The following is an 89,568-nucleotide window of genomic DNA, read 5'->3' as shown; positions in this document are numbered from 1 at the left end:
CGAGTCTCTGCGAGATGTTGCGGCGGAATTCGCCCCCGGCCAGCAGCTCGGTGCGCAGGCCGCGGCGGCGCAGCCCGGCGGCCAGCAGGGCCGGGCGGGGGGCGGCTCATCCGCGCTCGCCGCGTCCGTCCGTGTACAGGGGCGTGATCACCGCGAGCGCCGCCTCGGACAGGCCCGGCGCGGCGGCCACGATGCCGTGGGGCTGCACCGGGTCCGGCTTGTTGTACCGGAGCGGCGCGCCCAGGCAGTCGGTGACGGTGCCCCCCGCCTCGCGCACCACGACCTCGGGGGCGCAGGTGTCCCACTCGCGCAGGTACGGCACGGGGTGCACGTACAGGTCGCTGTGCCCCTCGACGACGCGCGCGCACTTGAGCCCCACCGAGCCGGCCGGCTGCACTTCGCCCGCGCCCAGCCCCGCCTGGATGGCGGCCAGGAGCGGGTCGGGGTGTGAGCGCGAGCCCACCAGCCGCGGCGGCGTCCTCCCGGTCCGGGCCTGGAGGCGCAGGGGACCGTTCCCGCGCTCGGCCCAGGCCCCGGCGCCCTCGGCGGCGTAGTACAGGGTTTCCAGGGCCGGCAGGAACACGGCGCCCAGGACGGCGCGTCCGTCCATCGCCAGCCCCACCATCACGGCGAACTCGCCGTTCCGGGCCAGGAACTCGCGCGTGCCGTCCAGCGGGTCCACGATCCACACGCGCGCCGCCCGCAGCCGCTCGGGGGTGTCGGCCGACTCCTCGGACAGCACGGCGTCGGCGGGGAACGCCGCGCGGAGCGCCTGCACGACGGCGCGGTTGGAGGCGTGGTCGGCGTCGGTGACGGGCGAGCCGCCCTCCTTGGCGGTGGCTACGGCGCGCCCGTAGAACGGCATGGCCGCCTCGCCGCCCAGCCGCGCGGCGAGAACCGCGGCGCGCAGCTCGGCGGCCCACGGGCCGTGCCCGTTCCGGTGAAGGTTCACGACGGCTCCGCTACAGCCCCAGGCGCACGCCCAGCGACGCCGACAGGTTGAATGCGTCGCCGCCCAGGTGGCGGTTGAGCTCCCAGGTGCCCCGCACGCGCGCCAGCGTGTCGAACCGGCGCCGGAACAGGAGAAGTTCCGCCCCGGCGCAATTCAGGACGTCCACCTCCGCCGCCTGGGGGCCCGGCCGGCCGCCACGCACCCGCTCGCGGCCCAGGTCCACCTTCCAGCGCCCGCGCGGGGTGTACCCCTCCAGCGCCAGCGTGGCCCCGCCGCCGCCGTACGCCGCGGGCGACCCCAGGAACTGCCCCCGGTGCGTGTGCCCCTGCAGCTGCGCGAAGTGCACGTACGCCGGGCCCTGGGTCCGTACGGAGCGCAGGTGGCCGGGCTGGGTGTTCAGCCATTCCGCCCGGAGCGACAACAGGCTCTCGCCCCGGCGCCACGCCTTGCGCCCGCCCAGCGCGTACCCGGCGCTGTGGTCCGGCTCCAGGACGAAGTCCAGCAGGTCCCAGCTGTGGTCCTCGCGCAGGTACTCGCCCCACACCTCGACGCCGCCGCCGGGGAGCACCCACCGCGCGAACACCGACGCCAGCTGGTTTCCCGCGTCGGAGCGCGCGTCCGGGCCCTCGCCGGTGCTGCCGAGCCCCGCCTTGAAGATGGCTTCGAACGGCTTCGCCAGGTCGCGGGGGGAAAGCCCGCCGAGAGGCCAGGGCTCGTGGAAGAAGCGCGACGCCCCGACCTCCAGGCCGTCGAGCCCGTAGGGAAGGAAGGTGGCCACCATCCCCGTCATCAGGCGCCGGCTGCCGTGGCCTTCGTGCGGCGACCAGGCCGACTGCGCCAGGCTGCCCCACACCACGCGGCCGTGCACCCGGCCGATGCCCACCTTCCAGGGCGTCGACGTGCCCGCGAAGCCGTGGGCGAAGCCGCCTGCGTTGCCCCCCAGCACCAGCGGGTACGCCGACGAGGGCCCCCACTGCTGGCTCGCGGTGGACACCCCGGCCGCCAGGCCCACGACGTCCACCCGCAGCGTGCTCTCGCCCGGGTCGATGCGCGCGTACGGCTGGTCGCCGAAGCGCTGGGGGCGGTCGAGCGTGGTGGGCGCGTCGGGATCGGCAAAGGCCAGGCGGCCGGTGCGGCCGGTGGGCATGAGCTCGAACCCGGCGTTCTGGGCCCAGAATCCGTGCGGCTCCACCCGCAGCGACACGGGGCCCGCCCGCAGGGCGAAGCCCGCGCGCACCGCGGCGGTGATCCCTCGCCCCGCCCACGTCACGCCGTCGTTGGCCCCGTGGGGAAAGGCGGAGTTGTACGTCAGGTCCACGGCCGGCCGAAGCAGCCGGACCCACGGGGCGCGGGCAGGCCCTTCGGCCGCGCGCGGTGCCCAGGGGTGGGCCGAGTCGGGAAGCAGAAGCGCGGCCTCGCGGGGCGAAAAGCCGCGGATGGACCAGGGGTACAGCGGCGCGGCGCCGGCCACCTGGAGCACCCGCAGGTACTCCTCGGCCTCGCTGCCGACGCTGGCCTCGGCGCTCAGCTCCGGCTGCTGCCCGACCAGCGGAGCGCCTCCGGCCAGGAGGGCGGCGCTCCACAGGGCGGCGCTCCACAGGGCGGCGGCCGGGCGGGAGGGCCTCACGCGGCCCCGCGGCGGCACGGCTTCGGCGCCCGGCTCACCGGGCGAACGCCCCGATGGCGCCGCCACCTCGTCCCGCTCCGCCCCCGTGAGCCCGGGGAAACGGACAAGGAGAGCACCCTGGCCGCGGCGCGGTCGCTGTCGGGGAACTCGCCCCTCTGGTATGCCACGTAGGCCAAGCACGGCTGCTGGTGAAGGGGGAGCGGGGAGTACACCGACGTTCCGACCTGCCGCGGCGACGGGAAGTCCCGCGGAAGATAGGCCTTCGCGACAGAGTCTGCAATCCGTTCGCCTGCTTGGACATGGCGCCCCGGAGGGTTATAGTTCACGCGATCGCCACCCGACCCCGCGGAGACCTCACTTGGCCCGACGTGCCTTTCTTCCGTTCCTGTGTCTGCTGGCCGGCGTTCCCCTGGGGGCGCAGGAAGCAACGGACTCGCTGCCCCCGCCCGCCCACGGCGCCGTGCAGGCGCTGCATACCGTGGGCGGCGCCGTGGAGGAGGCGCTGCGCGACGCACAGCTGCGCGGCGAGGCATCGGCGGACGGGTTTCTGCTCCGCTCGCCCTCGTCGCTGGTCCGGGACCGGGGGAACGGCGTGTGGATCGTGGCGCCCGAGCTTACGCTCGCGTGGAACTCGCGAATCCCCTTCTCCCTCAACGACGGCGCCCTCTGGGCCGCCAAGGGGCTGAGCACGCTGGTGATGGCCGGCGTGCAGGGGGAGGCGGGGCCGGTGCGGCTGGTGCTGGCGCCGGAGCTGTCGTACTCGGAAAACCGCGACTTCGGCGACCTGCTTCCCTACGATTGGGGACCGGAGCAGCGGGCGAGCCACCGCGCGCCCTGGCAGAGCGGCACCCACTCCATCGACCTGCCGGTGCGGCCGGGGAGCGGGGAGCGGCGGCGGATCCATCCCGGGCAGTCGTCGCTGACGGTGCGCGCCGGCCCGGTGGCGCTCGGCGCGGCGACCGAGAACCAGTGGTGGGGCCCCGGCGTGCGGAACGCCGTGCTCCTGGGCGGGCAGGCCGCGGGCATCCCCCACCTTTTCCTGCGCACGGCCCGGCCGGTGAGCACGCTGCTGGGCCGGGTGGAGGCGCGGTGGATCGCGGGAGGGCTGCGCGAATCGGCGTGGTTCAATGCCACCCCCGGCGACGACTGGCGCTCCCTGAGCGCGGCCGCGGTGGTGCTGACGCCGGTGGACGGGGTGTCGCTGGGCCTCGCGCGTTCCGTGTACTCCGGCGCGGACGGTGGGGCGGGGGTGCTGAAGAACGGCGCGGACGTGCTGCTTCGCTGGCGCGGCGCGGGCGACACCGCGGCCGCGAGGCCCTTCGAGCAGATGACCAGCCTGTTCGGCCGCATCGTGCTTCCCGCCGACGGGGCCGAGGCGTACGCGGAGTGGGTGCGCTACCGCCTTCCCGGCTCCGTGCGCGAGCTGCTGGAGGTTCCCGAGCACACGCAGGGCTACACGGTGGGCATGCAGTGGCTTCGCCCCGTTCCGGGCGGCCGGGCGCGGCTGCAGGCCGAGCACACCTACCTGGAAAAGAGCCCCTCCTACCGCACCCTCCCGACGGGAAGCTACTACGCCGGCCCCGCCGTTCCGCAGGGCTACACCCACGAGGGGCAGGTGATCGGCGCGTCGATGGGTCCCGGCGCGTCGGGGCAGTGGCTGGGGCTCGACTGGCTGGGCCGCGCGGCACGGGCGGGGGTCTTCGCGGGGCGGATCCGCTGGGCGAACGACGCGCTGTACGACAAGCCCGCGCCCAACTCGGGGTTGCGTGGCCACGACGTCACCCTGCTGGCCGGGCTTCGCGGCGCGGCCGACGTGGGCGGCGCGCGCGTGAGTGCGGAGTGGACGGCCGGCAAGCGCTGGAACTACCTGTTCCAGGGCTACGCCTTCGACTGGGACCAGCGCGAGAACACCGTGAACGTGGTGAATCACACCCTGCGGGTGCAGGTCTCGGCGGCGCCGGCGCGAAGCACGGGGGCCGTACGATGAAGCGGCGCTGGCTTGCCCCGGCGCTCGCCGCCCTGCTGGCCTCGGGGTGCGACCTGCTGGAGCCCGGCGAAGCGGACCGCGTCCCCGGGCGCTACCGGCTTGCCACCTACGGCGGACAGGCGCTTCCCGCGGTGATCGCCGGCGACGCCGCGGGCAACCGGGTGGAGCTCCGCTCGGCCGAGTTGGAATTGCGGAGAAACTTCCGGTGGGTGCTCGTTCAACGGGTGGAGTCGGTGGCGGGCGGAGCACGGACCCCGGCGGTCCTGGCCGACTCGGGGATCTTCCGGTTCAACACCGTCCCCGGTGAGATCTTCGTGACCACGCCCGACGGACGGCCCCACCCCGCCAACCTGCGGGGCGCCGACACGGTCGACGTGTTCTGGAGCTACCAGCGGCACGACGTCTTCGTCCGCTAGCCGCCGGGTCCCCGCCCCAGGAGCCGCCGCCAGAAGCCCGCGCGCTCGGGCAGCGGAGGCACCTCCAGCGGGGGTTCGCCGGCCAGCATGCGGGCCGGGTTCACCTCCGAAAGCATCCGCAGCTGCTCCTGCCCTCCCCGGGCGATGAGCATCTCCCGCGCCGCGCCCACGCCCAGGCGTCCGCGGGCGTGGTGGTCGCTGGACAGGTAGTCGGCCCAGCCGCGGTTCAGCAGGGCCCACGCGGCCCGCTGCGGGCCCGGGCCGTACCGCCCCGCCAGCGATCCCCAGTTCACCTGCAGGGCCGCCCCCACCTTTCGCCACTCCTCCGGCCCGGCCAGCTCCTCCCCCACCTGCGGATACCGCTCCGGGTGCGCCACGATGGGGAGCCACCCGGCCACCTTCAGGTCGAAGAGAGCGCGCGCGGCGCCGGGGGGAACTCCCTGGAAGGGGAACTCCACCAGCACGAACCGCGTGCCCGCCAGCCGCAGCCGCGGGTCGTCGAGCACCGGGCGGGGCGAGTCGAGCATCAGCTCCACCCCCCGCTCCACCCGCAGCGCCGGAAACTCGGCCGCGGCCAGCTCCGACAATTCCCGCCACCCCCGGTCCAGCGCCTCCATCCCGGCCGCCAGGCGGGCGGGATGCTCCGTCATCGACGCCTGGAAGTGGGGCGTGGTGACCAGGGTGGTCACCCCCGCGTCGCGCATGTGCGCCAGCGCCTGGCGCGATTCGTCGAGCGTGGCGGCCCCGTCGTCCACGGCGGGAACCAGGTGCGAATGGAAGTCGATCATCCTTTCAGGCGGTTCGGCGGGCGGCGGCGTCCTCGATGACGCCGCGGAGCGTGGCCCGGACTGCGTCGTAGCTGGCGTGCCGCTCGCACCAGCGGCGGGCGCGCAGGCCCATCTGGCGCGCGTCTTCGGGCGCGTCTAACAAGGCGTCCAGCGCCGCCGCCAGGGCGGCGGGGTCGGCCGGCGGCACCACCAGGCCCCGTCCCCCGGCCAGCATGGCGGGGATGTCGGACACGGCGGTCGCCACGGTGGGCCGGGCCATGGCCATGGCGTCCAGCAGCTTGCTGGGCACCTGCATGGCCGACTGCGGGTGCATCCGCTGCGGCACCACCACCACGTCCGCGGCCTCCAGCAGCAGGGGCACCTCTTCCAGCGGGGACGGCGGGTGGAACGAGACCTCGGGCAGCGCCGCCTTCAGCGACCGAAAGAACGGGTCCGCCGGATCGCCGCCGGCCACCACGAGATCGGCGCCGTGCCGCATTCGCCGCACCGCCTCGGCCGCGTCCTCCACCCCGCTGTACACCCGCGGGGTGCCCATGAACATCACCACCGGCCGCGCGCCGACACCCAGCCGTGCCCGGGCCCGCTCCCTCCACTCGGGGCGGGGCTGGAGCCGGGCGGTGTCCTTGGCGTGCGGCACCAGCGTTCCCCCGTAGCGCGCCTGCAGCGCCTGCCCCGCCACCGTAAGCCGCTCCGCCCACCCCGTCCTGGCCAGCATGGCGCGCGTCCAGGACCGGCCGTCGGGGTGGCCCACGTTCACCGCCCACCGCCGCGGCTGCCGCAGCGAGCCCGCGGGGCGGAACGAAAGCTCGTCGTCGTCGATGTCGAGCACCACGGGCGCGCCCGAGCGGCGGCGATGGAGCAGCGCCACGCCGAAGCTGGCGAACAGGGGCTTCACCGCGTACACCACGTCGCCGCGGATGCGGCCCAGCAGGGTGGAGACGGTGGACGCGTACCCCGGCCAGCGGCCGCCGGGCACGCTTTCGACCGGCACCGGCCCGCCGCGCGCCGGCTCCCACACCCCGCCGCCGAACGCCGTGCCCAGCACCTGCACCTCGAAGTCGCGCGACAGGACCTCGGCGAGCAGCTGGGCGCGGGCCACGGAGTTCAGCGACACGTTCGACGAAAGCAGCGTCACCCGCATGGATTCACCCGTCACGGCCGGGAAAGAGGCCTGGCATGGGTCCGAAGAAGCGTTCCCGGCCCAGCCACGCCACCGCGAACGCGGAGGCGATCGCGGCCAGGAGCAGCCCGCGTGCCCCGGGACCGGGCAGAAGCCGCAGCGCGGCGATGGCCCCGGCGCCGCCCAGACCTACCGCGGCGGCGCGGAGCGCGGCCCGCCCCGTTTCCGGGATGCGTCCGCGGACCACCCAGAAGAGCGCCACGCAATCCACGCTCACCCGCGCCAGCCAGGCCACGGCGGCTCCCTCGATCCCCCACCGCCACACGAAGGCACCCAGCAGGGCCACGAACAGCGGCAGCTCGGCCAGGTGCAGCCAGGCGGTAAGGTCCGGCCGTCCGACGGCCTGCAGCAGGGTGGAAGGCACCTTGGCCAGCCCGTTGACCAGCAGCCCCGCCGCCAGCCAGGCCAGCACCGCCTCGCCCTCCGCGGCGTATTCCGGGCCTACCCACAGCCGCAGCAGGTCGCCCGCGAAGGCGGCCAGCAGCAGCGACAGCGGAAGCACGAGCAGCGCCACCGCCGCCACCCCGCGCTCCAGCAGTTGGCCGAGCCGTGCGCCGTCCCGGCGGGGAACCGCCGCGAAGGCGGGGAACAGCACCGTCACCACGGCCCCCGAGGCGATCCCCAGCCGCAGGGCCACCTCCTGGCCGGTGCCGTAGTACGCGGCCGCGGCGGCGGAGGCCATGGCGGCCACCACGAAGCGGTCCAGGTACACCAGCAGCGGCGATACGATGGCGCTCACGGTGGCCCAGCCCCCGTACGCCAGCAGGGGCTTCACCAGCCTGCGGTGCATGCGCGGGCCGCGCAGGCGGGGGATCTCGCGCACGCAGAGCGCCGCCAGGGCGCACCAGCTGGCCAGCCGCGCCGCGCACAGGACACCCACCACGGGCACCAGCCCCGGGGCCAGGGCCAGCGCGGCCACCGGGCCCAGGTAGGTCAGCGCCGCCGTGGGCATGGCCACGGCGTTCACCAGGCCGAAGCGGCGGCGTGCCTCCAGCACGCCCCCCAGCACCGGCGCGGTGACCGTAAAGGGCAGCGCCAGCGCCAGCAGCCGGAAGGCGGAGGCCGCTTCGGCAACCATGCCGGGAGGCACGTGGATGCCCCGGGCGATCGCGGCGGCGAAGAAGAAGAGGGCCCCGGCCGCGGCGGTCCCGAGGGCGCCGCTGATGGCCAGGGCCGTCCACACCACGGGGGCCAGCACCCGCGAGTCCCGGCGCCGGTCGGCCGAGGCGTGCCTCGCCACGGCGCGCCCCAGCCCCAGCTGCAGGAATGCGGCGTAGCCGATGACGGTCCAGGCCAGGATCAGGACGCCGAACCGCTCCGGGCCCAGCCCCGAGGCGATCCGCGGGATGGCGGCGATGGCGATGGCGGCGGGGATGCCGGCGCCCGCGAGGGTCCAGGCGATGCCCCGCCGGTTGGAGCCCGGCGGAAGCCAGCGCGGCAGACGCCCGGCGGGAGCGGCCCGCGGCGGCGGCGGCGCCGGGCGCATCTCGCGGCCGCTCAACGGGCCGCGTCGCGGTACTCGAGGTAGCGGTACCCCCCCAGGGCGGCCCAGCATCCCAGCCCGTAGCCCATGGACGAGAGGGCCCGCAGCACGCCGGCCCTGCCCAGCAGCGGCGAGGCGGGTAGCAGCGCCGCCGAGACGCCCAGCCGGACGGTGGCCCAGGCCAGCCGCCGGCCCACCGCCCTCCGGCGGGCCGGGAGCGCGTACTCGCAGCGGAGGGCGGTGTTTCCCACCCGGAACGAGCGCCGGAGCACCCAGCCGGCGCGGGCGCGCGCGGGGGGGACGTGCTCGTGGGTGACCGCCGCGGGCGCGGCCACGATCCGCGCGCCTTCGCGCACCGCGCGCATGAAGAAGAACGAGTCCTCGCCCCCGGAAACCCCGAAGGCGGGGTCGAACGGCTCGTCCCCGGCCAGGAGGCGGGCGGCGACCAGGACGTTGTTCGTGGAGGCCACGGGAACCAGGGTGCCGCGGGGGGGCGGCGACACCGCGAACGCCGGCGCGTCCGCCAGCCACGCGGGAGTGCCGGGCGCAAACGAGGGGACCACCCTGCCCTGCACCGCGTCGGCCCCGAAGCAGCCCTGGGCGTCCAGCAGCTCGTGGAGCCAGCCGGCGCAGACCGTTTCGTCGTCGTCGACGAACGCCACGAAGTCCGCACCGGCCTCCAGGGCGCGGGCGACGGCGCGATTCCGCGCGCGGGAGATGTTGCGCTCGGGCTCCACGACGTAGTGGAGATCCCACGGAAGATGGGCCGCGGCGGCGGCGGTGCGCGCGGACTCCCCCGCGTCGTTGTCGCAAACGACCACGAAGACGCGGGGCGGCTGGCGGGCGAAGGTGAGACGGCCCAGGCTGGCCAGCAGCGCGGCGAGCCGTTCGGGGCGGCGAAAGGTGGCGATGCACACGGCGACCCGGGGAGCGGCGGAACCGCGCTCCGGGCCCGCGCCTGCGGCCGCGCGCTCTCCGGGGATGGCACCGGCCCGCCGCTCCGCGGCCCTCACCGGATCAGCCCTTGGGCCGCGCGCGGAACCACGCCACGCGCTTCGGAATGCCTTTGTCGCCCGCAGCCGTGGCCCCCGATGAAGCCCGCCCCGCCGGTACCGGTCAGCGTCATGACGGATGCCTGTCGGCCGGCCTCAGCCCCGGCCGTAGCGGTCCTCGAGCCGGATGACGTCGTCCAGCTCGGGGGTGCTCACCTCGAGGAGCACCGAGTCTTCCAGCGCCTCCATCCGGTGCACGTCGCCGGGGCGCACGGTGATGCACTGGCCGGGCGACATCTCGTAGTCCACCCCGTTGAAGTGAAAGCGCAGGCGGCCGCTCTGCAGCAGCATGGTTTCCTGCTTGCGCTCGTGCTTCTGCAGGGAGAGGGCGTGCCCGGCCGTCACTTCCAGCACCTTGCCGGCGTAGCGGTCCTCGTGGGCGTACCAGACCTCGCGGCCCCAGGGCTTGGGGACGATCTTGGGCTCGGCGAAGGGCGAATCGGCGTGTGGTTGCATGGCCATGCGAACGGGCAATCGGGAAATCGGAGCGCCGCCGCCGGCCGGCGTGGGCGCGGCGGAAAAGCTATCCGCGTCCGCCGCCGCGCGACAGCCCCGGCGCGGCCAGCAGCCCCTGGGCGCGCGGGCGGGCCGGGGGGCGGGGGCCCCGCTCCCGCCGCGCGTCGGCAAGGCTTCCGGCGGTGCGCAGGAACAGCTCGCGGTTCAGCCGGAGGGCCGTCTCGTCGGCGCTCCGGCGCCTGCCCAGCGCCGCGGCGCCCGCCGACCAGCGGGCGTGCTCGTCGGGGCCCATGTCGGACACCCGCTGCAGGGCGGCCACGAACGCCGCGGGGCGGTCCAGCGGCAGGTCCCACCCGGCGTGCGCCGCCTCCAGCCCCCGCCACGGGGTCTGGTCGCTGATCAGCGCGGGGCACCCCTGCACCAGCGCCTCCACCACCACGTGGCCGAAGTTCTCGCCCAGCGTGGGGAGCAGGAACACGTCGTAGGAGCGCATCAGCGCCGCCACCCGGTCTGACTGCACCGGGCCGTGGTAGCGAACTTCCACGTGCGGCGGCAGGGCCTCGAACAGGGCGCGGCAGCGCGCCCAGTAGTCGGGGTCGCCCACCGGCCCGTAGATGCCGAGCTCCACCCGCCCGCGGACGCCGCCGAGGAGCGCGATGGCGTACGCAAGGTTCTTCTTGGGGTCGATGCGCGACAGGAACATGGCGCGCACCACGCCCGCCCGCTTGGGCGCACGGAGCACGGCGCACGGCGCGGGCGCCGCCACCAGGTCGGGAGCCACCACCACCGCCGCCCGCCGTCCCATGCGCCGCCGGATTTCGGCGGCCTCGTGCTCGCTCGACGCCTGCCAGGTGACCCCCCGGTACAGCCCCGCCGCCCCGGACAGGGCGATGTACAGGCGCTTCTTCAGGTACTTGGGCGGGGGAAGCCGCTCCGCCAGGCGGCGGGGCAGCCACCCCCCCCATCCGCCGACCGACAGCGCCCCCGGGTGAAGCTCCCCTCTCGGCGCCAGCACCACCGGCGTCACCGGCACGGCCCGCAGCCGGCGCAGCAGCAGCGGCGCGATGGACATGGGCGCCGAAAAGAGGCTGTTCAGGTACAGCACGTCGTAGGCGGTGCCGCGCATGGCCCGCCGCAGCCCCCGCAGTCCCACCTGCCGGGGAGGCAGGTACATCGCCTCACCCCGCCCCACGGGCTGCCAGGCGCCGGGGACGATGCCGGGGTAGGGCCGGGCGTCGCCCAGGTCGCGGTCGCGGGTCAGGATCCGGAAGCGGAACGGCGGCCCCATCTGCTCGACCATGTTCTGCACGGTGCGCAGCGGCCCGCCCGCCTTGTACCCGGGGAGGTAGCGCTCCAGCAGCGCCAGCACGGCCACCTCGCCGCGCCCCGCCGGACCGGTGGTCACGCCACCTGCCGGCGCGCCGGCGCCGCCCCACCCGCCGTGGCGCGGATCACCCGGGCCACGCGCTCCAGCTCCGACGAAGCCAGGTTGCTCCCCGAGGGCAGGCACAGCCCGTGTTCGAACAGGCCGCGCGCCACCTCGCCGCCCCAGGTGGGAAGCCCGGCGAACACCGGCTGCAGGTGCATGGGCTTCCACACCGGCCGGGCCTCGATGCCGTGGGCCTCCAGCGCCAGCCGCAGCGCCTCGCGGTCGGCGCCGAACTCCGCGGGGTCCACCGTCAGGCAGGTGAGCCAGCGGCTGTGCCGGCCCCACGGGGCCTCGGGCATCCACCGCAGCCCGGGGACGTCGGCCAGCGCCTGGCGGTAGAACTCGAAGACGGCGCGGCGGGCCAGCACCCGCTCCTCCAGCACCTCCAGCTGCGCGCGCCCGATGGCCGCCAGCACGTTGCTCAGGCGGTAGTTGTAGCCGATCTCGGAGTGCTCGTAGTGCGGGGCCGGGTCGCGGGCCTGCGTGGCCAGCTTGCGGGCGTGGGCCACCAGGACGTCGTCGTCGGACACCAGCATGCCGCCGCCCGAGGTGGTGATCACCTTGTTGCCGTTGAACGAAAAGATCCCCGACTGCCCGAAGGTGCCCGGGGCCCGCCCGTGGTAGGTGGCGCCCAGCGCCTCGGCCGCGTCTTCCACCAGCGGCACCCCGTGGCGCGCGCAGGCGTCGACGATGGGGTGCAGGTCGGCGCTCTGCCCGTACAGGTGCACCACCACCACCGCCGCGGGGAGCCGCCCGGCGCGGGCGCGGTCTTCCAGCGCCTGCTCCAGCAGGGCCGGATCCATGTTCCACGACCGGGCCTCGCTGTCGATGAACGCCGGGCGCGCGCCCAGATAGGCGATGGGGTTCACGCTGGCCGAAAAGGTCAGCGAGCTCACCAGCACCTCGTCGCCCGGCCGCACCCCGGCCAGCTGCAGCGCCAGGTGGAGCGCCGCCGTCCCCGAGCTCAGCGCGGCCGCGTGGCGGGAGCCCACGGTGCGGGCGAACTCGGCCTCGAAGGCGTCCACGTGGGGGCCCAAGGGGGCGATCCAGTTGCTGGCGAAGGCGTCGGCCACGTACGCCTGCTCACGCCCGCTCATGTGGGGGGTGGACAGGTGGATGCGGGGCGGCACGTCGGACATGCTCACGTCGGTTGCTCGTTGCTCGTTCGGACCAGCGGCCGGGCCGGCACGCCGGCCACCGTGGCCCCTACCGGCACGTCGCGGACCGCCACGGCGCCGGCCCCCACCCGCGCGTCGTCGCCGATGCGCACTCCTGGCACCACCGTGGCCCCCGCCCCGATCCAGCCGCGGTCGCCCACGCGCACGTTTCCGCACAGCGACGACATGGGCGACAGGTGCGCCCCGTGGCCCACCACGCAGTCGTGCTCCACCACGGAGGCGGTGTTCAGGATCACCGCTTCGCCGACGCGCGCGGCGGCGTTCACCACCACGCGGGGAAAGACCACCGTTCCCCGCCCGATTGTCGCCGAGGGGCTCACCGTGGCCGTGGGATGCACCAGCGGGGGCGCGGGCGTGTCGCCCAGCGCGGCCAGGCAGCGCGCGCGCTGCGCGTTGTCGCCCACGGCCAGGGCCACGGCGCCGGCGCCGGCGGGAAGCGGGGCCGCGCGGCGGATGGCGTCCAGCAGCTCGTCCTCGCCGGCCACGACCGTCGCGCCGCCGGGCTCCACCACCTGGCCGCGCTTGGCGGGGTCGCGGTCCACGAACCCCGCCAGCCGGTGGCCGGCCGCGCGCACCAGGTCGGCCACGACCTTGCCGTGGCCCCCGCCCCCCCACACCAGGAAGTCGGTCACCAGACCTGGCGCACCAGCACGAACGCCTCGGCCGCGCGCACGCCCACGGTGCACCCGCGCATGGTCGCCAGCGCCCGCAGCGCCTCGGCCGAGCGCTCGTGCGGAAAGGGCTGGATCTGCGACTCGAAGCACTCCATGGCGCGCACCTTGGTGTCCAGCTGGTCCGACACGTCCACGTACACGTTCGGCGCGAAGGCCGGCGACAGGTACGGCGCGTTCCAGTTGGTTTCGGAGAGCGTCTCGTACGCCAGCACCATCCGCGGCGGCGCGGCGGTGGAGGGGCGCGACGCCACCAGGGCCGAAAGGAACACCAGCTGGTGGTCGGCGTGGATGTCGCCCACGAAGGGGATGAGCACCGTGTGCGGCCGCACCCGCGCGAACACCTCGCCCATCCGGGCGTTCAGGTCGCGGTGCGCCACCGTGTCGAGCGCCGCGGCGGGAAAGTCCAGGAAGAACGTTTCCCGCACGCCCAGCACCCGGTGCGCATCCGCCGCCTCGGCGCGCCCCCGGGCGATGAACGCCTCGTCCCAGTGCGGGGGAAAGCCCTTGGTCACGATGACGACGTACACGTCCTCGCCCGCGGCCGACAGCCGGGCGATGGTGCCGCCGGCGCCCAGCACCTCGTCGTCCGGGTGCGGCGCCACCACCAGCAGCGGGCCCTTCACGCCCGCCTCTCCCCCGGCAGCGCCGCGAACAGCGCCGCCCCGTCCATCCCCAGCTTTTCGTGCATCCGCAGCACCTTTCGCGCGTCCACCCGTTCGCCATCCCCCCGCTGCACCACCCGGAGCCGTATGTGGCCGCGGTCGCCGCACTGCACCAGCACGCCCCCTTCATCCATCGCCTGCACCTGGCCGGGAAGGCCCCACCAGCGGTCGTCCCGCACCCGGTCCGCCGCCCACACCACCAGCCTTTCGCCCCCCTGCACCGTGAAGGCGCCGGGGTACGGGTCGCCCGAGGCGCGCACCAGCGCCCATACCTGGTCGGCGGGCTTCGTCCAGTCGATCCACCCGTCCGCGGCGGTGCGCCGGGCGCAGAACGTGGCGCGCGAGTGGTCCTGCGGCAGCCGCGGCGCCGTTCCGGCCGCCAGCCGCGGCATCAGCCCGGCCAGCATGCGCCGCAGCGCGTCCATGTGCTTGCCGTACAGCGTGGCCGCCGTTTCGTCCTCGTCCACGCCGAAGCGCTCCTGCGCCGCGATGTCGCCCGAGTCCATCCCCTGGTCCAGCCAGAACAGGGTGCCGCCCGTCTCACGCACGCCCTGCAGGATGGTCCACGGGATCACCCCGCGCCCGCGGTTCTCCGGCAGCGGCGCGGGGTGGTAGCCGATGGCCCCTCCCGCGGGCACCGCCAGGAAGTCGTCGCGGCAGATCTGCGACCACCCGATCACCAGCACGTGGTGGGGCGCCACCTCGCTCATCGCCGCCAGCGCCTCCGGCGTGTTCACGTCCGGCGCGTCGATCACCGCTACGCCCAGCGACTGGGCCAGGGGCCGCAGGTGCACGTAGTCCGAGTGGCGGCGCGAGCGGTCGGGGGGCAGGGTCAGCAGCGCCGCGGGCGCGTGCCCCGACTCCGCCATGGCCTGCAGCGCCACCCGCGTGCTTTCAACCGCCCCGACCAGAACCGTGCGCATGCAGCCGTGCCTGTTCCAAGGGGCCGCTCCGGACCCGTTCGCCCCCCACGACCACCGCCAGCGTCCGCGCCAGGATGCGCAGGTCCAGCCAGAGCGAGCGGTGGTCCACGTACCACACGTCCAGCAAAATGCGCTCGGGCCAGTCGAGCTCGGTGTTGCCGTTCACCTGCGCCCACCCCGTGAGCCCCGGCGTCACCTCCAGCCGCCGCCGCTGGAAGGCGTCGTACCCCGCCACCTGCTCCGGCAGCGTGGGGCGCGGGCCCACCAGCGACATGTCGCCGCGCAGGACGTTCACCAGCTGCGGCAGCTCGTCGACCTTCAGCCGGCGCAGCACCGAGCCCACGCGCGTCACCAGGGGGTCGCCGGCGCGCACCTGCGCCATCTGGTGCGCGGGGACCTGGTGCACCCGCATCGTCCGGAACTTGAGCGCGTGGAACACCCGCCCTCCCCTCCCCGCGCGCGGCTGCACGAACAGCAGCGGCCGCCCGTCTTCCAGCAGGATGCCGGCCGCCGCCAGCGCCAGCACGGGCGAAGCGGCCAGCAGCGCCGCGCCCGACACCAGGACGTCCAGCACCCGCTTCACCGGACGCCTCCGGGCCGGTCAGCCCGCATCGCGTGCCAGTGCCCCGGCGCGGATGGACCAGCGCGACACCTCCCACAGCTCGTCCAGCGGGATGGGGGGCGCGCCGCCGGTGCGCACGGCCTCCATCCACAGGCGCAGCTCGGCCGCGTGTCCCTTGTCCATGGCGCGCGACCGCTCCCACCAGGGCCCCGCCACGCCGAAGCGCCGCAGCCGCCGCCAGTTGTCGATGGCCGCCGTCTTTCCGTCCCAGAAGCACTCGATGCGCTCCTTGGGATACGACCGCGCCCCCGACGCCAGGTAGTGCACCGCCGCCGTGGAGCCGTCGGCGAAGGAAAGCGACAGGTGGGCGATGTCGTCGATGGCACGCCCCGCCCCGTCGCGCGCCGGCGTCACCTGGAGCCCGCGGATGGGCGCGCCCACCAGGAACCGGCACAGGTCGATGAAGTGGCACCCCTCGCCGGTGATGCGCCCGCCGCCCACAGCCGGGTCCTGCGTCCAGTGGTCGCGCGGGATGGCGCCCGCGTTGACCGTGGCCACCACCGACACCGGCCCCGCGCGCCCGCGCAGCAGGGCCTGCATCTCGCCCGCCAGCGGGGCGAAGCGGCGGTTGAAGCCCACCGTCACCAGCCGCCCCGACGACTGCGCCGCGGCCTCGACGGCGTCGAGCTCCTCGTCGGTGAGGGCCAGCGGCTTTTCCACGAAGACGTGCTTCCCCGCGGCCAGCGCACGCTCCGTCAGCCGAGCATGCGTGTCGTGGCGGGTGAGGACGAAGACGGTGTCGATCTCCGGGTTCTCGATCACCGCGTCCACGTCGGTGGTCACCCGCTCGAAGCCGAACTTGCCGCCCACGACGGCGCCGCTGGTGCCGCCGCTGGAGGCGATGGTGTGAAGCCGCGCCCCCGTTTCGCCCAGCGCGGGCAGCAGCGTGCGCAGGGCGAAGTTGCCGGCGCCGATCATCCCCACCACCCCCTGCCCGGCTTTCGCGGACGCGGGGCGGTTGGTCAGCACGCGCGCCTCCACCGTGGGAAGCACCCCGCCCCGGTCGGGGTAGGTGAGCACCACGCCCAGGCTGGGCTCTTTCCCCGAGATCACCTCGTACGCCGCGGGGGCGTCGCCGAACTCGAAGCGGTGGGTGACCAGGGCCAGCGGGTCCAGCCGGCCGCCGCCCATCAGCTCCAGCACGGCCTCGAAGTTCCGCTGCTCGGTCCACCGCACGAAGGGGAGCGGGTAGTCGTGCCCGGCCTCTTCGTAGTCGGGGTCGTAGCGCCCCGGGCCGTAGCTGCACGACACCGCGAAGGTGAGCTCCTTCCGGTAGAAGTCGTCGCGGCGCAGGTTCAGCCCCGTGACCCCCACCAGCACCAGGCGGCCGCGCTTGCGGCTCATCTCCGCCGCCTGGTGCACGGGGTCGTCCGAGTCCGAGGCCAGCGTCAGCAGCACGGCGTCGGCGCCCACCCCGTTCGTGGCCGCCAGCACCCGCTCGGCCACGCCCCCCGCGGTGCCGTCCAGCGGGGTGGCGCCGAAGCGCTCGGCCAGGGCCAGCCGCGAGGGGTCGCGATCGATGCCGATCACCCGGCAGCCGTTGGCGCGCAGCAGCTGCACCGTCAGCAGGCCGATGAGCCCCAGCCCGTAGACGACCACCGTTTCGCCCAGCGTGGGGGCCGCCATGCGAATGCCCTGCAGCCCGATGGCGGCCAGGGGGGTGAAGGCGGCGGCCTCCTCGCTCACCCCGTCGGGGATGCGCGCGGCCAGCGTGTGGGGAACGCGCACGTACTCGGCGTGGGGGCCGTTGGTCACCACCCGGTCGCCGGGACGGAACCGCACCGCCTTCGCCCCCGCCTCCACCACCACCCCCGCGTGGCAGTAGCCCAGGGGGATGGGCTGGTCCAGCTTGGAGCGCACCGCATCGAGGGTGGGGCCCACCCCGTCGGTGCGCATCTTGTCGAGCACCTGCTTGACCTTGTCGGGCTGGCTGCGCGCCTTGTCGATCAGGTTGGCGCGGCCGAACTCCACCAGCATGCGCTCCGTCCCCGCCGAAACCAGCGTGGCGCGGGTTTCCACCACCAGCGACGCGGACCCCGCGCGGGGCACCGGCACGTCGGCCAGGCGGGTTTCGCCCGTGTTGAGCTGCTGCAGCAACTGCTTCATTCAGGAATCGTCCGGGACGATGAAGGTCGTGATCACGGCGCCGCCCGCCGCGGGGCGGCGCACCTGCACCCGGCGCGAGGCGATCCGCTCGCCGTACGCCGGGGAATACCAGCCGGCCGTGTCGCCTTCCACGGCTTCGACCACCTCGGCGGGCCCGTCCACGCGGACGGCGCCCGCCGGGGCGCCGGGGTGCAGCAGCCAGCCGACGACCGCCTCGCGGGCCGCGCCGGGCGGGATGCGGTCCTCGACCGCCACCTCGCCCGCCGTCACGCGGACGGTGCGGCGGATGCGGCCGGGCACCTCGGCCACGAGCGTCGCCCCGTCCGGGCCGTGCTCGGCGGCGACCAGGTCTGCTTCGGGCCAAATGTACCACAGGAAGCGCGGCCCGCGCACCCCCGGCTCGCGCCCGTCGAGCACGGGGCCGTTGTGCACCCGCGCCCCCGTCAGGCCGTTCTTCCACGGCGGGGGCGCGTTGTAGGCGAAGGTCCCCGCGTCCACCACCACCTCGCGGCCGCCGAAGCCCACGTCCAGGTGAAGCGGGTCCATGTGGCTGGGACGGCTGGTGTAGCGCCCCGCGCGCAGGAACACGCGGGCCCCTCCCACCCGCGCCACCGCCCACCCTGACGACCCGCTGCACACGCCGTCACCCCGCGCCGGGGCGGCCGGAGGCGCGTCCACTCCCAGCCACGCCAGCGCCTCGGGGTCCGCGGGGACGTCATCGGGCAGCGGAATGCCCCACGTGGCGCACGCGGCGGTGACCGCGGGACGAAAGTCGCGGAACCCGGCCGTCGTCACGGGGTGGACGAAGGCGCCGTCGTTGGCCCCGTGGTTGGGCACCGTTCCCGTTTCGCCCTCCATCACGGCCAGCAGCAGCGCTACGGCCGCCTTCAGCCGGGCGACCGCGTCGTCCGGCAGCGCCAGGCCGGCGGAGCGCAGCGCGCGCTCGGCCACCACGCACTGGTCCAGCGCCAGGCGCAGGTAGGTGAACGAGTGCTGCACGTACCACCCGTCCGGCGCGAACTGTTCCGTGACCAGCCGGGCCAGCCAGCGGCGCCCGCTCCGCAGCCAGCGCTCCGCCTCGGGATGCGCGCCGCGGAAGCGGATGCCCAGGCACACCAGCCCCGCCGCCTCGGAAAGCGAGTGGTTGTTGTGCTGCGACACCGCGTAGCCGATGGCGTCGGCGATGCGCTCGCCCGACGCCGCCAGCGTCTCGGCGACCCCCTCCACCGGCGGCAGGCTGGCCTCGGCGTACAGGAGCGCCGCGGCGCGGATGGCCGTTTCCTGCCCGCACCCCCAGTGCGGGCCGCGAAAGGGCGGGCTGCTGGCGCGCCAGGTGTCGAACCGGCGGCGGAAGGCGTCCACGTAGCGCGCGTCGCCCGTCACCAGCCAGCCGCGCACCAGGTCGTACACCCAGCCGAAGCGTCCCGGCTCCCAGACGTCCTTGATGTCGCCGGCGGAGCCCAGGTGCGGCACCGTCCACCAGGGCGCATCACCGAACGAGTGCCCCGTCCCCGGGTGCGCCAGCCACTCCGCCGGGGTGGACGGGAGCGGCTTCCACGTCCACCGGTAGGCGTGATGGAAGCCGTCCGCCACCCGGTCCGCGCGCTCGATCGCGACCCCGAGGTCCGTCGCGCTCCGCAGGCGCCGTCCGTCCACGTGGAAGGGGTGATTCCCGGGCGACGGCGCGCCCGGCACGGGGAAGCGCGGGGACGGGCGGAAGCGGCCCGTCGCCTTCCGCGCCTCGTGCCGGGCGCGCCGCGTGGCCCCGCGCGCGCCGTAGGTGCGCGCGACGGTGCGCAACGCCTGGGGCCAGCGCTCAACCGGCAGCACGGTCGGCCACCAGGGAGCGCAGCATTCCGTCCAGCCGGTCGGCCAGGACGGGGCGGTCGTGCTCGCCCGCCACCCAGGCGCGGCCCCGCTCGCCCATGCGCGCGCGCTCGTCCGCGGGCGCCGCGGCCAGCCGCACGACGGCCTCGGCCAGGGCGGCGCCGGACGCGTCCGCGGCCTGCTCCCCTGCCCCCGCGGCACGGACCATCTCCGCCACCTCGCCGGGGACGTTGCAGACCACCGGCAGCCCCGCGCCCAGGTAGTCGAACAGCTTGTTGGGGCTCACGCCGAAGGAAAAGAGCGGCACGTCGCGGAGCACCATCAGCCCCGCGCCGGCCTCGGCGAGCAGCGCCGGCATGGCCTGCTTGGGGACGGAGGCGCGGAACTCCACGTTCGCCAAGCCCCGCCGCTCCGCGTCGGCCACGAGCCCGGCCTTGGCCGGCCCGTCGCCCACCAGCAGAAAGCGGAGGTCCGCGCGGTCCCGCAGCCGCTCGGCCGCGTCGAGCACGGCGTCCAGCCCGTTCAGCGGGCCGTGCGCGCCCGTGTAGACCAGGGTCAGCGTTTCGCGGGGGGGGCGCCGGATGGCGGCGAAGGCGGAAACGTCGACGCCGTTGGGAACGTGCACCAGCTTTGCGCGCGGCACCCCCCGCTCGGCCAGGTAGTCGGCCGAGCCGCGCGCCAGGACCACGATGCGCGAGGCACGCCGGTACAGCCACCAGGCGATCCGCTCCAGCGCGAGGTACCCCGGGCTGCGCCGCCCGCCCGCGGCGGCAAGCGTCTCGGGCCACAGGTCGCGCACCTCGAAGACGAAGGGCACCCCCCAGCGCGCCGCCAGCCGCTCCGCCGCCAGCGCGGCGAACAGGTGGGGCGACGAGCCGATCACCACGTCCGGCCGCTCGCTCCGGGGGAGCCGCCACACCCGGGCGCTGAACGAAAGCCAGTTCAGGGCGCGGCGCCAGTCGTTGCGCTCGTACGGGGCCGCCCACAGCCAGCGGAAGCGCACCCCCTCGATGGCTTCGTCGATCGCCCGGCGGTCGCCCGGGCCGGAGCGGCGCGCGTACCGGCGGGTGTGCAGGTTCAGGTCCGACGCGGCGACGGTCACCCCCCAACCGCGGCGGGCCAGCTCGCGCCCCAGCTCGAAGTGCCGCGTGCCGCCGCCCTCCCCCGGGCCGACGGCGAAGTGGTTCACCCACAACAGCGAAGGCATCAGGCGGCGGCGCGTGCGGGAAGGGGGGCGTCGACGAACATGCGGCACCACAGCTCGATGCACATCATGGCGAAGATGGTGTAGGCCGCGTCGACCTCGCCGCGCCGGTCCTGCTCCACGAGGCGGGCGACGGCGGCGGGATCGAACCACCCGCGGCGGGAAAGGGCGGCGGCGCCCAGCGTGTCCTCGCGCAGGTCCCGCAATTCGCCGTGCAGCCAGTCGCGCAGCGGCGCGCCGAAGCCGGTCTTGGGACGGTAGATGACGTCGTGGGGTAGGAACGGCTCCATCGACTTCTTGAAGATGGCCTTGCCCACCCGCCCCTGCTGCTTGAGCCGGGGGGGAATGCGGGTGGCGAAGTCCACCAGTTCCCGGTCCAGCAGCGGCACCCGCGTTTCCACCCCGGCGGCCATCCCCGTCTTGTCGGTGTAGTTCAGGTTGTGGTCCGCCAGGAAGTGCTTGGCTTCCAGGTACAGCATGCGGTTCAGCGGGTCGCGCTCGCCCGGGATGCGGCGCAGGCTGGCGACCAGCGGCGCGGCCGTGTCCACGTCGCGCGTGGCGGCGGCGAACGCCGGCGTGTACAGGGCGCGGCGCACGGCTTCGCCGCTCCACCACCAGTAGCTGGCCATCCGCCGGTCGGGGTCCAGGTCGGCGTGGGCAAAGGCCTTGGCCGCGCGGCGGATGGAGGGACGGTCCATCATCCCCAGCCCGCCCTCGCCCGCCCAGCGCGCGGCGCCGGCCAGCCCGCCCCGCGCCGTGGAGGGGAGCCACGACCAGGCGCGCTCCATCCGCAGGGCGTAGTGCCGCCGGTAGCCGGAAAAAATGTCGTCGCCCCCCGCGCCGGAAAGCAGCACCTTCGTCCCGTCCGCCCGCGCCTGCTCGCTGATCAGCAGGGCGTTGATGGGCGCCGGGTCCGCCTGGGGCTCGTCCAGGTGGTAGAGCATGCGCTCCAGGTGGCGGATGGCGTCGGGCTCGATCTCCAGGACGCACAGGTCCACGCCCAGGTGCGCCGCCACCCGCCGGGCGTACGGCAGGTCCGCCGGGTTCCCCTCGACGTCCTGGTCGCCGCGAAAACCGATGGAGTAGCAGCGGGGCGTGTAGTCCGGCCGCACGCGCCGCATCATGGCCACCACGGCGCTGCTGTCGAGCCCGCCGGAAAGGAAGGCCCCCACGGGAACGTCGGCCACCATCTGCCGGTCCACCGCCGCCTCGACCTGCCGGGCCAGCTCGGCCGCGATCTCGGCCTCGGAGCCGGGGAGGGGGTCGCGCCCGTACGGCAGGTCGTAGTGGCACCACTCGCGCTCCACCCCGCCCTCGCGCAGCACCATGGCGAAGCCGGGGCGCAGCTTGCGCACGTGCTTGAGCACCGTGGAGGGCGAGGGCGCCCACAGGTAGGCCAGGTGGTAGTGGATGGCCTCGGGGTCCATCTCGCGGGGAACGCGCCCCGTCTGCAGCAGCGACTTGATCTCCGAGCCGAACAGCACCCCTTCGGGAAGCGACGCGTAGTACAGCGGCTTCACCCCCAGGCCGTCGCGCGCCACCAGCACGTCGCCGGGACGCATGCCGCCGCGCTGGCCGGAGGGGCGGCCGTCGTAGATGGCCAGGGCGAAGATGCCGTTCAGCCGCTCCAGCATGGCCGGGCCCTCGTCGGCGTACAGGTGCAGCAGCACCTCGCTGTCGGTGCGGCTGCCGAACGCGTGGCCGCGCGACTCCAGCTCGCGGCGCAGCTCCTGGAAGTTGTAGATCTCGCCGTTGTACGTCATCCACAGCCCGGCGTCGGGGGCGTTCTCGGCGACGCCGCAGCGGCCGCAGCGCACGCCCATGGGCTGGGCCCCGCTGGGGGACAGGTCGATGATGGACAGGCGCCGGTGCGCCAGCCCCACCCTGCGCCGGGGAGCCCCGCCCTCGATGACGCGGCGCCCCTCGCCGTCCGGGCCCCGGTGCGCCACGCAGGTGATCATCCGTTCCAGCACGGCGGGCTCGAACGCCCCCGCGAACCCCGCGATGCCGCACATCAGCCCCGCCCCCCGCCACGTGCGACCACCCGCATCTGCTCTCCTCGGCCCCTGATGTCCATCACCCCTCCGTGCCCCGGATCGCGCCGGGGCATTCCGCGGGGGAATCGACCAAAATACACGTTTTTCGAACGCCGAACAAGCAAGCGCCCGCGCCTCCCGGGCGAACGAAGCGGCCTCCGGCGCCATCCCCGGAAGCCGCTCGTTCAGCGTCCCGCCCACCCTCCGCACGGGCACGGCCGCCCGAGGGCGCCGGTCCCCCCGCCATCAGAAGGGGGCGTAGAAGTTCCAGGCCGGCTCCCATTCCTCGACCTTCTGGAAGTACCGGTCGGCGTCCTGCCGCCCCGTCAGCCGCCGCTGCAGGGTGGCCACCGGGTTGCGCCCGCGGTAGGAGGGGCGCAGCCCCACGTTCAGCTCGCGGTACCGGCGATGGGTGCGCACGAAGCGCATCACCCGGTGCACGGCGCGGAGCCCCGCGTCGTTGAACGCCACCACGCCGCCCTTGGGCACCATGCGGTCCAGGTACCAGAAGTCCAGCAGCGTGTAGTCGAACGTGTGCCACCCGTCGATGTAGCCGAAGTCCACCCGGGTTCCCGCTTCCAGCAGCCGCGGCAGGCCCAGGTAGTCGGGCGTCTCCATGAGCTCGTGCAGCTCCGCGAGCCCCGCCCGCTCCACGTTGGCCCTGCCGATTCCCCGCCAGGCGGTGCTCTGGAAGGGGTCGATGGAGATGAGCCGCCCCGTGCCGCCCGCGTCGCGCAGCGCGCTGAGGATGGCGAGCGACGACAGCCCGAACGCCATTCCCACCTCCACCACGACCTGGGGCCGCTGGGCCAGTACGGTGGCGTACAGGGCATCGGCGTGAAGCTCGGAGAGCTGCGAGTGCACCTCGACCGGCTCCCCCGACAGATCGTGCACCGTGGCGGTGTCGAAGATTTTCGCGACCAACGGGTTCACGTCCCGCAGCTTCGCCGCGGCGGCCTGGCGTGTGGTCATCTGGGTTTCGGCGGCAAGGAAGCGGAGTGGAAGAACCGTTGGGCCCGATTACGCGGGGCGCTCAGGGCGCGGCGGGGCCGCCCGCGGCCCCCATGGCGGCCACGTACAGCGCCTCGGCCCGGGCCATGGAAGCGGCATGGTCGGCCCGGTCGCGGATGAGCCCCTGGTTGCGCTCGCCGGCCCGGCGGCGCAAACCCTCGTCGTCGAGGGCGCGAAGCGTCGCGTCGGCCAGCGCCCCCGGGTCGCCGGGCGGAAAGAGCAGGCCGTTGACACCGTCCTGCACCCACTCGCGCACCGACGCGATGTCGCCCGACAGCGGAAAGGCACCGCACGCCATCGACTCCAGCAGGGTGTTGGGCGTGCCGTCGAACTCCGACGGCGACACCGCGGCGGCGGACAGGCGGAAGAGCGGGGCCATCTCCTCCGGCTCCACCCGCGGGAGCAGGCGCACCGCGTGGCCGATCCCCAGGTCGCGCAGCCACCGCTCGGCGCGCGGGTCGCCCCGCATTCCCACCGCGGCGAACACCACCTCGGGACGGCGCTCCAGCACGCGCGGAATGGCGCGGAAGAACGTATCGTTGCGCACGTACGCCCGAAAGCCGCGGGCGTTCAGCACCAGCGGGCCGCCCAGCGGCAGCCCGTGCCGGCGCGCCACCTCCGCGTCGGGCGGCCCGGGATGGAAGACGTCGCGGCGGATTCCCCCGTTGCCGGGAAGCACGGCCGAGGGCCGCTCCGGGTTCCACCCCCAGCGCTCGGCCAGGTGCAGGTCGCGCGCGCAGTCGGGGTGCAGCGCCGTGGCGCGCGCCAGCGCACGCCGGGTGAACCGCCCGACGAGGGGGTAGCGCTCCGCCCACAGCTCCAGGTCGTTTCCCCACACCGACACGACCAGCGGGTACGCCGTGCCGGCGAGCGCCTCGGCCGCCACGATCCCCTCGTACGGAATGCGCAGCGCGTGTACCACCTCCGGCCGGACCTGTCGGACCAGCTCGCGAAGGCGCCGCGCGTGGCTGCCCAGGGTGGCGGGCGCCAGCCAGCCGAACACGGTGGGAAACGCCGCCGCCACGGCCCGTGCCCGCAGCCTGCGCGTCAGGGCGGCCGCTGGGCGCGCTGCGGCCGCCGCCCCCGCGCCGCGACCGACGTTGCCCCCGGCGAACCGCGCGAAGGCGACGGGAAGCACGTGAAGCCCGGCCAGCCGGAGCGACCCCGCCTCGCAGGGAAAGGTCGACACCAGGTGCACCTCGTCGCCCCTGGCCACGAAGTGCTCGATCCAGCCGCGCGCGATGGGGCTGCGTCCGTCGGCCACGAAAAGGATGCGGGTGCCCCGCGGGAGTCCCCGGGTCCCGGCCACGGGCAGCGGGCGTACGCCGGCGCCGCTCATCACAGCCCCGCCAGCGGCCGGCCGGCCCGGGCCGCGTCCAGCAGGGCCACCATCCGCCGGGCGGCGGGCGCCGGCTGCTCGTCGCGCAGCGACTCCCGCCCGGCGGCGCCCATCCGCGCCGCAAGCCCCGGCGTGGCGCACAGCTGGGCCATGCGGGCCCCCAGCAGCCGGTCGTCCCCCGCCGGAAACAGCCATCCCGAGCGCCCCTCGGCGACCAGGTCGGCGGCGGCGTTCACCCGCTCGGAGGCCAGCACGGGGAGCCCCGCCGCCATGGCCTCGGGCACCACCACCCCCCACCCCTCGGCGTGCGAGGGAAGGACGAAGGCGTCGGCGGCGGCGAACAGCCCCGGAAGCCGCGCGGGCTGCACGAACCCGGGAAACCTCACCCGCTCCGCGATCCCCAGTTCGCGCGCGAGCGCCGCCAGGGCGTCGCGGTCGGGGCCGTCGCCCGCCACCACCGCCACCGCGCCGGGGGCGTGCAGCCGCGCGAAGGCGCGGAGCAGGGTGTCGACCCCCTTCCGCGCGATCAGCTGCCCCGCGTACACGAACGCCACGGTGCCGGGAGCCATCCCCAGCTCCGCCCGCACCCGCGAACGCGCCTCCGCGCGGGCCCCGGGCGAAAGCTGAAAGGCGCCGGTGTCGGCGTAGTAGCGGAAGTCGGCGATGCGCTCCGGCCGCACCCCCGCGCGCTCGTACGAGGCGCGCGCGCGGGTGCCGATGGCCAGCACTCCCCGCGCCCGCCTCAGCATGGCCCGCAGCGCCCCGCGCAGCGCCCGGCGGGCGGGCGGCGCGGGGCCGTGCAGCAGCTCTTCGCCCCAGTACACCCAGGGAACGCCGCTCACCCCCAGCGCCGCGGCGGCCAGCTGGACGGTGGGCATGGTGTACGACCCGGTGAGCACCGCCACGTCGGGGCGGGACCGCGCCACCAGCGGGACCACCCCCGGGTTCACGTGCGCCGAGCCGGCCAGGGTGCGCCCCCGCAGCACCTGGTACTCGTAGCCCTTGTCGGCCACCAGCGCCCAGGCGCGGTTGGCCTCGGTGGGCGCGCCGTACGCCACCCGCAGCTGCACCCCCGGCCGGCGCGCCAGCCGGGCGAAGAGGGCGTCGTTGTACGGCGTGGGGATGTTGCTGACGACCAGCACCCTAGGCATGCGCATTCCCCGGGGCCGGCGGGGCCGGACGGGTGCACATCCGCATGATGACGATGGCCGGCAACACGATGAAGCACCACTCCTGGAACACCTGCGCCAGGTACCCCCGGATCACGGCCTGGAACAGGAACCCGGTGTTGATGGCCAGCAGCAGCTGCCGCCAGGAGTCGCCCGGGTCGGCCTGGTACCAGCGCCAGAGCCAGCGCACCCCCATGCCGAACAGGAAGCTGCCCAGGGCCATCCCCGGCCACCCGAACATGAAGTAGTACTCGCCGAAGTGGGGCACCGCCGCGCCCAGGTTCACCGACTCGGCGGTGCCGATGCTGCCGCCGATGTCGTACAGCCACATGGGCAGCGGCTTTTCGGGCCACAGGAACCGCGGGATGGGAAGGATGATCAGGTACCCCAGCGGATCGAAGCCCACGTAATCGACGTGCTGCGGCACTACCTGCATGACCGCCCCGAACGTCTCGAAGACGCGCGTGTCGCTCAGCGCGCCCTGGACCACGTCGCCCAGCTGGAAGCTGAGCCCGCCGTTTGCGCCCCCCGACCGGAAGAACAGGCGGGCCCACGCCAGCCACCCCACGAACAGGAACGCGCCCATTACGGCGGGCACCAGCACCGCCAGGCGGGGGCGCTTGCCGGCCTTGAGATACAGCAGCATGGAGAAGGCGATCCAGAGGATCACCACGCGGTACCGGAAGCCGATGGAAACGTAGACGATGGTGATGAGCAGTATGGCGGCGGCCCGCGACCAGGGGCCGCGGAGCGCGCCCGCGATGACCAGCACCAGCAGGGCCGGCGTGAACCACTCGATGGCCAGGAACAGGTACGGGATGTCGGGCCCGTCACCGCCGCCCCCCATGGAGCCGAACAGCCCCGGAAGGAAGAACGTGCCCAGCGACCGCCCGGCGATGCGCGCCCACAGGAGCATGAACACCAGCGCCAGCACCACCAGCCCCCATCCCAGCCGCCTCGCGGCCTCCGGGTCCCAGGAGCGCCGGTGCGCGACCATGGACCCGGGGCGCGGCCCCACGGGCACCGCGTAGCCTGCCCACAGCGAACCCGCCACCACGAGCACCGCCAGCAGCGCGCCGGCGTATACTTGTTCGAAATCGTACCCCACGAACACCATGTCGTCCATCGAGAACCGCACCAGCGGCCCGACGACGAAATACAGGAGGTACAGGCCGGTCACGAGCACCATCGGCTCGAACAGGTCGAAGGTGCCGGTCGCCAACCGCACCGCGACGGGCGCGAGGATCACCGCGCCCACCACCAGGCAGAGCAGCGTCTCCGGGCCCATGAACGCCTGCCCGTATCGCGCGACGAACCACCCGCACGCCAGGACGGCGGCCAGGATCCACACCGCGTCCCGGCGAGCAGCCGGGGCGGCGGAACGATCGGCGGTGGGCGATGCGAGCGGCAAGGGACGCGGAAACAGGGTGAAACCGGGTGCTGGGCGCGGCAAATCTATACGCCCGCGCCGCGGAACGCCACCACCCGCGTGCCCCGGGGCCGCGCGTACTCCGTTGCGGCGATTGCACTTCCAGCGGTCGCGGGTTAGATTTGCCGACCATCCCGTCCACGTCCGCATCTCCCGCGCGAATGAGCCACGAAGTCAGGCCCGGCCTTCCCCCTTCGTCCCGAGGCGCGACCCTCCCGGCGGTGCTGCGGCGGGGCGCGCTGCTGCGCTTTCCCGAGCCCGTCTCGGCCCGGCTGGACCTGATCCGCGGGACCGCGGCGCTGTTCGTGATGTGGAACCACCTGCGCGCGGCGCTCTTCGTGGAGTATGCGCGGGTGGTCCCCGAGAACCAGTCCCTCGCCGCCAAGGCGGTGTACTTCGCCACCGGGTTCGGCCACGCGGCCGTCATCGTCTTCTTCGTGCTGAGCGGCCTGCTGATCTCGGCCAGCGTGCTGCGGGCGGTGGACGAGGGGCGCTGGTCGTGGGGGTGGTACGCGTCGCAGCGGCTGACGCGGCTGTACGTGGTCCTGGTGCCCTGCCTGGTGCTGGGCGCCCTCTGGGACCAGGCGGGGCTGGCGCTGTTCGGCCCGGCGGGCACCTACACCGGCGAGCCCGGCGCGCCCTTCATGTCGTTCGCCGTGAGCGACCGCACGGGCCCGGGCACCCTGTTCGCCAACCTGTTCTACCTGCAGGAAATCGTGGCGCCTCCCTTCGGCTCCAACGCGCCCCTGTGGAGCCTGAGCTACGAGTTCTGGTACTATGCGCTCTTCCCGGCGCTGCTGCTGGGCGCACTGGCCCCGGGCGCCGTCCGCAAGGCCGCGTACGTGGCGCTGGCCGCGGCCGTGGCGCTTTTCGTGGGCCCGGTCATCCGCACGTACTTCCTGCTCTGGCTCCTGGGCGTGGCCGTCGCGGTGGCGCCTGCGCCGCTGGCCGGCCGGCCGCGTGTGCGCCGGGCCGCGGCGGGCGGGCTGCTCCTGGCGCTCGGGGGCACCCTGGCGCTGGTCCGCGTCGACGCGTTCCCCTCGGGGCTGGCGGCCGACGCCGCGCTGGGGGTGGTGTTCACGCTGCTGCTCTGGGTGCTGCTGCAGGGCGGGGCCGCCGCGGCGCGGCGCGCACCTGCGGGGAGAACGCTGTCGGGGGTGATCGCGGGCTTCTCGTTCACGCTGTACGTGGCGCACATGCCGCTGATCCTGTTCCTGGCGGCCGTGCTCACCCGCAACGGCGCGGCGCCCTGGCAGCCCGACGCGGCGCACCTGGCTGCGCTGGTTCCGCTCACGGCGCTGGTGCTGGGGTATGCCTGGGTGCTGGCGCGGCTGACCGAGGAGCGCACCGTGCAGGTGCGCCGGTGGGTGGAGCGGCAGGCCCGGTCCCTCTTCGCGCGGAGCGGCGCGCGCGCGGTGCTCGTGGACGCCGGCCCGGCCCGCTGAGCCGGCGCGTGCCGGCTCAGTGGGCGCTACTTGATGCCCCGCAGCGCCCCTTGGGGGGCGGTGCGGTAGGGGTTCACCCCGCGGTCCACGGTGTTCAGCAGGTGGATGCGCTGCACTGGCGGCGCACCTCCACTTCGTTGTGGCTCATGGCCGGACGGCATCGGCGGAAACGGGGCCGGGGCGTTCGCCCGCCTCGCGCGTGGCGCGCGCCACGGAGGCGCGGAAGGCGGGCCAGGTGTACCGCTCGGCGGTGGCGCGGACGGCCGGGCGCATGCGGGCCAGGGCGTCGCGGTTCTCGTGGCACCAGCGAAGCCGCTCGGCGATCGCCTCGGGCGCGCGGATGGGCACCACCCATCCGTCGCGGCCGTCGGTGACCAGGTCGGCCGCGCCGGTGTTGTGGGTGGCGATCACGGGGGTGCCGCACGCCATGGCCTCCAGGTACACCAGCCCGAACCCCTCGGCGAGCGACGGCACGCAAAGCACGTCGGCCTGCTGGTACAGTTCCCTCAGCCGGGTCCGCGACGCGTCGGTCTCCATGCGGAAGCACCCCTCGTAGGCGCGAAGGACCCCCTCGTCGAAGCGCCCGCGGCCCACCAGCGTGAGCTCGGCGTGGGCCAGCCCCAGCCCCCGCCACGCCTCCAGCAGGTCGCTGAGCCCCTTCCGCTGCACCATCTGGCCCGCGAACAGCACGCGGAAGGGTCCGGGGCGGCGCTCGGGGGCGGGGTGCAGGAACGCGGTGTCGACGCCGTACGGAATCACCCGCACCGCCTCGGGCGCCACCCCGTTCTCCACCAGCGTCCGTCCGGTGTAGCGCGACGCGACCAGGCACAGGTCCGCCATCCGCGGCTCGCCGGCCAGCCGCTGAAAGCGCTCTCCCCCGGCCCGCATCTCTTCTTCCCCCGCGAGCGACCCGGCGGCGGGCACCCGCTTCATCTCGTCCTGGAACAGCGACCGCAGCGACGCCGGGTGGGGATGCACCTGGAACAGCAGGCGCGGCGCGCCCCCGCGGCCGTAGGCGCCGAACGCCGCGTGCGCGTAGTAGCTGTAGGCCAGGATCCCCGCGCCGCGCCGCCGCGCCAGGGCCCCCGCCCGCGCGCCCAGCCGGGCGTCCACCTGGTCCAGCGTGCCCAGCCCCGCGGCCTGCCGGACGGCCTGGCCCCACAGCGACACCACCCGCGACGACGGCAGCCCCGGCGCGTACCGCCGGCCCAGGACGGCGCGGGCCCGGGCGGGGAGCGCCGCCGCCCAGCGGCGGTCCAGGGGCGAGTACCAGTCCGTCACCAGCGCCTCCAGCCGCCCCTCCCCGGCCAGGCCGAGCGGCACCTGGTAGCCGTCGCGAGCCCCGTTGAACACCACCACCCAGTTCATCCGGCCCGCCCCCCCGCCGCGCGGACGCGGGTCACGGCGATGCCGGCGCGGGCGTCAGGGTGAGCACCCGGCCCTCGTACACGCCGAAGTCGGGGATGACCACCTCCACCACCGCGGCCGACGCGTCGACCACGAACTCCTGCTCCACCGGAAGCTCGTGCAGCGCGGCCCCGCCGGAAAGGGGAATGCGCTGTACCACGACGCGCACCTTCCCGGCCTGGCCGGGCGCCAGCAGCGAAGCCACGTTTTCCATCCGCACGCGCACCTCGACGGCGCCGCGCCCCTCGAAGCGGTCGAAGTGCCCCACCACCACCCGCGCCGGCTCCGACGCGGTGGCGCGCGTGGCGAACGAGACCAGCCCCTCGTCGTTACTGGTGCTGGGCACGCGCGCGTCCAGGGTGCGCGCGTACGCCCAGTGCGCCCACCACACGGCCCGCCGCTCCTGGCGGGGGGTCAGAAGCCCGTCCAGCGTCTCGTTCCAGCACGAGTCGCCCTCCGGCTCTCCCCAGCAGGCGCGCGCGGCGGCATCGGCGCCGCCTTTCTCGATGAAGAACAGGCCCGCCAGGGCCGAGCCGGGCCGGAAGTGCTGCTGCTCCGTCCCTACCTCCTGCACGTGCAGCTCCCGCACGCCGACCGATGCGTACCGGCCCTCCATGAAGCGGCGCGACCGCTTGATGTTGTCGGCGATCCGGGGAAGGGTCTTGTCCAGGTGGAACTCGTGCCAGGCAAGGACGTCCACCCGCACGCCGTTCGTGCGGCAGTACTCCATGAACCGCGCGATGCGAGCCTCGTCCCAGGTGGCGAAGCTGGGCCCCGCCACCACGGCTTCGCTGCCCAGTTCCTGCCGCAACACCCGCTCGGCCCGGCGGAACGTCTCGAAAAAGAGGTCATCGCCGCCGGTCCAGAACACGGGGGTGTCGGGCTCGTTCCACACGTCGTAGATCAGCCCCTGCCCCTTGGTGGCCCGCGCCACTTCGCGCACCCGTGCTTCCCACGCCTCCCAATCCGCGTACGGCGCCTGCCACCCGATCAGCGGATACCCGCGGTACAGGTCGCTCAGCACCAGGACCGGCCGGGCGCCCATCCGCCTGGACCGCTCCACCGCCTGCCGGTTCAGACCCATGGGCCCGGCGCGCCACAGGGCGGGACGAAGGGGGGCGAACAGCGAGTCGCCCGGAGTGGTGGGGCTGAACGCGTGAAGGAAGCCCACCATGGACCGTACCTGCCGCCCCGGGTCGGCGAAGTTCAACCTGACCGTCGGGGGCCCGGTCTGCGCCGCCGTGCCGCCGTCGCAGCCGAGCGCCGCCAGGGCCGCGACGCAGGCCGCCGCGAGAAGGGTGGGACGTACCATCGGGATACCTCCAGGTATTTCGGTGTACCGCGGACCGCCGTTCAGCTGAACGGCATACCCACCCACTCCGCGTACTGCGCGGCGGACATGGGACGGCGGTGGGCGCGGTGGGCGGCGCGTTCGCGCATTCCCGCCGCGAACCCGCTCAGCGACGCGGTTCGCCCGGTGCGCGTGGCGAGCATCATCCGCGCCATCAGCGCGCGGGCCTGCTTGACGGCCCGCCGCCCGGGCGGGACGTACCAGTCGTTCCACAGCACGGCGTTTCGCGCACCGTAGAAGTCCATCCGGTTCCAGTCGCGCCATGCGTTCGAGGCGCGGTGGTGAACCTGCAGCCCCGGGTAGTGCACGCAGCGCAGCCCCTGCACGAAGCCGCGCGCCGCCAGTTCCCACTCCTCGAAGAAGTAGGCGAACACGGGCGAGTACCCGCCGAGCGCCAGGAACCGGTCGCGCCGGACCAGGTGCCCACAGCCGATGAAGGCGCGCACGGCGTACGGCCGGTCGGCCAGCGACGGCACCTGCGGCGCGTCCAGCCGCGGGTTGAAGATGGGAAAAGCCAGCGACAGCAGGTCGTCCCGCCCCTCGGCGAAGTGCACCGCGTCATCCAGCGAGCCCGAGACGGGAAACGAGTCGTCGTCCAGCCCCAGGTAGTAGGGCGCGTTCATCTCGCGGGCAATCTCGTTGCGCCGCACCACCATTCCCCGGGCTTCGGGGTAGCGACGCAGCTCCGCCCGGGGGCAGATGGACGCCGGGGCGAAGGGGCAGGGCTGGTCGGAGCCGTCGTCCACGATCAGCACCCGGAGGCCGCCCAGCCCCGCGTCGGCCAGGCGCTCCAGGGTGTTGCGCACCTCGTCCCAGCGGTTGTGCGTGGGAAACCCCACCTGCACCATCGTCGCCAGCTCACTCACCGGCCGCACTCTCCTGCATACGAGCGCTGCCCCGCTCCCGGATTGCCGCGACCACTCGCTCCGCCGCGCGGCCGTCCCATCCCTCCGGCGACCGCTCCCCCGGTGGGCGGCGCCCCTCGGCGGCGGCGGCGCGGAACGCCGACAGCACCCCTCCCCGCGTAAGCGGCCAGGGCGCGAGCCGGTTGGTTCCCTCGGAAACGGTCACCGGGCGCTCCGTCTGCTCGCGCAGCGTCACGCAGGGCACCCCCAGCGCCGTCGTTTCCTCCTGCAGCCCGCCGGAGTCGGTGAGCACCACCGCGCCGCCGTCCGTCAGCCCCAGCATCTCGCGGTAGCCCAGCGGCTCCAGCACGCGGACGCCGTCCAGCGCGCCGGCCAGCCCGAACCGCTCGACGTTGCGGCGGGTGCGGGGATGCATGGGAAAGACGACGGGCATCTCGCGCGCGGCGTCGGCCAGGGCGCCCACCGCCTGGGCAAGGGCCAGCGGGTCGTCCACCATGGACGGCCGGTGCAGCGTCACCACGGCGTAGCCGCCCCTCGGAAGGCCCAGCGACTCCGGTGTGCCCAGCGCGCGTGCCGCGGGCAGCTGCGCGAAAAGGGTGTCGATCATCACGTTGCCCGCGAATACCACGCGCTCGCCGGGAATGCCCTCCGCCCGCAGGTTGGGGTGCGCGTCGCGGCTGGGGGTGAGCAGCAGGTCCGACAGCCGGTCCGTCAGCACCCGGTTCACCTCCTCGGGCATCCGCCAGTCGCCGCTGCGCAGCCCGGCCTCCACGTGCGCCACCCGGCATCCCAGCTCCGGCTGCAGCTTGGCGGCCACCAGGGCGCAGGCCAGCGTGGAATTCACGTCGCCGACCACGACCACCCAGTCGGGCCGGACGTCGCGCAGCACGGGTTCGAAGGCGGTCATCACCCCCGCCGTCTGCACGGCGTGGCTGCCGGAGCCCACACCCAGGTGGTAGGCGGGCGCGGGGATGCCCAGGTCGCGAAAGAAGGCGTCCGACATCCGCTCGTCGTAGTGCTGCCCCGTGTGCACGAGCGGCGGGTCGATGCCGCGGCGGCCCAGCTCGGCAACGACGGGAGCAACCTTCATGAAGTTGGGGCGCGCGCCCGCCACCACGAGAACCCGCATCACCTCCGTCCCCCACGCGCGTGCGCCGCGCCCAGTACGATGTCGAGCAGCGCCAGTTCGGGCCGGGGCCCCGCCTGGCGCGCGGCCAGCGCGTGGGCCCGCGCTCCGACGGAATCCCAGTCCGCGCGGCCCGCCCACGCGCGCTCCAGCGCGGCGCCGAACGATCGCGGGGTGGCGACGTCGGCCAGAAAGCCGGTGCGGCCTTCGTGCACCCACTCGGCGATGCCGCCCACGTCCGTGGCCACGGCCGGCCGGCCGCAGAGCATGGCCTCGACCAGGGCCAGCGGGGTTCCCTCGGCCCGCGAAGGCATCACCAGCAGGTGGTTCTCGGCCCAGATGGCCCGCACGTCGTCCACGTGGCCGCGGAACTCCACCCTTTCGTGAACTCCGTACAGCCGCGCCAGCTCGCGCAGGTAGCGCTCGTCGGGCCCGCCGCCGAACAGGTTCAGCCGCCACTCCCGCCCGCGCCAGGCGGGCTGCGAAAGCACCTGCAGGAGCACGTCCTGGCCCTTGTCGCCCACCTGCAGCCGGGCCACGCTGGCCATCCGCACGGGCGACTCCGGCGGGGGCGCCACCGGGGCGCGAACCCGCAGGTTCACGGGGTTGCGGACCACCGCCGCGTTGGCCAGTCGAACCGAGAGCTGCCGCTCGGCCGTTTCGCGGTTGCCGTCGGCCACGAAGCCGGCCAGGTGCGCGCCCGCATAGAACGCAGCTCCCTGGGCCCGGTACGCGTCGGGAGGCGGGCGGAAGTCGCTGACGTAGTGGCAGATCGTGACGTACGGCGTTCCGGAACGGCCGAGCCAGCGCGTCAGTTCGCCGACGTGAAGAAAGCCCAGCAGCGCGCCCTCGCTCAGCAGGACCACGTCGGGCCGGAAGCGGAACAGGGGGGCGAACGGCGAAACGGCCGGCACGCGGGGCAGGCGCATCGGCCGCCGCGCCAGCCGGCCGGCGACCCGCTCCAGCCCCAGCCGGTACGAGTGGCCGCGCCGGTGCAGCCGCGCGCCGCGCGCCGCGAGTTCCCGCAGCTGGGGCGCCACCTGCCCGGCGCGGTTGACGAACACGGCCACCTCGTGCCCCCCGTCCAGGGCCGCGTGCGCCATCCGCGACCAGAGCTCTTCGCTCCCCGCCCAGGGAGGGCCCTCCATCGTCGAAACGATCGCGATCCTCACTCCGCCTCCCCCCGCACCCCTTTGCCAGCCGCCCCCGGGCCGCCCGCGGCGACCCGGACGAGCTCCGCCTCCAGGCGGTCGATGCCGCGCGCGGTGCTCCATTCCTCTTCCACGTTGCGGGCCCCCGCCTCTCCCAGGCGGCGTGCGAGGGCGGGGTCGTCCAGCAGCGCCCGCAGGCCCGCCGCCACCTCGTCCGCGCTACGCTGGACGGCGAACCCGTTCATCCCGTCCCTGATCGTCTCGCGGACGCCGCCCTCGGCCACCGCCACCACCGGCGTCCCGCACGCCGCGGCTTCCAGCGGCGCCAGGCCAAAGGGCTCCAGCTCCGAGGTGTAGACCAAGGCGGCCGCGGTGTTCAGGACCTCCACCAGCTCCCCGTCCGTCACCCGCAGCCGCACCCGGAAGTCCACGTCCAGCTCGGCGCTCACTTCCTCCATCCGCGCCCTGTACGCCGGCGTCGCCCGGTCGGCCACCCACACCAGGGGCGGGCGCGGCGCGGGGAGCAGCGACACCGCGCGGATCGCCAGCTCCACCCCCTTTGCCGCATCCACGGCCCCCAGCCCCGCCACGAAGCGCTCGCGCGGCCGGCCCGTGGGCCGGAACAACGAGGTGTCCACCCCCAGGTAGCACACCCGCGCGTCGCGCCCGTAGGTGCGGATGACGCTCTCGCGGCTGTAGAACGAATTGACGAGGATGGTGCCCGCGGCCAGCGCGTTGCGGTGCTCCTCCCGCGCCTGCGCCCGGTCGGTCAGCAGCCGCGCGGCGTCGGCGGCGGCGAGGGCGGCGCGGCGGAGCACGCTCCCGCCCGCGGTCACGTCGCCCACCCACGGCAGCACGGGGCGCGCCTCGTAGAAGGGCCGGAACGGCTCGTGAAGGTACACCGCCCCCGGAGTGCGCAGGTGGCGCGGCACGAACGGCATGCCGTACACCTCGTCGCCGTGCACCAGCACCACGTCGAACCCGCCGGCGTCGATCTCCTCCGCCGACCGCCGGCACGCCTCGATCATGGCACGGAGGCGAGCGACACGGTTGTGGTACACGCCGTACACCCGCCCCGCGGGCGACCCGGGCGTCCGCGCGCGCCAGGACATCGGGACCACCCGCTCGTCCACCAGCCCCGACAGCGGCAGGTAGTCGCGGCGCTCGCTGAGCGTCCAGGCACTCACCCGGTGCCCACGCTCCACCAGCCCCCGCACGTGCGTGTACAGCGAGCGCTTCCCTCCCCCGGTGGAGAGGTTGTGCCAGACGGCGATCCTCATGCGGTCCGCGCGGCGCGGTAGGCGTCCAGCGTCTGCCGCACGCACCGGGCCCAGCTGAACTCGGCCGCGCGGGCGAGCGAACGCTCCCGCAGCCGCTCCCGGAGGGCAGAGTCGCGGTACACGTCCAGCATGGCCTGGCTCAGCGCGTCGTCGTCGGTGGGATTCACCATGAGCCCCGCGCCGCCCACCACCTCGGGGAGCGACGAACTGTTGGACGTGATCACCGGCGTGCCGCACTGCATGGCCTCCAGTGGCGGCAGGCCGAAGCCCTCGTACAGCGACGGGTAGACGAACGCCATCGCACCGCTGTACAGGGCCGCGAGGTCCTCATCCGGCACGAAGCCAGCAAGCGCCACACGCGGCCCGGCGCCCCGGGCAGCCTGGTACACGGAGTCGGCCCTCAGCCCGCGCGGGCCCACCAGGACCAGCGACAGGTCGCGGATGCCCTGGGCGGCGGTCAGCGCAGCGAACGACCGCACCAGGCGCTCCATGTTCTTGCGCGGCTCCAGGGTGTTCAGGCTCAGCAGGTACGGGCCTTCCGGAATGCCGTACCGTGCCCGCGCCCTTGCAACCACCCCCTCGTCGCGCACCGGGTAGAAGAGCACCGGGTCCGCCGCCCAGGGGATCACGAACACGCGCGCCGGGTCCAGCTCCGGCCGGTACGCGCACAGGTCGTCGCGGGTTCGCTCCGAGATGGCAATAGCCCAGTCGTCCGGCCGCAGGCTGCCCAGGATCCCCCGCAGCTCGCGGATGCCGAACGGCGACGACATCCGTGGAAACAGGATGGGGATCAGGTCGTGCACCGTCAGCACCCGTACCGCCGGCCGGGTGCGCGCGGGAGCGGGCAGCGCAAAGCGGGGAGAGTGGAAGAGGTCGCCCCCCGCCACGGCGGGGGGCCTGACGGCCCGCAGCACCGGGTCGGCCGCCTTGCGCCCGTGCAGCAGCACTCGCCTGACCACCTTCGTGGGCACGCTGGCGCCCGCGCCCACGCGCGCGTGGAAGCCGCGGTCCAACCGCGCGACCAGGCCGGTGCCGGCCGGCGCGGGCGTGAACGGCACACCCCGGAGTTCCGGGACGGTGCGGGCGTACTGCACCGCGTGCCCGTACGCCCGTACCGACTCCATGGCGCTCAGCCGCAGATCGCATCGCCCGGAGGCGGCCAGGCCGCGGGCCACCCGGTCCACCACGCGAAAGATCCCCGTGCGGTGGGTGGTGTCGGCGTGGCCCAGCCCCAGGCTGGAAACGTCGTAGACGACCTTCATGCGCGTTCCCATCACCGCGCCGCCATGGCCGCGCGATACCCGTCCACCGTGTGCCGCGCGCACCGCGCCCAGCTGAAACCCGCCGCGCGCGCCAGGCTGCGCTCCCTCATGCGCTCACGCTGCGCCCCGTCCCGGTACACGTGCAGCATGGCCCCGCCCAGCGCGTCCTCGTCGGTGGGATGCACCAGGATCCCTGCGTCTCCCACCACTTCGGGAAGCGACGACGTGTTCGAGGCGATCACCGGCACCCCGCACTGCATGGCTTCCAGCGGCGGCAGCCCGAACCCCTCGTAGAGGGATGGATAGACGAAAGCCAGCGCGCCGCTGTAGAGGGCCGCGAGATCCTCGTCGGGCACGTAGCCCGTCAGCACCACGCGAGCCGGCGAGATTCCCGCCTCGCGCGCCATTCGGCCGAGCAGGTCCACGTTCGTCCCCCGGCTCCCCACCAGGACGAAGCACAGGTCGGAGATCCTTTCCTGGGCCGCCATGCGCGCGAACGCCCGTACCGCCCGGTCCATGTTCTTGCGCGGGTCCAGCGTGTTCAGGCTCAGCAGGTAGGGCGCGCCGCCGATGCCGTACCGGGCGCGCACCCGGTCCAGGGCCGCGGGATCCTCCACCGGGTGAAAGACGGCCGGATCCGCCGCCCAGTAGGTGACGATGATCCGGGCCGGGTCCAGGTCGGGCCGGTACTCGCACAGGTCCTGCCGCGTGCGCTCGGAAACGGCGAACACCCAGTCTTCGGGGCGCAGGCTGGCCAGGATGGCCCGCATCTCCCGGGTGGCGGCGGGCGAGACCGTTTCGGGCACCAGGATGGGAATCAGGTCGTGCACCGTCATGAAGCGGGCGGCGGCGCCCGTCCGGGCCGGCGCGGGAAGCGCGAACCGCGGCGAGTGGAAGACGTCGGCCTCGGGCGCGCGCGCCGGCGCCACGGCGTTCAGCACCGCCTCCATCGCCTGGCGGCCGTGCAGCAGCCCCCGGCGGTACGCCTTGGTGGTCACCGGGGCACCGGGGCCGCCGGCCCGGGCGGCGTGCGCGTTCACCAGCCGGCGCACCAGCCCCAGCCCCGGCTGCGTCCGCGCCAGCCGCTGGCCTGGAAGTACGGCGGAGGCGGCAAGGTAGTTGGCCGTGTGCGCAAAGAACTCGGCCGAGTGCAGCGCGCTGAACGCGACCTCGCACTCGTCCATGGCGAGGAGTTCCTGGGCAAGCCGCTCCACGACGCGAAAGATGCCGGTCCGGTGCACCCGGTCGGCGTGGCCGAGTCCCAGGCTGGAGATGTCGTAGACCACGCGCAGCGGCGGACCCGCGGGTGCGGCGGGCGCAGCCGGGGCGGGCGGAGCGCCAGGGGTGGTTCGCTCGTTCAGCAACTCGCGCCCCTATCCGATGCGGAGGCCGGACGAAGCTTCGGCCTTTCTGACGATCAGCCCGAACGACGTGGCCACGTGGCCGTCGAGGCTGAGCCGAAGGTGCGGATTGTGCGTGAACGGCGGCCGGTCCACGTGGAGGTCCGCGGGCAGGGTTCCCTCGGTGAAGTCCAGCTCGGCGACATCGTGGCCGGCGGCCCGCAGCTCGGCCGCGATGGCGCGCAGGTCCCGGCGGCGGAAGATGACCGCCCCGCCGGTCCGGACGGTCGGGCCATTGGACGACGCGTTGTACTCCGTCGTGTGCACGGCCACCCCGCCGGGCCGCAGACATCGCATGGCGTTGTAGATGAACTCAGCCCCGTGCCGCAGCGATCCCAGGTGCTCCAGCGAGCACGACGACCACAGGAAGTCGAACCCCGACAGGTCGGCCGGGATGGCGTTCATGTCCACTGGGCGGAAAGAGACTTGGCGGGCGAACGCCTCCGGCGGGCAGACGCCGTTCAGGTTCAGGTCCGCCAGGGAGCTGGCGTGCTGGTTGGTTTCGATCCACCCCGTCCCCTGCGCCTGCTCGGCCGCCAGGTCGGTGGCCAGGACGTCGCAGCCCATCGACGCGAACAGCGCGGGTAGCGGCTCGTGGCCCACGGCGAAGCCCAGCCCCCGCCGGTCCGGCTGCAGCATCCCGCGCTCGTCGAGCGCCTGCGCGATGTAGCAGAATTCCCACACCTTGCGATGCAGCTGGAAAGGCTGTCCCATCCGCGCGGCCCACGCGCGGAACGCGGGCGACTCCAGCTGGTCCTGGCGGCACAGCGACGAGCGCAGCGGCGTCTGTGGAGCGGCCGAAGGACGCAGCCGGACCCCCAGCCGCCTGCGCCACAGGTACGCCGTGCCGAAACGCTCGGCGACCCACTGCTCAGTGAGCCCGGCCTGGCCAAGCTCGTACCGGACCCGGCGCACCACCCTCCGGGGCAGCGTGAGCTTCGGCTCGTCGTACGGGTGAATCTTCGTCACAATGCGGCGATGTTCAGAATGAGGACCGTCGGCCGGTGCTACCTGGAGCGCCGGCGCCCATCGCAGCGCTGAACGTCACCTCGCACTCGTCCATGGCGAGGAGTTCCTGGGCAAGCCGCTCCACGACGCGAAAGATGCCGGTCCGGTGCACCCGGTCGGCGTGGCCGAGTCCCAGGCTGGAGATGTCGTAGACCACCTTCATCGCGAGCGCCTTCACCGCCCCGCCACCGCCACGCGGTACGCGGCGAGGGTCTGCCGGGCGCATCTCTCCCAGCTGAAGCCCGCCGCCTGCGCCAGCGACCGCGCCCGCATCCGCTCCCGCAGGGCCGCATCGCGGTACACGTCCAGCATGGCCTGGCTCAGCGCGTCGTCGTCGGTAGGATCCACCATGATCCCCGCGCCGCCCACCACCTCGGGGAGCGACGAATTGTTGGACGTGATCACCGGCACCCCGCACTGCATGGCCTCCAGTGGCGGCAGGCCGAAGCCCTCGTACAGCGAGGGGTAGACGAACGCCGTCGCACCGCTGTACAGCGCCGCGAGGTCTGCATCGGCCACGAAGCCGGCCAGGACGATGCGCGCGCCCTGGCACCGCGCCTCGCCCAGGGCCCGGAAGATGGTTTCCGTCTTCCACCCCGTGGCTCCCACCAGCACGAGGCTCGCGGCGTCGACCCCTTCCTCCCGCGCGAAACGTGCGAACGACCGCACCAGGCGGTCCAGGTTCTTGCGCGGCTCCAGCGTGTTCAGGCTGAGAAGGTACGGCCCATCGGGAATCCCGTACCGCCCGCGCACGGCCTCCAGCGCCGCCCTGTCGGTCACCGGGTGAAAGCGCGCCGGGTCTGCCGCCAGAGGGGTGACGAACACCCTTGCCGGGTCCAGGTCCGGGCGAAAGGCGCACAGGTCGGCGCGGGTGTTCTCCGAGTCGGCGACGACCCAGTCGTCCGGCAGCAGAGAGCCCAGGATCACGTTCTTCACCCCGTGCACCACCTCCGGCTCGAAGAACTGGGGAAACCGCACGGCGATGAGGTCGTACACCGTCAGGAACCGCTGGACGGGGCTGTCGGGCCGCGCACGCGGGGGAAGTTCCAGCCCGGGGGAGTGGAAGACGTCCACCCCTTCGGGGATCCGCCTGTTGGCTTCGCCCGCCACCCGGTGAGCCAGCCCCTCGGCGCGGTCGCGAGCCCACCGCCACGGCCCCCCGGCGCCCGGCCGGCGCCCTCCGGAAAACAGCATGCGGGCGAGGGTGGGGGCGCCCGGCGCACCGATCACGGGCACTCCGGCAAGATCCGCCGAGCCCGCAAGGTACGCCAGCGCGTCTCCCATGGGCTGGAGCAGTCCCGGGGCGCCGAACGCCAGGTCCACGCCCCCGGCGCGCGACAGCGCGCGGGCGGTTTCCTCGACGGCGCGGAACACCCCGGTGCGCGGGATCTCGCCGCGATGCCCCTTGCCCAGCAGGGAAACGTCGTATAACACCCTCATTCGGGCGCTCACCCCCGCAGCCGGGCGGAGACGCCGCGCGCGCGCTGCCCGGCCCGCAGCCGCGCCCGCAGCGCCGCCATCGCCGCCCTGCGCGCCGGCGAGCGATGCACGGGGGGGCGGGGCGTGGCGAGTTCCCGTTCCAGGATCGGGCGGACGATCGGGTTGCGCAGGCAGAACTCGCGATACACCCGGCGCGCCGCGCGCACCCGCTCCAGCGGCGAAAGCGGGGCGGCAAGGCAGCGCTCCACCAGCGCTACCGCCAGTTCGATGTTGTTCACCAGGATGCCGCCCTGCGACTCGGGCGCCAGCGTCTGCGCCAGGTCTTCCTGCGTCTTGCGGCGGAACACCCGGTATTCGAACAGCGGCTCGGCAATCGCCGCGACCTCGCCGCGAAGGCACATGTCCAGCGTGAGCACCACGTCGAACCCCCACACGGCGCGCAGCGGCATCACCTTTCGCAGCACCTCGGCCCGCATCAGGCCGTAGAAATCGTACCAGAAGCTGGCCCGCGCCACGGCCGCGGCGCGGTCGCCCGGCGTTGCTCCCACGGGGCGGATGCCCCCAGGCCACTCGGGGTCGCCCAGCGGGGCGCCGTCCTCGTCGATGGGCAGCACGTCCGTGCAGCAGAGGACGACCTCGGGACGCGTCTCCAGCACGGGCACGCAGCGGGCCAGGTACTCCGGATTGCGCCGGTCGTCGAACGCCGCCCACATGAAGTATTCGCCGCGCGCGAGTTCGAAGGCGCGGTTGAAGTTGCAGACCGCACCCATGTTCCGGGGCTGCCGGTGATAGCGCAGCCTTGCGTCGCGGGCTGCGTACTCCCGGCAGATCGCCTCCGTGCCGTCGGTGGACGCGTTGTCGGAGACGACCAGTTCCAGGTCGGCGTAGCTCTGCCCCAGGACGCCGTCCAGCGCCTCGCGCAGGTATCGCTCGCCGTTGTACACCGGCAGGCCCACGCTTACGCGGGGCGCGGCCCCGGCGCTCATGCGGCGCCTCCCCATGCCATGCGGCGCAGCAGGGCCCGGAGTTCCGGATCCGCCTCGGCGTACTGCGCCGTCCGGTTGTCGGCGACGAGCAGGTTTTCCTGCTCGCCCGAGCGGAAGGTGCCGCTCCGGTGCCACTCCTGCGGGCGGTACGCCTCGCCGGTCGCGCCCACCACCACCGCCTGAAGTCCCATCGCCTCCACCTGGCGCGTCATCCCGCCCCGTCCGCTCTCGAACGCGAGCGCGTCCATCTTGCTGCGCACCTCTCCCAGCCGCAGCCCCAGCATCGTTTCGCGCCGCAGCATGAACCCGTTGGACCTCACGTGCGGGTTGGGGAACGGGTGGAACACCGCCCGTGCGCACCGTAGCTCCCGCCGCTGCGCAAGGTAGGTACGGACGCCGGCGGCCGCCCGGCGGCGCACCCACTGGCCCGCCGCGTGCCGCGCGAACCGGGCGGGCGCAAGCACGTGCGCCCGCAGGTTGGAGTAGTGGCTTTCCCACGACCCCGAGCCGCCGGCCAGCCCCACCTCCGGCCGCGCCGCATGGTGGTGAAGCGCGGCGAGCCACCCTGCGCGCAGCGGGCGGCTGTACGAATTCAGGAAGCAGAGGAACTCACAATCCAGCGCCCGCGCGGCCGCCGCGTACGCCGGGATGTCCTGCACGGCGGCGGGCATCACCAGTTCCTCGTGCTCCACCGCCCGCGCCAGCGCGCGGAACGGCTCACGGTCGGCCCCGCCCGAAAACCCGTTGTACACGACCATGAGCCGGTGCGCGACGCCGGCGGCGTGGCGGCGGTACGCGCCCAGGAAGCCGGCGAGTTCCGCCGTCCCCAGCGGCGCCCACACCAGGTGCACGACACCCACCTGCGGGGGCACCTCAGGAACGGCCCAGCACGCGCCGTACGCGCCCCCCCCAGCGGTTCGCGGCCTGGGCCGCCCAGACGCGCAGCCAGGGCAGAGCGTCGCCCACGCCCCCGCGCCGCTGCAGGATGCCCAGCCCGTGCTGGTCGGTCAGCACGAGCAGGCGGTACTTGCCCGGACGCTCGCGCACGAAGTCCTCCACGGCCGTCAGCACGCCGTTGCGAGGCCCCCCTTCGTGGACGGCGTTGTACAAGCCGGCGTTGCTTCCCCCGCTCTCGACCAGCTCGGACCGGCCGGGGACCATCCCCTTCATCGCGTGCGGCTGCACGAACGGGGCGGGCACGGTCTCGGGCTGGTAGTACATGTCGCGACGCCCATACGGCCACCCCACGTCGTGCAGGAAGATCGTCCCGCCGGGGCGCAGCAGGTCGCTCTCGTCGATCGCCTTGAGCTCGTGGTAGACGGTGTACCAGTTGTGGTCGCCGTCGACCAGGATGCAGTCGAAGCGCTCGCCCAGGGTGGGAAGCACCTCCAGGCTCAGGCCTCGGCGTACCGACACGCGGTCGCCGTTCAGCCTCGTGAGGTCCAGGTCGATGCAGGGATCCACCACCACCAGCGACACGCCGTCCACCTCCAGCAGGCGGGCTGTGTGCTCGCCGAAGCTCGCCCCCACCTCGCACAGCCGTCGATACCCGGCCCGGCGGATGTACGGGTTGATCACCGAATCGGAAAAATATTTCATCGTGCTGCCTGGTTCTGCGATTCCGCGGCCGGGTGCGCGCGCCACCAGGCGATCACGTCCCCGAGCCCCTCGTCCAGCCCCCACCGGGGCGTCCACCCCACCTCGCCGCGCAGCCGCGCCACCGCGGGCACCAGGGCGGCGGGGTCGCCCGGCGGCGACGCGAGGGCGCCCAGCTCCAGCAGCTCGGGCCGGCCCATCCGGGCCGCGATCTTCCGCGCCACCTCGGCCACCGTGACCGGCTGGCCGGAGCCGATGTTCACCGGGCCCGCCACCTCCCCGTCCAGCAGCGCGGCGAATGCCGCGCCCACGTCGGCCACGTGCAGAAAGTCGCGCAGCTGCGCCCCGTGCGAGCACCGCGCCGGCTGCCCCGCTGCCAGCGACCGCACGATCGAGGGGACCAGCCGGGCCGGCGCCTCGTGCGGTCCGTACAGCAGGAACACGCGTCCCCAGGCGGCGCTGAAGCCCGCCTGGCGCGCAAACCCGTCCAGCGCCTGCCACGCCGCCAGCTTGCAGCTTCCGTACAGCGTCGCCGGCCGCAGCGGCGTGCCGACCTCCGAGCAGAGCGCGTGCCCCCACTCGTACTCCGCGCAGGTGCCGGCGAAGGCCGCCCGCGTGCCCCCCGCCTCGGCGAACGCGCGGGCCAACTGCAGCGTGGCCCCAACCCAGCCCAGGTTCTCGGGCGAGCGCCAGAAGCTGCCGTGCTCCACGTACCACGCCAGGTGCAGCAGGTGGGTCGGGCGCACGGCCCGCACCACCGCCTCGGCCTCGCCGGCGCGCAGCAGGTCGGCGGCGTGCCAGCGCACCTCTTCGGCGGCCCGCGGGGGGGCGCGCCGCGCCACGGCGTGCACCTGAAAGCCCCGCGCCACCAGCGGCGCCAGCGCGTGCCGGCCGATGAACCCGGTGGCGCCTGTCACCAGCACGCGGGGGCTCACGGCGCGAAGTCGGGATAGGCGCCGTCGCGGTCCGAGATCACGCGGGCATCCGCCGAAGGCCAGCGGATGCCGAAGGCCGGGTCGTCCCAGCGCACCCCCCGCCCGCTCGCGGCGTGGTAGCGGGCGGAAATCTGGTAGAACACCTCGGTCCCGTCGACCAGCGTCTGAAATCCGTGGGCAAACCCCTCGGGCACGTACAGGGCGCGGCGGCTCTCGGCCGAGAGCTCCACGCCGAACCACCGCATCCGCGTGGGCGACCCGGGACGCAGGTCCACCACCACGTCGTACACGGCGCCCGCGGTGCATCGCACCAGCTTGGCCTCCGCGTGCGGCGCGGCCTGGTAGTGCATGCCCCGCAGGGTGCCCGCGCGCGCATTGAAGCTAACGCTGCACTGGGGGAACTCGGCGCGCATTCCCCGCCGCGCGAACTCGTCGGCGTCGAACGTCCGCGCAAAGAAGCCCCGCTCGTCCTGCACGCGCTCCGGCTCCACCACCCAGGCACCGGGCAGCGGCGTCTCGGTAAAGATCATCGGGGGCCCCTCACACCACCCGCAGCTCGGGAACGGGGACGATGAAGCGCCCCCCGCGCCGCCGGTACTCGGCCTGCTGCGCCAGGATCTCGTCGGCGAAGTTCCAGGTGAGCAGCAGCACGTAGTCGGGCTGGGCCTCCAGCAGCGCCTCGGGGGCGTGAATGGGCAGGTGCGTGCCCGGAGTGAAGTGCCCCTGCTTGACCGTGCTGCGGTCGGCCACGAACTCCAGCGTCTCGGCGCCGATCCCGAAGTAGTTCAGCAGCGTGCTTCCCTTGGCCGACGCGCCGTACGCGGCGATGCGCTTGCCCTTCGCGCGCAGCTCCGCGACCAGCCCGCACAGCTCGCGCTTCAGCCGCTCCACGCGGCCCGCGAAGCCCAGGTAGTACTCGGCCGTGTCCACGCCCCACCCCTGCTCCTCGGCCAGCAGTGCGCGGACGGCTTCCGTCGGCTCCGGGGCGCTCTCGGCCGGGGTGGCGAACACCCGCAGCGAGCCGCCATGAATGGCCAGGCGCTCCACGTTCCAGATCACCAGCCCGTGACGCCGGAAGAGCCGGTCCAGGGCGGTGAGCGAAAAGTAGCACAGGTGCTCGTGGTAAATGGTGTCGAACTCCGTGCCCTCCACCATGTCGCGCACGTACGGCACCTCGATGCTCGTGGTGCCGCCCGGCTTCAGCAGCCGGCGGAACCCCGCGACCACCCCGTTCAGGTCGGCCACGTGGGCCAGCACGTTGTTGGCGTGCACCACGTCGGCCGCGTGGCCCTCGGCGGCCAGGCGCTCCGCGACCCCGGCACCGAAGAACTCGCACACCGTGGGGATGCCCTTCTGCACCGCCACCCGCGCGACGTTCGCCGCGGGCTCCACCCCCAGGACGGGGATTCCCGCCTCGCGGTAGAACTGCAGCAGGTACCCGTCGTTGCTGGCCACCTCGGCGGCCAGGCTGCCGGGTCCCAGCCCCCGCTCCCCGACCAGCCGCCGCACCAGATCGCGGGCGTGGCCGACCATGGTGTCGGAGAACGACGAGAAGTAGAAGTACTCGCCGAACAGTTGCTCCGGGGGCACCGTCTCCGTGATCTGCACCAGCGAGCAGGCGGGGCAGAAGACCAGCTCCAGCGGATAGGTGGCCTCGGGCTCGTGCAGCCTTTCCGGGGAGAGAAGCGCGTTGGCGAGGGGCGTGCGGCCCAGCGACAGCACGGGAACCAGACCGCCCGCCCCGCACGAGCGGCAGCCGGAAATGGCCCCGGACGGCATGGCCGAGGGGCCCGCCGACGGCGCGGGCGCCCCCGCGGCGCCGGCGCTCAAGCGCCCTCCCGCAGGAAGTCGGCGTACCAGCGCACGGTGCGCTCCAGCCCCTCGTCGAGCGTGAACAGCGGCTTCCACCCCAGCATCTCGCGGGCCTTGGCGGCCGACAGGTACTGGTGGCGGATCTCGTGCTTCGCCTCGTCGCGGATCTCGGGCTCCAGGTCCGAGCCCATGGCCGCGAGAATGCGCTGCACCAGGTCGCGCACGGGCACCTGGATCTCGTTGCTGAAGTTGAAGGCGTGCCCCGCCAGCGACCCCGGGTCGGCGGCCATCTTCTCGGCCAGCAGCATGTACACGTGCGCGCCGTCCTCCACGTAGAAGTAGTCGCGGATGTACGTGCCGTCCGAGCGGATCACGGGGCGCTGCCCGCGCATCACCGAGCGGATCGTGCCGGGCACCAGCCGGTTCCAGTTCAGGTCGCCGCCGCCGTAGAAGTTGCCGCACCGGGTGATGGTCACGGGCAGGCCGTAGGTGGTCGCGTACGACTGCGCGATCAGGTCTGCGCACGACTTGCTCACGTCGTACGGGTGCCGGCCCACCAGCGGCGTCGACTCGTCGTAGGGCAGCGTCTCGCAGTCGCCGTACGCCTTGTCCGACGACGCGAACACCACCTGCCGCACGGCGGGGCTGCGGCGGCACGCCTCCAGCAGCGCCCAGGTGCCCTGCACGTTGGCCTCGAACGTCGACACCGGGTTGCGGTTGGCGATGCCCACGATGGTCTGCGCCGCCAGGTGGATCACCGTGTCGATCTCGTACTCGCCCAGCGCGCGCTCCAGGGTGGCCTGGTCGCGCACGTCGCCCCGCACGGTGGTCACCCGCGCCAGGGTGCCCGTGCGCACCAGCTCGCTCTGGGGAACCCAGTCGCGCACCAGGCACACCACCTGCGCCCCGGCCTCCACCAGGCGCCGCACCAGCCAGCTTCCCACCAGCCCCGTACCCCCGGTCACGAAGGTCGGGCGGTCCCGCCAGAAATCACTCACTCCAGCTCCTCCAGGGCGCGTTTCCGCCGTCCCACAGCGATTCCAGCAGGCGCTTGTCGCGGATCGTGTCCATGCATTGCCAGAAGTTCTCGTGCCGATAGGCGGCCAGCTGCCCGTCCTCGGCCAGGTGTTCCAGGGCGTGTGCCTCCAGCACGGTGGCGTCGCCCTCCAGGTAGTCGAACACGCCGGGCTCCAGCACCATGAAGCCGCCGTTGATCCACCCCTCGCCGATCTGCGGCTTTTCGGTGAACTCGGCCACCAGGTCGCCGTCGAACACCAGCCCGCCGAAGCGCGCCGGGGGCCGCACGGCCGTAATGGTGGCCAGGCGGCCGCAGCGGCGGTGAAACTCCAGCAGCCGGCGCAGGTCCAGGTCGCACACCCCGTCGCCGTAGGTGAGCATGAAGGTGCCGCCCGGGCGCAGCTGCGGCTCCAGGCGCTTCAGCCGGCCGCCGGTCATGGTGTTCACCCCGGTGTCCTCCAGGTGCACCACCCAGTCCTCGCACTCGCGGTTGCGCGCCTGCACGTTCCCCGTGCGGAAGTCCAGGCTCACGCTCCCGTTCAGGCTGTAGTAGTCCAGGAAGAAGCGCTTGATGACCTCGCCCTTGTAGCCGAGCGCCACGTAGAACTCCTTGAACCCGTGGTGGGCGTACTGCTTCATGATGTGCCACAGGATCGGCCTTCCGCCGATCTCCACCATGGGCTTGGGCTTCACCTCGGTTTCCTCGGCCAGGCGCGTGCCCAGCCCTCCCGCCAGCAGCACGACGTTCACGGGGCGGCGATCTCCTGGGCGAAAGGCTCGGCCTGCACGGCCCGGCGGCAGTCCGTGGTCCAGCGCAGCAGCGGGCGCACCACGCCCGGCATGTGCCCGGCGTAGTCGCCGCGCGGGCCCTGCGGATCCAGGTTGTCCACCACGTGAAAGGCCACGGCGTCCTGCTCGTCCGCGTGCAGCACCACGGGGTCGTGCGTGCTCACCGCCACGCCCACCACCACCTGCCCCTCGGCGAGCAGGTCGCCGGGAATCCAGGCGGTGCTCACGTAGCGGCCGCGGGGCCGGGGGCGGCCGCGCCACTCGGGGTCGGAATCGTGGGCGATGAAGATGAGCGTGCCTTCCTCGTTGTGGAACCCGTAGTTGGGCACCAGCACGTGGCCGTCCTCCAGCACGTCGAACTCCAGTTCCACCCGGCCGCCCGCACGGATGTCCAGCGTTTCGGTGACCTCCCCGGCGCGCGAGCGCACGCGCACCGCGCGCAGGCGCACCACGTCGCCGCCGGGCGCGCGCGACGGGTCGGCCCACTCGCGGGTGGCGGTGGTGCCGAGCCCCGACTGCAGGTAGGTGCCGATCACCGAGCGGGTGGGGCCGTGGGCCAGCACCCCGCCCTGGTCCAGCAGGAGGGCGCGGGGGCACAGCCGGCTGATGGCCGTCATGTCGTGACTGACGAAGAGCACCGTGCGCCCTTCCTGCGTCACGTCCTGCATCTTGCCGAGGCACTTCTTCTGAAAGCTCGCGTCGCCCACCGCCAGCACCTCGTCCACGATCAGGATCTCAGGCTCCAGGTGCGCCGCCACCGCGAAGGCCAGCCGCAGGTACATGCCGCTGGAGTAGCGCTTCACGGGGGTGTCGATGAACTTCTCCACCCCCGAAAAAGCCACGATCTCGTCGAACCGGCCGGCGATGTAGGCGCGGTCCATTCCCAGGATGGAGCCGTTCAGGAACACGTTGTCGCGCCCCGAGAGCTCCGGGTGAAAGCCGGTGCCCACCTCCAGCAGCGACCCGACCCGGCCGTACACCTCGGCCCGGCCGGTGGTGGGCTCGGTAATGCGCGAAAGCACCTTGAGCAGCGTGCTCTTGCCCGCGCCGTTGCGGCCGATGATGCCCAGCGCCTCGCCGTGCCCCACGTCGAACGAGACGTCGCGCAGCGCCCACACCGTTTCCGGCGCCGGCGCGCGGCGGGCCCGCAGCCCGCGGGCGGCCGAGCGCCCCGCGCCCGCCAGCGCCTCGCGCAACGACCCGTGGCGCTCGGCGGCAACGCCGATGCGATAGCTCTTTCCCAGGCCGCTGGCCCGGATGGCGACGCCCGACACGCCGTCGCTCAGGCCACGTCCGCGAAGACCCGCTCGGCCTTCCGGAAGTACAGCGCGCCCGTCAGCAGCAGCACCAGCCCCATGGCGCACGACACCGCGATCACGCCCCAACTCACCGCGCGCGTCTGCAGCAGCGCGGCACGAAAGCCCTCCACCACCCCCACCATGGGGTTCAGCGCGTACAGCATCCGCCAGCGCTCCGGCACCAGGCTGGCAGGGTACAGGATCGGCGACGCGTACATCCACACCTGCAGGAGGAACGGCACCACGTGCTTCACGTCGCGGTACTGGATGTTCAGCGCCGACATCCAGCAGCCCACCCCCGCCGCCGTCAGGATCATGCACAGGAGCAGCAGGGGCACCACGGCCAGGGCGGCCAGCGAGGGCACCATTCCGTACGCCAGCATCACCGCCAGCAGCAGGCCGAACGCCACCGCGAAGTCCATGAGCCCCGCCAGCACGGGGGCCAGGGGAATCACCAGGCGCGGGAAGTACACCTTGGTGATCAGGTTGGTGCTCGACACCAGGCTGTTGCTCGACGAGGTCAGCGCCGAGGCGAAGTACGTCCACGGCACCAGCGCGGTCAGCGCGAACACCGGGTACGGCACCCCGTCCGAAGGCACGCGCGCCAGCAGGCCGAACACCACCGAGAACACCACCGTCGTGAGCGCCGGCTGCAGGATCGCCCACCCCGCGCCCAGCACGGTCTGCGCGTAGCGCACCTTGATGTCGCGCCACACCAGGAACAGGAACAGTCCCCGGTACGCCCACAGCTCGCGAAGGCCCAGGCGCGGAAAGCGGGGCGACGGCTCGATGACGAGCGTCGGCGCCTCCTCACCCCGCGGCGGAGACCCCGCACCCGGCATGGGCAGCACGTGAGAATTCAGCGTCATTCCCCTCCAGAAACCATGGGGCGTCCGCGCCCCGAAACTTCGTCGCCCCCCGGCGGAAACCCAGCTTGTTCCCCGGGCTCCGTTCGGTGGGCAGCCGGTAAAGCTAACGACGCTTCCACGGGCGAACAAGCGCGGGAGCGTTCCGGCCGGCCCGCGTCCATCTCCCCGGCCACCAGTTCCAGCGACTCCCGCCAGCCGGGGAGCGCCACGCCGAAATCGCGCGCCAGGCGGCCGCAGTCCAGCACCGACCAGGCCGGCCGCGCGGCGGGGGTGGGGTACTCGGCCGTGGAGATGGGCGCCACCCGCACGCGGGTGCCCGGGTCCGCCACGGTGTCGCGGATCGCCTCGGCGAAGCCGTGCCAGCTCGTCTGCCCCCCCGCGGCAAGGTGGTACACGCCGCCATGGGTGCCGGAACGGGAGGCGGCCACGATGGCCGCCGTCGCACCCGCGACCATGCGGCTCCACGTGGGCGCACCCACCTGGTCGGCCACCACCCGCACCTCGTCGCGCTCCGCGAACAGGCGCAGCATGGTGCGCAGAAAGTTTCCGCCCCGGGCACCGTACACCCAGGTCGTCCGCAGGATGAGGTGGTCGTCGCCCGCGGCCTGCACCGCGCGCTCGCCGGCCAGCTTGGAGCGCCCATAGACGCTCAGGGGCGCCGGCGCGTCACTTTCGGCGTACGGCGCACCCTTGCTCCCGTCGAACACGTAGTCCGTGGAGTAGTGCACCAGGAACGCCCCGACGCGGCGGGCCTCTTCGGCAAGCACGCCGGGCGCGTGGGCGTTGGCCGCGAACGCCGCCTCGGGCTCCGCCTCGGCGCGGTCCACCGCCGTGTAGGCGGCCGCGTTCACGATCCACCGGGGGCGGACGGCGCGCACGGCGGCGCGCAGTGCCTCGGGCGACGCCAGATCCGCCTCCGCGCGTCCCAGCGCGGCCACGCGGCCCAGCGGGGCGAGCGCGCGCTCCAGCTCCCAGCCCACCTGCCCGTTGCGCCCGAGCAGCAGGATCCCGGCGGCGCTCACGGCGCCTCGCCGAAGAGCGCCTCGGGCGGCAGGTCGCGCAGGCGCGGCGCGGCGGCGTCCTTGGGCGCAAGCAGGGGCGGTGCCGCCACCGGCCACCGGATGCCCACGTCGGGGTCGTCCCAGCGAAGGGTGCGCTCCGCCTCGGGCGTGTACGGCGCCGTGCACTTGTACGAGAACAGGGCGGTGTCGCTCGTCACCACGAACCCGTGCGCGAACCCCATCGGCACCCACAGCTGCCGGCCGTTCTCCGACGAGAGCTCCACCCCCAGCCATTGGCCGAAAGTGAGCGAACCCCTGCGCAGGTCCACGGCTACGTCGAACACGGCGCCCCAGGGCACGCTCACCAGCTTGCCCTGCGGGGCGGGGTTCTGAAAGTGCATTCCACGCAGCACGCCGCGGCGAGAGCACGACACGTTGTCCTGCACGAAGGGACCGGCGATCCCCGCCTCGGCGTAGCGCGCTTCGCTCCAGCTTTCGGCGAACCAGCCGCGCTGGTCGCGGAACACCTTCGGCTCGATCAGCAGCACCCCGGCAAGGACGGTGGGGCGCACGATCATCGCGGCACGGTCCCGTCCACCAGCGAGCGCAGGTACTGCCCGTACCCCGACTTGCCCAGCGGCTCGGCAAGCCGCAGCACGTCCTGGTCGGAAATCCATCCCCACGCGTGCGCGATCTCCTCGGGACAGGCGATCTTGAGCCCCTGCCGCTCCTCGACGGTCTGAATGAAGTTTGCCGCCTGGGCCAGCGACTGGTGCGTTCCGGTATCCAGCCACGCCATCCCCCGGCCCAGGATCTCCACCTCCAGGGCGCGCCGCTCCAGGTACCAGCGGTTCACGTCGGTGATCTCCAGTTCGCCCCGCGAAGAAGGGCGAAGACCGGCGGCCACCTCGAGCACCCGGTTGTCGTAGAAGTACAGCCCCGTGACGGCATAGTGCGAACGCGGTCGCGCGGGCTTCTCCTCGATACCCACGGCGCGGCCGCCGGCGTCGAACTCCACCACGCCGTAGCGCTCCGGGTCACCTACGTAGTAGCCGAACACCGTGGCGCCCTCGGCGCGGCCGGCGGCGCGCTGCAGCGACTCGCTCAAGCCGTGGCCGTAGAAGATGTTGTCGCCCAGCACCAGGCACACCCCGCCGGCGCCCACGAACTCCCGGCCGATGATGAACGCCTGCGCCAGCCCCTCGGGCGCGGGCTGCTCGGCGTACGCCAGCGACATCCCCCATTGCGACCCGTCGCCCAACAGGCGGCGGAAGAGCGGCAGATCGTGCGGGGTGGAGATGAGCAGCACCTCGCGGATCCCCGCCAGCATGAGCGTGGTGAGGGGATAGTACACCATCGGCTTGTCGTACACGGGGAGCAGCTGCTTGCTCACCGCGTGGGTGATGGGGTACAGCCTCGTTCCGCTGCCTCCGGCCAGGATGATGCCCTTCACGCGGCCGCCCCGGCGCCCAGGCGCTCCAGCCGGTACGCCCCCGAGAGCACGCGCTCGCACCACCCGGGATTTTCCAGGTACCACTCCACCGTCCGCCGCAGCCCCGTTTCGAAGGTTTCCCGCGGCCGCCATCCAAGCTCCCGGGCAATTCGCGATGCGTCGATCGCGTACCGCAGGTCGTGCCCGGGGCGGTCCTCGACGAAGCGGATCAGTCCCTCACGCGGGCCGGTGCCCGGATCGGGGCGCAGCTCGTCCAGGATACGGCAGACGGAACGCACCACGTCGATGTTGCGGCGCTCGCTCGCTCCGCCGACGACGTAGGTTTCGCCCACCGAGCCCCGCGCCAGCACCGCCAGGAGCGCCTCGACGTGGTCGTCCACGAACAGCCAGTCGCGCACGTTCTCGCCGCGTCCGTACACCGGGAGGGGCCTGCCCTCCAGGGCGGACAGCACCATCAGGGGAATGAGCTTCTCGGGAAACTGGTACGGCCCGTAGTTGTTGGAGCAGTTCGTGACCAGCGTCGGCAGCCCGTACGTGTGATGCCAGGCACGCACCAGGTGGTCCGATCCCGCCTTGCTCGCCGAGTACGGCGAGTTGGGGCTGTACGGCGTCGCCTCGTCGAAGAAGCCCTCCGCGCCCAAGGACCCGAAAACCTCGTCGGTCGACACGTGCAGGAATCGGAAGCGCGCCCTGTCGGCATCGTCCAGCGAGAGCCAGTGGCGCCGGGCCTCCTCCAGAAGCGTGAAGGTACCCAGCACGTTCGTGCGGACGAACTCTCCCGGGCCGTCGATGGAGCGGTCGACGTGCGATTCGGCCGCGAGGTGCATCACGGCCAGGGGACGGTGCTCGCGGAACACGGCACGCAGCCCGGCCGCGTCGCAGATGTCGACGGCCTCGAACACGTGGTTGGAATCCGCGGCGATGGACGCGAGGGAGTCCAGGTTTCCCGCGTACGTCAGCTTGTCGACGTTGACCACCCGCGTCCCGAGGTCGCCGACCAGCGTGCGCACGAGCGCGGAGCCGATGAAGCCGGCGCCGCCGGTGACCAGGATGGGGCCCGCGATCGGGGAGGAACACGAGGAGCGCTCCACGGGGCTCCGCTCAATCACCATGCGCCAGTTCCCCACCCCGGCGCCCGCCCAGCTTCAGGTCGCGCCGGAACTGCGACCACGCCGCGAAGAACCCCGCGTTGCCGGGGTTCATCCGCGCCCGGCGCAGCAGCTCGGACCCCAGCACCAGGCCCATCCCCAGCACCAGGCCGAACAGCGCGCCGAACATCGCGGTCTGCACCGGCGACCCGGCCCGGCCCGCCGGCCGCGCATCGTCCAGCACCGTAAGCACGGGCAGGTTGTTGTTCGCGTCCAGCTGCGCGTCGGTGAGCGCCGCCGCGAGCGATTGGTACAGCTGCTGGTCCTGCGCGAACTCGGCTTCCAGCCGGGCCGAAGCGAGTCTCAGCTCGCCACCCTGGCCCAGCGGCACGAAGGCCGGCCCGGCGCCCTGCGAAACGCGGCGAAGCTGGCCGCGCAGGGCCTCCAGGTCGGCGATGGCGGCCTGCAGCTGCGGATGCCCGGCCACCAGCGTGCGCCGCAGCTCGGCCACCCGGCGCTCGGCGTCGAGCACGCGCCCGTGAAGCCCCGCGGCCGCGTCCAGCGTGCGCCGCGCCTGGTCGTCGACGTTGGGCGCCGACCGGTTGCGCTGGAACGCGAGCAGCTGCTGCTCCGACTGCACCAGCCGCTCGCGGGCCAGGTCCAGCTGTGTCCGCAGCAGGCTCTGCCGGCGCACGGCGCCGTCCGCGCTCAGCCGCGCCATGGCGGCGTTGACCAGCTCCGGGTAGGTGTTCGCCAGGCGCTGCGCCAGCTCGGGGCTGGGGGCGCGCACCTGGATGGTCACCGAGCCCTCCGTGCTCCGCAGCACCCGCGTGCGCTCGGCCATGGTCTCGCGCACCTCGGCCTCGGTGCCGTACCGCGGCGCCAGCCGGCCCACCATGGAGTCGGCCAGCGTCTGGCTGCCGAGCACCACTCCCACCAGGCGGTCCGTGGGGCTCGCCGCTGCCCCGCCCACCAGGGAGGCTACCCCGGCAGGCAGGCCGGCCAACGCCAGGCCGGACTGCGACTGCGATCCGGAAAACGGCACCATCGTCGTGCTCGTCACGAACCACGGGCGCCGGAACACGGCCCAGCCCGCGGTCGCGGCGGTGACCAGCACCGCCACGACCAGCACCGTCTTCCACCGTAGCAGTACCGCCCCGGCAAGGGCCAGGGCCGTGTTCCCCCCGTACCCGTTGCCGGCGCTCATGGAGACTCCTCGTCGGCGGGGGAGAGGACCGCCCGCAGCGCCAGGTACGAGAAGATCAGGCCCGAGATGGTGCCGGCCACCGCCTGCGCGGTCTGCAGCGTCCGCAGCGGATCGCGGGGCCGGCGGAAGGGCACCACGATCTGGTCGCCCGCCTCTACCCGCGAAACGTCGCGGGCGTCGGCGCGAACGCCGGCGCGGGCGCGCAGCACCGTCACCTCGCCCCGGTCCGCGCGGCGGCTGTACCCGCCCGCGAGGCGCACGTAGTCGCGCACCGAAAGCCCCGGGGCGTGCTGCACGATTCCCGGCTGCGCCACCGCGCCCAGCACGGTGACCCCCGTGCGCCTGCGCGGCACCGAGAGCACGTCGTTGGCCTCCAGGGTGCGGTCCAGCGCGTCCTCGCCGCCCGCGAAGAGCTGCTGGAAGTCCAGCACCACCACCGTGGGGTCGGCCAGCGCGCGCGTCTGCAGCAGCCGGCGCTGATCGTCGCTCAGGAGCTCGGGCGGAACGCGCTCCAGCGCCGTTTCCGCCACCACCTGGGCGCTGTCGGCCGAGCGCCGCAGGGTGGCTTCCACCAGCGACGCCTCGCCGGTGAACCCGCCCGCCATGGCCACGAGGTCACGGACGGTGGTGGTGTCGGGGCGGATGGGGTACGTGCCGGGGCGCAGCACCTCGCCGCTGATGGTGGCCGTGCGCGTGCGCCGGAAGTGCGCCACCGTGACCACATACAGCGCGTCGCCGGGGCGCAGGGCAAAGCCGCGGCCCACCGCGCCCACCGCCTCCGCGCGGGAGAACGCGTGGAACTCGCGCTGCTGCGCGCCCACGAAGCGGGTCAGGCGCAGGGTGTCGGCCGCGTTGGCGGGAAAGCCACCCGGCCCGTTCACCACCTCCAGGAACTCGGCCAGGGTTTCGCCCGGCCGGTGCTCGTACGCCCCCGGAAAGTGCACCCGCCCGTGGATGGACACGGTCTCGTTCACGGCGGGCACCATCACCACGTCGCCCTCCAGCAGCGCGGGGTTGGCCGCCAGCTCGCCCATCTGGCGAAAGCGCGCCAGGTCGGCCAGCACCGAGTCGCCCGCGGCGCGGCGCACCACCACGTTGCGGCGCGCCACGCCGGCGGCGGCCTCGGCGGGAACGAACTCGCTGACCCGCGTGGCGGGGTTGGCGATGCGGAAGCCCGCGTCGGGGACGTCGCCCACCACGAACACCTTGAAGCTCCGCGCCCGCAACAGCGCCAGGGCCACCGACACGCCCTGGTAGTTGCGGGCCACCAGGTCGCGAACGCGCGCCTGCGCCTGGTCCAGGTTCAGCTCCTGCACGCGCAGCAGGCCCAGGTCGGGAACCACCACGGCCCCGTCGGGAGTCACCGGGAGCTCGTGCACCCGGTTCACGTTGCCGGTCAGGGAAAGAATCAGCACGTCGCCCGGGCCCACCCGGTACTCGGCGCGGCTCACGGGCGCGGTCAGCACCAGCGGGTCGCCGACCGGGTACACCGGGGGGGCCTGCGTGGCCGCGCGGGGCCGCGGCTGCGAGTCGGGCTGGGCCTGTGCGGCGCGGGAGCCGGGCTCCTGCGCCGCACCGGGGACGGCGAACGCCGCGGCCATGAACGCCGCGGCCGCCAGTCGCCTGCAATGGAATCGAATATCCTTCACGTCAAACCACGATCGTTGATGGGTGGGCGCGGCGGCCCGCCCGCCTGCCGCCGCTACGCGCGCGCGAGCGTGCGGGCGCCCGCGTCCTGGCCCTGCTCCACCATCCGCCGGAAGTGCGGAATGGTGCGGCGCAGCCCCTCTTCCAGCTCCACCCGCGGCTCCCATCCCAGGACCGCGCGGGCGATGGTGATGTCGGGCTGGCGGACCTTGGGGTCGTCCTCGGGGAGCGGCAGCCAGTCCAGCGGCGAGGAGCCTTCCGTCTGGGCCAGCACCCGCTCGGCCAGCTCGCGGACGGTGAACTCGTTGGGGTTGCCGATGTTGGTCGGCTCCACCCGGTCGGAGTGGAACAGGCGGTAGATCCCATCCACCAGGTCGTCCACGTAGGTAAACGACCGAGTCTGCGATCCGTCACCATAAATGGAGATGGGATCGCCCCGCAGCGCCTGCACGATGAAGTTCGAGACCACCCGCCCGTCGCCGGGCCTCATCCGCGGGCCGTACGTGTTGAAGATGCGCACGATGCGCGTCTGCATCCCGTGGTAGCGGTGGTACGCCATGGTCATGGCCTCGGCGAAGCGCTTGGCCTCGTCGTACACGCCCCGCGGGCCCACCGGGTTCACGTGGCCCCAGTAGCTTTCCGGCTGGGGATGCACCTGGGGATCACCGTACACCTCGCTGGTGGACGCGAGCAGGAAGCGGGCGCCCTTGGCCTTGGCCAGCCCCAGCGCCTTGTGGGTGCCCAGCGACCCCACCTTGAGGGTGGGGATGGGCTGCTCCAGGTAGTCCACCGGGCTGGCGGGCGAGGCGAAGTGGAGCACCCCGTCCAGCGCACCCTCGACGTAGATGTAGTTGGTGACGTCGTGCTGGATGAACCGGAAGTCCGGCCGCCCCATCAGGTGCGCCACGTTGTCGGGATGGCCGGTGATGAAGTTGTCCATCCCGACCACCTCGTAGCCCTCGGCCAGGAACCGGTCGCACAGGTGCGAGCCCAGGAACCCCGCGGCCCCGGTGATGAGAACGCGCATGCGCCTCAGGCTCCCGCGGCCGCCAGGGAGCGCCCCGGTTCGGCGGCGGCCAGCGCGACGCGGCCCACCGACACGTACTCGAAGCCCATGTCCCGCATGCGCTCCGGGTCCCACAGGTTGCGCCCGTCGAAGACCACCGGCTCACCCAGGAGCGCCTGCACCCGCGCGAAGTCGGGGTTGCGGTAGGGGGCCCACTCCGTCAGCACCAGCAGCGCGTCGGCGCCCTCCAGGCAGTCGTAGTTGTGCTCGAACAGGGCCAGCCCGCGGGTTTCCAGCAGGTCGGCGAAGTAGCGCTGGGCCTCGTGCTCCGCTTCGGGGTCGTGGGCCAGCACCCGCGCGCCGCGCTCCACCAGGCCGCGAACCACCGTGAGGGAGGGGGCCTCGCGCATGTCGTCGGTTTCGGGCTTGAACGAAAGCCCCCACACCGCGAAGGTGCGCCCCGCCAGGTCCTCGCCGTACCGCTCCACCACGCGCTGCAGCAGCAGCCGCTTCTGCGCCTCGTTCACCTTCTCCACCCCGTCCAGGATCGAGGCGTCGACCCCCGATTCGCGAAGGGTGTGCACCAGCGCCTTGACGTCCTTGGGAAAGCAGCTGCCGCCGTACCCGATCCCCGCGAACAGGAACCCGGGCCCGATGCGCTCGTCGGTGCCGATGCCCTGCCGCACGTGCGACACGTCGGCGCCCACGGCCTCGCACAGCCCCGCGATCATGTTCATGAACGAGATGCGCGTGGCCAGCATGGCGTTGGCCGCGTACTTGGTGATCTCGGCGCTGGCGATGTCCATGAACAGGATGGGATTGCCGGTGCGCACGAACGGCGAGTACAGCTCGCCCAGCTTTTCGCGGGCGTACTCCGAGTCCACCCCCACCACCACGCGGTCGGGCTTCATGAAGTCCAGGACCGCCGCGCCCTCCTTGAGGAACTCGGGGTTGGAGCACACGTGCACGCGCCGGCCGGTGTGGCGGCCGATGGCCGCGCGCACCTTGGCGGCCGTCCCCACCGGAACCGTGCTCTTGGTGATGACGATCTTCTCGGGGCCGTCGTCGGGCATGTTGCGCCCGATGGTGTCGGCCACGGCCAGCACGTGCTGCAGGTCGGCCGAGCCGTCCTCGCCCGGAGGGGTGCCCACCGCGATGAAGACGATCTCGGCGCCCGCCACGGCGGGTGCCACCTCGGTGGTGAACGAGATGCGCCCCTCGCGCAGGTTGCGCTCCACCAGCGGCTCCAGGCCGGGCTCGTAGATGGGGATCTCGCCGGCGTTCAGGCGGCCGATCTTGCCCGCGTCCACGTCGGCACACACCACGTCGTTGCCGGTTTCGGCGAGGCACACCCCCACCACCAGCCCCACATACCCCGTCCCGACCACTGTGATACGCACGAAGAGCGTCTCCTCGGAAGATTTTCAGGTACGCCGCCCCGCTGCACGGACGCGGCCGGCCGGCGAGGACGCCGGCCGGCCGCGTCGGGCGCGGCGAAGCGGATCAGCCTACGACGGCCAGCCCCGCCAGGGCGTGCAGCGCGGCCGGCGGCGGAGTGGCCACGCCCGACAGCCCCACCACGCGGGCGGCACCGGGGTGCCGCCTCATCACTCCGCGGGTGTCCACCACCAGGCGCGCGTGCTCCGCCACCCGCGCGTAGTCCACGGTGGTGTGGTCCGTCACCACCACCACCACGTCGGCCGCGGCCAGCCGCTCCTCGGTGAGCACCTGGCTCGCCATGGGCAGCCCCTTCAGCGGGGTGTGGCCGTCGTCGTGGATGGCCTCGCAGAACGGGTCGTGGAAGCTGACCCGCGCCCCCTTGTCCTGCAGCAGCCGCATGATGTCGAGCGCCGGGCTTTCGCGCAGGTCGTCGATGTTCTTCTTGTACGCCACGCCGAGCACCAGCACGTCGCTGCCGCGCACCGCCTTGCTCTCGTCGTTCAGCGCGTCGGCCACCTTGCCCACCACGAACGCGGGCATCTCGCCGTTGATCTCGCTGGCCAGCTCGATCATCCGCGTCCGGAACTCCAGCGTGCGCATCTTCCACGACAGGTAGTGCGGGTCCAGCGGAATGCAGTGCCCGCCCAGCCCCGGGCCCGGCGTGAACTTCATGAAGCCGAACGGCTTGGTGGCCGCCGCCTCGATCACGTCCCAGACGTCCACCCGCAGCTTCTCGCACGCCTGCGCCAGCTCGTTGGCCAGCGCGATGTTGATCATGCGGAAGGTGTTCTCGTACACCTTCACCAGCTCGGCGGCCTCGGCGCTTTCCACCGGCACCAGCGTGTCGAACACCCGCCCGTACAGCGCCTCGCCCGCCTGCAGGCACCCGGCCGTGATGCCGCCGATCACCTTGGGCGTGTTGCGCGTGTGCCACACCGGGTTGCCGGGATCCACCCGCTCGGGGCTGAAGCAGACGAAGAAGTCCTCGCCCGCCTTGAGCCCGCCCTCCTCCAGGATGGGCAGCACCACGTCACGGGTGGTGCCCGGAAAGGTGGTGCTTTCCAGGATCACCAGCTGCCCCGGCCGCAGCGTGCGGGCGATGCCCTCCGACGCATTGACCACGAACGACAGGTCCGGGTCCTTGATCTTGTTCAGCGGCGTGGGCACGCAGATGCAGACGGCGTCGCACTCGGCCAGCCGCGAAAAGTCGGTCGTGGCCGAAAGCAGCCCCTCGCCCACGAACGCGCCCAGCACCTCGCTGGAAACGTCCTGCACGTGGCTGCGCCCGCCGAGCACGCCCTCCACCACCCGCTCGGAGATGTCGAAGCCCAGCGCGCGGAATCCACTGCGCGCCACCTCCACCGCCAGCGGCAACCCCACGTATCCCAACCCGATGATCCCGACCACCGCGTCGCGCGACTCGGTGCGGGAAAGCAAATCGTCCAGCCTGGCGCTCATGGGTACCACCCTTCGGTCAAACGCGGTCCCGGCGCGTCGCAGGCGCGAGAGAAACGCGCCTCCGTGCGTACCGTAAACCTATAAGATATTGCTACATGGCCGTGCGGCGCAAGCCGCCGCCCGGCTACCGCGCGGCCGCCGCGGCTTCCAGCCCGCGTTCGCGCAGCGGCGCCACGCACTCGGGAACCAGCGCGCAGATGCCCAGCAGGCAGTCTTCGGCGCTCCCTACCTCGACGGCGGCGCCCAGCCTGTCCAGCCCGGGCATCAGCGTGTCGGGGGCGGGCTCGTTCGACTGCACGATGCGGATCTTGGCCAGCGCCGTGGGAATGGTGGCCTCGTGCTCCGACATCAGCTCCTCGTGAAGCTTTTCGCCGGGGCGAAGCCCGGTGAACACGATGGGAACGTCGCGGTACGGCTCCAGCCCCGAAAGCCGGATCAGGTTTTCGGCCAGCTCGACGATGCGCACCGGCTCGCCCATGTCGAGCATGCAGATGCGCCCCGCCGCCTCGGGGATCGCCGAGGCCTGAAGCACCAGCTGCACGGCCTCGGGGATGGTCATGAAGTACCGCGTGACGTCGGGGTGCGTCACCGTCAGGGGCTGCCCCGCGTCCATCAGGCGGCGGAACAGGGGAAGCACGCTTCCGTCGGAGCCCAGCACGTTCCCGAAGCGCACGGCGCGGAAGTCGGTGCCGGCGCGGCGCAGCGAGGGCCAGCCGAGCACCACCTGCTCGGCCACGCGCTTGGTGGCGCCCATGACGCTGGAAGGGTGCACCGCCTTGTCGGTGGAGATCAGCACGAACTTGGCGGCGCCGAAGCGGGCGGCCATCTGCGCCACGCACAGGGTGCCCAGCGTGTTGTTCCGCACCGCCTCGACGGCGTTGTCCTCCATCAGCGGCACGTGCTTGTAGGCGGCCGCGTGGAACACGCAGTCCGGGCGGTGCTCGGCGAACACCGATTCCATCCGCCCCTCGTTGGTGATGTCGGCCACCACGGGAACGATGTCCATGCGCGGATGCGCGCGGACGAGCTCCAGCATGGCGAAGTACAGCGGCGACTCGGCCTGGTCCAGCACCACGAGCCGGCGCGGCTCCATGGCCGCCACCTGGCGCGCCAGCTCCGAGCCGATGGAGCCGGCCCCGCCGGTCACCAGCACCACCCGCCCCTCCAGGTCCTCCCGCACGCCGTCCAGCTCCAGGGCCACGGTGTCGCGCCCCAGCAGGTCCTCGATCTGCACCGGCCGCAGCTCGCCCAGCCGCGCGCGGCCGTCCAGCAGCTCGCGCATGGAAGGCACGATCTGGAAGTCCACGTCGGCGTCCATGCAGGGCTGCACGATGCGCCGCATCTCGTCGCGGGTGGCCGACGGGATGGCGATCACCACCCGTTCGATCCCCCGGTCGCGGATGAGCTGCGGAATCTCGGCCGTGGTCCCGATCACCGGCACCCCGTGCATGCGCATGCGCATCTTCCCCGGGTCGTCGTCCACCAGCCCCACCGGGTAGATCTGGTCGGACTCGTCGCGGTGGAAGTGGCGCAGCAGGCGCTCGGCCGCGTTGCCCGCCCCCACGATCAGGGTGCGCTTGCCGCGCTGGGCCCGCCAGGGGATGAAGTGCCGCTCGCGCACGGCCCTGACCAGGAAGCGGACGCCGCCGAACACCAGCAGGGCCAGCACCCAGTCAAGCACCAGCACCGAACGCGGAAAGCCCGCCAGCTGGTCGGTTAGGAACAGCAGGCCGAGCAGCAGGGCCGAGCTCGTCGTCACCGCGCGCACCAGGTCGATCAGGTCGCGCATGCCCACGTGGCGCCACCACCCCTGGAACAGGCCGAACGCCAGGAACGAGGCGAGCCGCGCGCCCACCAGGTACGGGAGCGTCGCCCAGAAGATGGGCTCGACCGCGTCGGGAACGTGAAGGTCGAAGCGCAGTCCGAAGGCGAACCGGTACGCCAGGGGAATCAGGAGAAGGTGCAGGCCGACGATGAGCGGCCTGCGAAACCGCACGAGGACGTAGGGAAGCATAGGATCGCGAACATGAGTAGAACACGCGGGCGCACGGCGACTGCCGCGGCGCGCTGGCCGGGGCGTATCGGTGCTCCGCGCACGGAGTGCACGAATTACGCCCGGGCCGAAGCCCGGGACGGAACGCCGCTTGGCGCCGTCACGTGCCTGACGGGCGAAGCCCCCGGACGGTCACACCGGCGGCCGTCCGCTCCAAGAACGTTTCAGGGCGTCAGATCCGTACACCCGCGCCCCGCCCGGCACGGGACCGGGCGAATTGGCGGGCGTAGTAGCTCACCACCCGGTCGGCGCCGGCGCGCCGGATGCACGTCAGCGCCTCCTCGTGGGCGCGCGGCCCGTCGATCCACCCGCGCTGGGCCGCGGCCTCGATCATGGCGTACTCGCCCGAAACGTGGTAGCCGAAAACCGGGTAGCCGGTCTCGGCCTTCACCCGGTGGATGACGTCCAGGTACGCCAGCGCGGGCTTCACCATCAGCATGTCGGCACCCTCGGCCACGTCCAGGCGCGCCTCGCGCACCGCCTCCAGGGCGTTGGCCGGGTCCATCTGCGCCGAGCGGCGGTCGCCGCTCGAGGGCGCGCTTTCGGCCGCCTCGCGAAAGGGGCCGTAGAACGCCGACGCGTACTTGGCGGTGTACGACAGGATGGCCGTGCCGGCGAACCCGCCCGCGTCGAGCGCGCCGCGCAGGGCGGCCACGCGCCCGTCCATCATGTCCGACGGGGCCACCACGTCGGCACCCGCGGCCGCGTGGGTGAGCGCCACCCGCTGCAGGAGCGGAAGGGTGGCGTCGTTGTCGACGTCGCCGTCCCGGAGCACGCCGCAGTGGCCGTGGCTGGTGTACTCGCACAGGCACACGTCGGTGATCACCAGCAGGTCGGGAAGCTCGCGCTTCAGCAGCCGCACGGCGCGCTGCACGACGCCGTCGTCGGCGTACCCCTCGCTCCCGCAGTCGTCCTTGTGTTCGGGGATCCCGAACAGCAGCACGCCCCCCAGACCCAGCGACAGCGCCTCTTCGGCGTCCCTGAGCAGCTCGTCGGGCGAGGTCTGCTCCACCCCCGGCATGGACGACACCGGGCGGCGCACGCCCGCGCCGTGCACCGCGAACAGGGGCAGCACCAGGTCGCCCGGCGAAACCGAGGTTTCGCGGCTGGCGGCGCGAAGCGCCTCGGTGCGCCGCAGGCGGCGGGGGCGATAGGCCGGATGGCTGGGCATCGGTACTTCTTTCACTCGTGGATGAACGCGGATGCCCCCAGGTGGAACCACTGTTCGCGCCACCCGTCGCCCTGGTCGCGGTACCCCCCGGCGCGCAGGTCCACGCGGCCCAGCCGCAGCGCCGCGTCCAGGGCGGCCCCGGTGCTTCGCCCCGCGCGCTGGGGCGCGAACAGGTTGGCCCCGCCTCGCCGCACCAGGTCGGCCCCGGACCGCTCGCGCCTGAATCCGCGGCCCTCCACGCGCAGCCGCGCGTCGAAGAGCTCGGCGTGCGCGTAGCCCAGCGCCTCCCGCCCCTGCCCTCCCATGGGGTGCCCCAGCGGGCGCGAAAGGCGGGCCCAGCCGCCGCGCTGGCTGGCGTTGAAGTACCACGGACCGTGGCCGCAGCAGGCCTCGGGGAAGCGCGTGTACTCGGCGCCCAGCGCCAGCTGCGGAAGCGCGGGCAGGGCCGGAAGGAACACCCCCGCCACCACGCCGGGCATCTCGTCGAAGGCCCCGGCGCCGTCGTCGGCGCCCACCTCGGCGTACACCGTGGCGGGAAGCACCGCGTCGGTGGGAAGGCGCCAGCGCGCGTCGAACGAGGCGATCTGGTTCTCGAAGTCGCCGTGCCGGATGACGCCCGCCAGCATGCGCACCACGCGGAACGCGGTGACCGGTTCCGCCGCGGTGCCGAAGATGGACGACCGGTTGGCCGCCAGCGTCAGGCGCGGGTGCGGCTGCACGGCCAGGCGCGCGCCCCACAGCCACGCCTGCTCCGGGTGGCGCCCGGGATCGCGCGTGGGACCGGTGAACAGGTGCATGCTCACGGGGCCCGCGTGCCGGAGAAACCCGGGAAGCCGCACGGGCCTCGCCGTCTGCGCCTGTACGCGGAGCAGCGGGTCGCCCGGAAACAGCACGACGGCCCCGCCGACACCCGGGCCGAAGCCCACTTCGCGGCTGCCCACGGAGAACGAGAACGCGCCCACGCCCGCCAGGGCCTCCCAGCGGGGCAGGGCCAGGCCCCGCCGGTCCGCGCGGGCTTCGGCCCACAGGGCGAACGCGCCCGCCCCCATCCCCGCCTCCGCCCGAAGCCGGGGAGTGTGAAGGTCGGGCACCGGGCGGGGGTCCTGGCGGTCCTGCGCATACCCGATCGTGGGAGACAGCCGCCCCTCGCGCCCCAGGTACTCGGCGTGCACGGCGGCGCCCGGCCGGTATGCGGCGCCGCGCGGCGCGGCGTATTCGGGAAACTCTTCGGCGAAGCGGGCGAGCCACCCCGCGGCCAGGCGGCGCTGCGCGCCGGCGGGTGCGGCGTGCGCGGCCTGCTCCAGGGCGTCGGCCACCGCGTGCCGCGGGACCGCTGCCTGGGCGGGCAGGTAGTCCCGCGCCCATCCCAGCGCCTCGGCGCGCCGCGCGGCGCGCACGGCCCAGTGGCCGGCGGCCACGAGGGGAGACGACCCCGTGTGCCGGCCCGCCCCGGAAACCGCGGCGCCACTGTCCGCCGCCGCGAGCACGGCTGAAGGCGCGGGCGGACGGGCCGAGTCCGCGGCGGTCCCCTGCCCCGCGGCCGGCGCGGCGAACAGGGCGGCGGCGAGCAGCGCGGCGCCGCGGACCCGGGCTCCGCGCCGGAAAACGCCGGATGGAACGACGAACCCTGCCTTCATGCAGTCCCGCTCTGGTTCCCCAGCCGCTCGCGAATCGCCGCGAGCAGGCCCGGGATGGTGTATTCCGCCGCCTCGATGTCCACCTGCAGCCCCGCTTCCCGCGCCGCCGCCGAGGTCACCGGCCCGATGGACGCCACCAGCGCCCCGCCGGTGCCGGCACCCACCAGCTGGACGAAGCTCCTGACGGTGGACGCGGCCGTGAACGTCACGGCATCCACCTCGCCCCGCTCCAGCATCCGCCTGACGGCGTCAGCCCCCGCGCCGTCCTGCACCGTCCGGTACGCCTCCACCTCCACCACGTCGGCCCCCGCGGCGCGCAGCCGGTCGGGAACCGCGGCGCGGGCCAGGTCGGCGCGGGGCAGAAGGATGCGCAGGCCGACGACGGGGCCGGCGGCCAGCAGCGCCTCGGCCGCCGCCTCGCCCACGAACTCGCCGGGGACCAGGTCCGCGCGCACGCCCCGCTCCTTCAGCGCCGCGGCCGTTGCCGGGCCGATGGCGCACACCCTGACGCCGGCCAGGCTGCGGGCGTCACCCCCACCCTCATCCAGCGCGGCCCAGAAGTGCTGGACGCCGTTGGCGCTGGTGAAGACGATCCAGTGGAACGACCCCGCCCCGGCGGCGGCGCGGCGCAGCGGCTCCGGGTCCGCGGGCGGAACGATGCGGACGGTGGGGAACTGCACCGTCTCCGCCCCCAGCGCCTCCAGCGCGGCCGCGAACTCGCTGGCCTGCGCCCGGGCGCGGGTGACCACGATGCGCTTTCCCGACAGCGGGCGGCGGTCCCACCACGCAAGTTGCTCCCGAAGGGACGCCACCTCGCCCACGACGATCAGCGACGGGGCGCCGATCCCCGCCTCCCGGGCGACGTCCGGCAGCGTCGCCAGCGTGCCCGTGACGGTGCGCTGGCGCGGGTAGGTTCCCCACTCGATGGCCGCGGCGGGGGTGTCCGGCGCCCGTCCGGCCTCCACCAGGCGGCGGAAGTTTTCCGCCATCCGCCCCACGCCCATGTAGAAGACAACGGTCCCCACGCCGCGGGCCAGGTGGGCCCAGTCCACGTCGGTGTCGGCCTTGGTGGGGTCTTCGTGCCCGGTGACGAACGCCACGCTGGCGGCCATCCCCCGCTGGGTGACCGGGATTCCCGCGTATGCCGGCGCGGCGATCCCCGCCGTGACGCCGGGAACCACCTCGAACGGAACGCCGGCCCGGGCCAGGATCAGCGCCTCTTCCCCGCCCCGCCCGAAGACGAACGGGTCGCCGCCCTTCAGCCGCACCACGCAGCGGTGCTCGCGGGCCAGCTCCACCAGGACGTCGTTGATCTCGTCCTGCGTACGGCTGTGCTCGCCTCCCCGCTTGCCCACGTAGATGCGGCGGGGGGCGGTGGCGCGCTCCAGGATGGCGGGGCTGACCAGGGCGTCGTACACCAGCACGTCGGCGCGGGCGATCAGCTCGGCGGCGCGCAGCGTCAGCAGGCCGGGGTCGCCCGGCCCGGCGCCGACGAGATAGACGGTACCCGTCACGCCACCGCCGCCGCGCCAAGGGCCTGGACGTGCGACTCCAGCAGCTCCGCCAGCGTGTCGCGAAAGGCGATCTCCGGCGCCCAGCCCAGCGCCCGCAGCCGCGTGCCGCTCCCGCAGAGCAGCGGCACGTCCACGGGGCGTACGCGCTCCGGGTCCACCTCCAGCCGGGCGCCCGTGCCCGACAGGTCGATCAGCTGCTCGACGGCGTCGCTCATGGCCACCGCGTGGCCGGAGCAGACGTTGTAGGCCTGGCCGGCCTCGCCCTCGTTCATCAGCCGCACGTACGCCCGGGCCACGTCGCGCACGTCGAGCAGGTCGCGGCGCGCCGACAGGTTGCCCACCCGCAGCACGGGCTGGCCGCGCCCCTCGCGGATCTCCGCGAGCTGGCGGGCGAAGCTGGCCAGGGCGAAGCGCTCGTCCTGCCCCGGGCCCGTGTGGTTGAACGAGCGGGCCACCACCACGGGGCCGCGCGCCTGCAGCGCCGCCATCTCGGCGGCCGCCTTGCTGGCCGCGTACGGGTTGCACGGCCGCAGCGGCCGGTCCTCCTCGATGGGCTGCTCCTCGTCGGGGACCACGCCGTACACCTCGGCCGAGCTCACCACCAGCAGGCGCGCGTCGGCCGGCAGCGCCCGGGCCAGGCGCAGGGTGCCGGTGGCGTTCACGTCCCAGGTGCCCAGCGGGTCGCTGAACGAGCCGGCGACGGAGGCCTGCCCGGCAAGGTGGTACACCTGCTCGGGCGCGGCGCGCCGGACGGCGGCCTCGACGCTTTCGGCGGAGGTCACGTCCAGGGGGATCCACTCCACGTCGGCACGATCGGCGGGCGACGGGTGGCCCTCCTGCCGGGTGGCCACCACGGCGTGCCCGTCCGCCAGCAGCGCGCGCACCAGCCAGGTGCCCACGAACCCCGCCGCGCCGGTTACCAGGACCCGCACGCGATCAGCCGGTGGACGCGGCGCCGCGATGGCGCTCCAGGTCGGCGTCCACCATCATGGTCACCAGCGCCTCGAAGCCCACCTCGGGCTCCCATCCCAGTTCGCGCTTCGCCTTGGACGGATCGCCCACCAGCAGGTCCACCTCGGCCGGGCGCATGAAGCGGGGGTCCAGCGACACGTGCTCGCGCCAGTCCAGCCCCACCGCGCCGAAGGCCAGCTCCACCAGGCGCTGCACGGTGTGCGTCTCGCCCGTGGCCACCACGTAGTCGTCGGGCTGGTCGGGCTGAAGCATCAGGTGCATGGCCCGCACGTAGTCGCCGGCGAAGCCCCAGTCGCGCTGCGCGTCCAGGTTGCCCAGGCGGAGCTCGGTGGCCAGCCCCAGCTTGATGCGCGCGGCCCCGTCCGTCACCTTGCGGGTGACGAACTCCAGCCCGCGGCGGGGCGACTCGTGGTTGAACAGGATGCCGCTGACGGCGTACATGCCGTAGCTTTCGCGGTAGTTCACCGTGGCCCAGTGACCGTACACCTTGGCCACGCCGTACGGCGAGCGCGGGTAGAAGTGCGTGTTCTCGTCCTGCGGCACCGCCTGCACCTTGCCGAACATCTCCGACGACGACGCCTGGTAGAAGCGGATGCGGCGCTCGCGGTCGAAGATGCGGATGGCCTCCAGCATGCGCGTGACGCCCAGCCCCGTGACGTCGCCGGTCAGCACGGGCTGCGTCCACGAGGTCTGCACGAACGACTGCGCGGCCAGGTTGTACACCTCGTCGGGGCGGCTTTCCTCCAGGGCGTAGAACAGCGAGTTCTGGTCGGTCAGGTCGCCCGACAGCATCTCCAGGCGGTCCTGGATGTGCTGGATGCGTTCGAAGGTGACCGTGGAACTGCGGCGCACCAGCCCGTAAACCTTGTATCCCTTCTCCAGCAGCAGCTCGGCGAGGTAGCTTCCGTCCTGGCCGGTGATGCCGGTGATCAGCGCTGTCTTCATGTCCCATGGGTGGCGAATGAGTCCGCGTGCCCGCGCGGCCAGAGTCGGCGGGCAGCCCGGAAAGCTACATCCGGGCGCCATCCGAGTCAACGTAAGCGGACGGCGGGCACGGGTTGACCAAACACCCCGGGTGCCCTATCTTTCCCGGCTTCGCACTGTTTGGAACCAAGGTACGGCTACAGGAGACTTCCGATGGCTTTTTGCGCCGTCTGCGGAAAGGGCCCGCGCAGCGGGAACAACGTCAGCCACGCGAACAACAAGACCAAGCGTGTGTGGCGTCCCAACCTCCAGCCTGCCCGGATCGTGACCGACAACGGCACGCACAAGCGTGTCCGCGTCTGCACGAGCTGCATCTCGGCTGGCAAGATCCGCAAGGCGGGCTGAGGGCTTTCGGCAGGCCACACCGCAGGACGCAGTACCAGGACGGCCGCGCATCTTTTGGGTGCGCGGCCGTCCTGCTTTCCTACCGGGTCAGGTTTCCCATGCGCCGCCCGCGGCTCGCGCGCAGCTTTGCGGTGCGCCGGGGCACCAGGGCCGCGGCGCACCCATGACCCTGGTGCGGCACACCCGACCATGAACCTCTCGAAGATCCCGGCCGTGTTCGCGGCCCTGCTCGTTTCCTTTGCCGCGGCCTGCGGCGAAACCCCGTCCGGCCCCGGCGAAAACCCCGCCGCGGGCGAAGTACGCTTCACCTACACCAGCGCCAACAGCACCCTCGCGGGCACCTTCCAGGCGAAGGGCGCGCCCCTTCCCACGGGCGGCGTGGACCACCAGTGGGCGGCGGGCACGCGGAGCGAAGATCCCGGCCAGGTGCTGGCGTTCGGCATCGTCCCGCGTTCCGGCGGCGCGTACGACCAGGTGTCCGTCTACTTCCCCGCCTCGGGCGTGGGCACGTATTCGGCGGGCGCCGCGTGCGAGGGCGACCACTGCGCGGGCGTAACGTTCAGCGTGGGAACGTCCACGGGAGGGATGCCCACGTGGGTGTGCGTCTCGGTGGCGGGGAACGTGGAGGTGACGTCGAGCGCGGCCGATCGCGTACGCGGGAAGTTCTCGGGGACGCTGCACTGCTACAGCCCGGCGGCACCCGGCCAGCAGCCCGTGCTGGAGATGACCAGCGGCACCTTCGACATCGCGCTGGTCGAGTTGCCGGAGTAGGGGCCCTCACCCGGCCGCGCTGACACGCGTGCCCCCCTCTCCCACAAACAGCGTGGGAGAGGGGTACAAACCAGACGCTGACGCGTCCAAGTCCTTGCTGCGCCATAGCTTGTCATCCTGAGGCCCAGGCGCACCGCACCGTCCCACGGCACATCCGTCGCGGGCCGAAGGATCTGACCGCGGATGCATCTCAGCCCGGGCGCGGCAGCGGTCACCCGTGCAGAGGCCTCGACCGCGGTGTTTGTCCGGGCAAGGCAGGCGAGGTCCCGTGCACGTCGGACGATCCGGCGCAGTCCCCGGGTGGCCCCTCCCCCGGCCCCTCCCCGCATGCTGCGCATGCGGAGAGGGGAGAATTCGACCGCGCTCCGGCAGGTTCGGCGTGCGTGCGGTTGAAGCCCCGAACGGTGACGCGACAGCGGCGCCGTGTCGGGGCTTACCGCTTTCCGAGCGGCGGGTTCACCCGCTCTTGGGCGCTCCGGACTGGAGGGTGCTCGGCTGATTTACCGCGACGGGACCTCGCTATCCGAGGTACTCCGGCACGATCTCCCCCACCTCCACCACCCCGCCCCGCGGCTCGAACCTCCAGGCGCGCGCCGCGGGCCGGGAGGAGACGATCTTCGTCAGCACACCGTCGACGTAGTGCAGCCCCACGCCGTCCTCCGCGGCGAGCCCCGGATGTCCACTCTCGCGGACGAACGACCGGAACGCGTCCGGCCGGCGCGGGTCGCTGTCGTAGTGAGGGCAAAAGCTGCCCGGCAGAAACCCCAATCCATTCGTCAGCGGGTTCAGCCCGGGGCCGTAGGAGTCGGTAATCCCTCGCTCGAACCAGCACAACCCGCCCGCGCTCACCCCGCACGCGATCGTTCCGTTCGCCAGCACCCGTGGCAGCACCTCGGCCAATCCCTGCGCGCGCCACACCGCCAGCAGGTTGACCGTGTTTCCCCCGCCCACGTACAGCACGTCCTGCTCTGAAAGGAACGCATACAGGTCGTCCACCCCGCGGCTGAACAACGCCAGGTGCGACGGCTCGCAGCGTCTGTGGTCGAAGAGGGAATAGAACCGGTCGATCCACGCGGCCGAATCGCCGCTGGCCGTGGGGATCAGGCACACGCGCGGCCGCGAGCGCCGGCACAGCCCCAGCACGTAGTCGTCCAGCAGCGGATTGTCGGGCTCCATGGCAAACCCGCCGCCGCCGAACGCGACGATCTGGCCCTGAGTGAGAAGCGGCATCGATGGATGGAGAGTAGCAGGTGCGGCCGGCGCGGATCACCGGATAATGTCGGAAACAGTATGGCGAAGACGACAAGATACGCCTCCGCCACCCGGGCGAAAGCAGTGGCCCGCGGGGCGGCATCGCCGTTGCACTTTTCGGCACCCGACAGCCCGAGCGGGCGCGGGGGCAGCCGGCCCTTTCACGCGAGCTCGGGCGCCCGCGTGGTGGAGAAGAGATCGATGAAACTGCTGAAGATCCCGGCGCTCCTCTGCGCCTTGGCACTTGCAGCGTGCGACCGCAGCTCGACGAGCGTCGAGGACGTGAGGCCAGGTGAGTTCGAGGGCGACGTGTCGGGCGACGCGCGCGCCAGCCTGCGCGGCGAGGCCTACTCGGGCAGCTCGATCGGGGATTACCACGACCTGATCGTGCTGAACGACTTCGAGGAGGGCGCGGAAGTCGTGTTCCATCACACCGACGACGAGTTCGCACACGAAGGCTCCATCTCCATCCGCAACAACGTCGACCTGGAGTACGACAACGGGGTCGTCGCCCATATCGAGGTCAGGGGGCGGTTCTTCGTGGCGACCAGCGGCACCATGAACCTGCGCGACGTGACGGCCAACAACGTCGACGGCACGGCGCGGTTCCGGGCGGTGGAGCTGGACGAGTTCGACAGGCCGATTGCCGGAAGCGAAGTGGTCGTGGACGTGGCGTTCCGGGCCGACTACGCCGGCGCGGTCGAGTTCAACCTCTCTCCCGCGTTCAGCGCCGCCCGGGCTAAGGCCAACCGCTGACCCGGGTGGAAGTCCGGAAAAAGCGCCCCCGTCGCCAGGACGGGGGCGCTTCTCGTTCCGGGAGCGGCGGATCAGCCGGCGGCGGGGCGCGCGGGAACCATCACCAGGGCCTCGCCCTCCACCACCGCTTCGCCCTTCTGGTTCAGGACGGTGGTCGTAAGCCGCGCGCGCCGCTTGGGCAGCAGCTCGGCCACCTCCACCCGCGCCGTCACCGTGTCGCCGATGCGCACGGGCGCCGTAAAGCGAAGCGACTGCTCCAGGTAGATGGTGCCCGGCCCGGGAAGCCGCGTTCCCAGCACGGTAGAGATGAAGCTGGCGGACAGCATCCCATGCGCGATGCGCCCCCCGAACCGGCTCGCCGACGCCGCCACCTCGTCGATGTGCGCGGGATTGAGGTCGCCGGTGATCCCCGCGAACAGCACCACGTCCGTTTCCGTCACCGTCTTCCGGAACTCCGCCGTCTGCCCCACCACCACCTCGTCAGAATACATGCGCCGATCCCAGCGGAGAGAGAATCCCACGCGGCCCACGGCCGCGCCCTGATGATACCCCGTGAGACGAGCGGAATCAACGCACCGCGGACGCGCCACCCGACAGAGGCCACACAAAAGCAAGCCAGTCCGCGAAGGCGGCGCGAAGGCGGACTTCGTGTAGTCGTTGCAGCGAATTCATTCGCCCGTGCGGGATGCGCCCCAAGGCTGCCGAAGCGCCGGACGGGTGCGTCTCTGGCCCTCGTGTCGCTGCCGCGCCCGGGCTGAGATGCATCCGCGGCTGGATCCTTCGGCCCGCGCCGGATGTGCCGTGGGACGGTATGGTGCGCCTGGGCCTCAGGATGACAGGCTCGCAAGCGCGGACCAGAATAAGAGCCGAGCCCCGCGCCTCCCATGGGGGAAGCGCGGGGCTCGAATCCAAAGCGGACGGACGCGAGGTTACTTCGCGGCAGCCGCCGCGGTCACCGCGGCCTCGGGGCGCGTCACCAGCTCGATCAGCGCCGTCTCGGCACCGTCGCCCTTGCGCGAACCCGTCTTGAGGATGCGGGTGTAGCCACCCGCACGCTCCGAGAACACCGGGCCGATCTGGTCGAACAGGCGCACCAGGACGTCGCGGTCCTGGATGTGCCGCGCCGCCAGGCGCTTGCTGTGCAGATCGCCGCGCTTGGCCAGGGTGATCAGCTTCTCCGCGAACGGGCGAAGCTCCTTGGCCTTGGCGGTGGTCGTCTCGATGCGGCCGTGACGGAACAGGCTCATCGCCATGTTCCGAAGCAGCGCCTCCTTGTGCTCCGTCGTGCGGCCGAGCGCGCGGCCCTTCTTTCCGTGTCTCATCTTCCTCTACAGCTCCCCGGCGGGGCCGGCGTCGGCGCCCCCGATCTGCTCGTTGTCGTTGGCCTCGTCGCGAACCACCCACCAGAGCGTCCCCGCGTCGTCCTGCTCCAGCGAGCTGCCGAAGCGCAGGCCGTGGCCCGCCAGGAAGTCGCTGATCTCCTGCAGCGACTTCTTGCCGAAGTTGTCGATGGAAAGCATCTGCTGCTCTGTCCGCTGCACCAGGTCGCGGACCGTGTGGATGTTCTCCTTCTGCAGCGAGTTGCGGCTGCGGACGGAAAGCTCCGCCAGGTCCTCGATGGGACGGTTCAGCAGCTCCTGCAGGCGCGGCGGAATGGGCGCGCGCCCCGCCGGGACGGCGAACCCGGCGCCGCCGGTGTCGCCCCAGGTGCGGTCGGCGCGCCACTCGGGCGAGCCGCCGGCCAGGAACGCCAGGTGCTCGATGGCCAGGCGGGCGGAGTACTGCACCGCCGACGGCACGTCGATGGCGCCGTTGGTCTCCACTTCCAGCACCAGCCGGTCGAAGTCGGTGCGCTGGCCCACGCGCGTCTCCTCGACGACGAAGTTGGCGCGCGTCACCGGGTTGTAGATGGCGTCCACCCGCACCAGGTCCGCCGGCATGCCGCGCGGAATGGGGTGAGCCTCGGCCGGCACGTAGCCCCGGCCCTTGTTCACGTACAGCTCGAAGCGCAGGTCGCGGTCGTCCTGCAGCTCCAGGATGTGGTGGTCCAGGTTGATGACGTCCACCGACGGATGGCCGGTGATGTTTCGCGCCGTCACCCGCCCCGCCTTGTTGGCCCGCAGCTCCAGCACGGCCTCGTCGGCGCCCTCGTCCATCCGCAGCACCAGCGACTTCAGGTTGCGGATGATCTCGTGCACGTCCTCGACCACCCCCGGCACCGTCTGGTGCTCGTGGAGCACGCCGTCGGCGCGGAACGCCCACACCGCCGAGCCCCGAAGGCTCGAAAGCAGGATGCGGCGGATGGTGTTGCCCAGCGTGTGGCCGAAGCCGCGCTCCAGCGGGCGAAGAACGATCTGTCCCACCCGAGGCTGCTCGGGCGTGTTCGGCATCTGCAGGCCGGTAATATCGAGTTCCACTATGGTCCCCTCCCAGTGTGGGCAGGATGCGGGAAAACCCGGGCGGCGGAAGCGCGATCTGCGCTCCGCCACACGGGCCAGGTCCCTCGGCTTACTTGCTGTAGAGCTCGACGATGAGCTGCTCCTGCACCGCGAGCGGAATGTCCGCGCGCGTGGGGCGGGTCAGCATGCGGCCGGTGCGCGAGCCCTCGTCCACCGCCAGCCAGCCCACGTTGCTGGGCTTGGTCTTCGAAGCCAGCGACGCCTGCACGGGCAGGATGTCCTTGCTCTTCGGCGCGATGCGAACCTCGTCGCCCGGGTGCACCTGGGCGCTCGGAACGTCCAGCTTTCCGCCGTTCACCTGCACGTGGCCGTGACGGATGAGCTGCCGGGCCTCCTTGCGGGTGCTGCCGAAGCCCATGCGGTACACCACGTTGTCCAGACGGCTCTCCAGGGCCACCAGCAGGTTCTCGCCGGTGATGCCCGTCTGGTGGGCGGCCTTCTCGAACATGTTGCGGAACGGCTTCTCGGCCATCCCGTAAATGCGCTTCACCTTCTGCTTTTCACGCAGCTGGTGGGCGTACTCGGAGGTCTTCTTGCGGCGTCCGCCGCCCGACTGGCCGTGCTGGCCGGGGGCGTAGGGGCGGCGCTCGACGGGGCACTTGTCGGTGAAGCACTTGGTGCCCTTCAGGAACAGCTTCTGCCCCTCGCGGCGGCAAAGCCTGCACGAGGGTCCGGTGTAACGGGCCATGGATCAGTAACCGTTTCGGTTGTGTGTTTCGCGGCTTCGTCCCCCCGACGGTCGCGAGGGTTTACGCCTAGGTCCCGCACATGCCCGGCGCCAGGCGCCGGGCATGGTACCGCTGGATCAGACGCGGCGCTTCTTGGGCGGCCGGCAGCCGTTGTGCGGAATGGGCGTCACGTCGCGGATGCTGCGGATGCCCAGCCCCGAGGCGGCAAGCGCCTGGATGGCCGACTCGCGCCCGCTGCCGGGGCCCTGCACGTGCACGTGCACGCGCTTCACGCCCAGCTGCAGCGCCTCGCGAGCCGCCTGCTCGGCGGCCACGGTCGCGGCGAACGGGGTGCTCTTCTTGGAGCCCTTGAAGCCCGCCTTGCCGGCACTTCCCCACACGACCGAGTTGCCGGCCATGTCGGTGATGCTCACGATGGTGTTGTTGAACGTCGCCTTGATGTGGGCGACGCCCTCGCTCTCGACGTGGCGCTTGGTCTTGGGGCGCCCCGCGGTCTTCGGCTTGGCCATTCGGAATTCCTGTTTGGGGTGCGCGGCCTACCGCGCCTCCGGTACGTCTCCCCGCCGGCACGTCCGGCGGAGTGGTCATCGGCCCGGGCGCGCCGCCCAGGCCGATCATCCGTGAAGCGAACGCGCGGCGCCCGGCACGAAGGCCGGGCGCTGCACGATTACTTCTTGCCCGGCTTCTTCTTGCCGGCGATGGCCCGGCGCGGACCCTTCTTGGTGCGCGCGTTGGTGTGCGTGCGCTGCCCGCGAACCGGCAGCCCGCGGCGGTGCCGAAGCCCGCGATACGAGCCGATGTCCATCAGGCGCTTGATGTTCCGCGAAACTTCCGAGCGCAGCGCACCTTCCACGCGAATGTTCGCGTCGATGATGCGGCGCAGCTTGTTCACGTCCTCGTCGTTGAGGGCGTGCACGCGCGTGTCGGGGTTGATCCCCGCCTCGCCCAGGATGCGGCGCGACGTGGCGCGGCCGATCCCGAAGATGTACGTAAGGCCGATCTCGACGCGCTTTTCACGCGGCAGATCGACGCCTGCGATACGAGCCATCCTGCTGTTCTCCTGTCTGGCCGAGTCTGGGATTAGCCCTGGCGCTGCTTGTGCCGCGGGTTCTTCTTGCAGATGATGCGGATGACGCCCCGCCGCTTGATCACCTTGCAGTGCTCGCAGATCGGCTTCACGCTCGCGCGGACCTTCATGTTCGCCTCGCCTGTGTATCCTGAAAGAACGTAAGCCTGAGAACGTAACTGTATATGCGCAATTCCGCAAGCCCGAGAGGTACTTTGGTACTGTCCTACGCCGTGAGGATCCGCGGCCCGTCGGCCGTCACCGCCACGGTGTGCTCGAAGTGCGCCGACGCCTTGCGGTCGGCCGTCACCACGGTCCACCGGTCCGACAGCGTGCGCACCGTGGCCGTGCCCAGGTTGAACATGGGCTCGATGGCCAGCACCATCCCCTCCAGCAGCTTGAGGCCCTTGCCCCGCACGCCGAAGTTGGGCACCTGCGGCTCCTCGTGCGGCTGGCGGCCCACGCCGTGGCCCACCAGCTCGCGCACCACCCCGTACCCCGCCCCGTCGGCCACTTCCTGGATGGCCGCGCCCACGTCGCCCAGGCGGCGGCCCGGGCGCGCCTCGGCGATTCCCCGCGCCAGCGCCAGTTGCGTGAGCTCCAGCAGCTCCGCCACCGGATCGGCGATGGGCCCCACCGGAAGGGTGACCGCCGCGTCGGCGTAGAACCCCTCGAGCTTCACCCCGCAGTCCACGCTCACGATGTCGCCCTCGCGCAGCACCCGCCGCGACGACGGGATGCCATGCACCACCTCGTGGTTCACCGAGATGCACAGCGTGGCGGGAAAGCCGTACAGCCCCTTGAAGGCCGGTTCGGCCCCCGGGTGCGAGCGGATGAACGACTCCGCCCAGCGGTCCAGCTCCCCCGTGCTCACCCCGGGCGCGACCCGGGCGGGAATCGCCCGCCACAGGTCGGCCAGGATGGCCCCCGCGCGGGCGATGGTGTCGATCTCCGCCGCCGACTTGAGGTGGATCACCGCCCCAGCACCCCCAGGACGTCGGCCTGCACCGCGTCGATGGCGCGCGACCCGTCGAGGGTGTGGACGGGAACCCCGGCCTCGCGGTAGTGCTCCACCAGCGGGGCCGTGTTCTCGCGGTACACCTCCAGCCGGTGGCGCACCGTCTCCTCGCGGTCGTCGTCGCGCTGCACCACCCGGTCGGCCACGTCGGCCGGCGGAGGGTTGTGGTCCACGTGGTACACCACCCCCGTTTCCGGGTCGGTGCGGCGGCCGCTCATCCGCCGCACGATGGCGTCGTCGTCCACCTCCAGGTACACCACGGCGTCGATGCCGCGTCCCAGGTCCTCCAGCAGCCCGTCCAGCGCGCGGGCCTGGGCCACGTTGCGCGGATAGCCGTCGAAGATGGCGCCGCCCTTCGCGTCGCCGCGCGAAAGCCGCTCGCGCACGAGGCCGAGGACGATGTCGTCGGACACGAGCTTCCCCGCGTCCATCACGGCCTTGGCCTGCACCCCCAGCGGAGTGCCCTGGCGCACCGCGTCGCGAAGCATGTCGCCGGTGGCGATCTTGGGCGTGCCCAGCGATTCGGCGAGCAGGGCGCCCTGCGTGCCCTTGCCGGCGCCCGGGGCGCCCAGGAGAACGAGATCCATTCGGTCGGTTCCGGTACGGGTCGGTCGTTGAACGAGTTCCAAGTGCCGAGTGCCAAGTACCCGGTCACCCCGACCAGGCACTTGGCACTTGGACACTTGGTACCTTGCCGTTAGATGTACCGCTGCTGCCGCCCGCGGAACTTCACGCGGCCCTTCTTCATGAAGCCGTCGTAGCGGCGCAGCAGCAGGTGCTGCTGCATCTGCTGGACCGTGTCGAGCGCCACGCCCACTACGATCAGCAGGCCGGTGCCGCCCAGCACGCGGCTGAGCGTCGCCACGCCGAAGGCGCTCAGAACCGCCGACGGGATCAGCGCGATGGCGGCCAGGAACAGCGCCCCGGGCAGCGAGATGCGCGACATCACCGAGTCGATGTACTCGGCCGTGCGCGCACCCGGCTTTACCCCCGGCACGAACGCGCCCTGCTTCTTCAGGTTCTCGGCGATGTCCACGGGGTTGTAGATGATCGCCGTGTAGAAGTAGGTGAAGAACACGATCAGTACCGTGAACGCCAGGTAGTACGGCCACGTGTCGAGCGCGAACCACCCCGCCGCCGTGCGCGCCCACTCCGCCTGCGTGAACTGCTGCAGCGTGGCCGGCACGATCATGATCGACTGCGCGAAGATGATGGGCATCACTCCCGCCATGTTGATCCGCAGCGGGATGAACGACTTCTGCCCCTGCCGGATGCGCCCCCGCCCCATCACCTTCTGCGGGATCTGCACCGGGATCTTGCGCGCCGCCATGGTCACCGCCACGGTGCCGGCGATGGTGGCCAGCATCATGGCGATCAGCACGAAGATCGCGAAGATGTTCACCTGCCCCAGCCCCACCAGGCGGCCGGTTTCGTACAGCGCCGACGGCAGCGACTCCACGATCCCGAAGAAGATCAGCAGGCTCATGCCGTTGCCGATGCCCCGGTCGGTGATCTGCTCGCCCAGCCACATGATGAACACCGCGCCCGTGGTGAGCGTGAGGATCATCGTCAGCCGGAACGGAAAGCCCGGGTTGGTGACGGCCGCCGGCACCTGGGTCTCGATGAACATCGCGAACCCGTACGCCTGGAAGATCGCCAGCACCACGGTGGCGTACCGCGTGTACTGCGTGAGCTTCTTGCGTCCGTCCTCGCCCTCCTTCTGCATCTTCTCGACGGAGGGCACCACCGCCGCCAGCAGCTGGAACATGATGCTGGCGGAGATGTAGGGCATGATCCCTAAGGCGAACACCGTCGCGCGCGACAGGCCGCCCCCCACGAACATGTCGTAGATGCCGAAGGCGGTCCCCTGTAGCTGCCCCGCGTACTCACGCAGGGCAGGCACGTTGATCCAGGGCGCCGTGATGTGGGCCCCGATCCGGTAGATGAGCAGGCACATCAGGGTGAAGAGGATCTTGCTCTTCACCTCGGGAATGCGCCACAGGGCAACTACGGGGTTGGCCATTTCAGCCGATCTCCTGAACGGTTCCCCCCAGCGCCGCGATCTTGTCGCGGGCCGACTGGCTGAACTTGTGGGCCGAAATCTCGACCTTGCGGGTCAGGTCGCCCGTGCCCAGCACCTTCACCGGGCGGCCGGCGTGCCCGATCAGGCCGCGGTCCTTCAGGGTCTCGGGGGTGATGGGCCCCTCGCCCTCGAGCGTTTCCAGCTGGTACAGGTTCACCACCTGGTACTCCACGCGGTTCAGGCTGGTGAAGCCGCGCTTGGGCTGCTGGCGGTGGATGGGCATCTGGCCGCCCTCGTACCCGGGCTTGCCGCCGCCGGGGCCGTGGTGGCCGGCGCGCGCCTTGGAGCCCTTGTGCCCCTTGCCCGCCGTCTTGCCGGTGCCGGACCCGGTGCCGCGGCCCAGCCGCTTGGTATCGCGGTGCGACCCTTCGGGCCGCCGCATGTTGCTGAGGTCAGCCATTGTTCTCCTGCCCGTCCGTTTCCTCGACCTTCACGAGGTGCCGGACCTGAAAGATCATCCCGCGGATCGCGGCGTTGTCCTCCTGGATCACCGAGCGCTGGTGCCTGAGCCCCAGCGCCCGCAGCGTCCGGCGCTGCCCCTCGGGGGCGCCGGAGTAGCTCTTGGTCTGCGTGATCTTGAGCTTAGCCATGACGGCCGCCTCCGATCGCCTCGACGGGCACGCCGCGCTCCATCGCCAGCTGCTCGCGGGTGGTGAGACCCTGCAGCGCGTCGAGGGTGGCGAGCACCATGTTGAACGGGTTGTTGCTCCCCAGCGACTTGGTGAGGATGTCGTGCACCCCCACGCATTCCAGCACCGCGCGCACCGGTCCGCCGGCGATCACGCCGGTGCCGGGGGCCGCGGGGCGAAGGAGCACCCGGCCGGCGCCGTGCTCGCCCACGATGTCGTGGGGCACGGTGCCTTCGCGGATGGGCACCTTGACCATGGCGCGGCGCGCCGACTCCAGCGCCTTGCGCACGGCCTCGGACACCTCGTTGGCCTTGCCGGTGCCGATGCCGATCTTGCCGGCCTGGTCGCCCACCGCCACCAGCGCGGTGAAGCTGAAGCGGCGTCCGCCCTTCACCACCTTGGCCACGCGGTTGATGTGCACCACGTTTTCCTTGAACTCCGACTCGCGGGCCTGCCCGCCGCCGCGGCCGTCACGCTGGCCGCCGCCACGTCCGCCACGCCCGCCGCCGCCCTGGCCGCCGCGCTCGTCGCCGCCGCCCGGACCGCCGCGACCGCGGCCGCCGCCCTGGCCGCCGCCGAACCCGCCGCGGCCCTGGCCGCCGCCGAAGCCGCCGCCCGAGCGTCCGCCGCCGGAGCGCCCGCCGCCCGGACCACCGCCGCCCTGTCTGTTCTCAGCCATTCGTCTGCTCCCTTAGAACTCGAGGCCGCCCTCGCGGGCGCCCTCGGCGAAGGCCTTGACACGGCCGTGGTACAGGTAGCCGCCGCGGTCGAACACCACGTGCGTAACGCCCGCCTCGCGCGCCTTCTCGGCCAGCGCCTTGCCGGCCGCGTGGCTGGCTTCCGTCTTGGACATCCCCTCGCGCCTGCCGCGCAGGTCGGCGTCGAGCGTGCTCAGCCCCACCAGCGTGCGGCCGGCCACGTCGTCCACCACCTGTCCCTCGACGTTGTTGAGGGAGCGGTGCACCACGAGACGCGGGCGCTCGGCGGTGCCGTTCACCTTGCCGCGCACGCGGCGGTGGCGGCGGTCGCGGCGCTGCTCGCGCGTCTTGACCTTTCTCGTTCCAGACATTGGTTCCTCTGAAGTGACTATGCGATGATTCGCCGGTTCGGGGGCGGGGCGGCTTACTTGCCGCCCGCCTTGCCCGCCTTGCGGCGGATCACCTCGCCCTGGTACTTCACGCCCTTGCCCTTGTACGGCTCGGGCGGGCGCAGCGACCGGATCTCGGCCGCGACCTGCCCCACCACTTCCTTGTTGGTCCCGGAAACCTCGACCACGGTGGGGGTGGCCGCCCGCAGGGTGATGCCCTCGGGGGCCTTGTACTCGATCGGGTGGCTGTACCCCAGCGAGAGCGTCAGCCCGAAGGGCTTGGTCTCGGCGCGGTAGCCCACGCCCACGATCTCGAGCGTCTTGGTGAACCCGGTGGTCACCCCGTCGATCATGTTGGCCACCAGCGTGCGGCTGAGGCCGTGCAGCGCCCGGAAGCGCGGCTCGTCGGAGGGGCGCTCCACCAGGATCTCGCCGTCCTGCCGGCGCACGACCACGTCGGAGTGCAGGGTGCGCGAAAGCTCGCCCTTGGGGCCCTTCACGCGCACGGTGTTGCCATCGATCGTAACGTCCACGCCCGCGGGGACGGGGATCGGCCTTCTTCCAATTCGCGACATGTCGTCCCCCTTACCAGACGTAGGCGAGAACTTCGCCGCCCACCTTGGCCGCGCGGGCGTCGCGATCGGTCATCACGCCGCGCGAGGTGGAAAGCAGCGCCATCCCCAGCCCGTTGCGGACCCGGGGGATTTCCTCGACGCCCACGTACTTGCGCAGCCCCGGCTTGCTCACCCGGCGAAGCTCGCGGATGATGGGCCGGTCCTGGTAGTACTTCAGGTACAGCCGAAGCTGGCCGAAGCGGCCGTCGTCCAGGACCTTGTAGTCGTGGATGTAGTGGTTTTCCTTGAGAAGGCGCGCGACTTCCACCTTCAGCTTGGAGACCGGCATGTCCACCCGGCGGTGACGCGCCATCTGCGCGTTCCGGATGCGGGTGAGCATGTCGGCGATCGGATCGGTAAGCATGCTCGTTCAGCTCCTCTAGTATCCGCCGCGCGGTTCCGCGCGCCGGACTTGAAGGAAAGAGGTTTTTCAAAAAGGCGAAGCCCTAACGATAACCAGACGCGGGCACACCCGTCAACCGCTCGCGGGGAGCGGCCGATCGGGTGTGCCGTTGCGCCTGGCGCCCGCGGGCGCCGCCGGGGGTGCTACCAGCTGGCCTTGCGCACGCCGGGGATCTCGCCGCGCAGCGCCTGCTCGCGGAAGCAGATGCGGCACAGTCCGAACTTGCGCAGAAAGGCGCGGGGGCGTCCGCAGCGGTTGCACCGGTTGTAGCCACGCACGCCGTACTTGGGCTTGCGGTTGGTCTTTTCGATCAGGGCCTTGCGTGCCATCTCTGTTCCCTGGTTAGGCCGCGGCGGCGTTTACGATGACCGGGCTCTCGCCGCGGAAGGGCATCCCCAACTCGCGCAGCAGCGCCAGCGCCTGGTCGTCCTTGGTGGTGGACGTCACGATGGTGATGTCCATCCCGTGCACCTGGTCGACCTTGTCGTAGTCGATCTCCGGGAAGATCAGCTGCTCCTTGACGCCCATGGTGTAGTTGCCCCGTCCGTCGAACGAGCGCGTGCTCACCCCGCGGAAGTCGCGGATGCGCGGCATGGCCACGTTCACCAGCCGGTCCAGGAACTCCCACATCCGGTCGCGGCGCAGCGTCACCGACGCGCCCACCGGCTGGTTCTCGCGCAGGCCGAAGTTGCTGATGGCCTTCTTGGCCCGGGTGACCACGGCCTTCTGGCCGGTGATCTGCCCGATCTCGCCCACGACGCTCTCGAGCAGCTTGGGGTTCTTGCTGGCTTCGCCCAGCCCCACGTTGATCACGATCTTTTCCAGCCCCGGGATCTGCATGGGGCTGCTGAACCCGAAGTCCTGGTGCAGCTTGGGCCGGACCGACTCTTCGTAGTAGCGCTGGAGGCGCGGCTTCTCGTTCGCCATTGTCGTTCTTCTTTCGTTCCGTATCCCCCCGCGCCCGAGCGGCCGGGAGGGCGGTCACGAGTGTTCCGCCCGGCGAAGTGCCGGGCGGACCCTCAATCCGTCAAGGTCAGGCGCGCGGGATCACGCGGCCCGACTTGGCCGCCACGCGCTCGCGCCGGCCGTCCTCGCCCGCCTGGCTGCGGAGCCGCGTGGGCTCGCCGCTCGCCGGGTCCAGCAGCATGACGTTGCTGGCGTGGATGGGCGCCTCGAACTCCACGATGCCGCCCTCGGGGTTGGTCTGCGAAGGCTTCATGTGGCGCTTGCGCATGTTCAGCCCCTCGATGACCACGCGGTTCTTCTCGGGCTCCACGCGCAGGACGGTGCCCTGCTTCCCCTTGTTGGCGCCCGAGATCACCTGCACCGTGTCGCCCTTGCGGATCTTCAGCCCGGCCATCAGAGCACCTCCGGGGCCAGCGACACGATCTTCATGTAGCGCTTGTCGCGCAGCTCGCGGGCAACCGGCCCGAAGATGCGGGTGGCGCGGGGCTCGCCCGCGTCGTTGATGATGACCGCCGCGTTCTCGTCGAACCGGATGTACGAGCCATCCTTGCGGCGGACGTTACGGGTGGTCCGCACGACGACCGCCTTGGCGACGTCGCCCTTCTTGACGGTGCCGTCGGGGAGCGCGTCCTTCACGGCCACGACGATGCGGTCACCGACCGAGGCGTAGCGGCGCTTGGACCCGCCCAGCACGCGGATCACCAGCGCCTTCTTGGCGCCGGAGTTGTCCGCGATGCGAACGATGGATTCCTGCTGCAGCATGGTTCTGCTCTCCTAGTCCTCAGCGGGCCCGCTCGACGAGCTCCGAAACGCGCCAGCGCTTCAGCTTGCTCAGGGGGCGCGTTTCGGTGATGGTCACCACGTCGCCCGTGTGGTACTCGTTGTTCTCGTCGTGCGCGTGGTACTTCTTGGTGCGCGTCACCTGCTTGCCGTACAGCGGGTGCGAGTACCGGCGCTCCACCTTCACCACCACCGTCTTGTCCATCTTGTCGGACACGATGACGCCGGTGCGGGTCTTGCGGCGCCCGCGCTCTTCCTGCTGGCCCGCGGCCTGGGTGTTCTCGGCCATTTAGCGACCCTCCTTCAGGTCACGCTCGCGCTGCGCCGTCTTCAGGCGCGCGATGTCGCGGCGAATGGTGCGCAGCAGCGTGGGGTTTTCCAGCTGCTGGGTGGCGGAGCGGAAGCGCAGCCGGAACCGCTCTTCCTGGAGCTGCTCGATGCGCTCGGCGATCTCCTGGACCGTCAGCTCGCGGATCTCGGAACCCTTCACGCCTCACCTCCCTCGGCTGCGGCCTCGACGGGCGCCGCGGTCTTCTCGCGGACGATGAACTTGCACTTCACCGGGAGCTTGGCCGCGGCCAGCTCCATGGCGCGCTTGGCCACCTCGGGCGCCACGCCTTCCAGCTCGAACATGATGCGCCCGGGCTTGACCACGGCCACCCACGCCTCGGGGTTGCCCTTGCCCTTGCCCATGCGCACTTCGAGGGGCTTCTTGGTGATGGACTTGGCCGGGAAGATCCGGATCCACACCTTGCCGCCGCGCTTGATGTGGCGCGTCATGGCGATACGGGCGGCCTCGATGGTCCGGTTGGTGATCCAGCCGGGCTCCAGGGCCTGCAGGCCGTAGTCGCCGAACGCCACGTAGTTGCCGCGCGTGGCCTTGCCACGCATGCGGCCCTTCATCTGCTTGCGGTACTTGACTCTCTTGGGAGCGAGCATCTTGACGTCTCCTTACGCGTCGGTCGAGTAGGTCCGGCCGCGCCGGTTCTCAACCACTTCGCCCTTGAACACCCACACCTTCACGCCGATGGTGCCGTACGTGGTGCGGGCGGTGGACTGCGCGTAGTCGATGTCGGCGCGCAGCGTCTGGAGCGGAATCCGCCCCTCCTTGTAGCCCTCGGTGCGCGCGATCTCGGCGCCGTTCAGGCGGCCGGCCAGCTGCACCTTGATGCCCTCGGCACCGGCGCGCATGGCGTTCTGCACCGCGCGCTTCATGGCGCGGCGGAACGAGACGCGCTGGACCAGCTGGTGCGCGATGCTGTCGCCGATGAGCTGGGCGTCCACCTCGGGGCGCTTCACCTCTTCGACGTTGATCGCCACCTCGTTGCCCGGCGACAGGCGCGACAGCTCGTCACGGAGCTTGTCGACCTCGCTGCCACCCTTGCCGATCACCACGCCCGGACGGGCCGTGTGAAGGGTGACGATGGTCTTCCCCGGCTTGCGCTCGATCTCCACCTCGGAGATGCTGGCGTGGCCCAGGCGCTGGTGCAGGTACTTGCGGATGGTCTCGTCCTCGGCCAGCAGCTGCGGGAAGTTGCGCTCGGCGTACCAGCGCGACTTCCAGTTCGCCACGATCCCCAGTCGAAACCCTCTCGGATGTGTCTTCTGTCCCACGGCGTTACTCCTTGCGGTCGACGATGATCGTGACGTGGCTGGTTCGCTTCATGATCGGCGTCGCGCGCCCCATGGCGCGCGGGCTGAACCGCTTCAGCGTCCGGCCCTCGTCGACGTAGACCTCCCGGACCACAAGGTCGTCCACGTCGAGGAACGACCCGGCGGCCTCCGCCTTCTGGGTGGCGTTGGCCACCGCGGAGCGCAGGGTCTTCTCGACGGGCGTGGTGGCCGCCTTCTTCGAGAACTTCAGGATGGAGTAGGCCTCGTTTACACCGCGTCCGCGGATCAGGTCCACAACCATACGCATCTTGCGGGGGCTCATCCCCACGGAGCGGGCGATAGCGCGAGCTTCCATTTTTATGATCCTTTCTCGCGCTTAGCGCGCCTTGGCGCGCTTGTCGACCAGCTTGCCCCCGTGCCCCTTGAAGGTGCGGGTGGGGGCGAACTCGCCGAGCTTGTGCCCGACCATGTTCTCGGTGAGGTACACCGGGATGAACTTGTTGCCGTTGTGCACGGCCAGCGTGTGCCCGATGAATTCCGGGGTGATGGTCGAGGCGCGCGACCAGGTCTTCACGACCCGCTTCTCGCTGCGCTCGTTCATCCCGCGGACCTTCTTCAGGAGGCTCTCCTCTACGAAGGGCCCCTTCTTCAGACTCCTCGGCATTTCCGATGTCCTTCTTCGCTCTTAGTCCCGTTTCCCCCGGCGCCTGTGCCGGGGGCGGAGTCCACGTGCGGGGATGTCCCGCAGTGGTGGACGCGCCTGGGTGGTGAACTGCAGTGCGGGAGTGCGTTGGTGCGTGAGTGCGGAAGATCAACTCCCGCACTGACGCACTCACGCACTAACGCACTTTACTTCGTCGCCCGGCCGCGCTTGCGGCCGCGGACGATCAGACGGGTCGAGGCCTTCTTGTGCTTGCGCGTCTTGATGCCCTCGCCCTTGCCCCACGGCGACACCGGGGGGCGTCCGCCGGAGGTCTTGCCCTCGCCGCCGCCCATCGGGTGGTCGACGGGGTTCATGGCCACGCCGCGCACCTTGGGGCGCTTGCCCCGCCAGCGGTTGGCGCCCGCCTTGCCGATGGACTGCTTCTCGTGGTCGACGTTGCCCACCTGGCCCACGGTGGCCATGCACTCGCGGCGCACCAGACGCACCTCGGTGCTGGGCATGCGCAGCGTCACGTGCTCGCCTTCCTTGGCCACCACCTGCACGCCGGCGCCCGCCGAGCGGGCCATCTGCCCGCCCTTGCCGGCGCGGAGCTCCACGTTGTGCACCGTGGTGCCCAGCGGGATCTCGGCCAGCGGCAGCGCGTTGCCCACGCGGATGTCGGAGCCGGGCCCCTGCTCCACGCGGTCGCCGTCCTTGAGCCCGCGGGGGGCCAGGATGTAGCGGCGCTCGCCGTCCTCGTAGATCACCAGCGCGATGTTGGCGCTGCGGTTGGGATCGTACTCGATGCGCTCCACCTTGCCCGGGATGCCGGGCTTGTTGCGCTTGAAGTCGATCACCCGGTAGATCCGCTTGTGTCCGCCGCCGCGGCGGCGGCTGGTCACGTGGCCGTGGTGGTTGCGTCCACCCGACTTCGTGATGCTTTCGGTCAGGTTCTTCTCGGGGCGGCCCTGGTGGGTCACCTCGGCGAAGTCGCTGATGGCGCGAAAGCGCGTGCCGGCGGTCATGGGCCGGAACTGCTTGGTCGGCATGTTACACTCCCTCGAAGATCTCGATCGAGTCGCCCTCGACCAGCGTGACCACGGCCTTCTTCCAGGCGGCCTTGCGGCCCATGAACTTGCCCATGCGCTTTTCCTTGCCGGCATAGCGCATGGTGCGGACGGCCTTGACCTTCACGTTGAACTGCTTCTCGATCGCGCCGGCGATCTCGACCTTGTTGGCGTCGTTGGCCACCACGAAGCTGTACGCCCCGTGCTGGTCCAGCTGCTGGTGGCTCTTTTCGGTCACCAGCGGCTTGACGAGGATCTGACTGACGTTACGCATGTGCCACCTCCTCCTGGGCGCCGCGCGCCGCCTCGAGAGCTCCCTGCTCGATGATCACCTGGCGCGCCTTCATCACGTCGTACGGCGACGCCTGGGTGAAGGGGAGCACCTCGACGTTCTGCAGGTTGCGGAACGAGCGGAACACCGTTTCGCTGTTGCCGTGCGTGAGCACCAGCACGCGCTTGGCGTCGGCGACGCCCATGCGGCCCAGCAGCGACACCGCCTCGCGGGTCTTCGGCGCGTCGAAGCCGAAGCGCTTGATGACCGTGATCTCGCCGTTGTTGGCGCGCTGGTTGAACGCCGAGCGGCGGGCCAGCGCCTTGACCTTGCGCGGCACGTCCTGCTGGTACGAACGCGGGTGCGGACCGAAGACGATGCCGCCGCCGCGCCAGTGCGGCGCCCGCATGGTGCCCTGGCGGGCCCGGCCGGTGCCCTTCTGGCGCCACGGCTTGCGGTTGCCGCCCGAAACGTCGGCGCGCGTCTTGGTGCTGGCGTTGCCCTGGCGCTTGTTGGCCAGGTGCGCCTTGATCACCGCGTGGAGGACGGCCTCGTTGACGATGCCGTCGAAAAGCTCCTCGGGGAGCTGGAACGCCTCGCCCGGCTCGCCGGCGGCGTTGAAAAAGCGTGCAGTTGCCATGGTATCCGGGCTCCCTTTACTGGCGGGTGACGTACACGACGCCGTTGATCGGCCCCGGCACGGCACCACGCACGTACAGCAGGTTGCGCTCGGCGTCGATCTTGGCGACCAGCAGGTTGCGCACGGTCTGCTGCGCGTTGCCCATGTGGCCCGGCATGCGCTTGCCCTTGATCACGCGGGACGGGTTGGTGCCCGCGCCGATCGAGCCGGGGGCGCGGTGCACGCGGGTGGCGCCGTGCGAGGCGCGTCCGCCGCCAAAGCCGTGGCGCTTGACGACGCCCTGGAAGCCGCGGCCCTTGGTGACGCCCGTCACCTTGACGCGGATGCCGCGGGCGAAGCCGTCGACGGTGACGCTTTCGCCCACCGCCGGCGCCTGGTCGAAGCGGAACTCCTTGAGCACCGCCGGGGCGGCCTCGAGGCCGGCCTTGCTGGCGTGGCCCTTCTCGGCGCCGGTGGCGCGCGAGGCCTTCTTGGCACCGAAGCCGAGCTGAACGGCCGCGTAGCCATCCTTCTCGTCGGTGCGAACCTGCACGACGGGGCAGGGCCCCGCCTCGATGACGGTCACGGGCACGACGGCGCCGGACTCGTCGAAGATCTGGGTCATCCCCAGCTTGCGTCCGATGATTCCCGACATCTCGTCCTCCTCAGTCCACCTTGATCTCGACGTCCACCCCAGCCGGCAAGTCCAGCTTGGTGAGGGCGTCGACGGTCTGCGGGCGAGAATCGAGGATGTCGATGACACGCTTGTGCGTCTTCAGCTCGAACTGCTCGCGGCTCTTCTTGTCCACGTGCGGCGACCGCAGGACGGTCCACCGCTGGATCCGCGTGGGGAGCGGGATGGGGCCGCTGATGCGGGCGCCCGTCTTCTCCGCCGTGCGGACGATGTCGGCCGTGGTCTGATCGATCACCGCGTGATCGAAGCCCTTCAGCCGGATGCGAATCTTGCCTGCCATATCTTTCTGGAGGTCGGTTGACGGTTCCGTTACAGCCCGGGGTGCGGAAACACGGCATGCGGGAGCGTCGTGTGACGCCCCCGCTGCGCATCCGCCAACCGGCTCAGTCCAGGATTTCGGTGACGACGCCGGCGCCGACGGTGCGGCCGCCCTCGCGGATGGCGAAGCGAAGCTCCTTCTCCATCGCGATCGGCGTGATCAGCTCCACCGACATCTGCACGTTGTCGCCCGGCATCACCATCTC

Annotated in this window: 95 protein-coding genes and 1 pseudogene; 6 read left to right on the top strand and 90 right to left on the bottom strand. The window is 72.5% G+C overall.

Going from position 1 to position 89,568, the window contains the following annotated elements:
* Positions 1-106: 106 nt before the first annotated feature.
* Positions 107-952 carry a 3'(2'),5'-bisphosphate nucleotidase CysQ gene (locus VGB24_RS07260; protein ID WP_331072275.1) on the bottom strand — a complete coding sequence of 282 codons (846 nt, stop codon included), beginning with the start codon at positions 950-952 and terminating at the stop codon, positions 107-109.
* Positions 953-962: 10 nt separating this feature from the next.
* On the bottom strand, positions 963-2,579 hold the full coding sequence (locus VGB24_RS07255; protein ID WP_331072274.1) for a capsule assembly Wzi family protein: 1,617 nt from the start codon (positions 2,577-2,579) through the stop codon (positions 963-965).
* Between the two features lie 358 nt (positions 2,580-2,937).
* Between VGB24_RS07255 and VGB24_RS07250 the strand changes: the two genes are divergently transcribed.
* Both VGB24_RS07250 and VGB24_RS07245 read left to right on the top strand, forming a co-directional pair.
* Entirely contained in the window at positions 2,938-4,566 is a 1,629-nt protein-coding gene (locus VGB24_RS07250) for a capsule assembly Wzi family protein (protein WP_331072273.1), read from the top strand.
* The gene (locus VGB24_RS07245; protein ID WP_331072272.1) at positions 4,563-4,982 is read left to right on the top strand and encodes a hypothetical protein; all 420 of its coding nucleotides are present in this window, start codon (positions 4,563-4,565) and stop codon (positions 4,980-4,982) included. The genes VGB24_RS07250 and VGB24_RS07245 overlap by 4 nt, the downstream gene beginning before the upstream one ends.
* Here VGB24_RS07245 and VGB24_RS07240 read toward each other — a convergent pair.
* The 19 genes from VGB24_RS07240 to VGB24_RS07150 form a co-directional block, all read right to left on the bottom strand.
* Entirely contained in the window at positions 4,979-5,770 is a 792-nt protein-coding gene (locus VGB24_RS07240) for a tyrosine-protein phosphatase (protein WP_331072271.1), read from the bottom strand. The genes VGB24_RS07245 and VGB24_RS07240 overlap by 4 nt on opposite strands.
* 4 nt (positions 5,771-5,774) lie before the next feature.
* Entirely contained in the window at positions 5,775-6,926 is a 1,152-nt protein-coding gene (locus VGB24_RS07235) for a glycosyltransferase (protein ID WP_331072270.1), read from the bottom strand.
* Positions 6,916-8,451: an oligosaccharide flippase family protein gene (locus tag VGB24_RS07230; RefSeq protein ID WP_331072269.1), complete on the bottom strand. Its 1,536-nt coding sequence runs from the start codon at positions 8,449-8,451 to the stop codon at positions 6,916-6,918. The genes VGB24_RS07235 and VGB24_RS07230 overlap by 11 nt, the downstream gene beginning before the upstream one ends.
* Complete coding sequence (locus VGB24_RS07225; RefSeq protein WP_331072268.1) at positions 8,448-9,446, bottom strand: glycosyltransferase family 2 protein; 999 nt, start codon at positions 9,444-9,446, stop codon at positions 8,448-8,450. The genes VGB24_RS07230 and VGB24_RS07225 overlap by 4 nt, the downstream gene beginning before the upstream one ends.
* A 135-nt stretch (positions 9,447-9,581) precedes the next feature.
* On the bottom strand, positions 9,582-9,947 hold the full coding sequence (locus VGB24_RS07220) for a cupin domain-containing protein (RefSeq protein ID WP_331072267.1): 366 nt from the start codon (positions 9,945-9,947) through the stop codon (positions 9,582-9,584).
* Positions 9,948-10,008: 61 nt separating this feature from the next.
* A complete protein-coding gene (locus VGB24_RS07215; protein ID WP_331072266.1) occupies positions 10,009-11,346 on the bottom strand; it encodes a glycosyltransferase in 1,338 nt (445 codons plus the stop codon).
* Positions 11,343-12,509 (bottom strand): aminotransferase class I/II-fold pyridoxal phosphate-dependent enzyme, encoded by a 1,167-nt coding sequence (locus tag VGB24_RS07210; protein WP_331072276.1) that lies wholly within the window; start codon positions 12,507-12,509, stop codon positions 11,343-11,345. Before VGB24_RS07210 ends, VGB24_RS07215 begins: the two co-directional genes overlap by 4 nt.
* Positions 12,510-12,511: 2 nt before the next feature.
* The gene (locus VGB24_RS07205; protein ID WP_331072265.1) at positions 12,512-13,180 is read right to left on the bottom strand and encodes an acetyltransferase; all 669 of its coding nucleotides are present in this window, start codon (positions 13,178-13,180) and stop codon (positions 12,512-12,514) included.
* Positions 13,177-13,845, bottom strand: coding sequence for a PIG-L deacetylase family protein (locus VGB24_RS07200; RefSeq protein ID WP_331072264.1), 669 nt, complete (start codon positions 13,843-13,845; stop codon positions 13,177-13,179). Before VGB24_RS07200 ends, VGB24_RS07205 begins: the two co-directional genes overlap by 4 nt.
* Positions 13,842-14,807, bottom strand: coding sequence for a methionyl-tRNA formyltransferase (locus VGB24_RS07195; RefSeq protein ID WP_331072263.1), 966 nt, complete (start codon positions 14,805-14,807; stop codon positions 13,842-13,844). Before VGB24_RS07195 ends, VGB24_RS07200 begins: the two co-directional genes overlap by 4 nt.
* Positions 14,779-15,390, bottom strand: coding sequence for a sugar transferase (locus VGB24_RS07190; protein WP_331072262.1), 612 nt, complete (start codon positions 15,388-15,390; stop codon positions 14,779-14,781). The genes VGB24_RS07195 and VGB24_RS07190 overlap by 29 nt, the downstream gene beginning before the upstream one ends.
* 18 nt (positions 15,391-15,408) lie before the next feature.
* Positions 15,409-17,535 (bottom strand): bi-domain-containing oxidoreductase, encoded by a 2,127-nt coding sequence (locus tag VGB24_RS07185; RefSeq protein ID WP_331072261.1) that lies wholly within the window; start codon positions 17,533-17,535, stop codon positions 15,409-15,411.
* Positions 17,536-19,365, bottom strand: coding sequence for a heparinase II/III domain-containing protein (locus tag VGB24_RS07180; RefSeq protein WP_331072260.1), 1,830 nt, complete (start codon positions 19,363-19,365; stop codon positions 17,536-17,538).
* A complete protein-coding gene (locus tag VGB24_RS07175) occupies positions 19,352-20,569 on the bottom strand; it encodes a glycosyltransferase family 4 protein (RefSeq protein ID WP_331072259.1) in 1,218 nt (405 codons plus the stop codon). The genes VGB24_RS07180 and VGB24_RS07175 overlap by 14 nt, the downstream gene beginning before the upstream one ends.
* Entirely contained in the window at positions 20,569-22,581 is a 2,013-nt protein-coding gene (gene asnB, locus VGB24_RS07170; protein ID WP_331072258.1) for an asparagine synthase (glutamine-hydrolyzing), read from the bottom strand. Before asnB ends, VGB24_RS07175 begins: the two co-directional genes overlap by 1 nt.
* Positions 22,582-22,848: 267 nt before the next feature.
* Complete coding sequence (locus VGB24_RS07165) at positions 22,849-23,574, bottom strand: class I SAM-dependent methyltransferase (RefSeq protein ID WP_331072257.1); 726 nt, start codon at positions 23,572-23,574, stop codon at positions 22,849-22,851.
* 61 nt (positions 23,575-23,635) lie between these two features.
* Positions 23,636-24,952 carry a glycosyltransferase gene (locus tag VGB24_RS07160; protein WP_331072256.1) on the bottom strand — a complete coding sequence of 439 codons (1,317 nt, stop codon included), beginning with the start codon at positions 24,950-24,952 and terminating at the stop codon, positions 23,636-23,638.
* Complete coding sequence (locus tag VGB24_RS07155; RefSeq protein WP_331072255.1) at positions 24,952-26,103, bottom strand: glycosyltransferase family 4 protein; 1,152 nt, start codon at positions 26,101-26,103, stop codon at positions 24,952-24,954. The genes VGB24_RS07160 and VGB24_RS07155 overlap by 1 nt, the downstream gene beginning before the upstream one ends.
* Positions 26,096-27,532, bottom strand: coding sequence for a hypothetical protein (locus VGB24_RS07150; protein ID WP_331072254.1), 1,437 nt, complete (start codon positions 27,530-27,532; stop codon positions 26,096-26,098). Before VGB24_RS07150 ends, VGB24_RS07155 begins: the two co-directional genes overlap by 8 nt.
* 179 nt (positions 27,533-27,711) lie before the next feature.
* Here VGB24_RS07150 and VGB24_RS07145 point away from each other — a divergent pair, with 179 nt between their 5' ends.
* Positions 27,712-28,995: an acyltransferase family protein gene (locus VGB24_RS07145; RefSeq protein WP_331072253.1), complete on the top strand. Its 1,284-nt coding sequence runs from the start codon at positions 27,712-27,714 to the stop codon at positions 28,993-28,995.
* A 144-nt stretch (positions 28,996-29,139) separates the two neighbouring features.
* Here VGB24_RS07145 and VGB24_RS07140 read toward each other — a convergent pair whose 3' ends face one another.
* The 36 genes from VGB24_RS07140 to gmd all read right to left on the bottom strand — a co-directional run bounded on the left by VGB24_RS07140 (position 29,140) and on the right by gmd (position 69,180).
* Positions 29,140-30,363 (bottom strand): glycosyltransferase family 4 protein, encoded by a 1,224-nt coding sequence (locus VGB24_RS07140; RefSeq protein WP_331072252.1) that lies wholly within the window; start codon positions 30,361-30,363, stop codon positions 29,140-29,142.
* Positions 30,364-30,394: 31 nt separating this feature from the next.
* Entirely contained in the window at positions 30,395-31,714 is a 1,320-nt protein-coding gene (locus tag VGB24_RS07135; RefSeq protein WP_331072251.1) for a hypothetical protein, read from the bottom strand.
* A 41-nt stretch (positions 31,715-31,755) separates the two neighbouring features.
* Complete coding sequence (locus VGB24_RS07130; protein ID WP_331072250.1) at positions 31,756-32,619, bottom strand: glycosyltransferase family 2 protein; 864 nt, start codon at positions 32,617-32,619, stop codon at positions 31,756-31,758.
* Positions 32,612-33,751, bottom strand: a complete 1,140-nt coding sequence (gene wecB / locus VGB24_RS07125) for a non-hydrolyzing UDP-N-acetylglucosamine 2-epimerase (protein WP_349263899.1) — start codon at positions 33,749-33,751, stop codon at positions 32,612-32,614. Before wecB ends, VGB24_RS07130 begins: the two co-directional genes overlap by 8 nt.
* Positions 33,748-34,917: a glycosyltransferase family 4 protein gene (locus VGB24_RS07120; protein WP_331072248.1), complete on the bottom strand. Its 1,170-nt coding sequence runs from the start codon at positions 34,915-34,917 to the stop codon at positions 33,748-33,750. Before VGB24_RS07120 ends, wecB begins: the two co-directional genes overlap by 4 nt.
* The gene (locus VGB24_RS07115; protein ID WP_331072247.1) at positions 34,914-36,176 is read right to left on the bottom strand and encodes a glycosyltransferase family 4 protein; all 1,263 of its coding nucleotides are present in this window, start codon (positions 36,174-36,176) and stop codon (positions 34,914-34,916) included. Before VGB24_RS07115 ends, VGB24_RS07120 begins: the two co-directional genes overlap by 4 nt.
* Positions 36,173-37,438 carry a glycosyltransferase family 1 protein gene (locus tag VGB24_RS07110; RefSeq protein WP_331072246.1) on the bottom strand — a complete coding sequence of 422 codons (1,266 nt, stop codon included), beginning with the start codon at positions 37,436-37,438 and terminating at the stop codon, positions 36,173-36,175. Before VGB24_RS07110 ends, VGB24_RS07115 begins: the two co-directional genes overlap by 4 nt.
* 11 nt (positions 37,439-37,449) lie before the next feature.
* The gene (locus VGB24_RS07105) at positions 37,450-38,802 is read right to left on the bottom strand and encodes a glycosyltransferase family 1 protein (RefSeq protein WP_331072245.1); all 1,353 of its coding nucleotides are present in this window, start codon (positions 38,800-38,802) and stop codon (positions 37,450-37,452) included.
* A 9-nt stretch (positions 38,803-38,811) separates the two neighbouring features.
* Complete coding sequence (locus VGB24_RS07100) at positions 38,812-39,807, bottom strand: class I SAM-dependent methyltransferase (protein WP_331072244.1); 996 nt, start codon at positions 39,805-39,807, stop codon at positions 38,812-38,814.
* Between the two features lie 13 nt (positions 39,808-39,820).
* Positions 39,821-40,024: a hypothetical protein gene (locus VGB24_RS07095; RefSeq protein ID WP_331072243.1), complete on the bottom strand. Its 204-nt coding sequence runs from the start codon at positions 40,022-40,024 to the stop codon at positions 39,821-39,823.
* Positions 40,021-41,286 (bottom strand): glycosyltransferase family 1 protein, encoded by a 1,266-nt coding sequence (locus VGB24_RS07090; protein WP_331072242.1) that lies wholly within the window; start codon positions 41,284-41,286, stop codon positions 40,021-40,023. Before VGB24_RS07090 ends, VGB24_RS07095 begins: the two co-directional genes overlap by 4 nt.
* Positions 41,287-41,294: 8 nt before the next feature.
* Entirely contained in the window at positions 41,295-42,272 is a 978-nt protein-coding gene (locus VGB24_RS07085) for a glycosyltransferase family 2 protein (protein ID WP_331072241.1), read from the bottom strand.
* Positions 42,269-43,144 carry a hypothetical protein gene (locus VGB24_RS07080; RefSeq protein ID WP_331072240.1) on the bottom strand — a complete coding sequence of 292 codons (876 nt, stop codon included), beginning with the start codon at positions 43,142-43,144 and terminating at the stop codon, positions 42,269-42,271. Before VGB24_RS07080 ends, VGB24_RS07085 begins: the two co-directional genes overlap by 4 nt.
* Position 43,145: 1 nt before the next feature.
* Positions 43,146-43,871, bottom strand: coding sequence for a class I SAM-dependent methyltransferase (locus VGB24_RS07075; RefSeq protein WP_331072239.1), 726 nt, complete (start codon positions 43,869-43,871; stop codon positions 43,146-43,148).
* Entirely contained in the window at positions 43,868-44,803 is a 936-nt protein-coding gene (locus VGB24_RS07070; protein ID WP_331072238.1) for an NAD(P)-dependent oxidoreductase, read from the bottom strand. The genes VGB24_RS07075 and VGB24_RS07070 overlap by 4 nt, the downstream gene beginning before the upstream one ends.
* On the bottom strand, positions 44,800-45,333 hold the full coding sequence (gene rfbC / locus VGB24_RS07065) for a dTDP-4-dehydrorhamnose 3,5-epimerase (RefSeq protein WP_331072237.1): 534 nt from the start codon (positions 45,331-45,333) through the stop codon (positions 44,800-44,802). Before rfbC (VGB24_RS07065) ends, VGB24_RS07070 begins: the two co-directional genes overlap by 4 nt.
* A gap of 10 nt (positions 45,334-45,343) precedes the next feature.
* On the bottom strand, positions 45,344-46,582 hold the full coding sequence (locus tag VGB24_RS07060; protein ID WP_349263900.1) for a class I SAM-dependent methyltransferase: 1,239 nt from the start codon (positions 46,580-46,582) through the stop codon (positions 45,344-45,346).
* Positions 46,583-46,629: 47 nt separating this feature from the next.
* Entirely contained in the window at positions 46,630-47,613 is a 984-nt protein-coding gene (locus VGB24_RS07055) for a GDP-mannose 4,6-dehydratase (RefSeq protein WP_331072235.1), read from the bottom strand.
* Entirely contained in the window at positions 47,606-48,382 is a 777-nt protein-coding gene (gene rfbF / locus VGB24_RS07050; protein WP_331072234.1) for a glucose-1-phosphate cytidylyltransferase, read from the bottom strand. The genes VGB24_RS07055 and rfbF overlap by 8 nt, the downstream gene beginning before the upstream one ends.
* Positions 48,379-49,695, bottom strand: a complete 1,317-nt coding sequence (locus tag VGB24_RS07045) for an ABC transporter ATP-binding protein (protein WP_331072233.1) — start codon at positions 49,693-49,695, stop codon at positions 48,379-48,381. Before VGB24_RS07045 ends, rfbF begins: the two co-directional genes overlap by 4 nt.
* A gap of 8 nt (positions 49,696-49,703) precedes the next feature.
* A complete protein-coding gene (locus VGB24_RS07040) occupies positions 49,704-50,588 on the bottom strand; it encodes an ABC transporter permease (RefSeq protein ID WP_331072232.1) in 885 nt (294 codons plus the stop codon).
* Positions 50,585-51,610 (bottom strand): dTDP-4-dehydrorhamnose reductase, encoded by a 1,026-nt coding sequence (gene rfbD / locus VGB24_RS07035; protein WP_331072231.1) that lies wholly within the window; start codon positions 51,608-51,610, stop codon positions 50,585-50,587. Before rfbD ends, VGB24_RS07040 begins: the two co-directional genes overlap by 4 nt.
* Positions 51,607-52,167, bottom strand: a complete 561-nt coding sequence (gene rfbC, locus VGB24_RS07030; protein WP_331072230.1) for a dTDP-4-dehydrorhamnose 3,5-epimerase — start codon at positions 52,165-52,167, stop codon at positions 51,607-51,609. The genes rfbD and rfbC (VGB24_RS07030) overlap by 4 nt, the downstream gene beginning before the upstream one ends.
* A complete protein-coding gene (rfbA, locus tag VGB24_RS07025) occupies positions 52,164-53,042 on the bottom strand; it encodes a glucose-1-phosphate thymidylyltransferase RfbA (RefSeq protein WP_331072229.1) in 879 nt (292 codons plus the stop codon). The genes rfbC (VGB24_RS07030) and rfbA overlap by 4 nt, the downstream gene beginning before the upstream one ends.
* Positions 53,039-54,154, bottom strand: coding sequence for a dTDP-glucose 4,6-dehydratase (rfbB, locus tag VGB24_RS07020; protein WP_331072228.1), 1,116 nt, complete (start codon positions 54,152-54,154; stop codon positions 53,039-53,041). Before rfbB ends, rfbA begins: the two co-directional genes overlap by 4 nt.
* A complete protein-coding gene (locus tag VGB24_RS07015; RefSeq protein ID WP_331072227.1) occupies positions 54,144-55,337 on the bottom strand; it encodes a hypothetical protein in 1,194 nt (397 codons plus the stop codon). The genes rfbB and VGB24_RS07015 overlap by 11 nt, the downstream gene beginning before the upstream one ends.
* On the bottom strand, positions 55,334-56,986 hold the full coding sequence (locus tag VGB24_RS07010) for a polysaccharide biosynthesis/export family protein (protein WP_331072226.1): 1,653 nt from the start codon (positions 56,984-56,986) through the stop codon (positions 55,334-55,336). The genes VGB24_RS07015 and VGB24_RS07010 overlap by 4 nt, the downstream gene beginning before the upstream one ends.
* Before the next feature lie 53 nt (positions 56,987-57,039).
* Entirely contained in the window at positions 57,040-58,011 is a 972-nt protein-coding gene (locus tag VGB24_RS07005; RefSeq protein ID WP_331072225.1) for a UDP-glucuronic acid decarboxylase family protein, read from the bottom strand.
* A gap of 5 nt (positions 58,012-58,016) precedes the next feature.
* Positions 58,017-59,390, bottom strand: coding sequence for a UDP-glucose/GDP-mannose dehydrogenase family protein (locus VGB24_RS07000; RefSeq protein ID WP_331072224.1), 1,374 nt, complete (start codon positions 59,388-59,390; stop codon positions 58,017-58,019).
* A gap of 103 nt (positions 59,391-59,493) precedes the next feature.
* Positions 59,494-60,888, bottom strand: coding sequence for a nucleotide sugar dehydrogenase (locus VGB24_RS06995; protein ID WP_331072223.1), 1,395 nt, complete (start codon positions 60,886-60,888; stop codon positions 59,494-59,496).
* Positions 60,889-61,012: 124 nt separating this feature from the next.
* Positions 61,013-62,902: a nucleoside-diphosphate sugar epimerase/dehydratase gene (locus tag VGB24_RS06990; protein ID WP_331072222.1), complete on the bottom strand. Its 1,890-nt coding sequence runs from the start codon at positions 62,900-62,902 to the stop codon at positions 61,013-61,015.
* Between the two features lie 211 nt (positions 62,903-63,113).
* The gene (gene hemB / locus VGB24_RS06985) at positions 63,114-64,112 is read right to left on the bottom strand and encodes a porphobilinogen synthase (RefSeq protein WP_331072221.1); all 999 of its coding nucleotides are present in this window, start codon (positions 64,110-64,112) and stop codon (positions 63,114-63,116) included.
* 11 nt (positions 64,113-64,123) lie between these two features.
* Positions 64,124-65,749 carry a capsule assembly Wzi family protein gene (locus VGB24_RS06980; protein WP_331072220.1) on the bottom strand — a complete coding sequence of 542 codons (1,626 nt, stop codon included), beginning with the start codon at positions 65,747-65,749 and terminating at the stop codon, positions 64,124-64,126.
* Positions 65,746-67,263 carry a uroporphyrinogen-III C-methyltransferase gene (cobA, locus tag VGB24_RS06975; protein WP_331072219.1) on the bottom strand — a complete coding sequence of 506 codons (1,518 nt, stop codon included), beginning with the start codon at positions 67,261-67,263 and terminating at the stop codon, positions 65,746-65,748. The genes VGB24_RS06980 and cobA overlap by 4 nt, the downstream gene beginning before the upstream one ends.
* On the bottom strand, positions 67,260-68,195 hold the full coding sequence (locus VGB24_RS06970; RefSeq protein WP_331072218.1) for a GDP-mannose 4,6-dehydratase: 936 nt from the start codon (positions 68,193-68,195) through the stop codon (positions 67,260-67,262). Before VGB24_RS06970 ends, cobA begins: the two co-directional genes overlap by 4 nt.
* A gap of 4 nt (positions 68,196-68,199) precedes the next feature.
* The gene (gene gmd / locus VGB24_RS06965; protein WP_331072217.1) at positions 68,200-69,180 is read right to left on the bottom strand and encodes a GDP-mannose 4,6-dehydratase; all 981 of its coding nucleotides are present in this window, start codon (positions 69,178-69,180) and stop codon (positions 68,200-68,202) included.
* Between the two features lie 192 nt (positions 69,181-69,372).
* Between gmd and rpmB the strand changes: the two genes are divergently transcribed.
* Positions 69,373-69,564 carry a 50S ribosomal protein L28 gene (gene rpmB, locus VGB24_RS06960; RefSeq protein ID WP_170030881.1) on the top strand — a complete coding sequence of 64 codons (192 nt, stop codon included), beginning with the start codon at positions 69,373-69,375 and terminating at the stop codon, positions 69,562-69,564.
* Between the two features lie 189 nt (positions 69,565-69,753).
* Positions 69,754-70,335 (top strand): hypothetical protein, encoded by a 582-nt coding sequence (locus VGB24_RS06955; protein WP_331072216.1) that lies wholly within the window; start codon positions 69,754-69,756, stop codon positions 70,333-70,335.
* Positions 70,336-70,854: 519 nt separating this feature from the next.
* On the opposite strand, the gene VGB24_RS06950 is transcribed toward VGB24_RS06955, so the two are convergent.
* Positions 70,855-71,565, bottom strand: coding sequence for a peptidase E (locus tag VGB24_RS06950; protein ID WP_331072215.1), 711 nt, complete (start codon positions 71,563-71,565; stop codon positions 70,855-70,857).
* Positions 71,566-71,787: 222 nt separating this feature from the next.
* Between VGB24_RS06950 and VGB24_RS06945 the strand changes: the two genes are divergently transcribed.
* Complete coding sequence (locus VGB24_RS06945) at positions 71,788-72,342, top strand: hypothetical protein (protein WP_331072214.1); 555 nt, start codon at positions 71,788-71,790, stop codon at positions 72,340-72,342.
* A 71-nt stretch (positions 72,343-72,413) separates the two neighbouring features.
* On the opposite strand, the gene VGB24_RS06940 is transcribed toward VGB24_RS06945, so the two are convergent.
* The 32 genes and pseudogenes from VGB24_RS06940 to tuf form a co-directional block, all read right to left on the bottom strand.
* On the bottom strand, positions 72,414-72,833 hold the full coding sequence (locus VGB24_RS06940; RefSeq protein ID WP_331072213.1) for a MaoC family dehydratase: 420 nt from the start codon (positions 72,831-72,833) through the stop codon (positions 72,414-72,416).
* 438 nt (positions 72,834-73,271) lie between these two features.
* On the bottom strand, positions 73,272-73,664 hold the full coding sequence (rplQ, locus tag VGB24_RS06935; RefSeq protein WP_331022430.1) for a 50S ribosomal protein L17: 393 nt from the start codon (positions 73,662-73,664) through the stop codon (positions 73,272-73,274).
* A 6-nt stretch (positions 73,665-73,670) separates the two neighbouring features.
* Positions 73,671-74,759, bottom strand: coding sequence for a DNA-directed RNA polymerase subunit alpha (locus VGB24_RS06930; protein WP_331072212.1), 1,089 nt, complete (start codon positions 74,757-74,759; stop codon positions 73,671-73,673).
* A 91-nt stretch (positions 74,760-74,850) separates the two neighbouring features.
* The gene (gene rpsD / locus VGB24_RS06925) at positions 74,851-75,489 is read right to left on the bottom strand and encodes a 30S ribosomal protein S4 (RefSeq protein ID WP_331022428.1); all 639 of its coding nucleotides are present in this window, start codon (positions 75,487-75,489) and stop codon (positions 74,851-74,853) included.
* Positions 75,490-75,606: 117 nt separating this feature from the next.
* Positions 75,607-75,999 carry a 30S ribosomal protein S11 gene (rpsK, locus tag VGB24_RS06920; protein ID WP_331022427.1) on the bottom strand — a complete coding sequence of 131 codons (393 nt, stop codon included), beginning with the start codon at positions 75,997-75,999 and terminating at the stop codon, positions 75,607-75,609.
* A 158-nt stretch (positions 76,000-76,157) separates the two neighbouring features.
* Positions 76,158-76,538 carry a 30S ribosomal protein S13 gene (rpsM, locus tag VGB24_RS06915; protein ID WP_331022426.1) on the bottom strand — a complete coding sequence of 127 codons (381 nt, stop codon included), beginning with the start codon at positions 76,536-76,538 and terminating at the stop codon, positions 76,158-76,160.
* Between the two features lie 32 nt (positions 76,539-76,570).
* Complete coding sequence (gene rpmJ, locus VGB24_RS06910) at positions 76,571-76,687, bottom strand: 50S ribosomal protein L36 (RefSeq protein ID WP_331022425.1); 117 nt, start codon at positions 76,685-76,687, stop codon at positions 76,571-76,573.
* Positions 76,688-76,782: 95 nt separating this feature from the next.
* Complete coding sequence (gene map, locus VGB24_RS06905; protein WP_331072211.1) at positions 76,783-77,532, bottom strand: type I methionyl aminopeptidase; 750 nt, start codon at positions 77,530-77,532, stop codon at positions 76,783-76,785.
* Positions 77,529-78,161, bottom strand: a complete 633-nt coding sequence (locus VGB24_RS06900) for an adenylate kinase (protein WP_331072210.1) — start codon at positions 78,159-78,161, stop codon at positions 77,529-77,531. Before VGB24_RS06900 ends, map begins: the two co-directional genes overlap by 4 nt.
* 110 nt (positions 78,162-78,271) lie before the next feature.
* Entirely contained in the window at positions 78,272-79,597 is a 1,326-nt protein-coding gene (secY, locus tag VGB24_RS06895) for a preprotein translocase subunit SecY (protein WP_331072209.1), read from the bottom strand.
* Between the two features lies 1 nt (position 79,598).
* Positions 79,599-80,057: a 50S ribosomal protein L15 gene (gene rplO / locus VGB24_RS06890; RefSeq protein WP_331072208.1), complete on the bottom strand. Its 459-nt coding sequence runs from the start codon at positions 80,055-80,057 to the stop codon at positions 79,599-79,601.
* The gene (gene rpmD / locus VGB24_RS06885) at positions 80,050-80,247 is read right to left on the bottom strand and encodes a 50S ribosomal protein L30 (RefSeq protein ID WP_331072207.1); all 198 of its coding nucleotides are present in this window, start codon (positions 80,245-80,247) and stop codon (positions 80,050-80,052) included. Before rpmD ends, rplO begins: the two co-directional genes overlap by 8 nt.
* On the bottom strand, positions 80,240-80,965 hold the full coding sequence (gene rpsE / locus VGB24_RS06880; RefSeq protein WP_349263898.1) for a 30S ribosomal protein S5: 726 nt from the start codon (positions 80,963-80,965) through the stop codon (positions 80,240-80,242). Before rpsE ends, rpmD begins: the two co-directional genes overlap by 8 nt.
* 12 nt (positions 80,966-80,977) lie before the next feature.
* Entirely contained in the window at positions 80,978-81,355 is a 378-nt protein-coding gene (gene rplR, locus VGB24_RS06875) for a 50S ribosomal protein L18 (RefSeq protein ID WP_331072206.1), read from the bottom strand.
* Positions 81,356-81,408: 53 nt separating this feature from the next.
* The gene (rplF, locus tag VGB24_RS06870; protein WP_331072205.1) at positions 81,409-81,948 is read right to left on the bottom strand and encodes a 50S ribosomal protein L6; all 540 of its coding nucleotides are present in this window, start codon (positions 81,946-81,948) and stop codon (positions 81,409-81,411) included.
* 10 nt (positions 81,949-81,958) lie between these two features.
* Positions 81,959-82,351, bottom strand: coding sequence for a 30S ribosomal protein S8 (rpsH, locus tag VGB24_RS06865; protein WP_331022417.1), 393 nt, complete (start codon positions 82,349-82,351; stop codon positions 81,959-81,961).
* 182 nt (positions 82,352-82,533) lie between these two features.
* Positions 82,534-82,719, bottom strand: a complete 186-nt coding sequence (locus VGB24_RS06860; RefSeq protein WP_331072204.1) for a type Z 30S ribosomal protein S14 — start codon at positions 82,717-82,719, stop codon at positions 82,534-82,536.
* Between the two features lie 13 nt (positions 82,720-82,732).
* Positions 82,733-83,317 carry a 50S ribosomal protein L5 gene (gene rplE / locus VGB24_RS06855; RefSeq protein ID WP_331022415.1) on the bottom strand — a complete coding sequence of 195 codons (585 nt, stop codon included), beginning with the start codon at positions 83,315-83,317 and terminating at the stop codon, positions 82,733-82,735.
* 106 nt (positions 83,318-83,423) lie between these two features.
* The gene (gene rplX, locus VGB24_RS06850) at positions 83,424-83,741 is read right to left on the bottom strand and encodes a 50S ribosomal protein L24 (RefSeq protein ID WP_331022431.1); all 318 of its coding nucleotides are present in this window, start codon (positions 83,739-83,741) and stop codon (positions 83,424-83,426) included.
* A gap of 8 nt (positions 83,742-83,749) precedes the next feature.
* A complete protein-coding gene (rplN, locus tag VGB24_RS06845) occupies positions 83,750-84,118 on the bottom strand; it encodes a 50S ribosomal protein L14 (protein WP_331022414.1) in 369 nt (122 codons plus the stop codon).
* A gap of 19 nt (positions 84,119-84,137) precedes the next feature.
* Complete coding sequence (rpsQ, locus tag VGB24_RS06840) at positions 84,138-84,425, bottom strand: 30S ribosomal protein S17 (RefSeq protein ID WP_331072203.1); 288 nt, start codon at positions 84,423-84,425, stop codon at positions 84,138-84,140.
* A complete protein-coding gene (rpmC, locus tag VGB24_RS06835; RefSeq protein ID WP_331022412.1) occupies positions 84,426-84,626 on the bottom strand; it encodes a 50S ribosomal protein L29 in 201 nt (66 codons plus the stop codon).
* The gene (gene rplP, locus VGB24_RS06830) at positions 84,623-85,075 is read right to left on the bottom strand and encodes a 50S ribosomal protein L16 (protein WP_331022411.1); all 453 of its coding nucleotides are present in this window, start codon (positions 85,073-85,075) and stop codon (positions 84,623-84,625) included. The genes rpmC and rplP overlap by 4 nt, the downstream gene beginning before the upstream one ends.
* Positions 85,076-85,087: 12 nt before the next feature.
* Positions 85,088-85,750, bottom strand: a complete 663-nt coding sequence (gene rpsC, locus VGB24_RS06825) for a 30S ribosomal protein S3 (RefSeq protein ID WP_331022410.1) — start codon at positions 85,748-85,750, stop codon at positions 85,088-85,090.
* 4 nt (positions 85,751-85,754) lie between these two features.
* A complete protein-coding gene (rplV, locus tag VGB24_RS06820) occupies positions 85,755-86,105 on the bottom strand; it encodes a 50S ribosomal protein L22 (RefSeq protein ID WP_331022409.1) in 351 nt (116 codons plus the stop codon).
* A 21-nt stretch (positions 86,106-86,126) separates the two neighbouring features.
* On the bottom strand, positions 86,127-86,414 hold the full coding sequence (rpsS, locus tag VGB24_RS06815) for a 30S ribosomal protein S19 (RefSeq protein WP_331022408.1): 288 nt from the start codon (positions 86,412-86,414) through the stop codon (positions 86,127-86,129).
* 185 nt (positions 86,415-86,599) lie between these two features.
* A complete protein-coding gene (rplB, locus tag VGB24_RS06810) occupies positions 86,600-87,442 on the bottom strand; it encodes a 50S ribosomal protein L2 (protein ID WP_331022407.1) in 843 nt (280 codons plus the stop codon).
* A 1-nt stretch (position 87,443) separates the two neighbouring features.
* Positions 87,444-87,734: a 50S ribosomal protein L23 gene (gene rplW, locus VGB24_RS06805; RefSeq protein WP_331022406.1), complete on the bottom strand. Its 291-nt coding sequence runs from the start codon at positions 87,732-87,734 to the stop codon at positions 87,444-87,446.
* Complete coding sequence (gene rplD, locus VGB24_RS06800; RefSeq protein ID WP_331072202.1) at positions 87,727-88,371, bottom strand: 50S ribosomal protein L4; 645 nt, start codon at positions 88,369-88,371, stop codon at positions 87,727-87,729. Before rplD ends, rplW begins: the two co-directional genes overlap by 8 nt.
* 16 nt (positions 88,372-88,387) lie before the next feature.
* The gene (rplC, locus tag VGB24_RS06795; protein ID WP_331022404.1) at positions 88,388-89,005 is read right to left on the bottom strand and encodes a 50S ribosomal protein L3; all 618 of its coding nucleotides are present in this window, start codon (positions 89,003-89,005) and stop codon (positions 88,388-88,390) included.
* Between the two features lie 10 nt (positions 89,006-89,015).
* Complete coding sequence (rpsJ, locus tag VGB24_RS06790) at positions 89,016-89,324, bottom strand: 30S ribosomal protein S10 (RefSeq protein ID WP_331022403.1); 309 nt, start codon at positions 89,322-89,324, stop codon at positions 89,016-89,018.
* A 103-nt stretch (positions 89,325-89,427) separates the two neighbouring features.
* Positions 89,428-89,568: pseudogene (gene tuf / locus VGB24_RS06785) on the bottom strand (elongation factor Tu); the annotation flags it as partial.

It is taken from the genome of Longimicrobium sp. (assembly GCF_036399935.1).
Classification (GTDB): Bacteria; Gemmatimonadota; Gemmatimonadetes; order Longimicrobiales; family Longimicrobiaceae; genus Longimicrobium.
This window is presented reverse-complemented; position numbering and strand designations above follow the sequence as displayed.

Excerpts from the sequence above, each read along its gene's own strand:
- VGB24_RS07245 (WP_331072272.1), top strand. The coding sequence starts at position 4,563 with ATGAAGCGGCGCTGGCTTGCCCCGGCGCTCGCCGCCCTGCTGGCCTCG.
- VGB24_RS07240 (WP_331072271.1), bottom strand. The coding sequence starts at position 5,770 with ATGATCGACTTCCATTCGCACCTGGTTCCCGCCGTGGACGACGGGGCC.
- VGB24_RS07220 (WP_331072267.1), bottom strand. The coding sequence starts at position 9,947 with ATGGCCATGCAACCACACGCCGATTCGCCCTTCGCCGAGCCCAAGATC.
- VGB24_RS07210 (WP_331072276.1), bottom strand. The coding sequence starts at position 12,509 with ATGTCCGACGTGCCGCCCCGCATCCACCTGTCCACCCCCCACATGAGC.
- VGB24_RS07195 (WP_331072263.1), bottom strand. The coding sequence starts at position 14,807 with ATGCGCACGGTTCTGGTCGGGGCGGTTGAAAGCACGCGGGTGGCGCTG.
- VGB24_RS07185 (WP_331072261.1), bottom strand. The coding sequence starts at position 17,535 with ATGAAGCAGTTGCTGCAGCAGCTCAACACGGGCGAAACCCGCCTGGCC.
- VGB24_RS07175 (WP_331072259.1), bottom strand. The coding sequence starts at position 20,569 with ATGCCTTCGCTGTTGTGGGTGAACCACTTCGCCGTCGGCCCGGGGGAG.
- asnB (WP_331072258.1), bottom strand. The coding sequence starts at position 22,581 with ATGTGCGGCATCGCGGGGTTCGCGGGGGCGTTCGAGCCCGCCGTGCTG.
- VGB24_RS07165 (WP_331072257.1), bottom strand. The coding sequence starts at position 23,574 with ATGACCACACGCCAGGCCGCCGCGGCGAAGCTGCGGGACGTGAACCCG.
- VGB24_RS07160 (WP_331072256.1), bottom strand. The coding sequence starts at position 24,952 with ATGAGCGGCGCCGGCGTACGCCCGCTGCCCGTGGCCGGGACCCGGGGA.
- VGB24_RS07155 (WP_331072255.1), bottom strand. The coding sequence starts at position 26,103 with ATGCCTAGGGTGCTGGTCGTCAGCAACATCCCCACGCCGTACAACGAC.
- VGB24_RS07145 (WP_331072253.1), top strand. The coding sequence starts at position 27,712 with ATGAGCCACGAAGTCAGGCCCGGCCTTCCCCCTTCGTCCCGAGGCGCG.
- VGB24_RS07140 (WP_331072252.1), bottom strand. The coding sequence starts at position 30,363 with ATGAACTGGGTGGTGGTGTTCAACGGGGCTCGCGACGGCTACCAGGTG.
- VGB24_RS07135 (WP_331072251.1), bottom strand. The coding sequence starts at position 31,714 with ATGGTACGTCCCACCCTTCTCGCGGCGGCCTGCGTCGCGGCCCTGGCG.
- VGB24_RS07115 (WP_331072247.1), bottom strand. The coding sequence starts at position 36,176 with ATGAGGATCGCCGTCTGGCACAACCTCTCCACCGGGGGAGGGAAGCGC.
- VGB24_RS07110 (WP_331072246.1), bottom strand. The coding sequence starts at position 37,438 with ATGAAGGTCGTCTACGACGTTTCCAGCCTGGGGCTGGGCCACGCCGAC.
- VGB24_RS07090 (WP_331072242.1), bottom strand. The coding sequence starts at position 41,286 with ATGAGGGTGTTATACGACGTTTCCCTGCTGGGCAAGGGGCATCGCGGC.
- VGB24_RS07085 (WP_331072241.1), bottom strand. The coding sequence starts at position 42,272 with ATGAGCGCCGGGGCCGCGCCCCGCGTAAGCGTGGGCCTGCCGGTGTAC.
- VGB24_RS07075 (WP_331072239.1), bottom strand. The coding sequence starts at position 43,871 with ATGAAATATTTTTCCGATTCGGTGATCAACCCGTACATCCGCCGGGCC.
- rfbC (WP_331072237.1), bottom strand. The coding sequence starts at position 45,333 with ATGATCTTTACCGAGACGCCGCTGCCCGGTGCCTGGGTGGTGGAGCCG.
- VGB24_RS07060 (WP_349263900.1), bottom strand. The coding sequence starts at position 46,582 with ATGCCGTCCGGGGCCATTTCCGGCTGCCGCTCGTGCGGGGCGGGCGGT.
- VGB24_RS07040 (WP_331072232.1), bottom strand. The coding sequence starts at position 50,588 with ATGACGCTGAATTCTCACGTGCTGCCCATGCCGGGTGCGGGGTCTCCG.
- rfbC (WP_331072230.1), bottom strand. The coding sequence starts at position 52,167 with ATGATCGTGCGCCCCACCGTCCTTGCCGGGGTGCTGCTGATCGAGCCG.
- rfbB (WP_331072228.1), bottom strand. The coding sequence starts at position 54,154 with ATGGTGATTGAGCGGAGCCCCGTGGAGCGCTCCTCGTGTTCCTCCCCG.
- VGB24_RS07015 (WP_331072227.1), bottom strand. The coding sequence starts at position 55,337 with ATGAGCGCCGGCAACGGGTACGGGGGGAACACGGCCCTGGCCCTTGCC.
- VGB24_RS07005 (WP_331072225.1), bottom strand. The coding sequence starts at position 58,011 with ATGCGCGTTCTCATCACCGGGGCCGCGGGGTTCCTGGGCTCGCACCTG.
- VGB24_RS06995 (WP_331072223.1), bottom strand. The coding sequence starts at position 60,888 with ATGAGCGCCAGGCTGGACGATTTGCTTTCCCGCACCGAGTCGCGCGAC.
- VGB24_RS06990 (WP_331072222.1), bottom strand. The coding sequence starts at position 62,902 with ATGCTTCCCTACGTCCTCGTGCGGTTTCGCAGGCCGCTCATCGTCGGC.
- hemB (WP_331072221.1), bottom strand. The coding sequence starts at position 64,112 with ATGCCCAGCCATCCGGCCTATCGCCCCCGCCGCCTGCGGCGCACCGAG.
- VGB24_RS06980 (WP_331072220.1), bottom strand. The coding sequence starts at position 65,749 with ATGAAGGCAGGGTTCGTCGTTCCATCCGGCGTTTTCCGGCGCGGAGCC.
- gmd (WP_331072217.1), bottom strand. The coding sequence starts at position 69,180 with ATGAAGACAGCGCTGATCACCGGCATCACCGGCCAGGACGGAAGCTAC.
- rpmB (WP_170030881.1), top strand. The coding sequence starts at position 69,373 with ATGGCTTTTTGCGCCGTCTGCGGAAAGGGCCCGCGCAGCGGGAACAAC.
- VGB24_RS06955 (WP_331072216.1), top strand. The coding sequence starts at position 69,754 with ATGAACCTCTCGAAGATCCCGGCCGTGTTCGCGGCCCTGCTCGTTTCC.
- VGB24_RS06950 (WP_331072215.1), bottom strand. The coding sequence starts at position 71,565 with ATGCCGCTTCTCACTCAGGGCCAGATCGTCGCGTTCGGCGGCGGCGGG.
- VGB24_RS06945 (WP_331072214.1), top strand. The coding sequence starts at position 71,788 with ATGAAACTGCTGAAGATCCCGGCGCTCCTCTGCGCCTTGGCACTTGCA.
- VGB24_RS06940 (WP_331072213.1), bottom strand. The coding sequence starts at position 72,833 with ATGTATTCTGACGAGGTGGTGGTGGGGCAGACGGCGGAGTTCCGGAAG.
- rplQ (WP_331022430.1), bottom strand. The coding sequence starts at position 73,664 with ATGAGACACGGAAAGAAGGGCCGCGCGCTCGGCCGCACGACGGAGCAC.
- rpsD (WP_331022428.1), bottom strand. The coding sequence starts at position 75,489 with ATGGCCCGTTACACCGGACCCTCGTGCAGGCTTTGCCGCCGCGAGGGG.
- rpsK (WP_331022427.1), bottom strand. The coding sequence starts at position 75,999 with ATGGCCAAGCCGAAGACCGCGGGGCGCCCCAAGACCAAGCGCCACGTC.
- rpsM (WP_331022426.1), bottom strand. The coding sequence starts at position 76,538 with ATGGCTCGTATCGCAGGCGTCGATCTGCCGCGTGAAAAGCGCGTCGAG.
- rpmJ (WP_331022425.1), bottom strand. The coding sequence starts at position 76,687 with ATGAAGGTCCGCGCGAGCGTGAAGCCGATCTGCGAGCACTGCAAGGTG.
- VGB24_RS06900 (WP_331072210.1), bottom strand. The coding sequence starts at position 78,161 with ATGGATCTCGTTCTCCTGGGCGCCCCGGGCGCCGGCAAGGGCACGCAG.
- secY (WP_331072209.1), bottom strand. The coding sequence starts at position 79,597 with ATGGCCAACCCCGTAGTTGCCCTGTGGCGCATTCCCGAGGTGAAGAGC.
- rplO (WP_331072208.1), bottom strand. The coding sequence starts at position 80,057 with ATGGCTGACCTCAGCAACATGCGGCGGCCCGAAGGGTCGCACCGCGAT.
- rpmD (WP_331072207.1), bottom strand. The coding sequence starts at position 80,247 with ATGGCTAAGCTCAAGATCACGCAGACCAAGAGCTACTCCGGCGCCCCC.
- rpsE (WP_349263898.1), bottom strand. The coding sequence starts at position 80,965 with ATGGCTGAGAACAGACAGGGCGGCGGTGGTCCGGGCGGCGGGCGCTCC.
- rplR (WP_331072206.1), bottom strand. The coding sequence starts at position 81,355 with ATGTCTGGAACGAGAAAGGTCAAGACGCGCGAGCAGCGCCGCGACCGC.
- rplF (WP_331072205.1), bottom strand. The coding sequence starts at position 81,948 with ATGTCGCGAATTGGAAGAAGGCCGATCCCCGTCCCCGCGGGCGTGGAC.
- rpsH (WP_331022417.1), bottom strand. The coding sequence starts at position 82,351 with ATGCTTACCGATCCGATCGCCGACATGCTCACCCGCATCCGGAACGCG.
- VGB24_RS06860 (WP_331072204.1), bottom strand. The coding sequence starts at position 82,719 with ATGGCACGCAAGGCCCTGATCGAAAAGACCAACCGCAAGCCCAAGTAC.
- rplE (WP_331022415.1), bottom strand. The coding sequence starts at position 83,317 with ATGGCGAACGAGAAGCCGCGCCTCCAGCGCTACTACGAAGAGTCGGTC.
- rplN (WP_331022414.1), bottom strand. The coding sequence starts at position 84,118 with ATGCTGCAGCAGGAATCCATCGTTCGCATCGCGGACAACTCCGGCGCC.
- rpsQ (WP_331072203.1), bottom strand. The coding sequence starts at position 84,425 with ATGGCCGAGAACACCCAGGCCGCGGGCCAGCAGGAAGAGCGCGGGCGC.
- rplP (WP_331022411.1), bottom strand. The coding sequence starts at position 85,075 with ATGCTCGCTCCCAAGAGAGTCAAGTACCGCAAGCAGATGAAGGGCCGC.
- rplV (WP_331022409.1), bottom strand. The coding sequence starts at position 86,105 with ATGGAAGCTCGCGCTATCGCCCGCTCCGTGGGGATGAGCCCCCGCAAG.
- rpsS (WP_331022408.1), bottom strand. The coding sequence starts at position 86,414 with ATGCCGAGGAGTCTGAAGAAGGGGCCCTTCGTAGAGGAGAGCCTCCTG.
- rplB (WP_331022407.1), bottom strand. The coding sequence starts at position 87,442 with ATGCCGACCAAGCAGTTCCGGCCCATGACCGCCGGCACGCGCTTTCGC.
- rplW (WP_331022406.1), bottom strand. The coding sequence starts at position 87,734 with ATGCGTAACGTCAGTCAGATCCTCGTCAAGCCGCTGGTGACCGAAAAG.
- rplD (WP_331072202.1), bottom strand. The coding sequence starts at position 88,371 with ATGGCAACTGCACGCTTTTTCAACGCCGCCGGCGAGCCGGGCGAGGCG.
- rplC (WP_331022404.1), bottom strand. The coding sequence starts at position 89,005 with ATGTCGGGAATCATCGGACGCAAGCTGGGGATGACCCAGATCTTCGAC.
- rpsJ (WP_331022403.1), bottom strand. The coding sequence starts at position 89,324 with ATGGCAGGCAAGATTCGCATCCGGCTGAAGGGCTTCGATCACGCGGTG.